General features: G+C 41.6%; 95 protein-coding genes and 1 tRNA gene. 64 read left to right on the forward strand and 32 right to left on the reverse strand.

Annotated elements, in window-relative coordinates; genetic code table 11:
• Nucleotides 1-292: 292 nt before the first annotated feature.
• Nucleotides 293-1,579 (reverse strand): Glu/Leu/Phe/Val family dehydrogenase, encoded by a 1,287-nt coding sequence (locus ATC1_RS04240; RefSeq protein WP_062278678.1) that lies wholly within the window; start codon nt 1,577-1,579, stop codon nt 293-295.
• A 355-nt stretch (nt 1,580-1,934) separates the two neighbouring features.
• On the opposite strand from ATC1_RS04240, the gene ATC1_RS04245 reads away from it, so the two are divergent.
• From ATC1_RS04245 to dhaL, 9 genes are all read left to right on the forward strand, one after another.
• Entirely contained in the window at nt 1,935-2,594 is a 660-nt protein-coding gene (locus tag ATC1_RS04245; protein ID WP_062278680.1) for a transaldolase family protein, read from the forward strand.
• Between the two features lie 99 nt (nt 2,595-2,693).
• Nucleotides 2,694-3,944 carry an ABC transporter substrate-binding protein gene (locus ATC1_RS04250; RefSeq protein WP_062278682.1) on the forward strand — a complete coding sequence of 417 codons (1,251 nt, stop codon included), beginning with the start codon at nt 2,694-2,696 and terminating at the stop codon, nt 3,942-3,944.
• Nucleotides 3,945-4,026: 82 nt separating this feature from the next.
• Entirely contained in the window at nt 4,027-4,923 is an 897-nt protein-coding gene (locus ATC1_RS04255; protein ID WP_062278683.1) for a carbohydrate ABC transporter permease, read from the forward strand.
• A gap of 4 nt (nt 4,924-4,927) precedes the next feature.
• The gene (locus ATC1_RS04260) at nt 4,928-5,767 is read left to right on the forward strand and encodes a carbohydrate ABC transporter permease (RefSeq protein WP_062278685.1); all 840 of its coding nucleotides are present in this window, start codon (nt 4,928-4,930) and stop codon (nt 5,765-5,767) included.
• Between the two features lie 39 nt (nt 5,768-5,806).
• The gene (locus tag ATC1_RS04265; RefSeq protein ID WP_062278687.1) at nt 5,807-6,670 is read left to right on the forward strand and encodes a ketose-bisphosphate aldolase; all 864 of its coding nucleotides are present in this window, start codon (nt 5,807-5,809) and stop codon (nt 6,668-6,670) included.
• 389 nt (nt 6,671-7,059) lie between these two features.
• Nucleotides 7,060-7,905, forward strand: coding sequence for a MurR/RpiR family transcriptional regulator (locus ATC1_RS04270; protein ID WP_062278689.1), 846 nt, complete (start codon nt 7,060-7,062; stop codon nt 7,903-7,905).
• Nucleotides 7,906-8,367: 462 nt separating this feature from the next.
• Nucleotides 8,368-8,571, forward strand: coding sequence for a twin-arginine translocase TatA/TatE family subunit (locus tag ATC1_RS04275; protein ID WP_062278693.1), 204 nt, complete (start codon nt 8,368-8,370; stop codon nt 8,569-8,571).
• Between the two features lie 124 nt (nt 8,572-8,695).
• On the forward strand, nt 8,696-9,697 hold the full coding sequence (locus ATC1_RS14975) for a dihydroxyacetone kinase subunit DhaK (protein WP_062278695.1): 1,002 nt from the start codon (nt 8,696-8,698) through the stop codon (nt 9,695-9,697).
• 4 nt (nt 9,698-9,701) lie between these two features.
• The gene (gene dhaL, locus ATC1_RS14980; protein WP_062278697.1) at nt 9,702-10,358 is read left to right on the forward strand and encodes a dihydroxyacetone kinase subunit DhaL; all 657 of its coding nucleotides are present in this window, start codon (nt 9,702-9,704) and stop codon (nt 10,356-10,358) included.
• A gap of 130 nt (nt 10,359-10,488) precedes the next feature.
• On the opposite strand, the gene ATC1_RS04290 is transcribed toward dhaL, so the two are convergent.
• Together ATC1_RS04290 and ATC1_RS04295 are read right to left on the reverse strand one after the other, a co-directional pair.
• On the reverse strand, nt 10,489-11,898 hold the full coding sequence (locus tag ATC1_RS04290) for a uroporphyrinogen decarboxylase family protein (RefSeq protein ID WP_062278699.1): 1,410 nt from the start codon (nt 11,896-11,898) through the stop codon (nt 10,489-10,491).
• A gap of 11 nt (nt 11,899-11,909) precedes the next feature.
• Complete coding sequence (locus tag ATC1_RS04295) at nt 11,910-13,016, reverse strand: Gfo/Idh/MocA family protein (protein ID WP_062278701.1); 1,107 nt, start codon at nt 13,014-13,016, stop codon at nt 11,910-11,912.
• 309 nt (nt 13,017-13,325) lie between these two features.
• Here ATC1_RS04295 and ATC1_RS04300 point away from each other — a divergent pair, with 309 nt between their 5' ends.
• The 8 genes from ATC1_RS04300 to ATC1_RS04335 all read left to right on the forward strand — a co-directional run bounded on the left by ATC1_RS04300 (nt 13,326) and on the right by ATC1_RS04335 (nt 24,535).
• Entirely contained in the window at nt 13,326-14,432 is a 1,107-nt protein-coding gene (locus ATC1_RS04300) for a substrate-binding domain-containing protein (RefSeq protein WP_062278703.1), read from the forward strand.
• 329 nt (nt 14,433-14,761) lie between these two features.
• Entirely contained in the window at nt 14,762-16,264 is a 1,503-nt protein-coding gene (locus ATC1_RS04305; protein WP_062278705.1) for a sugar ABC transporter ATP-binding protein, read from the forward strand.
• A complete protein-coding gene (locus ATC1_RS04310; RefSeq protein ID WP_062278707.1) occupies nt 16,261-17,301 on the forward strand; it encodes an ABC transporter permease in 1,041 nt (346 codons plus the stop codon). Before ATC1_RS04305 ends, ATC1_RS04310 begins: the two co-directional genes overlap by 4 nt.
• The gene (locus ATC1_RS04315; protein ID WP_062278709.1) at nt 17,301-18,260 is read left to right on the forward strand and encodes an ABC transporter permease; all 960 of its coding nucleotides are present in this window, start codon (nt 17,301-17,303) and stop codon (nt 18,258-18,260) included. Before ATC1_RS04310 ends, ATC1_RS04315 begins: the two co-directional genes overlap by 1 nt.
• 376 nt (nt 18,261-18,636) lie before the next feature.
• Nucleotides 18,637-19,629 carry a sugar phosphate isomerase/epimerase family protein gene (locus ATC1_RS04320; RefSeq protein WP_062278711.1) on the forward strand — a complete coding sequence of 331 codons (993 nt, stop codon included), beginning with the start codon at nt 18,637-18,639 and terminating at the stop codon, nt 19,627-19,629.
• Between the two features lie 611 nt (nt 19,630-20,240).
• On the forward strand, nt 20,241-21,473 hold the full coding sequence (locus ATC1_RS04325) for an ROK family protein (protein WP_062278713.1): 1,233 nt from the start codon (nt 20,241-20,243) through the stop codon (nt 21,471-21,473).
• A 104-nt stretch (nt 21,474-21,577) separates the two neighbouring features.
• Entirely contained in the window at nt 21,578-23,008 is a 1,431-nt protein-coding gene (locus tag ATC1_RS04330) for an L-fucose/L-arabinose isomerase family protein (RefSeq protein ID WP_062278715.1), read from the forward strand.
• A 372-nt stretch (nt 23,009-23,380) separates the two neighbouring features.
• The gene (locus ATC1_RS04335) at nt 23,381-24,535 is read left to right on the forward strand and encodes an aldo/keto reductase (protein WP_062278717.1); all 1,155 of its coding nucleotides are present in this window, start codon (nt 23,381-23,383) and stop codon (nt 24,533-24,535) included.
• Nucleotides 24,536-24,711: 176 nt separating this feature from the next.
• Here the strand turns inward: ATC1_RS04335 and ATC1_RS04340 are convergent, their stop codons facing one another.
• The 3 genes from ATC1_RS04340 to ATC1_RS04350 all read right to left on the reverse strand — a co-directional run bounded on the left by ATC1_RS04340 (nt 24,712) and on the right by ATC1_RS04350 (nt 30,203).
• Nucleotides 24,712-27,420 carry a valine--tRNA ligase gene (locus ATC1_RS04340; RefSeq protein WP_062278719.1) on the reverse strand — a complete coding sequence of 903 codons (2,709 nt, stop codon included), beginning with the start codon at nt 27,418-27,420 and terminating at the stop codon, nt 24,712-24,714.
• Nucleotides 27,421-28,034: 614 nt separating this feature from the next.
• On the reverse strand, nt 28,035-28,685 hold the full coding sequence (locus tag ATC1_RS04345) for a hypothetical protein (RefSeq protein WP_062278720.1): 651 nt from the start codon (nt 28,683-28,685) through the stop codon (nt 28,035-28,037).
• A 381-nt stretch (nt 28,686-29,066) separates the two neighbouring features.
• Nucleotides 29,067-30,203, reverse strand: a complete 1,137-nt coding sequence (locus ATC1_RS04350) for a ribonuclease D (RefSeq protein ID WP_062278722.1) — start codon at nt 30,201-30,203, stop codon at nt 29,067-29,069.
• A 382-nt stretch (nt 30,204-30,585) separates the two neighbouring features.
• On the opposite strand from ATC1_RS04350, the gene ATC1_RS04355 reads away from it, so the two are divergent.
• From ATC1_RS04355 to ATC1_RS04385, 8 genes are all read left to right on the forward strand, one after another.
• Nucleotides 30,586-31,551, forward strand: coding sequence for a diacylglycerol/lipid kinase family protein (locus tag ATC1_RS04355; protein WP_062278724.1), 966 nt, complete (start codon nt 30,586-30,588; stop codon nt 31,549-31,551).
• Nucleotides 31,552-31,914: 363 nt separating this feature from the next.
• The gene (locus ATC1_RS04360; protein WP_062278725.1) at nt 31,915-33,021 is read left to right on the forward strand and encodes an SGNH/GDSL hydrolase family protein; all 1,107 of its coding nucleotides are present in this window, start codon (nt 31,915-31,917) and stop codon (nt 33,019-33,021) included.
• A 392-nt stretch (nt 33,022-33,413) separates the two neighbouring features.
• Nucleotides 33,414-33,803 carry a nuclear transport factor 2 family protein gene (locus tag ATC1_RS04365; protein WP_062278727.1) on the forward strand — a complete coding sequence of 130 codons (390 nt, stop codon included), beginning with the start codon at nt 33,414-33,416 and terminating at the stop codon, nt 33,801-33,803.
• Nucleotides 33,782-33,928, forward strand: a complete 147-nt coding sequence (locus tag ATC1_RS14800) for a hypothetical protein (protein WP_154664736.1) — start codon at nt 33,782-33,784, stop codon at nt 33,926-33,928. The genes ATC1_RS04365 and ATC1_RS14800 overlap by 22 nt, the downstream gene beginning before the upstream one ends.
• Complete coding sequence (locus ATC1_RS04370) at nt 33,929-35,344, forward strand: MBOAT family O-acyltransferase (RefSeq protein ID WP_062278728.1); 1,416 nt, start codon at nt 33,929-33,931, stop codon at nt 35,342-35,344.
• Nucleotides 35,345-35,353: 9 nt separating this feature from the next.
• Entirely contained in the window at nt 35,354-36,457 is a 1,104-nt protein-coding gene (locus ATC1_RS04375; protein ID WP_062278729.1) for a hypothetical protein, read from the forward strand.
• Nucleotides 36,458-36,467: 10 nt separating this feature from the next.
• Nucleotides 36,468-37,337 (forward strand): SGNH/GDSL hydrolase family protein, encoded by an 870-nt coding sequence (locus ATC1_RS04380; protein ID WP_152024221.1) that lies wholly within the window; start codon nt 36,468-36,470, stop codon nt 37,335-37,337.
• A gap of 9 nt (nt 37,338-37,346) precedes the next feature.
• Entirely contained in the window at nt 37,347-37,601 is a 255-nt protein-coding gene (locus ATC1_RS04385) for a phosphopantetheine-binding protein (protein WP_062278733.1), read from the forward strand.
• A 13-nt stretch (nt 37,602-37,614) separates the two neighbouring features.
• On the opposite strand, the gene ATC1_RS04390 is transcribed toward ATC1_RS04385, so the two are convergent.
• From ATC1_RS04390 to dnaG, 3 genes are read right to left on the reverse strand one after another with little or no spacing between them, the layout of a single operon-like run.
• The gene (locus tag ATC1_RS04390; RefSeq protein WP_062278735.1) at nt 37,615-38,118 is read right to left on the reverse strand and encodes an NUDIX domain-containing protein; all 504 of its coding nucleotides are present in this window, start codon (nt 38,116-38,118) and stop codon (nt 37,615-37,617) included.
• Nucleotides 38,119-39,663, reverse strand: a complete 1,545-nt coding sequence (locus ATC1_RS04395; RefSeq protein ID WP_062278737.1) for an RNA polymerase sigma factor RpoD/SigA — start codon at nt 39,661-39,663, stop codon at nt 38,119-38,121. It abuts the gene before it with no gap.
• On the reverse strand, nt 39,647-41,626 hold the full coding sequence (gene dnaG, locus ATC1_RS04400; RefSeq protein ID WP_062278739.1) for a DNA primase: 1,980 nt from the start codon (nt 41,624-41,626) through the stop codon (nt 39,647-39,649). The genes ATC1_RS04395 and dnaG overlap by 17 nt, the downstream gene beginning before the upstream one ends.
• A gap of 514 nt (nt 41,627-42,140) precedes the next feature.
• On the opposite strand from dnaG, the gene ATC1_RS04405 reads away from it, so the two are divergent.
• Nucleotides 42,141-43,532 carry a glycosyltransferase family 39 protein gene (locus ATC1_RS04405; protein ID WP_062278741.1) on the forward strand — a complete coding sequence of 464 codons (1,392 nt, stop codon included), beginning with the start codon at nt 42,141-42,143 and terminating at the stop codon, nt 43,530-43,532.
• Nucleotides 43,533-43,635: 103 nt separating this feature from the next.
• Here ATC1_RS04405 and ATC1_RS04410 read toward each other — a convergent pair whose 3' ends face one another.
• The 4 genes from ATC1_RS04410 to efp form a co-directional block, all read right to left on the reverse strand.
• A complete protein-coding gene (locus ATC1_RS04410) occupies nt 43,636-45,291 on the reverse strand; it encodes a dynamin family protein (protein WP_172667711.1) in 1,656 nt (551 codons plus the stop codon).
• A gap of 132 nt (nt 45,292-45,423) precedes the next feature.
• Complete coding sequence (locus ATC1_RS04415) at nt 45,424-46,332, reverse strand: M28 family peptidase (RefSeq protein ID WP_172667712.1); 909 nt, start codon at nt 46,330-46,332, stop codon at nt 45,424-45,426.
• 435 nt (nt 46,333-46,767) lie between these two features.
• Nucleotides 46,768-48,639, reverse strand: a complete 1,872-nt coding sequence (gene ftsH / locus ATC1_RS04420) for an ATP-dependent zinc metalloprotease FtsH (RefSeq protein WP_062278747.1) — start codon at nt 48,637-48,639, stop codon at nt 46,768-46,770.
• 201 nt (nt 48,640-48,840) lie between these two features.
• Entirely contained in the window at nt 48,841-49,398 is a 558-nt protein-coding gene (gene efp / locus ATC1_RS04425) for an elongation factor P (protein WP_062278749.1), read from the reverse strand.
• Between the two features lie 199 nt (nt 49,399-49,597).
• Between efp and ATC1_RS04430 the strand changes: the two genes are divergently transcribed.
• Nucleotides 49,598-50,776, forward strand: a complete 1,179-nt coding sequence (locus ATC1_RS04430) for an integrase catalytic domain-containing protein (protein ID WP_062278751.1) — start codon at nt 49,598-49,600, stop codon at nt 50,774-50,776.
• Nucleotides 50,777-51,234: 458 nt separating this feature from the next.
• On the opposite strand, the gene ATC1_RS04435 is transcribed toward ATC1_RS04430, so the two are convergent.
• The 5 genes from ATC1_RS04435 to larC all read right to left on the reverse strand — a co-directional run bounded on the left by ATC1_RS04435 (nt 51,235) and on the right by larC (nt 58,082).
• Nucleotides 51,235-52,989: a hypothetical protein gene (locus ATC1_RS04435; protein ID WP_062278753.1), complete on the reverse strand. Its 1,755-nt coding sequence runs from the start codon at nt 52,987-52,989 to the stop codon at nt 51,235-51,237.
• Between the two features lie 137 nt (nt 52,990-53,126).
• Nucleotides 53,127-54,998, reverse strand: coding sequence for a hypothetical protein (locus tag ATC1_RS04440; RefSeq protein WP_152024223.1), 1,872 nt, complete (start codon nt 54,996-54,998; stop codon nt 53,127-53,129).
• Between the two features lie 154 nt (nt 54,999-55,152).
• A complete protein-coding gene (gene hpf, locus ATC1_RS04445) occupies nt 55,153-55,725 on the reverse strand; it encodes a ribosome hibernation-promoting factor, HPF/YfiA family (protein WP_062278757.1) in 573 nt (190 codons plus the stop codon).
• A 42-nt stretch (nt 55,726-55,767) separates the two neighbouring features.
• A complete protein-coding gene (locus ATC1_RS04450; protein ID WP_062278758.1) occupies nt 55,768-56,481 on the reverse strand; it encodes a ComF family protein in 714 nt (237 codons plus the stop codon).
• Nucleotides 56,482-56,900: 419 nt separating this feature from the next.
• Nucleotides 56,901-58,082, reverse strand: coding sequence for a nickel pincer cofactor biosynthesis protein LarC (larC, locus tag ATC1_RS04460; protein ID WP_172667713.1), 1,182 nt, complete (start codon nt 58,080-58,082; stop codon nt 56,901-56,903).
• A gap of 214 nt (nt 58,083-58,296) precedes the next feature.
• Here larC and ATC1_RS04465 point away from each other — a divergent pair, with 214 nt between their 5' ends.
• The 5 genes from ATC1_RS04465 to sucD all read left to right on the forward strand — a co-directional run bounded on the left by ATC1_RS04465 (nt 58,297) and on the right by sucD (nt 63,930).
• Nucleotides 58,297-59,574 (forward strand): transporter substrate-binding domain-containing protein, encoded by a 1,278-nt coding sequence (locus ATC1_RS04465; protein WP_082174657.1) that lies wholly within the window; start codon nt 58,297-58,299, stop codon nt 59,572-59,574.
• A 625-nt stretch (nt 59,575-60,199) separates the two neighbouring features.
• Complete coding sequence (locus ATC1_RS04470; protein WP_062278766.1) at nt 60,200-60,730, forward strand: hypothetical protein; 531 nt, start codon at nt 60,200-60,202, stop codon at nt 60,728-60,730.
• A 125-nt stretch (nt 60,731-60,855) separates the two neighbouring features.
• Nucleotides 60,856-61,902, forward strand: coding sequence for an SPFH domain-containing protein (locus ATC1_RS04475; RefSeq protein WP_062278767.1), 1,047 nt, complete (start codon nt 60,856-60,858; stop codon nt 61,900-61,902).
• Nucleotides 61,903-61,923: 21 nt separating this feature from the next.
• On the forward strand, nt 61,924-63,060 hold the full coding sequence (gene sucC, locus ATC1_RS04480) for an ADP-forming succinate--CoA ligase subunit beta (protein ID WP_062278769.1): 1,137 nt from the start codon (nt 61,924-61,926) through the stop codon (nt 63,058-63,060).
• A gap of 3 nt (nt 63,061-63,063) precedes the next feature.
• Entirely contained in the window at nt 63,064-63,930 is an 867-nt protein-coding gene (sucD, locus tag ATC1_RS04485) for a succinate--CoA ligase subunit alpha (RefSeq protein ID WP_062278771.1), read from the forward strand.
• Between the two features lie 46 nt (nt 63,931-63,976).
• Here the strand turns inward: sucD and ATC1_RS04490 are convergent, their stop codons facing one another.
• Together ATC1_RS04490 and ATC1_RS04495 are read right to left on the reverse strand one after the other, a co-directional pair.
• The gene (locus tag ATC1_RS04490; protein ID WP_062278773.1) at nt 63,977-64,204 is read right to left on the reverse strand and encodes an acyl carrier protein; all 228 of its coding nucleotides are present in this window, start codon (nt 64,202-64,204) and stop codon (nt 63,977-63,979) included.
• Nucleotides 64,205-64,471: 267 nt separating this feature from the next.
• The gene (locus ATC1_RS04495; RefSeq protein ID WP_062278775.1) at nt 64,472-65,485 is read right to left on the reverse strand and encodes a hypothetical protein; all 1,014 of its coding nucleotides are present in this window, start codon (nt 65,483-65,485) and stop codon (nt 64,472-64,474) included.
• 119 nt (nt 65,486-65,604) lie between these two features.
• Here ATC1_RS04495 and ATC1_RS04500 point away from each other — a divergent pair.
• Nucleotides 65,605-65,690: transfer RNA gene (locus ATC1_RS04500), tRNA-Ser, on the forward strand.
• A gap of 295 nt (nt 65,691-65,985) precedes the next feature.
• On the opposite strand, the gene ATC1_RS04505 is transcribed toward ATC1_RS04500, so the two are convergent.
• Nucleotides 65,986-66,645, reverse strand: coding sequence for a GDSL-type esterase/lipase family protein (locus tag ATC1_RS04505; protein WP_062278777.1), 660 nt, complete (start codon nt 66,643-66,645; stop codon nt 65,986-65,988).
• Nucleotides 66,646-66,910: 265 nt separating this feature from the next.
• Between ATC1_RS04505 and ATC1_RS04515 the strand changes: the two genes are divergently transcribed.
• Nucleotides 66,911-67,675, forward strand: a complete 765-nt coding sequence (locus tag ATC1_RS04515) for a DeoR/GlpR family DNA-binding transcription regulator (RefSeq protein ID WP_062278780.1) — start codon at nt 66,911-66,913, stop codon at nt 67,673-67,675.
• A 43-nt stretch (nt 67,676-67,718) separates the two neighbouring features.
• Here the strand turns inward: ATC1_RS04515 and ATC1_RS04520 are convergent, their stop codons facing one another.
• The 3 genes from ATC1_RS04520 to ATC1_RS04530 all read right to left on the reverse strand — a co-directional run bounded on the left by ATC1_RS04520 (nt 67,719) and on the right by ATC1_RS04530 (nt 70,555).
• On the reverse strand, nt 67,719-68,525 hold the full coding sequence (locus ATC1_RS04520) for a Cof-type HAD-IIB family hydrolase (protein WP_062278782.1): 807 nt from the start codon (nt 68,523-68,525) through the stop codon (nt 67,719-67,721).
• Nucleotides 68,526-68,529: 4 nt separating this feature from the next.
• On the reverse strand, nt 68,530-69,549 hold the full coding sequence (locus ATC1_RS04525) for a Gfo/Idh/MocA family protein (RefSeq protein ID WP_062278784.1): 1,020 nt from the start codon (nt 69,547-69,549) through the stop codon (nt 68,530-68,532).
• Nucleotides 69,550-69,751: 202 nt separating this feature from the next.
• Nucleotides 69,752-70,555: a BtpA/SgcQ family protein gene (locus tag ATC1_RS04530; protein ID WP_062278786.1), complete on the reverse strand. Its 804-nt coding sequence runs from the start codon at nt 70,553-70,555 to the stop codon at nt 69,752-69,754.
• Nucleotides 70,556-70,997: 442 nt separating this feature from the next.
• On the opposite strand from ATC1_RS04530, the gene ATC1_RS04535 reads away from it, so the two are divergent.
• The 14 genes from ATC1_RS04535 to ATC1_RS04600 all read left to right on the forward strand — a co-directional run bounded on the left by ATC1_RS04535 (nt 70,998) and on the right by ATC1_RS04600 (nt 85,239).
• Nucleotides 70,998-72,098 carry an ABC transporter substrate-binding protein gene (locus ATC1_RS04535; RefSeq protein WP_062278788.1) on the forward strand — a complete coding sequence of 367 codons (1,101 nt, stop codon included), beginning with the start codon at nt 70,998-71,000 and terminating at the stop codon, nt 72,096-72,098.
• Between the two features lie 74 nt (nt 72,099-72,172).
• Nucleotides 72,173-73,348 carry a SurA N-terminal domain-containing protein gene (locus tag ATC1_RS04540; RefSeq protein ID WP_172667714.1) on the forward strand — a complete coding sequence of 392 codons (1,176 nt, stop codon included), beginning with the start codon at nt 72,173-72,175 and terminating at the stop codon, nt 73,346-73,348.
• Nucleotides 73,349-73,359: 11 nt separating this feature from the next.
• On the forward strand, nt 73,360-74,004 hold the full coding sequence (locus ATC1_RS04545) for an HAD family hydrolase (protein ID WP_062278792.1): 645 nt from the start codon (nt 73,360-73,362) through the stop codon (nt 74,002-74,004).
• Between the two features lie 4 nt (nt 74,005-74,008).
• On the forward strand, nt 74,009-75,097 hold the full coding sequence (locus ATC1_RS04550; protein ID WP_062278793.1) for a M42 family metallopeptidase: 1,089 nt from the start codon (nt 74,009-74,011) through the stop codon (nt 75,095-75,097).
• 112 nt (nt 75,098-75,209) lie between these two features.
• Nucleotides 75,210-76,727 carry an FGGY-family carbohydrate kinase gene (locus tag ATC1_RS04555; protein WP_062278795.1) on the forward strand — a complete coding sequence of 506 codons (1,518 nt, stop codon included), beginning with the start codon at nt 75,210-75,212 and terminating at the stop codon, nt 76,725-76,727.
• A 401-nt stretch (nt 76,728-77,128) separates the two neighbouring features.
• A complete protein-coding gene (locus ATC1_RS04560; protein WP_062278995.1) occupies nt 77,129-78,013 on the forward strand; it encodes a sugar phosphate isomerase/epimerase family protein in 885 nt (294 codons plus the stop codon).
• A 45-nt stretch (nt 78,014-78,058) separates the two neighbouring features.
• Entirely contained in the window at nt 78,059-78,724 is a 666-nt protein-coding gene (locus tag ATC1_RS04565) for a class II aldolase/adducin family protein (RefSeq protein ID WP_062278797.1), read from the forward strand.
• Nucleotides 78,725-78,732: 8 nt separating this feature from the next.
• Nucleotides 78,733-79,524, forward strand: a complete 792-nt coding sequence (locus ATC1_RS04570; protein ID WP_062278799.1) for an ABC transporter ATP-binding protein — start codon at nt 78,733-78,735, stop codon at nt 79,522-79,524.
• A 16-nt stretch (nt 79,525-79,540) separates the two neighbouring features.
• Nucleotides 79,541-80,335 (forward strand): ABC transporter permease, encoded by a 795-nt coding sequence (locus ATC1_RS04575; RefSeq protein ID WP_062278800.1) that lies wholly within the window; start codon nt 79,541-79,543, stop codon nt 80,333-80,335.
• Nucleotides 80,323-81,147: an ABC transporter ATP-binding protein gene (locus ATC1_RS04580; RefSeq protein ID WP_062278802.1), complete on the forward strand. Its 825-nt coding sequence runs from the start codon at nt 80,323-80,325 to the stop codon at nt 81,145-81,147. Before ATC1_RS04575 ends, ATC1_RS04580 begins: the two co-directional genes overlap by 13 nt.
• A gap of 13 nt (nt 81,148-81,160) precedes the next feature.
• Complete coding sequence (locus ATC1_RS04585) at nt 81,161-81,913, forward strand: ABC transporter permease (RefSeq protein ID WP_062278803.1); 753 nt, start codon at nt 81,161-81,163, stop codon at nt 81,911-81,913.
• A gap of 57 nt (nt 81,914-81,970) precedes the next feature.
• Entirely contained in the window at nt 81,971-83,308 is a 1,338-nt protein-coding gene (locus ATC1_RS04590; RefSeq protein ID WP_062278805.1) for a M20 family metallopeptidase, read from the forward strand.
• 132 nt (nt 83,309-83,440) lie between these two features.
• Entirely contained in the window at nt 83,441-83,815 is a 375-nt protein-coding gene (locus tag ATC1_RS04595; RefSeq protein ID WP_152024225.1) for a hypothetical protein, read from the forward strand.
• Nucleotides 83,816-83,970: 155 nt separating this feature from the next.
• Nucleotides 83,971-85,239, forward strand: coding sequence for a D-serine ammonia-lyase (locus tag ATC1_RS04600; RefSeq protein ID WP_062278997.1), 1,269 nt, complete (start codon nt 83,971-83,973; stop codon nt 85,237-85,239).
• A 300-nt stretch (nt 85,240-85,539) separates the two neighbouring features.
• On the opposite strand, the gene ATC1_RS04605 is transcribed toward ATC1_RS04600, so the two are convergent.
• The 4 genes from ATC1_RS04605 to ATC1_RS04620 all read right to left on the reverse strand — a co-directional run bounded on the left by ATC1_RS04605 (nt 85,540) and on the right by ATC1_RS04620 (nt 90,520).
• The gene (locus ATC1_RS04605) at nt 85,540-86,586 is read right to left on the reverse strand and encodes a zinc-dependent dehydrogenase (RefSeq protein ID WP_062278808.1); all 1,047 of its coding nucleotides are present in this window, start codon (nt 86,584-86,586) and stop codon (nt 85,540-85,542) included.
• 100 nt (nt 86,587-86,686) lie between these two features.
• Complete coding sequence (locus ATC1_RS04610) at nt 86,687-87,727, reverse strand: Gfo/Idh/MocA family oxidoreductase (protein ID WP_062278809.1); 1,041 nt, start codon at nt 87,725-87,727, stop codon at nt 86,687-86,689.
• 325 nt (nt 87,728-88,052) lie between these two features.
• Nucleotides 88,053-89,591: a xylulokinase gene (locus ATC1_RS04615; RefSeq protein WP_062278810.1), complete on the reverse strand. Its 1,539-nt coding sequence runs from the start codon at nt 89,589-89,591 to the stop codon at nt 88,053-88,055.
• Between the two features lie 170 nt (nt 89,592-89,761).
• Nucleotides 89,762-90,520, reverse strand: coding sequence for a GntR family transcriptional regulator (locus ATC1_RS04620; protein WP_062278811.1), 759 nt, complete (start codon nt 90,518-90,520; stop codon nt 89,762-89,764).
• A gap of 351 nt (nt 90,521-90,871) precedes the next feature.
• Between ATC1_RS04620 and ATC1_RS04625 the strand changes: the two genes are divergently transcribed.
• The 11 genes from ATC1_RS04625 to ATC1_RS04675 all read left to right on the forward strand — a co-directional run bounded on the left by ATC1_RS04625 (nt 90,872) and on the right by ATC1_RS04675 (nt 104,228).
• Nucleotides 90,872-91,864 (forward strand): ABC transporter permease, encoded by a 993-nt coding sequence (locus ATC1_RS04625; protein WP_062278812.1) that lies wholly within the window; start codon nt 90,872-90,874, stop codon nt 91,862-91,864.
• A 9-nt stretch (nt 91,865-91,873) separates the two neighbouring features.
• Nucleotides 91,874-93,385, forward strand: a complete 1,512-nt coding sequence (locus ATC1_RS04630) for a sugar ABC transporter ATP-binding protein (RefSeq protein ID WP_062278814.1) — start codon at nt 91,874-91,876, stop codon at nt 93,383-93,385.
• 2 nt (nt 93,386-93,387) lie between these two features.
• Nucleotides 93,388-94,398, forward strand: coding sequence for an ABC transporter permease (locus tag ATC1_RS04635; RefSeq protein WP_062278816.1), 1,011 nt, complete (start codon nt 93,388-93,390; stop codon nt 94,396-94,398).
• Nucleotides 94,399-94,505: 107 nt separating this feature from the next.
• Complete coding sequence (locus ATC1_RS04640; protein WP_062278818.1) at nt 94,506-95,507, forward strand: sugar ABC transporter substrate-binding protein; 1,002 nt, start codon at nt 94,506-94,508, stop codon at nt 95,505-95,507.
• Nucleotides 95,508-95,856: 349 nt separating this feature from the next.
• Nucleotides 95,857-97,668, forward strand: coding sequence for an L-fucose isomerase (locus ATC1_RS04645; protein ID WP_062278820.1), 1,812 nt, complete (start codon nt 95,857-95,859; stop codon nt 97,666-97,668).
• Nucleotides 97,669-97,862: 194 nt separating this feature from the next.
• Nucleotides 97,863-99,305 (forward strand): L-fucose/L-arabinose isomerase family protein, encoded by a 1,443-nt coding sequence (locus tag ATC1_RS04650; RefSeq protein WP_062278821.1) that lies wholly within the window; start codon nt 97,863-97,865, stop codon nt 99,303-99,305.
• On the forward strand, nt 99,302-100,183 hold the full coding sequence (locus tag ATC1_RS04655; RefSeq protein WP_062278823.1) for a D-psicose 3-epimerase: 882 nt from the start codon (nt 99,302-99,304) through the stop codon (nt 100,181-100,183). Before ATC1_RS04650 ends, ATC1_RS04655 begins: the two co-directional genes overlap by 4 nt.
• Before the next feature lie 220 nt (nt 100,184-100,403).
• A complete protein-coding gene (locus ATC1_RS04660; protein ID WP_172667715.1) occupies nt 100,404-101,351 on the forward strand; it encodes a phosphotriesterase family protein in 948 nt (315 codons plus the stop codon).
• Nucleotides 101,352-101,762: 411 nt separating this feature from the next.
• Complete coding sequence (locus ATC1_RS04665) at nt 101,763-102,701, forward strand: shikimate dehydrogenase family protein (protein WP_062278827.1); 939 nt, start codon at nt 101,763-101,765, stop codon at nt 102,699-102,701.
• 2 nt (nt 102,702-102,703) lie between these two features.
• The gene (locus ATC1_RS04670) at nt 102,704-103,633 is read left to right on the forward strand and encodes a phosphoglycerate dehydrogenase (RefSeq protein WP_062278829.1); all 930 of its coding nucleotides are present in this window, start codon (nt 102,704-102,706) and stop codon (nt 103,631-103,633) included.
• A 28-nt stretch (nt 103,634-103,661) separates the two neighbouring features.
• The gene (locus ATC1_RS04675) at nt 103,662-104,228 is read left to right on the forward strand and encodes a glucose-6-phosphate isomerase (protein WP_062278831.1); all 567 of its coding nucleotides are present in this window, start codon (nt 103,662-103,664) and stop codon (nt 104,226-104,228) included.
• An 80-nt stretch (nt 104,229-104,308) separates the two neighbouring features.
• Here ATC1_RS04675 and ATC1_RS04680 read toward each other — a convergent pair whose 3' ends face one another.
• Nucleotides 104,309-105,004, reverse strand: a complete 696-nt coding sequence (locus ATC1_RS04680) for an ATP-binding protein (protein ID WP_062278833.1) — start codon at nt 105,002-105,004, stop codon at nt 104,309-104,311.
• Nucleotides 105,005-105,525: 521 nt separating this feature from the next.
• Between ATC1_RS04680 and ATC1_RS04685 the strand changes: the two genes are divergently transcribed.
• The 5 genes from ATC1_RS04685 (at nt 105,526) to ATC1_RS04710 (ending at nt 111,874) form a co-directional block, all read left to right on the forward strand.
• Nucleotides 105,526-106,407 carry an SGNH/GDSL hydrolase family protein gene (locus ATC1_RS04685; protein ID WP_062278835.1) on the forward strand — a complete coding sequence of 294 codons (882 nt, stop codon included), beginning with the start codon at nt 105,526-105,528 and terminating at the stop codon, nt 106,405-106,407.
• Between the two features lie 269 nt (nt 106,408-106,676).
• A complete protein-coding gene (locus ATC1_RS04690) occupies nt 106,677-107,810 on the forward strand; it encodes a hypothetical protein (RefSeq protein WP_062278837.1) in 1,134 nt (377 codons plus the stop codon).
• Nucleotides 107,811-108,288: 478 nt separating this feature from the next.
• The gene (locus ATC1_RS04700) at nt 108,289-109,503 is read left to right on the forward strand and encodes a hypothetical protein (protein WP_062278841.1); all 1,215 of its coding nucleotides are present in this window, start codon (nt 108,289-108,291) and stop codon (nt 109,501-109,503) included.
• A 243-nt stretch (nt 109,504-109,746) separates the two neighbouring features.
• Complete coding sequence (locus ATC1_RS04705) at nt 109,747-110,910, forward strand: 6-phosphofructokinase (protein WP_062278843.1); 1,164 nt, start codon at nt 109,747-109,749, stop codon at nt 110,908-110,910.
• A gap of 16 nt (nt 110,911-110,926) precedes the next feature.
• Nucleotides 110,927-111,874, forward strand: coding sequence for a class II fructose-bisphosphate aldolase (locus ATC1_RS04710; protein ID WP_062278844.1), 948 nt, complete (start codon nt 110,927-110,929; stop codon nt 111,872-111,874).
• Between the two features lie 151 nt (nt 111,875-112,025).
• On the opposite strand, the gene ATC1_RS15160 is transcribed toward ATC1_RS04710, so the two are convergent.
• The 3 genes from ATC1_RS15160 to ATC1_RS04720 form a co-directional block, all read right to left on the reverse strand.
• Entirely contained in the window at nt 112,026-112,211 is a 186-nt protein-coding gene (locus ATC1_RS15160; RefSeq protein WP_082174663.1) for a sortase domain-containing protein, read from the reverse strand.
• Nucleotides 112,208-113,671, reverse strand: coding sequence for an IS5 family transposase (locus tag ATC1_RS04715; protein ID WP_062277905.1), 1,464 nt, complete (start codon nt 113,669-113,671; stop codon nt 112,208-112,210). Before ATC1_RS04715 ends, ATC1_RS15160 begins: the two co-directional genes overlap by 4 nt.
• Nucleotides 113,672-113,835: 164 nt before the next feature.
• The gene (locus ATC1_RS04720; RefSeq protein ID WP_062277905.1) at nt 113,836-115,299 is read right to left on the reverse strand and encodes an IS5 family transposase; all 1,464 of its coding nucleotides are present in this window, start codon (nt 115,297-115,299) and stop codon (nt 113,836-113,838) included.
• Nucleotides 115,300-115,343: the final 44 nt, after the last annotated feature.

A 115,343-nucleotide genomic window follows, 5' to 3' on the forward strand; every position in this document is an offset into this window, starting at 1 on the left:
CGGATCCATGGCGCCGAAGATTCAAGCGTGCATCTGGTTCCTGGAAGCTGGCGGAAAACAAGCTTTGATCACAAATCCAGAAAACATCGGTCGTGCCCTGAAAGGTGAATCCGGTACGTTAATTACCGCTTAATATAGAAAAGAGATGAAAGACGGGTGTTCTGTGGTATGAGACAGGGCACCCGTTATAACATGCGGCGTTTATAAAAAAAAAGGAGAAGCAGTACACAAAAAAAGCGTTCCATCTTGGAACGCTTTTTTTGTGCCTTTTTGGAGAACGGTTGATAACTTCTTATACCCAACCGCGTAATTTCATTGCAGTGACCACACGTTGAATGGCGACCATATATGCCGCATCACGCATGTAGACGTTTCGTTCTTTCGCCATTCCAAATACAGAATTGAAAGCGACGGACATCTTATCATCTAATTTTCCGAGAACTTCATCTTCACTCCAATAGAAGTTGGCGTCATTCTGCACACTTTCAAAGTAGGAGCAGGTTACGCCGCCACAGTTGCAGAGGAAATCTGGAATCAGGAATATATTTCGCTTCTTAATCACTTCATCTGCTTCAGTGGTGGTCGGACCGTTGGCTGCTTCCGCAATAATCTTGACCTGTTTGCTGATGGTGTTCACGTTATCCAGCGTGATCTGACCTTCCAGCGCTGCAGGAATCAAGACATCGACATCCAGGCTGCGCCATGCATCACCGGAGAGGATTTCATAGCCATTTTCAGAAGCCAGTTTCTTGTCGATCATACCGTACTGATCAGTAATGCTCATCAGGAAATGAGGATCAATGCCGTCAGCTTTATAGAAAGTGTAACTGGTTTTATCAATGCGATCCCAGCAGGAAACACATTTGACAATGCCTTTCAATTTTTCGATGTAATTGGTGGCTGTGTATTGAGCAACGTTGCCAAAACCCTGGATAGCAGCTGTGGTGCCTTTGGAATCAATCCCCAATTTTTTCATTGCTTCACGGATACAGACAACGACACCGAAACCGGTTGCCTGGGTACGGCCTAATGAACCGCCAGCGCCGACGGGTTTGCCGGTCACGACGCCCGGTGTGTATTGGCCGGAAAGCTGTGAATATTCATCCATGAACCAGCACATCATCTGTGCATTGGAACCCATATCCGGTGCTGGAACATCAGTACGCGGTCCAAAATCTTTCCAGAGGAGCCGTGCATAACCGCGAAGCAGTCGTTCTTTTTCTCGATCACTCAGAGCGGTTGGATCTACAACGACACCGCCTTTACCGCCCCCCAGCGGAACATTGGCGACAGCACATTTCCATGTCATCCAAAGTGAAAGAGCACGAACAGTATCAAAAGTTTCATTCTGGTAAAAACGTAATCCGCCTTTATGCGGGCCTAAAGCATCATTATGCTGGACGCGATACCCATCAAAAATTTTTAATTCACCATTGTCCATTCTTACAGGAATTCGAACATGAAATTCTTTTTTTGGCCAGCGCAAGAATGCACGGACTTCTTCATCTAAATCCAGCATATCTGCCACACGGTCAAATTGTTTCTGTGCTAATTCAAATGGATTGATTTCTTTACTCATTAAAAATTGATCTCCTTTTTGACCAAAATATTGTTACACAAAACCGTAATGTTAGTTTAGAGTCATTTGAGGAAACCGGCAATTGACAGAATTCGGTTAATACTCTGATTATGATCACCATAATAATATGACAATTGTTACTTTTTTCTGTCATATTCACCGGCAGCTGAAGACAGCTTGATTGCTGAATCAATGATGAAAAAATATTCTTTCATATATGATTTTGACATGAAAACAAATTGGTGATAGATTTATTTCATCAATCCGCAATTTGAAAAATGATTAAACCTTCAATATAAGAAGAGCAATAAAAAAATGTGGATTGGTATGAAATAATTGGTATGGAGGAATTGTAATGAAATTATATGGCGATACTGCGAATCTGGATGAATTGAGAGAGATGGAATCGATGGGATTATTAAGCGGTGTAACGACAAATCCAACAATCCTTTCGCAACAAGGGGCAGATGCTATGGCGACACTGCGGAAAATCACAGCGTTGCTGCCGGATTACCCGATTTTTGCTCAGGTTACAGCGCAAGATCATCAAGGAATGATCGAGCAGGGTAAGAAGATTAACACTGCCGGCAGTCACATGGTTGTGAAAATTCCTGCAACAAATGAAGGTTTGAAGGCCATTGCAGCGCTGCGAAAAATTGGCATCAGAACTTGTGCGACTGCAATTTTGACCTCTGCGGAGGCATTGTTGTGTTCTCTGGCTGGGGCTTCTTATGTTGCTCCTTATACCGGTCAAAATGAACAAGTCGGTTTCAGCGGCATTCAAACACTCAAAGAGATTGTCACAATCCTGAAAACGGCAGACACCGATACAGAAGTTTTAGCTGCTTCTATCGAGAAACCGCAGGAGCTGGCAGAAGTTGCAATGACGGGCGCTCAGATTGCAACGATTACTTATCAGCAAATGATGGATGTTTGCGGAAGAGCTGCGCCTCTGACCGGTTTCTATGTGGATCGCTTTTTCAATGATTGGAACCGGAATCATTGTTATTTTTAATCATTGGTAAAAAAAATTTTATTTCTTATCGATATTGACATCATATTTTCGCCATGATAGAATTTTTTCACAACTAATTTTTTCAGAGAAAGGAAAAATATGAAAAAGAATTTGTTAAGTGTTTTGTTGTCAATTGTATTGTTGGCATCTTTCTTAACGGTGCCGGTTTTTGCTGAAGACCCTATCACACTGGAGTTTTCCCAATGGTGGGAACCGGAACTCCCCCAAGGAGCTTTCCGTCAGTTGATCGATCAATTCGAGGAACAAAATCCTGGAATCAAAGTTGAACTCTTGAGTGGTCCCTATTCTTCAACAAAAGAACAGATTGTCGCCGGCGCTGCAACTGGAACGATGTCGGACGTTGTAGGTCTGGATGGAGCCTGGGTCAATGATTTTGTCAAACAAGGCGCGATCACCGATTTGTCCGCACTGATGAAAGAAGCTGGTTATGATGAATCGCAGCTTGCTTCGCAGATTCAGTTGAACGGTTCGACCTACATGATACCGGTCGTCAATTTTGCATCTTTGTTGTTTGTCAACAATGATCTCCTGAGTGGAGCCGGTATTGAAAAGATTCCTTCCACACGGACTGAATTTTTCGAAGCCGCAAAAGCGATTACGAATGCCGAAAAGAATATTTCCGGCTGGATTCTGCCAATTTCACTGGAAACTCCCAACGGTATCCAGAATGATGTGATGCCATGGGCTTGGGCATCCGGAAAAAGCATGATGAAAGATGGAAAACCGGATCTACTCAATGCGGATGTAAAAAGCGCTGTTGAGTATGTAAAGAGTCTGTATGATGCTGGTGTGATTGCTCCAGGCGCCTTCAATATGAAGGAACAGGATAAAGTTGAGGAATTCACCAATGGACGCGTTGGAATGATGTTCGATACGCTGGCTCACATTAATCTGATCCGCGAGCGGAATCCTGAATTGAACTTTAGTGTTGCAGCAGCTCCGGCTGAAGATAGCTATACTGGTGAACGGGGAATCACCTATGCTTCCTGGGGTATTGGTATCGCTGAAAACAGCGAACATAAGGCAGAAGCCTGGAAACTGGTGGAATTCTTGATGAGCCAGGATATCAATGCAAAATTAGCGACCATTGCCAATGCATTCCCGGGTAACGCCAATGCAGCTCCTGATCTTTCAAAGAGTGATCCGTTGTTCAGCGATGCATTTAAAGTCTATCAGGCTGGACATCCGGCGAATGAATTTGTCGGTCTGCCGGTTGCGGAGGATCTGATGCGGTCCTTCGATGAAGAATTCCAACTGATGTTGGATGGCGATCAGACAGTTGATGAAATGCTTGCTAACGCACAAGCAGCCTGGGAGAAGGAATTCTAATTTCGGGCAACGATTATGGATATGATCACACGATTGATATTTCGTGTGATCATATTTTTTGAAAGAGAAGAGAAAACAAGTGATGACGTTGAAAAGCAGACCAGGTTCTCTGGGGAAAAGGCTGACGCCTTATCTTTACCTATCCCCTACGATGGTGTTGATGATTATTCTGATGCTTGTTCCAATTGTGATCGTGATTGGTTATTCTTTTTACGACAATGTCATCATGAATAAACATCCGGTTTTCATCGGAATTAAGAATTATGCGGAAATATTGACCGACAAGAATTTCCACCAAACGATTTATAATACGGCGTTTTTTACAATTTCGAGTGTGGTTTTTCATATGATCATCGGTCTGACTTTTTCGATGCTGCTGAATTCAAAATTGCTCCATCAGACAACCAGATCGATTTTTCGTGTTATTTATGTTTTACCTTGGGTTTTTACAGCAGCAATTATTGCCATTTTGTGGCGGTTGATGCTGAATCCAAATGGTATTGTAAATTATTTTCTGAATATATTTGGAACTATTGATTCAAAAGTTGAATGGCTCGGATCCAGAGATACAGCACTCTATGCGGTGACGTTCATCAATATATGGTCCGGATATCCTTTCTATATGGTCAGTTTGCTGGCAGGACTGCAAGGAATCTCGATCGATTTGTATGAAGCGGCTGAAGTAGACGGTGCAAATTCAGTACAAAAATTTCTCTATATCACAATTCCGCAGTTAAAACCAATTATTGTCAGTATGGCGATGCTGGATTGTATCTGGACGATGCAGCAGTTTTCATTAATCTGGATGACGACTGGCGGCGGTCCGATTCGGGCGACGGAAATGTTGAGCACCTATACATATAAATTAGCTTTCAGTAAATATGAATTCTCTCAAGCTTCATCCAGCGCTGTGATCATCCTGATTTTCTCGATGCTTTTGGCGTTTATTTATGTTCGAAAACAGAAAGCGAGAGATTAATCCAATGTCAAAGACAACTGGCAGAAATATTGGGAAAATAATTGTCATCATAATGTTGCTGATCGGCGCAGTTTATGCAGGTTTTCCGGTAGTCTGGATGTTCCTTTGCTCATTCAAGCCGAACACGGAGATCTTTGCTTATCCGCCGACATTTATCTCTGATACTTTCTCGTTGAATGCATATCGCTCGATTCTGACTAATTCGGAAAAAATTCGCTTTTTCCTGAACAGCTATTTTGTTTCTTCTGTGGTGACAATTCTTACGCTGTTTGTTTCGGTTTTGTCTGCATATAGCTTCAGCCGTTTTGAATTCAAGCTGAAGAAAACATTAAATATGTTGATTATCAGTGTTCAGGCTGTTCCTCCTATTACGCTTTTAATACCGTATTTCGGTTTAATCGTCGCCTTAAAACTGTATAACACCTATTGGGCGCTAATTTTCACCTATATGGTATTTACATTGCCATATGCGATTATCATGATGACGGGATATTTTAATACCCTTCCCAAAGAATTAGATGAAGCAGTAATGATTGATGGAGGTAGCCGCTTATTGGCTTTATGGAAAGTGCTGATTCCGATTTCAATTCCCGGCATGATATCAGTCGGAATGTATACTTTTATGCAAGCCTGGAACGAATATCTTTTCGCGTTGACGCTGACAAAAACCATTGAGATGAGAACAGTGCCGATTGGTATTCAACAGTTGATGGGTCAGCATTCTTATGAATGGAATGAGATGATGGCAATGAGTATTTTGGGCTGTTTGCCAGTTCTTTTATTGTTCCTGTTCTTCCAGCGTTATTTTATCGAGGGAATGACGGCAGGATCCGTAAAAAGCTGATTAAAATTATTGATCTACAAGAAAAGGAAAAATAGAAATATGTTAATGAATATGAAAAACTTGCTGGCAGTGGCAAACAAAAATTACTTTGCAGTGCCTGCTTTCAATATCAGTGATTATTCCATGCTGAATGGAATTTTCGAGGCTTCGGAGGAAAAACAATCTCCGCTGATTATTGCCATTCATCCGGATGAATTAAGTTTTATCGGGGTCGAGGTGGTAAAAGCAGTGATTGAAAAAGCAAATAAAACATCGATTCCTGTCTGTATTCACCTGGATCACGGATCAAAATTTGAACAGATTGTATTGGCAATTCAAAGCGGTTTTACATCCGTGATGATGGATGCGTCCCATTTTTCTTTTGAAAAAAATATTGAAGTCTGCAGAAAAATTGTTGAAACGGCACATGCTGTGAATGTCTCGGTTGAAGGAGAACTGGGCACCATCGGTTCAACGGATGCACAGGCTGAAGCCGGTGCCGCGCAGATTATTTATACAAATCCGGATGATGCCGTTCAATTTGTTGAAGCGACCGGAATTGACTCACTGGCCATAGCGATCGGGACATCTCACGGTATCTATCCAAAAGGAATGAAGCCGGAACTGAAACTGGATTTGCTAAAAATTATCAAATCGAAAGTCTCTGTCCCCCTGGTTTTGCATGGCGGTTCTAACAATCGGGACGACGAAATTGCTGAATCTGTCAAACTGGGTATTAATAAAATTAATATTTCCAGCGATATTAAGGTGGCTTATTTCGATAAGATGCGAGAAGTATTAAAAGATAGCAGCTTGAGAGAACCCAATGTCATCGAGCCATCTTGTATTCAGGCGATGAAAGAAACGGCGTTCCATAAGATTGAATTATTTAACGCAACCGGTAAAGCTCTTCTGTATAAATAGGCTGAGAGAAAAAACAGGGTAGGGAATCGGATTCAGACATTTTCGCGGATTCCTTCCCTTCCCGAAATTTGATTTGAAAGCGCTCTTTTCACAAGCGTTTAAAAAATAAGAAAGATTCATCGTTGTTGTGTTGTTTTAATTTTGAAAAAAAAACACAACAACAATAAATTCTTTTCATATTTCAAATTATTGGAATCGTATAAATGATGCAGGATACAATTAAAGAATCGGAACAATTCTTCGGTTATCTATAAAAGTTGTGCATAGATAACCCGCTACAAAATTATAAGAAACGAGCACAAATCCGATCGAAGTTTTTCGAAAAAGAAAATGATGCAAGCAAGTACAAAGAACGCTTTTGATTCTTTTTTTATTTCGGAGAAAATAACATGGGCATAATTCAATCTAAATCCGTCATCGAAACTATCAAAGATAATTATGATCAAATCTTTTCGTCAGAAAAAAAGATCGCTGATTTTATTTTAGCTTCTCCTGAATTGGCAGTGAATGCCAATGTCTCTGAATTGGCAAATTACAGTAATGTCAGCGATGCGACGGTTATACGATTCTGTAAACATATTGGTTACCAGGGATATTACCAACTGCGGATCAACCTTTCCAGAGATCTGGGGCGGAAACAAAGCCGTTTTATTGAATCCACGAATGGTGAAGCGGATACAGTTGACAACCTATTTAAAATGATTGCAGCGGACATGATGCGGATCGGACAAAACATTGATCAGAGCACCATGGTCAATTGTGCTAATTTAATAAAGAAATGTAATCACGCTCATATTATTGCGGTTGGAAATACCAGTCCGTTTGCTCAATATATGGGTTTTCGCTTAGGCAGACTGGGGATTAAATGCTCCTATGGAATTGTGGCTGAATATTTTATGAATCACATCAATTTGGCTGAAAAGGGTGATATTGTGATCGCAATCAGTCAATCCGGCTGTTCAAAACAGGTTGTCCAGGCGATGGAGCTGGCAAAAGAAAAATCATTGAAGCAAATAGCGATTACTGCCTACAAATATTCCCCGGTCAGCAGCCTTGCGGATTATTTGCTGCTATCAGATGTCGGCGAACGAACTGTTTACTCTTCCAAAAATTACTCTCACCTGTATGAAGCTGCGGTAATTGATGCTTTGTTATACTTCGTAACCAATGAAGAGACAATCAATGCCAATGATGCGGATAAACCCGAAATTATTTTCTCGGAATACAAACTGTAATATATTATCTCGCTGATCCGGACGGTGCAATTGTAAGATCCTTACAATGTCCAATCATTCGGAATATGAAAGAATACTTGCTGATCTCATGGCTTTTATGCTTCGTGAAAAGGTATGAGATCAGCAAGTTCCCTCTTTTTGTTCGAAAGGTTTATCCATATTTCAAACAACAGATGAAAAAAATTCAACATCCAATAATGAAAATTGAATTCTATTTTCGCAGGAATTGCTGATCGCTGGATATCGAAATATTCAATCAAGAAAAAGCAAATTATAATTTGTGTATCTTATGTGTTACCGTATCAGATAACCATGCAGGAATTCGAAATTTAATCAGATTTTGAACAAAGAGGGCGTGTGATCGATTATTCGGTTTTTTTGCGCTTTGAGCAAAAAACGAAGAACCAAACACCTTTTTCATATTTCGAAATGCTGATCAACATGAAACGAGGATGAAAGCTTATGTGGAGACCAGGTATTGCTGAAATTTTGATTGTTTTGGTGATTGTCATATTATTATTCGGACCCGGTCGTATTGCGAAAATCTCAAAAGAATTGGGGAGCAGTATCAACGCCTTTAAAGAAGGTCTTTCCGGTGAAAAGAAAGACGATCAAGAAGAAAAAGCCAAAACTGATCAGGATTCCGATCAGAAGTCAGAAAAATAATCTGAAAATCAGCATTTGAATCGTCAATTCAATTGATTCAAGCGAATTTTGCCTGCAGTCCCGATATTCATTGAATCTCATCTTGTAAATCAATGGCCAAATCTCTATAGAGGAAAAGAAAAAGATGAAAAAAATTATTAACAATGCGGATCATGTTGTCCAGGAATCAATAGAAGGACTTGTTAGCGCTTACGAACGTTATTATACAAAACACCCCGAAGTGAATGGCATCATTTATCGAAATCGGCGGAAGGGAAAGGTTTCCCTTGTGGTTGGCGGAGGCAGCGGACACGAGCCTTTATTTGGAGGTTTTGTCGGAAAAGGCATGGCTGATGCAGCGGCATGCGGCAACATATTTGCATCACCGGATCCAGGTACGATTTGTCAAACTGCATATGCGGTAGATGAGGGCAAAGGAATTCTGTTTGTTTATGGCAACTATGCGGGTGACAATCTGAATTTCGATGCAGCAGAGGAAATATTGGCCGAAGAGGGTATTCAGACAGCTCATGTTCGCGTTTGGGATGATTGCGCATCAGCTCCACCGGAAAGGACTGAAGATCGCAGAGGTATTGCCGGTGATGTATTTGTCATGAAGATCGCCGGTGCTGCTTGCGATGCCGGGCTGACGCTGGAAGAAGTCAAAACTGTGACCGAAAAAGCCAGAAACAATACGCGTTCTATCGGAGTTGCCACTTCGCCAGGTTCAATCCCCGGTTTGAATAAACCTACTTTCGAATTAGGCGAGAACGAAATTGAGTACGGCATGGGATTGCATGGAGAACCGGGAATAAAAAGAACGGTCATGGAACCGGCAGATGTATTGGCTGAAACACTGTACGTCAATTTACTGAAAGATATGCCTGTACAATCCGGTGACGAAGTCTGCGTTTTGGTTAACGGATTGGGTTCCACGACTGTTCTTGAATTGAGTATTATTTATCGCAAAATCAAAGAATTATTAGATCGGGATGGTGTGATGGTTCATGACGCGGAATTGAAAAGCCTCTGTACCTGCCAGGAAATGGGCGGCTTTTCGGTTTCGATTATGAAACTGGATGCTGAGTTGAAATTGTATTTTGATCAGCCTTGTTTTACTCCCTACTACGCGAAGGAAGGAAGATAAAACTGTGGAGACGCTCTCGGTTAACAAACTGAAAGAAATGATCCTGTATGTAGCGGATCAAATCATCGAAAGCAAACCACTTCTGACAGAATTGGACAGTGCCATCGGGGACGGAGATCATGGAATCGGCATGGAAAAAGGTTTTCTGAAAGTTAAAGAAAAAATTTCGGCCATGAATCCAAGTGAGAATGTCTATGATGTCTTTACTGCGACTGGCAGAGCTTTGCTTATGTCCATGGGAGGCGCCTCCGGCGTTATGTTTGGTCATTTCTTTGCTGCAGGAGCAAAAAACGCAGAACCGAAAACATTTCTGAATCCTGAGGATTTTATCGCGCTAATGCAGAAAAGCCTGAATACCATCAAAGAAACCGGTAAAGCGAACATCGGCGATAAAACCATGGTCGATGCATTAGAACCGGCGGTCCAGGCAATGAAAATGCAAGGAGGGACATCCTTCATCGATCTGTTCAGAAGCGCTGAATCAGCAGCAAAAGAAGGCGCTGAGAAGACAAAAGCATATCAGGCAAAGTATGGCAGAGCAATCTTTCTGATGGAACGTGCAATCGGGCATCAGGATCCAGGCGCCACATCAGTCTGGATCATTTTCAGGTCTTTGCGGGAATTTGTTGAAAAATTTACTGAAGGAAAGCAGGCGGGATAACTGCGGTTATTTCTGCAGCCGGATTTCAATTTATTTATAAAAAAACTTTTTGTTGTTCTTATCGTTTTACGCTTCGTGCAAAACGATAAGAACAACAACGATTATTCCTTTCCCTGTTTGGAATTGATGCTCACCACAGAACCGTAGTCCAGAGATAATTGTACGCCGCTGCATCGTTCGCTTGCCATTTCTCGCGGACAAGATTCACATCTCCGCTTAAACAGCGATAGGATGCACTTTCAATTTCCCATGGTCGAACGGTATTGGGGATTCGCTTGCCAGGGTTGATATGCTGCGGTTGACAGTATTCTCGCGTGAACCCAGTTCCGCCTTGCGAATATACGCCGTTCTCCAGTGTATATTCAATAGCTGCTCTTACATTTTCGGGGTTGATGTCATTCAGCATTAATGCGGACGCATCCAAAATATAGTCGCCTTCGGGTTTCATTACAGCAAACAGTTCTTTTAAATGGCTGCGAACATCATTTTCATTACCGCGAGCCAGTATTTCATATCGGACGCCCCCGCTGATTGCAAATTTCCCTTTAAATGCCTTGGCACAGGTTTGCAGATCACCCTTGTCCAGATGATAAATCAGACTTCCTGTCGGCAATTCTTTTAGAGAATTGTAATGTGTTTCCCAATTACCCTCACCATAAAACAAGATTTGATATCCTTTGGAGATAATCTCCTCAAATATCGGTTTAAGCGTCGGCCAGAAGATTGTGTCAAACGTTTTTCTGGTAAAGAACGGCACACAACCGCGATGTGCCCAGATGGTGATAGGTACTTTTTTATCAGGATCAGCAGAACCCAATGCATTCGCAATAATATGCGGGATAAGCGCCTCGCATGCTTTCAGAACATCAGCAGGCCGTTCGATTGTATCAATTGCCGTTTCAATGTAACCGCGGAATTTATCAGCCAAAATATCCAGAGGCGCTTTAATCATGCCCGCGTTAGCGCTTACCACACCTGACTCATATTTTAATTTGGCTGCTGCCGGACCGAAAGCATTCATGTAATTTGCATATGCGAGCGCTCCCGAAATAAGCGCAACGTTATGATCCATTGTCACCGGTTCACCGATGTTTGCCAATCTTGTGGTTGCACGTGGGAACCATTTTGAAAATAGGAAAGCAGTCGGGTCATCAGAGAATTCATCGTATTCGTTCTCAAACATGAACAATTGTTTCTTCTCAGCTGGTTCACCAAACTGATTGACGCTTTTTATATCTACATCCACACCCGGGCAATACAGATATTTCCAACTTGCAGATTTTGCGAGCCCATAATTACTCCAGATCGCATTTAGCATGACCGCATCATTTCCCATTTCCTCTGCCATTTTTCGAGTACAGTCAAATGCCAGTTGATAGTCACAGGCTACTTGTTGGTTGGTCAAACCGGCATATCTTGCCGCTACTTCCTGGTAGAGAAATCGAATTGGAATACGATCTGGTGTCCCACCATTCATCGCAGTTATATACCGTCGAAATCTTTCCTGATATTTCTTTTCAATTTCTTTGGATTTAAACATTTCTTGTCCCTTCAGTTAACCTTTACCCATCTTCGTGTCTTGCTGCTTTCGAAAATCGCTTCGATCACGCGCATTTCCTGCAGTCCGTCTGAAAAAGTTGCATATTCACGGATCATATCCGGATGATCCATCGAGTCATAGAAATGTTGAAAATGGTTTTTAAAAGCATCCGGAAATCCTTCAACATGTCCTCCGGGATATCCGGAAAGCGCGGCTGCAGGCGCAGAAAGGAGGTTGGGATCTTTGGTAATAATCCTGTTTGGCTGCTCCCGAAAACCGATTTCCAGATTATTGGAGTCTTCGCTGTCCCAGGTAAGAGCGCATTTTTTTCCGGCGACTGTCAGAAACGTCTTATTTTTCCTTCCAGCCTGCATAGAAGATACAAAACAACTGCCCAGCGCTCCGTTTTCAAAGCGGAGAAGAATGGCAGCCATATCCTCTGTATCGACAGCAATACGTTTTTGATTGCCATCTTTATCCGTAAAAATCCTTTCGGGGTAAACGCAATTGAACTCAGCCATAACTTCTGTGATTTTCAATCCAGTCACATATTGAGCCAGATCGATCCAATGAGAACCGATATCTCCGACAATACGTGTCAGTCCGGAATTTTTACTCAGTAGTCTCCAATTGAAATCCGTCTCAAATTGCAGCCAATCTTGAACGTAACCGCCCGTAACGGCAATAATTTCTCCCGTTTTTCCTTGATCAATTTGGCGTTTCATCTCATTGGTCATCGGGTAAAAACGGTTATGCAAGTTTACTCCAGCTGCAATATTGGTCTCTTTCACCGCAGCGGCTAATTTCTCAGCTTCATCAACGTTCGTTGTAAAAGGTTTTTCGCAGATTATGTGAATTCCGTGATTGATTGCGCACATTGCGATGGGGAAATGCGTGTGATTAGGCGTACAAATATGAACTGCATCTAAAGGTATTTGATTCATCATGTCTTGATAATCTGTGAAAGCGTGCGGGATATGATAAAGCGCAGCTTTTTCTTTGACATTTTCTGTATCACACAGAACAGAAATCTCAACATTCTTGGTTCTGCGTAACGCATCGATATGCGCGAGACCGATAAAACCGGTTCCAATGACACCAACTTTCTTCATTGACATGTTTCTGTTCTCCCTCTGCTGTTAAAAGAAGTTTCTAATTGAATATCTGATAGAGAAAGTTATTTTTATTCCTTTTTGATATGACAAGTTTCTCTTTAGAGACACTTGATTTTTCATCTTGAGATGCGGTATACTCTGAAATATCATCACTCATTGATATAAATATATCATACACCGTTTTTGCAGCAAAAGAACCGTCATCGATATCGACAATTCACAAATTAGATGGATGATCAAATCATCACTGATACTAAAAATCTACATATTTATTGAATTGTCCTATCGATATCATCATTTTCGGTCTAAGGAGTGTCAGCTTCTTTTTTTGAAATTAATGAATGGAGGGATATAAATGAAGAAAATTCTATTTTTGTTGTAACCCTTGTTCTGTTATTAACATTCGTTTCAGCAGCATCAGCTGAAAGAGCGGCGTTAGAAACACAGGGTTTGAAAGTAGCCTCCATAAACTGGACAAATGCCCATGGCTGGCGATCAGTTTATGATGCTCAGCTTCGTGAAGTTGCAGAAGAATACAAAAAATTGGGGATCATCTCACAATATGATGAATATTGTCCCAATATGGATTCTGCTCAGGAAGTTGCCATGTTTGAAACAGCAATCAATGAAGGATATGACATCATCCTGATCAATGCTGGCGGATCTTCCGGATTGGATTCCTGTTTTGAACAGGCAGAGGAAGCCGGAATTCTGGTTGTCCCGGTTGATAATCTTTATCCCTGGGCTGGTTCTATCGGAGTGCAGACTGATCAGACTATCTGGGCAGGAAATAGTTGTAAAGCATTGTGTGAAGGAATCGGCGGGAAAGGTGATATCCTCATGTTCCACGGCCAGATGGGCGCGACTGGCGCCGGTATCCGAGGAGATGTCTGGCAAAAATGTCTTGCAGATTATCCCGATATTAAAGTGGTTTATGAAGGCGCTCATAACTGGAGCCAAACCGAATCCAAGAAATTAATGGCGGAAGTGCTTGCATCCGGGATCAAATATGATGCAATCCTGACTGAAGAAGCCTGTGTCGGTATTTTGGAGGCTATTGAAGAAGCAGGAGCCCCATATCCGAAGTTCATGACATCTGACGAAGAAGTTGGATATTTGCGGATGCTGAATCGGATCAATGCCGAAAAGAAAGTTATCGATTTCTATATTATCGAGAATCCCCCGGGAATTGGCGCCAGCGCTTTGAAACTTGCAGTCCGAATGGCAGCTGGCTGGGAATTTGCTGATGGCGTGTTGAAGGAAGGTACCGACGGAAATCAGGTCTATTATTACACTCCGACCTACATTGTTACTCCGGACACACTCTCCAAGGCGATTGAAGATACGGCAGATATGGCTGACACGGATCAGGTTTCTGCATATTTGACCGAGGAAGTAGCTAATGCTGCTTTCAAATAAAATGCTTTGCACGCTTTAGACCGGATTATCGGTAGTTTGTAACAGAAATAAAGCCTACGAGCCCGTGAAAAATGGCTCTGTAGGCTTTATGAAATCTAATGCAGCAACATGAAATGTGGATGAAACCTTGTCGAAGGCGCGAAGCAATCTCCTGACACACGCGAGAACAGATTGCTTTGTCGGTCTACCGCTCTCCTTGCAATGATAGATTAATCCATGAATGATTCATCATATCAATCTTTTGCCGAATCGCAAAACTATTTGAAGAACTACGAATTTTTTGTAATTCGAATTTATAAATCTAAAGAGAAGCAGGAGGATCGAAACTTTTGCTCGAACTATTAAATATTAAAAAGAAATTTGGTGCGGTGACTGCGCTGGATCGTGCTTCATTTGCCATGGAGAAAGGTGAAATTGTTGCATTACTTGGCGCTAACGGATCAGGAAAATCTACTTTAGTCAAAATATTAGGCGGTACAGTCAAAAAAGACGCCGGCACTATCAAAATCGATCAAAAACCGGTCGAAATACGAAGCAGTGCTGAATCACGAAATCTCAAAATTGCGGTCGCTTATCAGGAATTGAGTTTGATCCCCAAAATGACAGTTTATGAGAATGTCATGATGGGACACTTCATTAAGGGCAAATTCGGTCAAGTGGATGAGCGAAAAAACCGGAGCTTCGTTGCCAGTCTATTGGAGAAATACGGCGCAGATTGCGGCCTGGATGAATACCCCAAGGATCTTCCTTCTTCAACACTCAGCATAATTGAGATTGTCAAAGCGGTATCCTGGGATCCGGATATTCTGCTTCTGGATGAAGTTACTGCTGCATTGCACCACAATGAAGTGGAAATCCTTTTCTCTAACTTGCGGGCGCTATCCGAAAAAGGCGTTTCTATTGTTATGGTTACCCATCGGCTTGGAGAAATATTCAATATCGCTTCACGAGCTGTCATTCTGCGGAATGGAGAATCGGTTGCGGATGTTGATCTGAAGAAGACGGATATTAATAAAATTGTTTATTATATGACGGGCAAAATCCCTGAAATTGTCGAAAATCCATCGGATGAAAAGCGTTCCGGAGAAGATGCGGTTCTTATTGTGGATAACCTGACAATCGGAGAGTCGGTCAGAAATGTCAGTATGCGCGTAAACCGGGGTGAAATCATCGGATTAGGTGGATTGGAAGGTCAGGGGCAGTCTCAATTTTTGCGATCAATCTATGGAGCGATACCCTTGGAGAGCGGGTCAATCACAATTGCTGGCAGAAAAGTCGATTATAAAAGTTCGGCGGATGCAGTTAAGGATGGAATCGGCTTTATTTCCGGTAATCGAAATCGCGAATCCATATTTAATCTGCGGACAATCGGGGAAAATATATTCAGTGCAAAAATGTCGATGGGGAGAGATTTTTCCCCTATATCGAATCGAATGATTATTCAGCAGGCCAATCAAATAGTCCAGGAGTATGATATAAAAATCGGCCAAATTAACGATCCGATCACATCTTTGTCAGGCGGAAATCAACAGAAGGTGGTTTTCGGACGCTGGATTCTTGTTTCTCCTGCAATTCTATTACTGGATGATCCAACAAAAGGCGTCGATGTGTCCTCCCGTCGAGAACTGCATAATTTCCTTCGTAAAGCCGCTGATCAGGGAATGACGGTTTTGATCGTTTCATCCGATAATGATGAATTATTAGAAATTGCAAACCGTATCTATGTGTTTTATGAGGGGGGTATTCATTGTATGCTCTGCGGTACAGACTGTACTGAGGAGAAGCTGGTATCAGCCATGATGGGCATGACAGTAAAGGACTCAGCAAAATGATGGAAAAGACAAAATGGTTTGACAGATTTAAAAGGCAGCCTGAGTATATGGGTGTAATCCTATTAACCGCTGTGATCATTCTCAACATTATCACACAGGGTTCAAGCTTTTTTAAGACGTCATCGCTGCAGACGCTTTTATCCACCAACACGCCGTTGATCATCCTTACGATGGCTCAATGTATTGTCCTGATATCAGGTAATATCGATATTTCAACCGGTATCACGATGACGCTGGTGAATGTATTTGCCGTGATGATGCCAACGAAAGTCTCCTGGATGCCGGTTTGGGCGGCTTATGTCATTGCATATTGTCTTGCGGTTTTGGTTGGATTTACGAATGGTGTACTGGTGGGATATTTTCGAATTCCTCCAATGCTCGCAACTTATGGAATGTCTTTTATTGTATCCGGAACCTGCCTTCTCATCAGCGATCGCCCGCAGGGTAAAGTCGCTAAAGAACTTTGGAAGATCTATAAAGGCAATTTTCATGGAGTTCCGAATTCATTATTCCTGGTTATTGCTCTGATTCTCACCTGGCTGGTTATTCGAAAATTTAGCGGGGTAAAAGAGATTTACGCCCTGGGCGGCGATGAAAAAAACACGTATTTAACCGGGGTCTCTACCATCCGGACGACAATTCGGGCTTACACGATCAGCGGAATTTTTGTCGGAATAGGCGGAATTGCCTGGACACTCATGCTGGCATCTTCCAATCCGTTGACAGGCGAGGCTAAGACGCTTCAGTCGATTGCAGCAGCATTGCTCGGGGGAACCTTAATCTCTGGAGGTTGGGGCACAATGATCTGCGGCGCATTGGGCGCACTGTTTTTTGGACTTGTAACCAACACAACAACCTATATGTTTATCAAGTTTATTCCTAAATTTGTTCCTGGATTTTCTGTTTCAACATATTATCAGGATTTTGTTGCTCAGATCATCATTTTGCTCGGTATCACACTTTCAGTTTTCGTGAGTAATCGAACCAGAAAACTTGTGAAACGGGCTGTCCGGATTAAGAGAGAGGATGAACTGTGATGATTCTTAAAAAAATAAAATCTTTTTTCAACAATACTGCGCTGATGGCACTCGTTTTGTCTCTTTTGTTGTATATAACCATGGTAATTTTCCGCCCTACTGCGCTCAGTCTCAACTCCATCGCGACAATATTCTCAACGGCTTCTATGCTGATTTTTGTATGTGCCGGACAAATGATTGTCATAACTTCCGGTGACGGGATTGATCTTTCTGCTGGTGCGATGATGTCCACGACTGCCTGCATCACGGTCGAATTGATGAAAGGGGACAACGAAAAATTACTACCCACAATCCTGGTGTGTATGGCTTTTGGATTTTTTATCGGAATTCTTAATGGGCTCGGAGTTACCTACATCGGGATACCTGCGCTTATTATGACGCTTTGTATGTCCACTGTTCTGACAAAATTACAGATCGTTATTTCCAACGGTGCACCGCGCGGTACTGTATCGAAAGAATTGTCATCCAGTTTGACGACGAGGTTTTTTGGCGTGATACCAGGGATTATGATCTGGGCATTCTTGTTCTTCCTGGTTGTGGTTCTGTTCCTTAAATATACAAAATTCGGACATCGTTTGAATCTGATCGGCACGAATTTTGAGGCGGCCAATCTTTCCGGGATTCGGGCAAAACGTGTTCGTATGCTTGCCTATGGACTTGGCGGAATGATGGCGGGTATCGGCGGACTTGTTGGGGCAGGCTATTTTCGTCAAATGCAAGTTTCGACCTTCAACAGCTATACGATGCAGTCTATTTCAGCTGTTGTTATTGGCGGCACTATGCTTTCAGGCGGAAAAGCGAATTATCTGGGTACTGTATTTGGCGCTCTGCTTTTAACCGTACTCAGCCAATTCCTTTCTTCCATTAATACCTCCGTGGCGATGCGTAATGTGATCATGGGAGTCATGCTGATTATTCTTCTTATCGCGTACAATCGTAAACCGGCAGTTCGGCAATAAATGGCCCTTTTTTCAGCGATTCAAATCTTGGGGGAATTTTTTATTATTGGATTGATCTTGCATTTCACGCAAGTACAATTTTTCCGGATTGATTAGAAACGTAAGTCTTTATTGGAATGGCTGAGGCTGCTTGGTCAATAATTCGAAAAATGGATTAACTTTTCGAACAAAAAGAGGAAATATGATGTGTATATTTTGAATTATTGTTACTTGGTGATACGTTGCGATATCGAAGTAAAATTGATCAAAGATCGTTTTTGTACCAATGGGCAACTGCCCCGACCTATTTTATGAACAATTTCAAACAGGTAATTTAAGTGCTGTGCGTTTTCTACAGCCTAAATTTAACAAATAATAAAGAAACAGGAAGTTTGATATGACAAGGCCAATTACTTTAGCAGCAGGACAATGGGGTGATTTGCCCCTGGAGGAATTATGTAAAATCGTCAGCAGATTTGGGCTTGATGGTTTGGAATTGATGTGTAATGAGAATATGTTTGATGTTGAAAAAGCGGCAGTCAGCAAGACATATTGCGATGATCTTCATGAAATGCTTGAAAAATATCATCTTAATATGTGGGCTGTTTGTGCCGCTTTAATCGGCCAATGTGTGGGCGATTTATATGACCAGCGGCTTGATAACTTTGCTCCGCAAAAATATGCCGGTAAGCCGGAAGAAATACGTGCCTGGGCGATTGATACCATGATGAAGATTCCAACTGCCTGCAGGAATTATGGGCTGAATATTGTGACCGGATTCCTGGGATCGCCGATTTGGAAGTTTTTCTATTCTTTTCCGCAAACCACCGAGGAAATGGTTGAAGAAGGATTCCAGGAAATTGCCCGATTATGGATTCCGATTCTGGATGAATTTAAAAGGAAAGAGATTCAATTTGCATTTGAAGTCCACCCGACTGAAATCGCCTATGATTACTATACAACACAGCGTCTATTTAAAACGCTCAATAATCATCCTGCATTTGGCTTGAATTTCGATCCCAGTCATCTGATCTGGCAGGGCGTCAATCCGGCAGTTTTCCTTCAGGATTTTTCCAGCCATGTGTTCCATGTCCATTTAAAGGATGCGGCCGTCGTTTATGATGGAAGAACTGGCATTCTTGGTTCTCATCTGCCATTCGGCAGTACGCGGCGTGCCTGGAATTTCCGTTCATTGGGACATGGCCATGTGAATTTTGAGGAGATTATCCGCATTCTCAACGAAACCGGTTATGACGGACCACTTTCTATCGAATGGGAAGACAATGGCATGGATCGCTTGTTCGGATTAGAAGAAGCGGTCAAATTTGCCCGAAAAATAAATTTTCCGGCTTCTGGAATTGAGTTTGATTCTGCGCTGAAAAATCAATAGAAACCGACAATATTTAATTGAGAATAAACCGTTGAGATGGTATTTCTGACCAACAATTCGAAATACGAAAAGTATTCTTTGTTGTTCTTATGGTTTTATACGAAGCGCTCAACCATAAGAACAACAATTTTTTTTCATAATTCAAAGGGTTGTTTCAAATTCCGCGTTCTGATTTCTAATCTGGTAAATCCCATCTCTCGTATATGCTTTTTCAATAGGATTTTTTTGTGTGGCATTTCTGAATCATGAAATGCGAATCAACTGTCAGACGCTTTTGAATATCCTATTCCGCTCTTTTATATCACTTGTTGATATAAAAGAGCGATAGTGAAATAGGCAGATAAAATTTTCCGGGTATATATACCATTATTTACATAAACAGATGTTCTATTAAAGCGATGTTTTATAAATTTTCTGACGATTTGATATATGAACAGGACGATTCATTTTTATGATTTTTTTTGTTTTATATAATAAATTACAGCAAAAAGGTCTCTCCCGTTGTTCGGACAGTAAATTAGAATTTCAAAATGCTGATCTATATCGGATTTATATCAATGTGTAATATAATATTTTTATACTTTCAATATTTAATACATTAAAGAGGCGAGATGGCTGGTTCCATTCAGAAATCCACAATTAAAGACAACAATCTTCAGACGATTTTTCGGATTATTCAGCGCTATGGCCCTCTTGAACGCAAACATATCCAGGAATATTCAAAATTAAGCTGGGGAACTGTTTCCAAATTTACTGCTTTGTTGGAACAGGCAAAAATCATTGTTCAAAATCCAAATCCAGTCAGCAATGTGGGTAAAACGCCATCTTTGCTGGACATTAATGGAGAGGATCATTATATTGTTGGTGTTGATTTAAATTTTCGGGATATTCGCATTGTCATTGTTGACCTCAAGGGGAATATTATTCGCTCTCAAATTGCTGGTGTTCCGGACAGCAGTCAGATGATCCAATTACTTTTGGAACGATTGGAGACGACTATTCAGCCATATCTTGCGAATAAAAACTTGATTGCCATCAGTATTGCCACTCAGGGCAACATTGACAGCGAAAAAGGAATTGCTCTTTATCTTACATTTGCGCCAACCTGGCGCAATATCAGACTGAAAGAAATTGTTGAAGAGAAGTTTCATATTCCTACCTATATCTTCCACGATCTGGACTGTGTATTAATTGCAGAAAAATATTTTGGTAATTCAATTGATGACAGCTACCGAACGGTAATTGCGCTTAATACAAATTATGGCATTGGTATGTCGCTGATGATTAATTCTCAAATTTATGCAGGTGCGAATCATCGCAGCGGTGAATTAGGACATTCAGTGGCTGTACCAAACGGCGCTCTTTGCAGCTGTGGAAAACGTGGTTGCCTGGAGGCATATGCATCAAAAGTTGGTATAACCAATCGATTCATTGATGCTGTAAATAATGGAACGCCAACGATGATGAATGTCGCTGATTCTTTCAGTATTAAGTATGATTCAATCAAACGATTTGCCAAATCGGGAGACTTGCTGTGTCAAAAATTATTTGAGGAAGCTGCGTTTTATCTTGGTATTTCTCTTGCCTCTTTAGCATCTGTTCTGGATCCGGATGTGATTATTTTTTTCGGAGAACTTGCGGATGATCGGGAATTGTTTCAAGAAAAATTGTATAAGGTTTTTTCTGAAAATGTTTATCCGGGGAATACATCCAAAATTATCTTCTCATCGTTGAAAGGTTCTGCTGTTGCTCTCGGTGCTTCTTTCTATGCGTTGGATGAAATACTCAGTGGATTTCTCAAACAGAAAACAGGTCATGACGATGAAGATGATCAGGCAGCTTGATTTATTAGTACTCGTTTTCAGAAAATAGGACATGTGGTTTCCGAAACCACGATTATCGTGATTTCTGCACGAATGATGCAGCAATACAGAAAGGCAGATTATTTATGAATCACAAACGCAAAATCGTTTTAGGTCTTGTGCCAACACGAAGAGATGTCTCGGGCGAGTTCTTTTGCAGTATCGAAGTTGCTCTGAATCGTAAACGGGCAGTTGAAAAGAAGCTGAAGGATATGAAAATTGATTTCATTAATATCGATTTTCTCAATGAGGAAGGGCTGATCAGAAAAGGGTTGGATGCTCAGAAAATCGTTGATCATTTCAATTCAAAGGGAGTGGATGCGATTTTCTGTCCTTTTGTGAATTTCGGTACGGAAGATGCTATTGCGAAAATTGGCAAGCTGTTGGGAAAACCGTTACTGCTTTGGGGACCGAGGGATGATGCTCCGGATGCAGACGGAAACCGCTGCACAGATACGCAATGCGGTCTTTTCGCTGCTGGAAAAGTGCTTCGGCAGTTTGGTGTGCCATTTACCTACATGACGAACTGCTCGCTTGATGATCCGATTTTTGAGCGAACGTTGAATAACTTCCTGGCAGCAGCTCAGGTTGTCAAGAGTTTTCAGCATATGCGGATTGGACAAATTGGTGTGCGTCCGGAGACTTTCTGGTCTGTGAAATGCAATGAAATTCAACTGTTGGAAAAGTTTGGCGTAGAGGTGGTTCCGATCACTATGATCGAATTGCAAAATATTTTCAATGATTTTTACCAGAATCGGAAGCATGAATTACTGGATATTGTTCAAAAATACAAAAACAATTTTTTAACTACTGTCAATGACGATTTTTTGCTTAGAACCGCAGCTTTGAACCGTGCTATTCGTAGTTGGGCGGACGAAAATGAGCTGGATGCAGCGGCTTCGAGCTGCTGGGGAGCGATGCGTCAGATCGGCGGCATTGCATCCTGTTTTACCTTCGGGGAATTGACGGATGAAAAACTGCCGGTTGCCTGCGAGGTGGATATCCATGGCGCTATCACTTCCATCATGGCTCAGGCTTCGACTGGTTGGACAAAATCATCGTTTTTGGCAGATTTGACGATTCGCCATCCAACCAATGACAATGCGGAACTGTTTTGGCATTGCGGTGTGTTTCCGGGTTCTACGGCTTCGAAGGCGCATAAACCGGAGATCGGAAATAACTTCGATGAAGGACGACCTACCGTCGGTAATTTTCGAATTGCTGACGGGGACGTGACGCTTTGTCGGTTTGATTGTTCGAATGACCAATATCAGTTGTTAATGATGGAAGGGAAAACCGTTGACGGACCAGCGACATCAGGCACATACGGCTGGATTGAATTCAAGGACTGGCCAAAAATTGAACACAAAATTGTAACTGGGCCATACATCCATCATTGTGCCGGTGTTCATGCCAGGACGGCACCGGTGCTTTATGAAGCCTGTAAATACATTCCGGGATTAATTCCTGATCCGGTTGAACCATCCAAAGAAGAGATCTTAGCGTCCCTTCGCTGATTTCCATCCTTTTTTTCAAACTGAAGTATTGCGAATCATGGATTCTAATTTATACAAGACCCATGATTCGCTTTTTTTGAATCATTGATCAACCTTTTTACGCATACCACAAAACCAACACAATAATAATCAATCCTTTTCATATTCAGCAATTTGAAATATGTATTATCGTTTCGAATATAGAAAGAGTCCTTTTCATATTTCGAATTACTGTTTTATATTTCAAACTACTGTTCTCTAAGTGATTTCTTGATTTACAATAAAAACAGATTAATTTCATTACGGTTTTTTTCAGAAGTACAGATAGAAAAGAGCATCTGCGATTTGCAGTTGCTGTTTTAACAAGGAGACATCCTTAGAAAAGGAAAAATTATGCAATATCGAAAATTTGGAAAAACTGGAGAGACTGTTTCAGCATTGGGTTTTGGTTGTATGCGGCTACCCATTTTGAATGAAAAATCTGAAAACATTGATGTGAAACGAGCTGAGGAAATGCTCAATTATGCCTATGAACATGGCGTAACTTATTTTGATACCGCGTATGTATATCACAGACCGATGCATCAGGGAATAAGCAAAGGTTTCAGCGAGAACGTTCTGGGCAATTGCTTTCAGGGAGCAAAACGTGAAAAAATTTTTTATGCAACGAAATTGCCGACCTTCGTGATTCAGTCCCCCGATGAATTTGAGAAGACACTGCATGAGTCACTCACATCACTAAAAACAGACCGGATTGATTTTTACCTGGCTCACAGTCTGACGAAACAAACATGGGACCGGATGATACAAATGGGTATGCTTGAATTTTTACAAAAAGCCAAAGAGTCCGGAAAAGTGCGTCATTTAGGATTTTCGTTCCATGATGAACTGCCTGTATTTAAAGAGATTGTGGATTCTTTTGACTGGGAATTTGCACAGATCCAATACAACTACCTGGATATAAGAGTTCAGGCAGGAACAGAAGGCTTACATTATGCTGCCAGTAAGAATTTGGGTATGGTGATTATGGAACCACTGCGAGGTGGAAAATTAGCAGTTACGCCGACTGAAGAGGTCAGAAACATCTGGAAAAAATCCCAATATGATAGGTCAATGGCACAAAGAGGCCTTTTGTTTGTCTGGGATGATCCCGCTGTCTCTGTTGTTTTGAGCGGCATGAGCACGTTGGATCAGGTGAAGGAGAATGTCCGCTCAGCAGATTCGGCAATAGCAGGGACGCTTTCGGATTTCGAGCGCTCTCTTTACGCAGAAGCCCGGAAGGCATATTGGAATCGAACAGTTGTACCCTGTACCGGATGCGAATATTGCCTCCCTTGTCCAGCAGGTGTGAACATTCCCTCCAATCTGAATATTGTGAATGAACTGGCGATGTTCGGAGATGTCACCCTAAGCAAAGGCAACTATGAATTTCAGCCTCCGAGTGAAAGATCGGAGAATTGTGTTCAGTGTGGTGTCTGTCTCACAAAATGTCCGCAGCATATACAAATTCCGGATCATCTGCAAAAATTGACAGAACAAATGAAGTAGATAGCTCTCTCCTTGGAAGAGAGAAGGAAAAAAGTATCTCTCTCCTTGAAGAAGGCAGGTCAGGTGAATCGGTAGCGCAAGGCTGCACAAGATCGAAAATGGTGTTTGATGGTGGGAAAAAGACTCTCATCCTACCCCTCTCCCTGGAAGGGAGAGGGGTAGGACATCTGAGGGGGTTACATTCCGGCAATTTGATTTTTCAAATTTTCGGCAGTGCTTATGTACTTTTCAAGTTTTTCACGCTCGTTAGCAACAACTTGCGCAGGAGCTTTCTCAGCAAATGGCGAATTGAGCAGCTTTTCCAGACGCTCTATTTGGCTTTGTGTTTCATTTAACTCGCTTTGCAACCGTGCCAATTCTGCAGTTTTATCAATAGTGTCTGCAATTTCCAGGTAGATTCCGCATCCGGATGTTGCCGTTGTTACAACTCCTGCTGGAATTTCTTTCAGTTGGTCAACGATCTGTAATTTTTCCTGATCCAAATGCGCCAGTGATGAGAGAATGTTGGCATATTTTCTGAAAAGATCCGCTTTTTCCGCTGCTGCAATAATGGCTGGAATTTGTTTCCCCGGTTTTACATTCTTTTCTGTTCGAATATTGCGGATTGCTCGAATCACATCCTGGAGCTGCAGCATATCAGCAATGGCTTGATCATCACCTGATTGTTTCTCTTCAGCAACAGGCCAGTGAGCAATGATCAGCGCATCTTCCCAACCGCCGGCAGGCGCGTAGGCATCCGATAGATCAATTGCCGCTTCTTTGAGCTTTTGCCAGATCGCTTCCGTGACAAACGGTGTAAAAGGATGCAACAGTCTCAGGCAGGTGTCTAAAACGCGCACGAGGATACGCGATGTATTGAATGCGATATTGCCACCCTGTGCCGTCTGGTTCTTAGCGATTTCCAGATACCAGTCAGCAAATTCACTCCAAATATAATCATAAATTTGCCGTCCGGCTTCACCATATTGGTGGCTTTCGAACAGACGCTCCACATCGGTGATCAGATACTGCAGCCGTGCCCAGATCCAGGTATCCGCCAATGTAGGTTGAATCGGCTCTGAGCGGTCAGGTTCGGAAGGGGTTTTTTCAATACAACCCAGGACAAATCGCGCAGCATTCCAGAGTTTATTCGCAAAATTACGGTTTGCCTCAACCTTTTTGACGCTTAAATTGGTATCATTTCCGGCTGTCGATCCAACCAGCAGTGTGAATCGGAGGGCGTCGGTTCCCAGTTCATCCATCACGGTCAACGGGTCCACCACATTGCCTTTAGTCTTGCTCATCTTTTTACCATGTTCATCGCGAACCAGTCCATGCAGATAAATCTGACTGAACGGAATCTTGCCGGTGAAGTACATTCCGCTCATGATCATTCGGGCAACCCAGAAGAATAGAATATCGTAGCCGGTCTCCATCATCGTGGTCGGGTAGAAATACTCATAATCCGCGGTTTTTTCAGGCCATCCTAATGTGGAAAATGGCCAGAGCCAAGAGGAAAACCAGGTATCCAGCACATCCGGATCTTGTTCAACATTCTTGCTGCCGCATTTGGTACAGATTTCAATGTCAGTTCGGGAAACCATCATTTCACCGCAATCCTGACAGTACCAGACTGGAATTCGATGTCCCCACCATAATTGGCGGCTGACACACCAGTCTTGAATGTTTTCCAGCCAGTTGTAATAGACTTTTGTGAAATGTTCGGGAATAATTGTAATTCTGCCATCCCGGACGGCTTCCAAAGCCATGTCAGCGAGCGGTTTCATGCGCGCAAACCATTGGGTTGAAACCATCGGTTCAATAATTTCACCGCTTCGCTGTGAACGGGGTACGTTCATCTTATAAGCTTCTTCTTTGATTACCAGCCCCGCGTCTTTCATATCTGCCCATAATTTTTTTCGGCATTCAAAGCGATCCAATCCGGTATAGGGGGCTCCGGCTTCATTGATTTTTGCGTCTTTCGTAAGAATATTGATACTTGGCAGATTGTGTGTCAGACCAATTCGATAGTCGTTTGGATCGTGTGCCGGTGTAATTTTGACAGCGCCGGTGCCGAATTCCCGATCGACATACTCATCTGTAATGATCGGGATAACTCTGCCGATAATCGGGACAACCACCATTTTTCCAACATATTTTTTGAACCGATCATCCTCCGGATGAACAGCAACAGCCGTATCGCCCAATATCGTTTCCGGACGAGTGGTTGCGACGGATAAAAACTCACCGCTTCCATCTGCAAGCATATATTTAAAGTAATACAGAAAACCGGATTCTTCCGAGTATTCCACTTCCAAGTCTGATACAGCGGTCTGCAATTTGGGCGACCAGTTGACAATCCTGGGTCCGCGATACATTAATCCATCTTCATAAAGTTTTACAAAGACTTCACGGACTGCTTTTGAAAGACCTTCATCTAATGTGAAACGCTCTCGATCCCAATCACAGGAAGCGCCTAAACGCCGGATTTGCGTCACGATCCGGTCATGGTATTGTTTCTTCCATTCCCAGGTTTTTTCAATGAATTTTTCTCGGCCTAAGTCTTCTCGTTTGATCCCTGCCGCATTCAACGATCGTTCAACCACCATCTGCGTAGCGATACCGGCATGATCGGTTCCGGGAACCCAGAGCGTGGGGATCCCTTTCATCCGATGATAGCGGATCATCAGATCTTCCATGGAGACAAACATGGCATGTCCAAGGTGTAATTCGCCAGTGACATTCGGCGGTGGGATTGAGATCACATATGGTTTGTGATCCGGATCAAAATCTGCTTTTGCAGGATCATTGGAGGGTTTGAAATACCCCTTGTCCCACCACCATTGATAAAGTGATTCCTCAGTTGCAGCGAAATCATAAGTTTTTGGAAATTCTTTATGGCTCATTTTTTCTCCAGGTTCTTAATTCTTCCATCAGGTCTGTTTCTTTTACGAGTATACAGAATAAAAAAAGCTCTCGTCCAAGAGGACGAAAGCTTCATTCTTCCGCGGTACCACCTCAATTCACACGAAATGAAATCCAAATCGTATGCACTTTGTTTACAGTAGTTCGATAACGGGCTTTTCCGGATCGGTCTAATCCCACTTTTCAAAGTGGTTTCTTCGATCATCTTTTGCCAGAGGACTTCTTCAAAAAATCTAACTTCGGGATTTCTCAGCGTGTACCCGTCTCTGTAAGCGATTTTATGATTACTTTTTCTGACAGATTTTATTCTTAAAACAGACAGGTATTATACAAAAAACTCATCCAGCCGTCAACATTTCAATGACATGCTCAGAAATTCGATATATGGGAAGGATTCTTTGATGTTGTGACATTTTTGCATTTTGTGTAAAATGTCACAACATCAAATTTTTCCCTCTTTATTTAAATAGCAGTTCAATATTATAAATTGCTGGTCTTTATGTCTCGACAAAAAAATGAGATGACCTTATCATTTTTGTTTTCAAGCGTAAATCGATTTTTCTGAAAAAATTCCCGTCTTTCAATGAATCTATGGTTAATCGGTTTCGGAAGAATCCGAATCGTGACCTTCGTGGGATTCAGCAGACTCCTCAATTGTTTTTTCTGCTGATTCGCCGCCAACATAAGTGCTTTCTTTGACTTCCGACACAACATCGCCTTCTGTCATGCTTTCTGCGGACATTTCCAGTGTGATTTTATCTTCTGGATTTATTGTTTGTTCAGAAGTATCGTGAAATTTTTTCCTTGGTGCAGTGTCAGTACTTTCGCTTTGGAGATGTCGGATCACTTGATGATGCGGTTCTGTTTCACCAATCACTTTTTCGGCTGATTCACCGCCTATATAGGTGCTTTTCGATCCCTGTGTTTCAATATCATCATCAATCGAATCTTTAACCTTCATGTCATAAGGAATTTCGACCTCTTGCGAAGCTGTTCCGTTTGACTTAATTTCCTGATCGGAACGAGGCAAATGATCGGATGTAGCGGATTGTGATGGGTTGATAGGATTTGATTTTGGCACTGTATTCACAGTCTGATACTTTTTTGGCAGTGTAGTCAAAATCTCGGCAGCTCTTTCAGCTAAATGTGAATCTTCCTGTTCGGCTTTGGGTTTATTCTTCATTGCTGCCCACCATACGACAAACGCGATAACCAAAACTACGACAATGGGAATAATAATGATCATCGTTTTTCTCCTTTCTTGATTTCACGAGGATTCGGACCTGAGATTGGAAATATGGGAGAATACTTTCTGATTCTATTGCTTCGCTTTGCGGCGCTATTGAATCCTGTTTTTTGACTCTTAATTTCCGAAAGACTGCCCCAATTTCAGAATTCCGATCCTGCCGTGCAACTTCCTTTGAATTTCAACTACAATTTCTCTCTTTTTTCGAAAAAGGCTTAGTATATTTCGAATTATTGCTTATCAACAGCATGGCTTATTTTAAATTAATTATATACGCTGCATATTGAAACAGTGATTCGGGATTTGGGGAAATAATGATTATGGCATTTTTTCGTGAAGCGTAAAAATTAAGATCTGAACCGTAACATTGTGTAACAACTGCTATCGGATTACGGATAGGATTTGTTCAGAAAAATGCTGATATCTCCAGGGAATGTCGTTCATGATGAGCTTCAGGTCTTCTTTCCCCTTCGGATTCTCTGATGCAATTTTTTCAAGAATATCCTTTGGTAAAATGACATCTGAAGGGACGTCGTACTTCAACCCCATTTCTTTGCGCCAATTTTTTAATAAGTCTTTTCTGTTCAATACATCCATGGATGGTCTTGGAATATTGGCAGGTCTGGGCAAGGATCGAGCGTTTTTACTGCTTTCGATGGCTGTTAATATCGATTTGCCATATTTTTTTATAATGAATTTTGTCAGCCCTTTTATTTCGGATAGGTCAGTTTCAGTTACAGGTTTCTGTAAAGCCAATTCGACGAGGACATCATTTTGAATCACTTTAAACAGCGGAAGGTCCATTTTTTTTGCAATCTGTTCGCGCAGGACGCAAAGATTTTGCAGCGCGGCTGCTTGCTGAAAGGTCAAATCTCGGTTATTTCCTGCAATACGCCACCATTGGATAGACACTGGTTCTGCCGCTGCAGGGGGCGATTTGCATACACGATTGAAATCCTCCTGTGCCAGTGCCATTAAATCACGATCGATCAGTTCTTTTTCTAAATGGTCACGCAGATCAATCAAAAAACTGGTGTCCAGTGTGGCGTAGAGCAGCATATCTTCAGGAAGCGGACGAAGTCCCCAATTCGATTTTTGAAATTTCTTTTCCAGATGAATCCCAAATTCCTGTTCAATCAGCGAACCCAGTCCGATTTCTTTCCTGCCAAGAATCCTTGCTGCAATCATTGTGTCAAAGACGTTGTTGAAAGTAAAGCCGTAATCTCTTTTCAAACACATGATGTCATATTCGGCGGCATGAAAGATTTTTAGGATTGATTTTGATTCGAAAAGCGGATTCAGATGATCAAGATTCCCTAAAACCAGCGGATCGGCAATAAAATTTCTGGATCCGTCTGTGAGTTGAAGAAGACACACTTTTTCATAATACACAAATAAACTGTCCGATTCCGTATCGACAGCAATAACCGATTTATCTTCAAGCCATTTAATTGCATCTGTCAATAATTCAGGAGAATCCAACAGCTTTATTTTCTGTGATTTGATGACGATATCCATGGCTCGTATTATAACCCACGGAACGAGCAGGATTTTGTCTCTGCCTGAAAAATAAGTAATTTCACATGTATAAAGTTAGATTTATTATTGCGTTGGTTTGGCGCTTCTCGTAAAAAAAACAATGCAACAACCAGTTTTCTCAATTGATTTATAAGACAAGTCAGTTTTCCGAATTGTGGATACGCTATCCAGTAATTTGAAATATGAAAAGTATTCATAATTATGCTTATGGTTATGTGCTGTGCATAGAACCATAAGCATAACGAATTTTCTTCCTTTATTCGAAAAACCAATCCATCTTTCGAATTGCTGCGCTCTATCACAGATGAGAAAAATTCGTTATTATTACGTATAATAAAAGTAGATAAATATAGGGGAGGCTATGTTTTCTGAAAATAAACTGTTCGTTTTCTTGAATCCAAAAGCCGGTTTAACCAAAGCGGACGCTTTGGAACAAAAAATACTGGATTGGGGAAATGCGAATGAATGGGATATAAGCATTCACAGAACTTCAATTGGCGAAAATTTCTCTCCAATTGTTAAAAAGGCAGCTTCAGATGGATTTAAGATTTTTGCTGCTGCGGGTGGTGATGGTACAGTATCAGAAGTAATTACAGCTTTGAAAGAAGTGGATTTCCCATTATTAATTATTCCAACCGGATCCGGAAATGTGTTTGCGCGTAATTTTTATATTCCCTCGGATATTCACCGTTGTCTGAACTTGTTGAAACAGAATAGCCAGATCATTGCAGTTGATTTGATGCTGGTGAATGGCAGGTATCGCATGCTAAATGCCGGTGTCGGATTTAACAGTCGTCTGATGCAATTTACCACGCGGGAAGAAAAACGGCGATTTGTTTTTTTCGCATATTTAAAGAATATTGGAAGATCGCTGCGTGATATTTTGGCAACTGATTTCAATTTAACAATCGATGGTGACCAAAAACAAATTCGAGGCGCTGATGTTTTCATTGCCAATCTTGGTTTTGGATTCCATTCCTGGATCGAAGAAAATGAATTCAATCCCAATGATGGGGTGGTTTCCGTGTTTGTCACACGTCCATCCAATTTTTCGAGTCTATTCCAAATCTTGAAGAATGTACTCAGACGGAAAAAACATGAAAATGAAGTGATTTGCCATTTCAATGTGTGCCATGAAATCACGATTCAAAGCAAAAGGCGTCTTCCAGCACAGGCGGATGGCGAGTTAATCGGTGAAACGCCTTTAACGATTAAAGTCATTCCTTCGGCATTAAATCTGATTGTTCCCTTGAAAAGTGACTTAACTCTCGGACTCGATTCAATCAACAAATATTTTTCTGAGATGTTTAATCACTTTGGAGCATGAAATTCGTAACAGTAATTCGAAACATGGAAATACATTTCGAATAAAAAAATGTGTTGTTATGCAATGTATGCGCTTAACTCTATCATTCCATAACAACACATAATTCTTTCCATATTTGGGATCACTGGATTTGTGAGCTTATTGATTCATAATTGGAAAAAAACCTTTTTATATTCCGAATTGCTGCTGAATCCCGAATTACCTTAATGTGAATTGGAATCTTTAAAAATCCCTTTTTAGCTGAGCAGGAAATTTCCTCATATTAATCAATAAATGAAAATATCGTATAGCCAGATTTTGGCATAGTACTTGCATTTTTTATTGGAAAGTAATTGGTTCTGTTGATTATGATGAGAAAAAATAATGGAAAAGCTGAGAAAAGAAGCGGTTTTTTTCATAATGAGTCTTGCTGTTTTGTTTTGTTCTTCCTGTAATTCAGGATTCAGGGAAGAGAAGCGAATTGAAGCAGAAATTTCAACTTTTGTTGCTTCTCGACAAAATGGATCGATTCCAACCATACCAGCTACCACAATAATATTGACAGCCACAGAAACCGCGATACCTGCGATTCCGACAGTTCCGAGAGTAACGCCATGGATTGCCACGCATGTTCCTGAACAACCTGTAGTCCATTTTACTGATGCAATTGAAAAAAGCGCTATTGTGCAGAACGCACCATTGCAGCAGTCTACCTCGCAAGAGATCGACCAAAAATATACACCGATCATTGTCGATGCCAATCCATCTGCTTCAGACTGGCGCAATTGGCCGGTTGTACCTCAACTTTCGAAAACGGCTGCTGATATTTTCTGGTTTGGTGTGAACCATATGGGTACCCGCGCAAATTATTTTTCCAAAGTAGGGGATTGTCAGTCCTATTCAAATGTTTTTTTAGGGAATTATGATCAGATTGCCGGTTATTACGAGTTATCCGATGATGAATTGTATTTAGAAGATGCTATTCATTTTTTCTCCAAAGCATTTGGTGCAGAGAGTCTTGCCGTCAATAATGGAATGAGTGTGGCATCCGTTTTGACATCAACCTGGGCAGATCCTTCATTCTGCAATCCATATGAGAGTATGATTCAATGCGAATTACGTGTGAATAAACCTTCCATTATTTTTGTCAATCTGGGGACAAATTGGAATGTCGATTGGGAAACCAGTATTTACTATGATTACCTGGATGAACTGGTGTATACAATCATTGAAAATGGGACTCTGCCCATTTTATCCTCCAAAGCGGATGATGTGGAAGGAGGACACGAAATTAATGAAATTACTGCTCAAATTTCAAAGAAATATGGTATTCCTTTCTTTAATTTTTGGTCTGAAGCGCAAAAATTGGAGAATGGCGGGCTTGATCCACAACGCGAAAATATCTACTTGTCTATGGAAGCATGGAAAATCCGCAGTTATTGGGCTTTGAAAACATTGCATCATGTTGGAATCAGTTTGGGATTGTTTTAATGATTGATAGATTGTTTATGAAAAATCAGTAATTCGAAATATCAACTTGCTATTCGAATCAATTGGGAAAAACTTGTTGTCATTTAGTTTAAAAGCGAAGCGTAAAAAAATTGCATTAACAAAGAATCTTCCCCCTATTTCGATTTGTAGGCGAATAATTTGAAGTAATCTGTTTTATAATGGGAAACAATAATTCGACATTTCGGTTGATTTTTCGAGAAGCGCCAAATTCTCTTTCTTAATTCGAAAAATCAATCCACATTTTGAACAGCAGATGAAAGAAATTACACATCCGATCATGAAAATTGAATTCTATTTTATAGGAATTGCTGAATAAGCTTCCATTTTTCGAATCTTTAGGCATTTATAATTACTCTGGAGTAAACAAAGATATGAAGCAACTTCGAATCGTAATACTTTTCTGTTTGGTAATACTCATTTGCAGCGCCTGTAACGCATCCTCAAAGGAATCCGGAGCTGCCAAAGTTGTAGAGTCGTTTTATCATGCGATCGTCAATCAGGAGAGAGATCAAGTGGGCACAATTGCTTGTGCAGCATGGGAAAAAACCGCATTGCGTGAAATTGATGCATTTATGGGGGTAAAAGCTGAACTTTCTAATGTCACTTGTTCTGTAAAAGAAACCAACGGCGATACGGCTTCTGTAATTTGTACCGGAAAAATTGCGGCTTCATATGGCAATGAAATTACTGATTTCCCATTGGATGGAAGAATTCACACTGTTGTCAAAGAACAAGGCGAATGGCGTCTTTGCGGGTATTAATAAACCGGATGAAATCTCTTTTTTCACGTGAAAACTTGGCTGCATTGCTGCTGGCATTGTTAATCATTGGATTAATCATCTTTACGGTAGATGAGGCACCGCAATGGATTTATCAGGGGTTCTAAATGCTGCTTTCCGACATTCTGATCTTAGCTATTGGCTTGATACTTTTGCGTGTACTGCCGCGAAAAATGCAGCGCAAATTATTTTTGTTTTTTACTGTTCTTTTTATATTTAAACTCCAACCGGCTGTTCCGATTCGGAATTTTGATTTCTGGTTCCCATTTCTTTCCCTATCTGTAACTATCCTTTGCTGGCAACTATGCTCCCGAAGCAAACAAAAAGGAGATTTTACAGATCTTTTGGTCATTCTTGGTGCGATAGCAAGTGTCGAATTAACACGATTGTTGGATATTTCGAATTTCTTAACAAAAACCAGACCGCCGCAGATCCAGTTATTTCTTATCGGTCTCCTGATATTTTTACTTTTATTGTGTCTGGCAAGATTTCTGCGATTTCGAAATCAGAAAATCATACTTACTTCAGGAATTGTTTTCCTGATTTTTCTGTTGATTCTATTAAAAACTCCATCCTTGACACTGGATATCAGCCGCTTTCTTCGGATGATTTCCGGACAATCTGCAGAAAACGCTGCGATTTCCGATGTGCGCTGGCTTGGCATATCTTATCTTGTTTTTCGCCTTCTTGCGGTACTGATCGATACAAGAAACGGACGGAAGTTTTCAATGCCTCTCGGGGATTTTTTGATTTATGTCTGTTTCCCACCCGCACTTTCAGCCGGACCGATTGATCGCTATGACCGGTTTTCTAAAGATCTCAATGCTGTTTCCGGCGAATTGTCCGGCGATTTTATGGCAGCGTTTGAACGGATTTCTGTGGGATTATTTAAAAAATTCATACTCGCCGATTCTCTTTCCATTGTCGCTTTGTCTTCTCAGAACTCACATCTGTGGATTCATCCATTCTGGGCATGGTGCGCATTGTTCTTTTACGGACTCCAGATTTATTTCGATTTTTCAGGATATTCTGATATTGCCATCGGATTAGGTCGATTGATTGGAATTCATCTTCCTGAGAATTTTCAACATCCCTACTTAAAACCGGATATTTCTAAATTTTGGAATAACTGGCATATGACCCTGACACAATGGATTCGCTCCTATGTTTTTAATCCTATGACACGAAAGATGCGATCGAATAAAGCACATCCATTGCCGCCGTGGCTGATTATTCTTGTGACGCAAATGACAACGATGCTCATAATCGGTTTATGGCATGGCGTGACAGTGAATTTTCTGATTTGGGGAGCCTGGCATGGCTTCGGATTGTTTTTCCACCAGCAATATTACCAGATTACGAAAAACTTGATTACAGAATTGCAGGAACACAAACGCTTGCTGTATCACGCTTATACCATCCTCTCAACGACCGTCACCATTTTTTTCGTCATGGCAGGCTGGATATGGTTTGTTATTCCAAGCACCGGTGATGCCTTACAATTTTTCAGCCGATTATTTTAGAAGGTCGTTATGGAAAAAATTTTCCGTATTTTTTGGAAATCTCTGCTCTTTCTTTTGATTCTCCTGGCACTATATTCGCTGATTCAGCCAGTTCAATGGCTTGGAAAAATCAGCCTTTATAACAGGATTTATCCAGGCAGAGAAAGGCTGCCTTTTGGTGAAAATCCGCGGATTGCCTATAATTTCAGCCTGAACAACCTGGATGCGATGTTTGCTTCCCATAAGCTGCATCGTGCAGAAAAACAAGATGATGATTTTCGAATTCTGTTTATCGGTGATTCATCTTTATGGGGAACTTTGTTGAAACCGGAAGAGACCCTTGCCGGACGATTGGATCAGCAGGAAATGATGATCAACGGTAAAAAAAGGAAACTTCAAACTTTCAATCTTGCGTATCCGACATTGGCTTTATCTAAAGATTTGTTAATTCTTAATCGTGGTTTGCAGTATCAACCTGATCTGATTGTCTGGTCATTGACGATGGAATCCTTCCCCTATGACAAACAACTGTCAACTCCATTGGTTAACAATAATCTGCCTGAATTTCTCTATGTGGCGCAGAAAAGCAATCTGTCAGCTCCCTGGCTTCCATCAACTACCTCACAGTCTTTTTATTCCAGGACATTGTTAGGGCAGCGGCATGACCTGGCAGATCTGATCCGTCTGCAGCTTTACGGATTTATGTGGGCAGCGACAGGAATTGATCAGGATTACCCATCCGATTATCCAAAACCAAAGACGGATCTTGATGCGGACTCAACGTTTCATGGTGTCGAAGGTCCTTATCCTGACGAGAAGATGGCATGGGATCTTTTGACTGCAGCCCACCATCTGGCAGGGCAGATACCAATCTTAATCATGAATGAACCAATATTAATTAGTCATGGAAAAAATTCAGAAATCCGCTATAATTTCTATTATCCGCGGCAGGCATATGACGTATGGCGTGAATCTTTGTTGGAAACCTGTAGATCAAATCACTGGCCTGTCCTCGATGTGTGGAATGTTTTACCGACATCTGATTTTACAAATAGCGCCATACACTATGATGCAAATGGTGCTGAAAAATTAGCAAAGTTATTGTCAGATGCTATGGAAAGCATATTTAATTGATTTACGAATCATGAAAAAACCCAAACCCCATCATTTATACAATTCTCTTATTCTGATATGTATTTGTCTCCTTCTGTCAAGTTTTTCGTATTATCAGACTGCTGCCGATCCGAAACCATCCGATTATGGCAGGACCTGGCAAAATCTCCCGATCATTCCTGAATTATCCGATACAGCCAAACGCATTTTAGCAGATGGACTGCGTAGAGGAAACAATCCGAATGCTTTTTCCAAAGTTGGTGACTGTGATACCAGTACAGACTGGTATCTCAGCAATTACGATTTGGATGAGCGTTATTATAATCTGGGCGAATATGCAGACCAATTTCGACCGGTAATCGATTTTTTCCGAGGATCTTTTGGACGGCGCAGCCTGGCGGCAAAACCGGGTTTTTCTGCTGCCTCCGTTTTGTCAAACTATTGGACGGATTATTCGATTTGTGAAACTGGAGAGGTTCCGATCACCTGCGAATATCGAATCAATAATCCTGCTTTTGTATTAATTTCTCTTGGTACGAATGATGGGTATAATCCGCCCTCCTTTAAAGATAATCTCCGTGCGATTATTGATCTGACTATTGAACAAGGCAGGCTTCCGATCTTGATGACCAAAGCAGATAATGTCGAAAAGGATTTTTCCATCAATCAGGATATTGCAGACCTTGCTGCAGAATACGATATTCCCCTTTGGAATTTTTGGGCTGCCATACAGGAAATCCCCAATCATGGGCTGGTTGAAGATGGAATTCATCTGACGTTTTATAAAGAAGATTTTTCAGATCCCGAGTCTTTTCAATATGCCTGGACTTATCGGAATCTGACTGCAATGCAATTGCTTGATAAAGTACGAAAAATAATTAAAGACATTTCAATAAATTGAAAGGAAATAATGAACCAAACCATTGAAATTCTCACTGAAAAGATAAAAAATGAAATCATCCGGCAGCCAAAACGATCACTGCAATTTGATGAACCGTTAATCTCAAGCGGGTTAATTGATTCATTCAATCTGGTCGATTTGGCGCTGATGGTGGAAGAAATTTTCGGTGTTCATATTGATGATTATGAATTGAATTCCGATACTTTTGATACGATCGAAGATTTGGCAATGTTGATCATTGAAAGACAAGAATCCGGGGTTTGATTTAAGAAAATATTTAAGATTCTTCCGAAAAGCTATCGAAATCTAACGGTTTTAAAGGAATTCCTCCTGGAAAGTTTTCTATGAAAAATTGAATAGGTTCTTTCATAGGGGGATAAATTCTACTTTCTGGAATATTCCAGGTTGCAAAAAAACGCATTTCCCGTTTTAAATTCTTTTTTAAAACACCGCGCACCCTTTTGGGAAGATACATCGCCATGACGGCTGATATATTTGCATTATCATCAGAGACAAAGTTCAGGTTTTTACCAGAAAATAATCTTAGAAATACAGCGCTCTCCAAATAAATGCCGATTTTATTGAAAACTGAGCGCCGCAGACAGTTCATTGAACTTTCTCCGGGCAAAATTTTTCCTCCCGGAAGTCTCCAATATCTGTCGCTTTCCTCTTGAATCAGTAACAGATTCCCTTGCGGATCGGTCAGACAAAGCAAAGCTGAAAATTCGACTATCGGAAAACTGCCGATAATTCTATGAAAATTTTGATAATAATCATCCATTTATGAAAAATACTCCCGAAGAAGTCTGCTGCGCATCGGATGACGCAGTTTTCGAAGTGCTTTCGCTTCAATCTGTCGTACCCGTTCCCGTGTTATGTCAAACATCTTGCTGACTTCTTCCAGTGTCCTTTCCTCGCCATCCGTCAATCCGAATCGTAATTCGAGCACCTGACGTTCTCGTTCGGTAAGTATATCCAGTGTTTTTTGAACTTGATCCCGCAATAATTCACGAGAAGCTGCGTCCATGGGTCCCAGTGCATCTTCATCTTCAATAAAATCTCCCAATTGACCGCTTTCTTCATCACCTACTGGATGTTCCAATGAAATTGGCTCTTCTGCGGACTGAAGAAGTTTTTGAACCTTGATAATGGCAGCAGAAACCCTTTTTTGCAATTCAGGATCTCGGGGCAGATTATTCTCTTGAAGCTTCGCAAGTTCCCGGACATCATTTGCATCGATGAACTGCGCTTCTATTGCCAATTCTTCCAAAAGCGGATTTCTGCCTAATTTTTGCACCATATTTCGCTGGATTTTCAACAATTTTGACACGGAATCAAACATATGCGCCGGAATCCGTATTAATCTCGCTTGTTCAGCAATATAGCGGCTGATAGCCTGGCGGATCCACCAGGTCGAATATGTGCTGAATTTGAAACCGCGGCGTGGATCGAATTTATTGACAGCTCTTAAAAGGCCTATATTACCTTCTTGAATAAGATCCAAAAACGAGATTCCCCGTCCCATATAATGTTTTGCAATACTTACGACTAACCGCAGATTTGCTCTGATTAGCACCTGGTTGGCAACTTCAGCCTGAATCTGAACTCTATTGATCTGCGCTGCAAGGTCAATTTCACTTGGAATTAAAGAAATCAGATCTTTTGAGGAGGAAAGCTTATTTTTTTTTGTTTTTATCATTTCAACCAGGGAATCCTGCATCATTTCAGGCAGCAGATAAAAATCCAAAAAGGCAGCATATAATGGCCTTACAACGGCGCCCCATTTCTGATCTGATCCCCAGACACCGTTGTCCAGATACGCCCGTAAATAGGATGGAGTATCAATTTTCCAGGTTCTGCACAGTTGTTGCGCTTCTTTAATCAATTTTGGAAAATCCGGTTCTTTCTGATTTGAACCATATATTTTTATCTGTTCTCTGTATTCTTTCCAGTTTTTTATCAAATCTTTGCAGATACACTCGAATAATTTTTTAAAATAAACATTTTCTGGAATTTCTTTCAGTGAGTTTTCATGCTTATCCAGGCAACGATCCGCTTCAATACAGGTTGCCAAGCGGAATTCACTATCTGTGTCCAGCAGATCAATCAATCCGATTTCCTTCAAATATAGGCGAACCGGATCCTCATAACTGGCTTGTCCTTCGCTGGTTTCCTCGTCAGAAAAACCGGACAGGATTTCCTCTTCATCTTTTTCGTTGAAATCAAAGGGCAAAATATCCTCTGAATCGAAATCTTGTGCGATTGATTTCTCATCAGTTAAAAAATCATCATAATCAGAATTTTCTTTTTTATTCTTTTTTGCCATATTCCCCCTGTCTATATTTTGGATTCAGACTATCCAATAACTTTTCCAAACAACTTCGCTCTCTTTTCAATTGATCTAAAATTATTTGGTATTCCGATAACTCATTTTCAGGTTTTCCGCTGTCAAGGCAAAGTGTTTGGATTTCAATGATGTTAAACACACATTTTTCGTTTCGTAAAAAAGCGATGGAACGCGCAATATCTTTATCCAATTCGGCGAGATTTACTCCACCGTGAAAATTGGGATGTTCAATAACAGCAAATGTATCTTTAACTGTTTCAGGAATATGTTCCCGTATATATTTTTGAGTACTTAATTCTTCATCCTGATTGATGCCATAAAAATAACAGGAAACAATTTCGCGCAAGTCAGTCTGTTCAAAATCTTCCTTTTGGAGCGGTTTCAAGTGATATTCACGAAAAATTCGATCAATCTTGGCAAAAGAACCCGGAGAATCATAAAAATGGTAAAGGTATTGCATAATTGTAATTTCTTTATTATAAAAACCTGCTTTTGGATCAAAAATCAGTTCAGATTTCGTACCAAGTTTGGGTTTATCGGGAAAAACAGCTTTTGTTTTTTCTGCCTTATTTTTTGCGTAGCTTGCTCGTGAATATCTCAGCAGGCTTTCATCAATCTTTAAGAATCGGGCAAGTTGCTGGCGATATGTCTCTCTCTCAATAGCGTCAGGAACTTCAAAAATCAAGGGTAAAATCTGGTCAGCGATGTCACTTTTGACTTTTCCATCATTGAGATTTTTCCCCTCGCCAAGAGATTCCATCATGTAGATCACGATAGGCTTGGCATCATTCAGAATCTGATCCCACTCATCGGGATTGCGTAGAACGATTTCATCCGGATCCATACCTGCAGGAAGCCTTGTGATGCGAATATCGGTATTCAGTTTGTTCTCATGCCGAATTAGATCCTTGCTTTCGGCGAGGATATCTTCTTCGGTCCCTTTTAAAGATGTCCGCATCAATTCAATCCCTTTCAGGGTTGCCTGATCTCCTGCTGCATCTGCATCCAGGGCAAGGATAATCTGGCGTGATTGACGGGCAATTTGTTTAATTTGGAATTCGCCAAGCGCTGTTCCCATCGGAGATATTGTGTTGGTAAAACCTGCCTGGTGGAGGAGAATCACGTCTAAATAGCCTTCAACAATGACCGCCTGATTTTTTTCTCGTATTGATCTTTTTGCGCGATCCAAACCAAACAGTGTCTTTCCTTTATCAAACAGGACTGTTTGCGGAGAATTTAAAAATTTTGGAGAATCATTCGGATTTAAGATACGTGCTCCAAAACCGATTGGATTGCCCTGCGAATCATTGATCGGTATCATGATCCTGTTTCGAAAACGATCATAGATCCGGCCGCCCTGGATGACATCACCTTTTTCATCGCGTTGTTCGCTGACCAATCCGACCTGAATTAAATCATCCCGGTTATATCCTTTTGACAACATATTTTGGATCATACTGTCCCAGGACTCCAGCGCGTAACCCAGTTGAAAAGATTCTATAGTCTCAGCAGTTAAACCGCGGTTCTTCAGATAATCAATTGCTGGTTTTCCCGCCGGGTGGTGCAGCAGGTTATTCTGGAAGAAAGAAACAGCATCTTCCATCAGCTGAGTCAAGTGTTTCTGTGATTCTTTTTTCGTTTTATCTTCAGGTACCGTTGATTCAAGCTGAATTCCGGCACGTTTGGCTAAATACTGCAATGCCTGTTGAAAGTCAAGATTGTCCCGTTTCATGATATAGCTGAATATGTCACCGCCTTCTGCACACTGACCGAAACATCTCCATGTTCCTGAATCTGGGAAAACAACAAATGCGGGAGTGTGTGTATTGCTGTGAAACGGGCAGAAGCCGATAAAGTTTTTACCGGTTCTTCGCAGTTTTACTGTTTCAGAGACAATATCGACGATATCGATATTGTTTTTAATTTCATCAATAGCGGTCAATAGAATACCTGCAGTCTGTTCATAATGATTTGAAAACGAATTTTGAATTCGATGGTTTTAAATTTGCAAAAATGAAAACGATTTCTCTCACTGTATTCAAAAAATCAGTCCAATTCTCGCATCGCTTACATTTTCAGGAATAACTGACAATCCAGGAATTCGTAATAATGATTTTCTATTCGAATCAATCGAGAAAATTTGTTGTTGTGATGTTGTTGTGTTTCGCACAACAACATCACAACAACAAAGAATCCTAACCATATTGCGAATTGTTGCTGGCAATCAGGATATAATCCTTTCTTGAAGTATTTTATCCTTAATTTTTATAACGATGGTTTGCTGAATCAGTAATCAGTAATTCGAAATTTCGGAAACTCTTTTGAAAAAAGTCAGAAAATTTGTTATTCATTCGTTTTTGTGCTCTGCAAAAAAACAATACAATAACAAAAAACTCTCTACATTTCGAATTGCTGTATTTGAATAAACTGCAGCAACATGTTTATGAGTTAATTGAATGAAAGTTATTTTTTGCTCGCGCCGAAATGATTGTTATCTGATTTTAACGGTACTATTATCAATTCTAATCCGTTTTATGTTTTTTGTTATCTTTCTTCGTGCAGGATTTTCAGATGATTTTTCACTGCATCATTATCCCGATTCGGTGACGTATGCAATCCCTGCCGATTCAATTCTGAACCAGGGGAAATTTCTCAATCAACAGCAGCAGCCGGAAATTTTCAGAACACCGGGATACCCCCTCTTTCTGGCGTTCTGCAAATTAATATCTGCTAAGAATTGGATTTGGGCAGCCATCATCTTACAGCTGTTGCTGAATACGGTTTCGGTGGTTGTTCTCTATGAAATCATTTGGGCACTTAGCCGCAATTCGAAAGCTTCCTTTTTTGGAAGCTTGATCGCTGCGTTCAATCTGCATGATGTCTATTTTTGCTTTTTCATTTTGTCTGATTCGATTGCTCAATCAATCCTTATCATTGCTGTCTTTTTCCTGATTCGTTTTTTTCAGAAGCAACAAACAGTGTATCTGCTATTAGCAGCGGCATTGCTTTCAACAGGAACGTTCATACGTCCAGCCGGATTGTATCTTCCGTTACTTCTTGCGTTTCTCATATTTTTTTATTATGTACAGCAAAAAATGAGCGTAAAAGCGCTGGCTATTGCAATTCTCTTTCTTTCCATAGGGTTTATTCCTGAATTTCTATGGCAGCTTCGAAATGAACAGGCAGCTGGATATTCAGGCTTTTCAGCCATTCAGGAAGAAAATTTATATTCATATCATGCAGCCGGCATTTTTGCAGAAAAAAATGGAACTTCATTCTATCAGGAGCAGGAAAACCTGAAAAATGATCCGAAGGTTCAAGAATTGACACGGACAATGTCTTTACAGGAAGCACAGCGGAAGATTGCTTTTGAAGTAATTTCTGAGAACTTGCCAACATACCTGTATTTGAATCTGAAAGGAGCCGGTTATATATTGTTTTATCCCGGACTTTTTGATATTGCTCAAATCTATCCATCATTCCGAAATTATATTGCCAATATGAAATCCGAATTTTTATCCGATTTCAGTCAGGCAGAACAAATTCGTAATTTTCTTTCAAACCCATTCAGCATCTTGACGTTATTAAATGGTTTTCTTTTAGTGACTATTCTTGTGTTTACTTTTTGGGGAATTCAACGTTCCTTTTCTTCAGGAATTCCCCTACAGATCAATCTGATGCTGCTTTGTTTCATGATCTATTTTCTATTGATTCACGCCGGACCCAACGGGTTTGGAACGTATCCGCGCTTCCGTCTGTCAATTTCGATGCTGCAGACGATATATGTTGGACTGTTTTTTGCGAAGATGAATAAAAAAGATGGAAAAACGGAAGCAATTGCAGTGTAGAAAATTTGTTGGTTGTAACAACATTTTTTCCCAATTCAAGCGAATAACAAGTCGATATTACGAATTGCTGGATACTTGATCGTATTCCCTGATTTTTTATCGGTTATAAATCTTTATCAATTTCTGATATCTGGTTCATGATGGCTGTAATCTGCTGGATTTGCGCTTGAACTCGATTCATGGCGCTTTGAATAAAACGTTGGAATGGTTGGATCGCTTGATTCAAATGATCCACCTGGGAATCGATCTCCAGTCTAAATTCTTTGGTTAATGAATCTGTCAGACGTAATTTGATCTCTGTCATCTGATTTTCAAATTCTTTTTGCGATTTTTTTCGATAATAGGGCAAAACCAGAAAACCGGCAATTCCAATCCAGAATGCGGCAACGATACTTAAAATGTCTGCCGCTACGGTCGTAGCGATTATCGTTAAAGCAGCGCCAACTCCAATTGCTGAAACTTCAATTGCCAATGCAGTGGTGACAGCAGTTTGGATATGTTTCATTCCGATGTTGGCTGCCATATCATGTTCCATCTTTTCCAACATTTCATCAATGGAAGCCTGCATTTTTTGAAGAAGCGATGACCTCTCTATTTGCTCTCGCGTTGATATTTCTGTGCCCGGGAATTGCGTCTTGCGTGTTTCAATCTGTTTTCGAAATGATTGTGTCATTTGCTGTTGTTGTGTGTAAATCATTTCTACGATATCAGTTGTTTTTCGTTCAATCTCTGTCGGTAGATTTTTGAGTACCTGTTCTTGAAAGGCAATTTGATTTTTTTCTTTCTTCATGATATTGGGAATATTTTTTGCGCGAAAAAGATTTTCGAAGTAAATAGCTCCCTGTTTTTCGATTTCAAAAAAGATAGAATCAATTTCCTTAATCGATCGATCAATTTCATTTTGCATATCTTTTTGATAAATCTGAACCTGACTTTGTATTGAGTTGGCGAGTTCCTGGTCTTCCTGATAAAACATAAGTTCACCCGTCAATAGATTCAGACATTGCTTTGCCAGGCGTTCGCCGATCCGCAGCGATGAATCCATTTTCAATTGGAATCGGACTGACTCATCTAATTTTTCCTGGATGTATTTTTCCAGAAGGCTGAATCCGCTTTGATTCCATAAACCTTCAGAGGCTTCTTTTCGGGCTTGTTTGGCAATTTTCGAACTGACGGCAAAAACAGGCACATCGCATTTTAATTGTTTATCTGCATTCTCTTTGACGAAATTAATCACACGTTCAATTTCTTGCTGTGTCTGTATCAAATCGATTTTATTGAGCACGATGATGATTTTCTTGCCCCATTCTTTGATATTCAGTAAAAATTTGTTTTCACTTTCCGAATAGGGACGATCTGCGGATGAAAGGAAAATGACTAAATCCGCTTTGGGGAGAAACCAATTGGTCAGGATTTCATGCTCTGCGATGATTGTATTCGTGCCCGGTGTATCCACAAAACTGATTGAATCCAATAAAGGAGAAGGCATTTGGATGGATACGCCCCAATCTTCAATTAATGAAACCTGCGTATTCTCTCCATATCGGATAAGCTGGATATTCGCTGTCGTTGGAGTAACTCCTTCTTCCAACAATTCTGTATTCAACAGTACATTGACAAAAGATGATTTGCCTGCGTTGAATTCACCGACGACGACAATGAGGAATTTATCTTCAAGCGCTTTTAGTGTCTCTTTAATCGGATGAATCTGATCGGTTGAAATATTTATCTGAGATGCGGCTGATAATAATTCAGTCAAAGAGTTTCTTACGGAATTGAAAATCCGTTTCTGCTTTTCAGAATAATTCATTGACATTTTTTGTTTTCTCTCTTTCGGATGTCCCTGTCCTTATTCACAGGATCATTCGCTGCAGGAGCTTGTATTCAATCATTATTGCTTAGTAAGCCAGCTATAAAGAACATTTCCGACAATTGCTAAACTTTTTTCGGAGATCTGACTGATATCATCGGATATCGTGTGCCAGGCATCATATTGAAAATCAATTAAATCTACAGCAGGAATGCCGATGTTGATAAATGGAATGTGATCATCCTGGATACTATATTTCTCTTCATTCTTAAGAATATTTCCGTATCCTTCCTCTTCAGCGATTTTCCAAATTTCATCTGTTAAGGACGTCGTCGAATTGCTTTCCCGGAAAATTTGCAGATCTTGATCGCCAATCATATCTACGACAACAACCGCATCTGGTTTCTTTTCTTCCTTTTCAAAATGTTGCGCCAACAGTGTTGAACCGATACACCAGTGATCCCATCCCTGAATTCTTCCCTGGTCTTCTGCATCAAAGAGCACAATCCATATTCTCTTATTTAAATCTTCGGGCAATGCAGAAGCCAATGCGAGCAAGACCGAAACGCCGGATGCTCCGTCATTTGCTCCTAACACGGGTTCGGATTGATTTTTTATTTCCGGATCCGAATCGGCTAATAAACGCGTATCATAATGGGCGCCTAATAAAATCCAGGGAAGATCCTCTTTATCATCATTCCGTGAAGCAATGATATTTGTGATTGGATGATCCCGATATGTGCCTTTCTGAAAGCTGACAGTCCATCCCATTTTGGAAAATTCGTCTGTTGACCAGGCAATGAAGTCGTCATGGCCTTTACTGCCGGGGGTTCTGGGACCAAAAGATAATTGTTTTTCAAGATATGAATATGCCTCCTGTTCGTCAAACAGTGCATTGGTTACTTGAGGGAAAAAGGCTACTACTGTTATGATGATTAAAAGCGAACTTAAAAAGATCCATCTTGTTTTTCGATGATTATTGTTCTTCATTCCATTAAATCCAGTCATTCTCTCGTAATAAACATAAATAATTTACAGGGGCACAGCTTTACCAGTGTTTTTGGAAAGGATTGCTCCAATGTGTTTTTTATCTCTATATGGTTCGGAATTATACATTAGGCAGACAATTATTACGAAAATTGTGAATTATTGATCGGTAATTGGCAATACGAAAAATGAAAAAAAATCCCCGATTTTCTCCAGAATTTTTTTGATCAAATTCATATTTGTGACGAATTTTATCATTGCAAGCCCGATAGTGGCGGAGCAATCTCCTGTAACTTGAGAAAAAATTGCTTCATCGGGCTTATGCCCTTCTCGCAATGACAGATTGTTGTGAGAGTCTCTTAATGGCGGAGCAATCTCCTGTCGTAAGAAAATGAAAACCGCCTGTGTTAATTCAGGCGGTTTTTGTTTTTTTGTTACTTAATTTTTGACAGGTTCAGATAAGTAATTGGGTGTGGAGGATCTTTTTCCGTTTGGAGGCGGGAAAAGGGCTTCGAATTCTTCTCTGGATAGTGTTTCCACTTCGATCAGTTTCTGGGCAATCAGATCCAGCTTGTCGCGATATTCATTGAGAATGGATTTTGCTTTCGCATAGGATTCATCCACAATTCTTCTTACCTCTGCATCAATTTTCTCGGCAATTGATTCTGAGTAATCGCGTTGTTCAGAAATTTCTCGACCCAGGAAGATCATTTCTTCTTTCTTGCCATACACGATCGTTCCCATTGCTTCGCTCATGCCGAGACGCGTAACCATGCTTCGTGCCAATCCGGTGACACGTTCGATGTCATTGGATGCGCCTGAAGTAATATCGTCAAACATCAGTTCTTCTGCCGCACGACCGCCTAACAGACTGATCATCTCTGCTATAATCTGATTCTTGGATAGCAGAACACGATCTTCTGTAGGTAGGTGCATTGTGTATCCGCCTGCAGATCCTCTGCCGATGATCGTAACTTTATGAACGGGATCGCATTCAGGGATGACGTTCATGATCATGGCATGTCCAGCTTCATGATAGGCAATGATCATTTTCTCTTTATCAGAAAGGATCCTGCTTTTCTTTTGCGGTCCGGCTACTACTTTTTCAACCGCTTCTTCCAAATCAGCTTTACTGATGCTGTTTTTATTCTTCCGAGCTGCTAAAATGGCTGCTTCATTCATCAGATTTTCCAAATCAGCGCCCACAAAACCTGATGTAGCACGTGCTAACGTAGTCAGATCTACATCCGGATCTAACGGTTTCCCTTTCGAATGAACCTTCAGGATTGCTTCCCGACCACCGACATCCGGCCGATCCAGGACAACCTGACGATCGAAACGTCCCGGACGGAGCAACGCGGGATCCAAAATATCCGGACGGTTTGTAGCCGCAATAATAATAATATTCGTATCGGTTTCAAACCCGTCCATTTCAACCAGCATCTGGTTTAATGTTTGTTCTCTTTCATCATGGCTTCCACCTAAACCGGCACCTCGCTGACGCCCAACGGCATCGATTTCGTCGATGAAGATGATGCAGGGGCTGTTTTTCTTAGCCTGTTCAAAGAGGTCTCTGACTCGGCTGGCGCCGACACCCACAAACATTTCTACAAATTCAGAACCGCTGATCGAAAAGAATGGCACGCCCGCCTCGCCTGAAACGGCTTTTGCCAGCAAGGTTTTTCCGGTTCCTGGTGAGCCTACCAACAAGACGCCTTTCGGAATCCTTGCTCCCAGACTGGTAAACTTCTGAGGCTCTTTTAAGAATTCGACAACCTCGCGTAATTCTTCTTTGGATTCATCCACACCTGCGACATCCGCAAATGTTACTGTCGGGTGGTCTCCTTCAAACATTTTTGCCCTTGATTTTCCGAAACTCAGCGCAGAATTGTTGGTGCCCTGGGTTTGCCGGAAAATAAAATACATCGCTCCGACAAGAAAAATAACTGGAAGCAAATAGCTTAGTATCGAGAAAATGCCCAACCAACTGGATTCCTCTTTGATTGTTAATTCGATATTATTTGAAGAAAGATTTTCAGGGGTGACTCCTAAAAGCGAAAGTTGCTCCAGAATGGTTGCATTTCCTTCAATAACCGATTTGGCTGTTCTGCGGTCTTTAAACAGGACTAAAACACTCGTACCGTCGGATTCAATTTTTGCGACAGTTCCTTCCTTGATTTGATCCGCTAATTGATTGATTGAAATATTATCGCTGGAAGCTCTATCTCCTGTGAATGAGTATAAAAGGAGTGAAATAATACCCACTAATAAGAGTAAATAAACAAAATTTGTTTGTCCTCGTTGTTTCACGTAATAATCCCTCCGTATTTAATTGAATTATACCAATGGATTCATTTGATCATGTGTATTGCAGGATTATTAATAAATTTCTTTCATTTTTCATTATCTTAGTGAATAGGATAATTCTGTAGTGAGGAATCCTGATAATAAAAAAAACAGCGGAAACTCGTTTCCGCTGTTTATCAGATCTTTGTAAGATGCGTTTGAGTCTCAGACTCTCGTCAGATATTCACCGGTGCTCGTGTTGATACGGATGATATCGCCCTCAGATATAAAGTTGGGAACCATTACTTTTGCTCCGGTTTCCACGGTCACCTGTTTGGTGACACCTGTCGCCGTATCGCCGCGGACAGCGATATCAGCCTGGATAACTTTCAGATCGACGCTGATCGGCAGTTCGACATCAATGATTTCACTTTGATAGAAAGTCAGTTTAACTTCGGTCCCTTCTTTCAAAAAAGGTGCCGATTCTTTCATAATTTCAGCATGAACAGCAGGCTGTTCATAGGTCTCGGTGTTCATGAAATAGAAGAAATCTCCATCGCCGTACAGGAATTGTACATTTTGGAAATCCAGACGCACATCCTGAACACGGTTGCCAGAATTAAAAGTGCGCTCAAAAGTTGCTCCAGTCCGCAGATTTCTGGCTTTAATCCGGATACTGGCATTACCGCGTCCTGATTTGTTATGTTCGTAGTCTAATACTTTCAACAGGTTACCGTCTAATTCGAAGGTAACACCTTTTCTTAATTCGTTTACATCAATCATAAATAACTCTCATTCCCTTAAATTTTCTATTTACTAATCAGAATCATGCCGAAAATTCATTTTAAACGAAGATATTATAACAAAAAATTTTGAAAAGCAAACAATATGCGCATAGACGACGTGAATCATAATTAATGTTACCCAAGAAGTATCGGAGAATCAAAATAAATTGTTACCATAAGCTGCGGAGGAAAGGCTGATGGGTAACAAAATGAGTAAGAAGAGCAGGCTGGAATTAGCAACACAAATACAATCCCGATATCTAAAAGCGAACAATGGGGTAAAAGGAAAAATTCTCGATGAATTTGTCGAGAGCACTGGTTACCACAGGAAGACGGCGATACGTTTATTGCATTCAGATCTTCGGCCAAAGACATTCAAAAAGAGACCTGGGCGGAAAAAGAAGTATCCTCGAGAGATAATCAAAAAGTTGGAACGGTTGTACGAGATCAGCAATTATATCTGCGGACAGCGATTACAGCCATACATTTCCGAGCTGATAGATATACTGGAGCGATGCAATGAAATGTACTTCACATCTGAGGAAAAACGTCTGCTAACCGAGATGAGTTCGGCAACGATCAATCGAAATCTGAGGGAATACAAGAAAAACCATCAAGGAAAAGGCAAAACCATGACGAAGCCCGGCGGATTACTCAAGAAACAGATTGCGATCCGAACGGGGATGGACTGGGATGATAATCGCCCTGGATTTCTGGAGATAGACCTTGTTGCTCATTGCGGGCAATCAGCAGCAGGAGCTTTCTTTTACACGTTGACAGCTACCGATGTATGCACCGGTTGGACAGATAACTTCATTCTCCGGAACAAATCAAAGGAAGCCGTTGTGGAAGTGATGACTTTGCTTGAATCCCTTTTACCTTATCCCATCCTTGGTATTGATTCTGATAATGGCTCCGAGTTCATCAACCATCTCCTTTTTGATTATTGCAATAATCAGGAAAGAAAGATAATCTTCACCCGATCAAGGCCTTACAGGAAGAACGATCAAGCTCATGTTGAACAAAAGAACTGGGCCGTAGTCAGACGTTTGCTTGGATACAACCGCTTCTATACTCCAGACCATTTTTCACTCATTCAGCGAATTTATCAACTGAACCATGTGTTCAATAATTTCTTCCAACCTGTACGTAAGACCATTGCCAGACCAGATAAAGATGCCGGTGTCTTTTCTCCTAAATACGAATCTGCTAAAACACCTTACCGTCGTATCCTCCTTCAATCTGGTGTCTTATCCATTCCTAAAAAGGCCTCTCTTGTAAACCTGTATATTGCATCAAATCCCGTCAAGATCCTTGCAGAAATCAATGATCTGCTCCGTATTCTTGCCGAAACTTCTTCTTATCAAACAAAGTAACGATAAAAATTGGCTGCTTGGGTTTTTTCGCTTTAGGCCAATCCCTATCGTTTATGGTAAAATGCCCCTGCACTTCCAGGGAGTAGAGCTCTGCTGGGGAGCAACTCGAGCACTGGATGTGCCCAATTTACTATCGTAGAGATGCCTACGCATCTCTACATTTTTCGTGGTCGTTGGGTAACATTTTTATTTGATTCTTCGATCCCCTCAAAGTAACATTTTCTTTTGATACACACCGTAGATATCAGTGATTCGAAATTTGTAAGGTATGCTTTATTATTCATTATTTGTTTGAAATGTAAAAAATTTTGAATAATAAATCTTCTCACGCTATTGGAAAACCAGTCCATCTTTCAAGTTATTTCATTTTCCGACAAGGATTGATAAATGATACTCATCCAAAATATAGACTTTCTATTCGAATTGCTGGTTAAAATACTGTTCTGTTGAAATTTTGACTATGCCTTGGATGTCAATGTCATCATGGCTATGCCAATCGGACCGATATCCAGCGTGACATGATCCATTGGTTTGTAGTTTCTCATTGGAATTTCTTTACAAAAAACTGCTTCCGGATTATCACCCGTATTGACTGAAAATCTGTTTTTTGCTCGCAACACTTTCGCTTCAGTGGGATGCATATCAGGAAAATTCATAAAATTGACTCGAACCAACGCTCTTTTTCTCGGGTGTCGATTCAGAATAATTACAGTGAGTTTTTTGCCATCTTCCGAGCGGGAAAAAAGCCCATCCAGATATGGAATCGTATGTTCTTCTGCAATTCCTGGAATTCCAGCCCAACGAAAAGAAGGAATTTCTTTGCCGGGAATTGTCTTTGTTTTGAGAATCAAATTTTGGAGTGAGCGATTCATGCTGAAAAGGACATAGGGAACTGTCTTCCAATGCTTCCCTTGATCCGATTCAATCATACCCATTGGTCCAAACAGGAATCCGGTTTCTACAATTCCGAGACGGCTGGAAAGCTTTCGGATGATATTATTGACGCTCTGAAAATAGAAAGCATCCTGTTTTTCGTAACTGCTATCATAAAAACTTTTTTGTAAAGCGGGCTGTTTGAAATAACTCCACGGACTGATGGCAATACGTACGGTTTTGTGAAGATCCACAGTTCCCAGTTGATTCGAAATGCGTTTGATCCATGCTTCAAACTCCTGTGAAAGACCGCAGACTTGGTCAAAACTGATATTATCTTCGGCCCCATCCCAGCCTTTTGGTCCGGGAAAAATATTTGATACGCCGATTTGATCCATCCATTCATTACACGACTCGAACAGCTTTTCGTTCCATTGCCTGCCATCGGAAAACATAGGATCTGAACCGGGTAAAATCAACGTGGAATCCGGATCAATTGATTTGATGCGTTCTGCAGTTTCACGCAGCAGATTGATTTTCTCTGTGGATGTCTGCGAATCGAATCCGGTACAGGAAATTTCCCAGATTCGTTGGGGAATCCACCATGGTTTGGAAGAAATGGCTTCTTGGACTTCCTGGATCGTTCCAGACAAATTAAGGGATTCTTTCTGTGCAAGCGGCATGATGATATGCGGTGATGCCTCGATCTCAGAACAGATTCGCAGAAAATTCAGAAAAGCTGTCTTGTGTAACGGATCTTCATTGGCAGGATTCCAGCGATAACGCAATGTTTTCGGATGAAGATCTTTGATGATTGGAATTACCCATTCATGAATTTTTCCGGTTTCAAGATCCATCCATTGGGAGATCGTTTTTGCCGATTCATCGATTTGAAATGCGTACCCAAATTGAAAGTCCTGCTGCTGACCGCAAATGTCCATGGCATCGGCGATAAAGTCAGCGCTGAAATTTTTCTTCCAGAGATCAGACAGCTTTCTCATATGGCTGGTTTTCGGAATTTCCTGAACGATTGATTGATTCTGAATAACCAGTCTGCCGGCTTCTTCTGTTTCGATTTCCACTTTTATATCATCATCGGGAGAAATTTTCTCCAAGGTGCGGATCCTTATCGTTTGATGCAGCTCCCATTTCAATGAATTTTGATTTAAATCCAGGATATCTATGCCTTCTCGTTGCAGAAAAGATTTCATTAACTTTCCATTCGAACGGACACATTGAGCGTATATCGTCAGTTGGAAAAGGAAATTTTGAATCTGAATTTCATTGAAATTTTCCACAGAAATTTCAAATGAATTCATTGAACGAGTTGTATTCTTCATGCTTTTTTCCTATTCAGTGTAGTTGCGTCGATGATGGCTTTAGTTTTCTCAAAAAGTCTCTTTGCATTCAGTAATTTAAAATCTAAAAAACTTTTTAAGATAATTGAGAAAATATCGTATCGCTGCTTTGTATTTTATCAAAGAGCCCTTCCGAGGAACCACCAATAAATGGATATGGCGTTAATCAGAATGGCTGCGATCGTTAAAATGGCAAAAACCAATGGTGTCTTTTTTCCGATTCCTTGCGCCATCAGGAAAAACAGCGGAAGGATGAAGTCCATCATATATCGATATCCGATTTGTTCTGCCCCAGTATTATGATACATCAGCAACAAGCTTAGCGAAACAAGGATTGAAATCCAGGCGCCGACATTCCACCAGTTTTTCCGAAGGTTTCGAAAAATGAAGATCAAAGGTGGCGTCATGAAAAAGATGCTGTATCCCATAATGCCGGGATTGAAATCGATACCGGAGCTATTAATGCTGATCTGTGGAATGCGAAACAGCATAACCGATAGGTTCGTTTTTAGAAAATGGGGGTGGAACATACCATATTCTTTTACTGCAGAAACGATCCAACTGGCTCCGTGAATTGTGACATATCCGAAATCAAACCAGTTGTTGAAACGCAAAAAATTGTAATACAGAAGTAGAAATACCGAGATGACGATTGGGACCGCTGAGGAGAATGTCCAATGAAAAAGCTGCAATCTTTGAATTTTCTGCTTTCCTTTTTGAATAAAATAATAAATTCCCAGCAAAAAAGGATATACAGCAAAAATGTTAGGCCTTGCCAGAATTGCCAGCCCAAGCATGGAACCAGTCAAAAATGGTGATTTTTCTGACAAAACACTCAGAACAGCCAATTCGCAAAAAGTTACGGTTAACACCTGGCTGACGAACCACATTTGTCCAAGAATTGAAAGCCACCAATGATTTGTCCCGATAGCAAAAACGACAGTGAGCCAAAGGATTCCTGAGCGGTTATCAGGAATCAGACCTTTTTGAGAAGCTTTTCTAAAAATCAGGAAAATGAGTCCTGTATTAATTGCTCCAACCCACGTTGAAAATAATGTCGTGTTAAAAGTCCATAAGCCGAAGATTTTGATCAACGGCATCATGATAATTGCCGGCAATGGAGGATTTGGTACGAACCAATGTCCATTGTAAAATGTCAGATCATGTGTCGTATCCGGATCGGCCAGGAATAATTCCCCGCGAAAAAAAGCATCTGCTAAAAGGTGCCAATATGATTTTGCCGGCGTATTCCAGCGACCAACCCATTGTCCAGTCATTCGATAAACTACAAAAGTAATGAGTGTGATCTGAAAAAATCCATAAAAGGCGCAAAGTTTTGTGTAGAAACGATGATTTTTAAGAACAGGCTGCAGTATTTTGCCGAACAGAAAGATCTGTAATGGCAGGAATACATACCATTCAAAATGTTCAATTCGGTAAAACCAGTTTTCGGTTCCGAGAATCCAACAGAGAAAACCATAGATACTATTTGGAATGATCAGAAACATTGCTGCTGGAAACAGCGAACTGTGCAATTTCGCCCAGACTTTTTGCTCGACCTTTGATCTGAAGAAAAGGTAGAGCTGCAGCGCTGATAATACTCCCCAGAACAGCAGCCCGTTAATTCGACGTGAAAGCGCCTGAACTGAGGAATCCCATTTTCGAACAGGTGAATAGATAAGGAACAGTATTTGGATGGAAAAGAAAAAAACTGAATACAGTGTCAGCAGAATTATAAAAAAAAGTTTTTCATTATGAATCAGGCTGCTAATTCCGGAGCGGATCTTTTTTGTGTTTAGATGTATCGAAAGGATGAAAGCGGTTATCGAAGCGATATTTCCGAGAAGGATGACGCTGAGAATAGCCAGGCGTGTGTTTGAGAATCCCATGAACCCAGATAATCCGGATTCAGGCGGGAGAAAAATCAGCTGTAAAAATACAGCGAGTCCTTCAATCATAGTGAGGAAAAGCATCAGGGATGATACAGTCATTTCAATTGCTTTATACCACAAAAAACCATAAGAACATCAAATTTTCTCTTTTAGCAAAAGATTTTATCAAATTTCGAATTGCTGTATCAGTTACGAGGGAAAAAAAGGGAGCCCTCCTGTTAGGGAGGGCTCCGCATAGAATAATCAAAGAATCTTATGCTATTTCGGACTCAATTAAACCATAGGTTCCGTCATTCCGTTTGTATAACACATTAACGGACGAGGTTGCCACATTATAAAAGACGAAGAATTCTTCATGTCCAAGCAATTGCATTTGTTCCAATGCTTCCATTTCATCCATCGGAACCATATGAAATTTCTTGCGACGCGCGATAATCGGTCTTTTTTCTGTATCTTCATCCGCTTCACCGGCTTCTGTCGAAGGAATTGTTTCAGCGACGGATGTTCCATCCCCGCGAGCTTCTCGTCTCTTTCCCTTAAAGCGGTCGATTTGGCGTACCATTTTATCCAGTGAAATGTCAAATGCAGCAAATATATCTTCTGCACGTTCTTCAGTCCTTAAAATGTATCCTTTACCGCGGATCGTAATTTGGGCAACGTAGCGATCAGCGGCATTTCTGGCTGATTTCAGGTAGGCAAGGTCGATTCTGATGTCATCGATGTCTGAGAGAAAACGTTCGATTTTATTAATCTTTTTTATCACGTAATCATTGACACGATCTGATACTTCCATATTTTTTCCGAAAATTACAGCTTTTGTGTCCATATAGTTCCTCCTGAAAAGAATTATTTGTGTCAACTGCTTTAATTATAATGTAGTTGACGCTACGCTTAGACAATAAATCTCTGATGCTCCTGCTTTCAGAAGCGCAGAGGCACATTCATTGAAGGTTGATCCTGTCGTCATCACATCATCGATGATCAATACTTTCTTATTTCGAACGATAACCGGTTCAGCGCTGAATGCGTTGCGCAGATTGTTTTTCCGTTCATTCTGATTGAGGCCGACTTGTGGCGTTGTATGAATTGTTTTTTGAATTGCACCAGAAGAAAAGGGTTTTCCGATTGCTTTTGCAAACGGTTTCGCTATCCATTCCGATTGATTGAATCCTCTGCTTGCAAACCTCTTTTTGTATAGAGGAACAGCAGTAACCAAATCGACCTCCCATCTTTCTCTTAAGTATACAGAAATAAGGAAGTTTGCAAATAATTCAGATAATCCTAATTGATGCGCATATTTTAATTTTTTAATTGCCGTGCGAATTGCGCCATCATATAGAAATGCTGCCCTTGCATATGTAAATTGAAAATTACTTTTTTTGCAAAGAGAACAATCCTGTAGATCGTCAACTGGTTTTCCGCAGATATTGCAAAACGAGTCGATGATCGGCAGAGCTGAATCGATACACTTTGGGCAGATGGCGTATCCATCGCATCCGCATGCTACACAGTTTGGCGGGTAAAACCAGTCAATAATTTTCCAAATTGATCCTCGTGGATTGAGTCTAAGCCCGCTTTCCATGCAGATCCTGGTCTTTCCTACACAGGTGCTATCAAATCTGAAATAAACTTTGAGATGGCTGGTCCTAAAAGAGTGAGTAAAACAAATATGACCACTCCTACCAGGATCAGAATAAGCGCGTATTCGAGTATTCCCTGACCTCTTTCGTATGGTGAAAATGGCATAATCTATTCCCCGTTAGAAAAATATTTTTTATTGTAAAGTTATTGTATTCGTTTTTTGTGGAAGTTGTCAATTCTTTTCGTAAATCCAGCAATTCGAAATCTGGATTGACTTTTCGAATAAGAAAAAGGAGTGTGTTGTTCATATGGTTTTGCGCAAAGCCCAAAACCATATGAACAACACACTTCCTTTCATGTTTCGAACTGCTGTTCGGTGTTTTTTTATTAACTTTCTACATAAAAACTAAATTAAGCGCACTAACTGCCATCCTGTGTGTCCATAGTCTGCAGCGATAACATGATTCTGCTATAGATCTCAAGAATCGGCAAATTGTGCTCCCTTGAGATTCGTTCACAATCCTCGTATTCCGGATGAATCGAAACAGCCTTTCCGTCGATAATCTTCTTTTTTGCACGAATTATTCCAAATTCTGAATTAACCTGGATTATTTCACGATCTGCCTCATATCGGTGTATATTCGTAATCCGAACGCCCAGTGTGGTTGTATGCATCAGAATAAGATGGCTGATTTCTTTTTCATCTTCTGCTTTTACGATTACTGTTAGTTTCGTACCAGGACGATTTTTTTTCATCTGTATGGACGAAAACGTAACATCTAAAGCACCAGCGTCAAATAATCGATTCATGACAGAACCAAGCAGTTCAGGCGTCATATCATCCAGATTCGCTTCAATTTCCGAATAATTATTAGATGTTCCTATTTTTTCGCCGATAAAAACACGCAAAATATTGGGATGTTCAAAATTTTTTGTTCCGGCGCCATTCCCCATTGTAGAAATCGCCATTTCCGGTTTTTCAAAAGACGCAAAAGCTGCCAAGATCGCTGCGCCAGTCGGTGTGATTAATTCCGTTTGGATATTTGACGGAATGACAGATGCCTTCATATCCCGAATAAGCCAGGCAGTAGCTGGTGCGGGATTTGGTAAAAGGCCATGTTGTGTAAGTATCTCCCCTGAACCTAATGGCAACGGTGATGCATATATTTTTTCAATCCCAAAATAATCGAGAGCTGCTGCTGCGCCGACAATGTCCAATATGGAATCGACAGCTCCAACTTCATGAAAATGTACTTCCTCTATCGCAACGCCATGAACCGAAGATTCTGCTTCGGCAATTTTTTGAAAAATACGTAAAGATTTTTCTTTGACGGATTGTGGAAGCGCACTGTTAATCAAGAATGTCCGAATATCACTGTAATGGCGGTGATGATGGCTCTCAGCTGAAAAATCCAAATGGATCTGACCGGCTTGAATGACCCCTTTCATCACTTTTTGAAATGTAACTTGTTTGTATTCTGGAATTTGCAGCGAATTGAATGTTTCCTGGAGCTTATCTAAAGGATAACCGGCATCGATCATAGAGCTAAGAAACATATCACCGCTGATACCTGAAAAACAATCACAATAAAGAATTTTCATTGAAAGTCCTTTTTCTTTGATAATCATTTATTTTACCAGCAACACGTAGCCTTTTCTCTGATGGGTTTGAATCGCTGCCGATGAGATGCAGCGCAAAAACAACACAACAATAAAGCATTCTCCCCATATTTCGAATTGCTGTAATGCGATGATCTCTGCATTTGATCAATGCTATAATTGATTTATTGTTATTCTGTTTCTGATATTAACTACGATGAATCATGTAATCATGTCTGCCTTAAAAAAAGAATCAATCATAGGGTTTTTTCTGCTGTGTTTATTAAGCGTTTTTTCTCCAGTGACAGCAGCGGATTCCCATTTGTCGGCTGTAAAGTCAAATGGTGTTTTGTATTTTGGCACCTCATCCGACTATGTACCGTTTACGTTTTATGGTGCAGATGGAACAATCACAGGTTTGGATATTCAACTGGCAGAGGAAATTGCCAATCGGATCGGTGTGTCTCTCAGAGTGATCGATCTGGCATATGACGGATTGATCGACTCCGTCAGAGTCGGACAAGTTGATTTGATCGGAGGTGCTTTATCGAAATCCATCGAAAATGCGCAACTTGTGGATTTTTCCCGCGTATATTTTATGGGAACAGGCAGAATTGTTGCTTTAAAATCGAAAGAAATTCCCGCTGATATCACGCTTTCTTTTCTGTCCGACAAATCGATCGGAGTTCAGGGCGGAACCAATTTCGAACAATGGGTGCTGGCAAATCTTGTGACGGAGGATCGTGCTGCAGAACAATTCCTTGTCCGCTATTTAACGATTGCGGATGCGGTAAAAGGTTTGGATCAAGAGGAAGTGGATTTTGTTTTGATGGACCTGAATACATACAATCGGTACTATAAAAGCAGCGGTAACTACCAGTTGATTCTGGAAGATCAGATCAAAGAGGAGTTTGCATTTGCTTCTCATCAAGATTCGAGCTTAATACCTGAGGTGAATCGCCAGTTGAATTTCATGATGCTGGATGGAACTGCGCAGCGTATTGCTGAGGATTTCTTTTCAAATGTCTATCCAATTTCAAATTCGCGGAGGATTCGTCAAAGCATGCCCGATTCTTCGGGATCATCGGTACAAAGTGAAATCTCATGTACTAATGCGATGCAATTTATTGGTGATGTCACAATTCCCGACGGATCGAAAATTAATCGAGGTGCCAGTTTTACAAAGATATGGCGAATTTATAACCTCGGAAGTTGTACCTGGAACATGAATTATCGGCTGGTTCCTTATAATACAGTAAATTCTGATCACATGAGTTATCAAATTTCTCGAACTGTCCCTCCGTATTCTGTATATGATTTTCCAGTGATCATGACTGCGCCTTCAGAGATCGGTGATTATCAAAGCAGCTGGCAGCTTCAAACGTCAGAAGGGAAAAATTTCGGCCAGACAATTTGGGTAAAAATCAATGTCGTTGAACCAGAAATGGATCAATCTCCTGAAGAATCGTCTGATTTGACTGCAGTTCCTCAGTAAAATCCTTTGACAGCTCCCTCTGTGAACAAAAAGGGTATTTTTCAGGTCTGTTGTTTATCGTAGCTAAAATGTGGAAAAGACTTTTTTAATAAGGGAGAAAATTGGTTGTGTAGTTTTTGCGTTTTACGAATAACAACAGAACAATAAAAGAATGCTTTCCATATTTCGAATCGCTGAAAACAAACAGCGGCTCGCAATATGTGAAACAGGAGAAATGAATAAAAATTATCGAAAAATATTATATATTTTTGCCATAATTAATATTGTTATATATAAAATTATATGAAAACAAGTTAAAAGGAATGGATGGACGCTGTGATTATTTATTCGAATAACGCTCTTCTCGCAATGACAGATGAATCCATGAATTATTCATCATAAAAATCCTTTTCGCGAAGCGGAAAAACCTCACAATGTCCATTAATTTTTTTTGTATTCGGAAATGCTGGTTTGTTTATTGATATGAGGAACATTCTGTTTTACAATGAGAATATCACGATTTTTCTATTTCAAAAATACTTATCGTGATTGGAAGCAGTAAATTGGCAGCCAATTCGATTCTGTTCTATAGCAGGATTGATCTTTGGAGCTAAATTAGGAGCATCTAAGACAAATTGGAGGTCTTATGGAAAATCTGAATGAATTTGTAAATTCTCCTGAAAAAAATAAATTTGAGAAATTGTTGGAAAAAATTCCAGGAATCAAGGGATATAAAGAGAAAGAAGCCCGAAGAGACACAGACAAACTCGTTCGGGAAGCCATCGCAAAACGATTTGAAGAACAATGGAATCGAATTGGCGAAATTCAGCGTGATTTACTGAAAGCCGGAAATCTTTTGTTTGTCGGCGATTTGGAATCGGCAGCGATTAAGATTCGTCAGTTTATCGATCGGGTAAAAACTGCTTCCTATGGTTATGCGGGCTTATTGGATGTCGTAAAGGTTGACGATGCTGCTTTACAACAGCTATATGACTACGATCTTTACCTTTTTAAACTGGCAGAATCCATTAAGAGTGCCGTTGATGTGGTGGAAAGCAATATTGAAAAAAATGAGGAAATTGAGACTGCAATTCGAAATCTGGTCAGTGTCGCCCAGGAATGTATCACTGCATTTAATCGCCGCTCAGAGGTGATCACTGGTACTGTGAATTCCTGAAAAATTATTTGATTTCGATTATCGATCATAAAAATGGGCAGTCATCAATCAAGATCAGTTACTGATGCAACTTTTTCGAAAACTGATTGACAGCTTTTATTTGAACAAGATGAGGAGAAATTAGAATGGCTCGAATTTTTGATGTAGTTGAATATCCAAGTGAAATGCAGGATGAGATTGCTCATCATTTTCCAGAAGAAGGTGTAGCTGATCTTCGATTTGGTTCACAGGTGATTGTTCGTGAGTCTCAGCGAGCAATATTCTTTCGTGATGGAAAAGCGCTGGACGTATTGGGACCAGGACGTCATACGATTTCTACAGCCAACTTTCCTTTGCTGACGGATCTGTTGGGAAAAGCATTTAACAATCGGACCCCTTTCACTGCTGAAGTGTACTTTGTCAGTATGAAGGAATTTGCCGATGTCAAATGGGGAACTTCACAACCGATTATCGTCAGGAACGCTGGCGTCGGATTGGGAATCAGTCTGCTGCAAGGTTTTGGCACATATAGTTTTCAGGTGAGCGATCCTCAGCAATTCGTCACGCAAATTATGGGAGCATCCCAGTCATACTCCCTGGCATCGATTGAAAACCGTCTGCGTTCCATGCTTTTATCCAAGATTCAGGATATTCTGGGAACAACTACTGCGAATCAAAATGTCCTGCAACTGATTGGATTGACAGAAGAATTGGGAGCTTCCGTAAAGGCAAAAGCTCAGGATGATTTCCTTGCAATCGGTTTGTTATTGAAATCTTTTTATATCGCAAGTCTGAAACCATCCGAAAAATCCGCTGAAGAATTGAGGGCAATGGGTATGTTGGACATGAATGTCTATACTCAGCTGCAGGCAGCGGATGCATTACGAGATGCGGCGCAGAATCCGAATGGCGGCGCAGGCTTGACTGCAGGCATCGGAGCCGGAGTAGGTCTGGGCAATATAATTTCACAGGCATATGGCACAAATGCTCAGCAGCAAGCGCCTGCTGGTGCTCCTGCTGCAGCAGCGCCGGTTGAAAACAATGTGATGACACCCTCCGAAGTTGCTCAGTTGTTAAAAGTCTCTGAAGAAGATGTGATGGCAGCTATTCAGGCAGGCGATCTGAAAGCACGAAAGATCGGTTCAGCTTATCGAATCAGTAAAGATTCTGTCGATGAATTTTTGAAGGGATAAATTGAACCGGAGGCAATTCGCATGAAGCTCCATGAGTACCAGGCGAAGGCATTTTTTAAAAATTATGGCATACCGATACCGGAAGGTCACGTAACATCCATCGCACGGGAAGCGAAACAAATCGCTGAGGAGATTGGATGTCCGGTTGTTGTTAAAGCGCAGGTCTTGGCAGAAGGACGCGGGACCTCCGGTGGTATCCTCTTAGCAAAATCGCCGCAGGAAGCTGAGAAGGCAGCCTCTGAAATTCTATCGAAAAAGATTCATGGATTATCTGTACGCAATGTTCTGATTGACGAAGCGCTTTCAATCGAAAAAGAGTATTTTCTTCTAATTACATTGGACAGAGAGAAGCGTATGCCGCTGTTAATGATGTATGAATCGGGTACGATTTATATTGAGACTGCGGCAAATGCATTGTTCGATAATCTTGATCGTGTTTATATTGATCCATTAATCGGACTCCAGCGATATCAGGTTCGACAACTTGCGAATCGACTCGATTTCCAGCCGAAATATCTACGCGGATTAACTGAAATTTGCCTTGGAATGTGGAAACTGTTCTGCGATATGGATGCGCGGATGGTTGCCATTAATCCACTGGTCATTACCAAAGACCAGCGGCTTCTTGTTCTGGATGGAAAAATTACTCTGGATGAGAATGCGCGCTTTCGACAGGAATATCTTGTGGATTTTCGAGATTATGATGTGGAAGCATATGGTGAATTCGAAGCCAGAAAACACGGACTTGAATACATTAAGATGGACGGCAATATCGGTTGTCTTGTGAATGGAGCTGGTCTGACGATGGCTACGCTGGACTGCATCCAGGACAATGGAGGTCACCCTGCCAATTTCATGGATTTAGGAGCAGGAGTAAATATCGACAAAGTGATTGCGGCATTGGATATTTTACTGAATGATCCTCAGGTGAAAGTGGTCCTGGTGAATATTTTTGGCGGTATGACACGCTGTGACGATATCGCATATGGGCTGCAAGCTGCCATTGAGAAATACGGAACGGAGATTCCAATAATCGTTCATATGGGCGGAACACATGCAGAATCCGGCATAAAAATTTTGAAAGACCTGGATATCATTTTCGCCCCGTCAATGATTGATGCAGTAAAAAAGGCTGTGACGATTGTCGGAGGCAAGTAAAAGATGAGCATCCTGATCAATAAATCGACACGGGTCATTGTACAAGGAATTACCGGGCGTGAAGGAAATTTTCATGCCCGCCAGATGATCAATTATGGGACGCAGATAGTTGCCGGTGTTTCGCCCTCCCGTGGCGGAAGTTGGGTGCTTGACGAGAAAGTTCCTGTTTTTGACACGATGCAGGCAGCGGTTGAGGTAACAGAAGCCAATGCTTCCATTATTTTCGTCCCGGCACGACAGGCAACAGACGCTTTGCTGGAAGCTGCTGATTCCGGCGTGGAGCTGGTAGTCTGTATTACGGAAGGAATTCCGGTGCAGGATATTGCCAAAGTGTATCATTACATGACGACAAAAGGCGTTCGATTTGTTGGCCCAAACTGTTCCGGCATTATCAATCCCGGCGAAGTTAAAATTGGTATCACTCCGGAGGATTGCGTCATTCCTGGAAAAGTCGGCATTATTTCCAGATCCGGAACCTTGAGCTACATGATCATGGAAGCTATGAAGGAACGAGGCATTGGCGTCAGTACCTGTGTTGGAATCGGAGGCGATATACTTCAGGGAACTTCTTTCGTCGAAGCTATGGAGATGTTCGAAACTGATCCGTATACAGAACGGCTTCTTCTGATCGGAGAAATTGGTGGTTTGGAAGAAGAGCGCGCAGCAAGGTTTGCCGCATATCAAATGAGTAAACCAGTTGCAGCATTTCTGGCAGGAAAATCCGCTCCACCTGGAAAACGAATGGGACATGCCGGCGCTTATATTGAAGCAGGAATCGGGATTTTAAAATCCAAAATAGAAGCCTTTGAATCCGCAGGTGTAAAAGTAGTAACTGAAATCCCTGAATTATTAAAATTGTTGGAAAAATAAAAAAAACAGAACTGAAGCACTCGCTTCAGTTCTGTTGATACCCGTCTTATTTCGAAAGAATGGTAATCACATCTCCCACAGTCTTAATCTTTTTTGCATCTTCATCACTGATCGTAACATGAAAAGCTTCGCTGAATCCGTCGATTAAAAAGAATTGATCCATTGAATCCGCTTTTAAATCCTCAATAAACCGTGTTTCGGGAGTAATATTGTTCCCATCGATTTTTAAGACATCCGTCACCACTTTTTTTACAGCTTCCAAAGTCACTTCCATTGTAATTCCCTCCAAAGATTTCCTTTAATAAGTCCTGTTTATCAATAAACTGATTCTATTCAAAATAATTTTAACATGCTTGTTTTCAACCGATGACATTGTAATATAGTAATCCGAAATATGGATTTGTTATGCATATAAAGCGAGAAAAACTTGTTGTTGTGATGTTTTTACGTGAAGCGTATCAACTTGACAAGAACATAGCCCTCCCTCATATTTTAATTGCTGATTGTGATACAGGCATCAGCAATTTGAAAATGGGAAGATTTATTTAATTTCATCAATCAATAACGTATTTCGCACGGCATCCGCAATAATATAGAACGTGTTATAGGCTTCTTCAGAAGTTCCGTCTGCATTGTGGTATATCAGAGCTACGTTAACTTCTGCCGGATTAACATCATATGCCTGCAGATAGGCGTAAACAACCTCAACATAATCAACCGTTTTCCAGTAGGCTGTATAAATATCGAAGGGTAATGTCCCTCCCTGGTAGCAACAGGCGATCTGCATTTTTTCCGAGAGCATCCACCAGGCTTTCTCATATTCATCATTCTGAAGCGCTGAATAGTAGGAACGGATGAATTCTTCCACATTCGGAAAGCTTGCAACCGGCCAGGGTGTATATGTCGGTTGTTGTATGGAAGAGGTAGCTGACGGTTCGAGCAACGGAGCTTCGCCTGTTTTCGTTTCATCAATTACGGCAGATACCGGCAGCAAGGTTGTTTCAGCCGCTATGCTTGCCATGTAGGTTTGTGCAGCTTGCGTGTAGATTTGTGCAATCGAAGTTAGTTTTGTGTGGACTTTTGAAGCTTTCGCCGCATTCGAAAGAAAATAAATCATCCCTGCGATCATGACAAGTGCAATCGGTATCGATAAAATCGTCCATAATTTGATAGGATTTTTTTTGGGTTTGTTGCGGGAAGGATCAGAGTAGTAAAATCCACCGATCGTCTCGGATCCTCCATTGCTGTTGATCAGCGCAATGAAGTTGGATCCCAATTTATGTGTTGTCCAGGAGGATTCCGCATTTGTGCGGATGCGGAAGACATGTTCACTGGATTCTCCGGGATTGATTCGAAAATCAGGCGGAGTCACTGAAACCCAGGCAACTTGCAGCGCAATCCTTCCGACTAATGTTTTTTCCCCTTCGTTAGCAATGATCAGCGTTGCAATGCCATGCCCTTCACTGGGTTCATCTTTTGTCAGTATACCGAAATCCAGCGTTCTCGTGGAAATCACTAACTGTGCCTGTGGAAAAGGAGGGTCTTGGATATACATAAATTGATTATATAACAAATAATCCTCACTATATTTCTGGCAATTTGAAAAGCAGACCAAATAACCCCATTTTTCATCACTTTAAAGATTCTTATGATATAATTCTTGCCGCAAGGATTGGAGAGATCGCATAGCTGGTCTAGTGCGCGCGCTTGGAGAGCGCGTATATCGAAAGGTATCGTGGGTTCGAATCCCACTCTCTCCGCAAGAATAAAAAAGCCACAATCTGTGGCGTTTTTTTTTTCGAATAATAAAGATATTCCCTCTGCATAACAAACAGTTCTTTTCGTTAATACCTGAGATAGCTTTGTCAGGCTTACGTCCTCCTCGCAATGACAGATTGCTATATGAGAAGCACAGGGCGATGTTTATCATTGCGATCGCAGCGAAGCAATCTTATGTCACAAGAAAAACATAACCATCGACTAAGCCGGTGGTTATGTTTTTCTTGAATCAATCAGCAGGCAATTCTCTCGCTGTGATCCGCAGACTGACCACGTTTAGTGTTCCAGCATCTCCCGAATCTTCGCAGCAACGACATCGGCAAGTTTTGCATGATCTTCGCGGCTGTAATGAAGGCCATCCAGCGTATTTAACGTGAAATTCAAATCAGCGCAGTCAATAAAACCGCATCCGTTGCGGATTGCGAGATCTTTGTATAATGCACCAAATTGACAACTCTTTTCATAAGCAAGCGGACCGAAACTGAAACCAAAAAGATCATTATGAATGTTCGGGCTGACGGGATGGGGTGCAATGACGAGGATTTTCGGTTCAGGATAGTTATAATAACTTTTTTTGGCAGCCAATACTAATTTCTCTACTCCAAAAGCGATCATTCCTGCTGTGAGATTAAACATGTGTTTCAATTCATTTACGCCAAGTTTTAAAATAACAAGATCGAGTGGTGCATGCGCATCCAATGCTGCTTCAAGACCTGCTATTCCCAGACGATGGGGAAAATATGGATCCTGATTCATGACTGTACGAGCATTTAACGCGTCTTCAATAATATGGTATTCGCTGCCCAAAATATTCTGAACTCGTCCAGGCCACCTCACATCGAATGGCATTCTTTGCCCGGATCCTATCTCCGGATTAAAGGTTGTGACGTCATAGCCCCATGTGTTGGAATCACCAAAACATAATATGTTTTTCATATCTTATGCCTTTCGTGAAATAAGTATTCAACAATCAAGTGATTTTTCGTAATATCGTTTCATATTTTAACAAACAATCAATCATACTGCAAGAAAAAAATCAGAAATAATCATGGAAGAATATGAAATATCACAAAATGAAAAAAATATTATTCTCTTTTGAAAAATAAAATCAAAAATAATCAATATTGAGCATGTATTATTGACACAACTATCCCAAAGGATTAGAATAACGAAAAAAATAAAGGCTTGAAAAGGATTTTGCATGCTTTTAGCTGAAAGACAGGAGAGAATCATCCGATTGGTAAAAGCCAATGGATTTATGTCAGTATTGGATTTATGCGAACAACTGGGAGCGTCCAGCGCAACGATTCGGAGAGATATTAACATGCTTTCTGATAACGGTTTATTGTTAAAAACGCATGGAGGCGCAATGGATGCCATGCGGGGGGCGCTTATGGATTTACCGGTAAATTTACGCCGATCGATGAATACTGAAGAAAAAATCCGTATAGCTGCAGAAGCAGTCTTGCGTATCAAAGAGGGGGACTCAATTTTTCTGGATTCAGGGACGACAACCTTTGAGATTGCCAGGAAACTGCAGACTTTTTCAAGGTTAACGGTTCTGACCCATGATTTATCCGTCGCATTGGATATTTCGCGGAATACTTCCAATAACGTTATTGTGATGGGCGGTGGTCTAAAAGCGGATACGATTACTTGTTCCGGAATATTCACGGAAAGAATGATCAGTGACATTCATGTGAACAAGGCATTTATCGCTGTTGACGCTGTCAGTGTTGTTCATGGTTGTATGTGTTTTGCAGTTGATGAAGTTGCGATCAAACGGCAGATGATGAATAATGCGATGGAACGTATTCTGGTCTGCGATCACACGAAATTTGAAAACATGGCATTTGTCAATATTTGCCAGGTAAAAGATTTTAATCAGATCATCACGGATTCCGGTCTGGATGAGAAGCTCAGGCGTGAAATCCTCGAAGTAAATCCGAATTTATTGTGTGTCTAATTTAAGCAGGAATCGAACCGTAGAAGTACGGTTCGATTCCTGCTTAAATCTGCCCTTCCATGATTTTTTTTGAATGGGAAAGCGCTTCTGCGATTCCCCCTTGAAGCACACCGGGAACGATCATGCTGACGCTTTTTTTAACTTCATCCAGCGCATTTTGTGGAGCATAAGAAAATCCTGCCAGTTTCAACATCGGCATGTCAGTCATTCCATCGCCTGCAGCATGAAAATCAGATAAGGGGATGCCGCATAATTCCGAAAGCCTGCGGATCGCCTCAGCTTTTCCGGCGCCTTTTGGAACAATATCCACAAAATATTTACTCGAAAAAGCAAAAATTGCGTGTTTTTCAGAGAAGAAGATCCGGCATGCTGAAAGATCCTCTCTGCTGTCACCGCACATGACAATTTTTAAAATATGACCGCGGATACTTGCGATATTTTCGATCGGTCCTTCATTCTCGATCGCAATCCCTCTCAAATTCAATCGATTGTTGCGGCGTATGACGTAAATATGATCTTCGGTAAGTACCTGAATGCTGATATCCGGAAACTTTTCATAAACAATTCGAATAGGCTCTAAAATTTCGTCATGATGAAACGACTGCATCCAAAGATAATGGTTTTCTTTGAAATCGTACAAAGCTGCTCCCCCATAAACAATACAAGGCAGGTTCGGATTTAATTCTTGGGCAATGGATTGTGTTGCAATGAGGGATCTGCCTGTGCAAAGCGAAAATAATCCGCCTGCTGATTGGAAATCTTTTACTGCCTGCCGGATTGAAGGAGGGAGAGAAATATCTCTTGTAACCAAAGTCCCGTCAATATCAGAAAGGAAGACAATTTTTTTCACAAAGTTACCTGAGTCGAATGATGGAGTTGGTATCAGCTGAGCGGCGTATGGCATCGATGGTTCTGATCACTTCAACACTCTGATCCAATGTGACAATATCCGGTTGAACACCACGGTCTACACAATCCAAAAAGTAAGCAAGCTGTTTTGTGTAAGCATCATATTGCTCGACGTTGATAATTTCCGGCGTTTTTCCGTCTCGGAACAGCTTTAAGACGGCAATGGCGCCATTTCTTTGATTAATATCATAACCGGCGCTATAGATATATTCAGCAGTTGCTTTGCTTCCCATAATTTTTGCAGTCATTGTGAACGGATAACCGGTTTTCATCGTAAAGGAAGTTTCAGCAACACCTTTTGCTCCGCCTGAATAAATTAAAGATGCAAATACATTATTGTAGCAGTTCGTATCGCTTTTCGTGGCGACCGTATAAACGCTCTCTGCCGGTCCATAAAGATAGTTCATAAAATCAATGTCATGAACCAGCATATCATACATAGCCCCACCGCCGGTCACGGGATCAAAAAGCCAGTCATTCCCCCATTTTTGAGGTTCGGAACAACGCGAAAAATAGCTCATATATATATCTCCGAATTCGCCATTTTTCATCATCTCTTTGATCTCCCGATAGCCAGTCCAGAAGCGTACAACTTGTGCCGTCATATAGATGATCCCAGTTTTTTGAACGACAGAACGGATTCGTTCGGCTTTTTCAACAGTCATTTCAAGTGGTTTTTCACACAAAGTGGCTTTTCCATATTCAGCACACAGACTGACATAATCCGAATGAATATACGTCGGCAGCGAAAGAATGCAGACATCGATTTCCGGTACTTTTTCCAGCATTTCTTTGGCATCGGTAAAGCAGGGGCAATTTACTTTTTGAGCAGCAGCCTGTGCTTTTTCGTGGATAATATCCGTGATTGCCACGCATTTTGCGTTTGGAAGATTATTGATTGCTGCAATATGGCTTTTAGAAATCATCCCGGCACCAATGATCGCGACAGCATAAGTTTTCATCATCAATTCTCCTTCAGAAAGACAGATACATTAAAACCCCCTCAGGCAACAATGCAATAATTCGATATATGGAAAGTCCTGCTGCGAAAAGAAAACCATCTTGTTGTTGTGTTGTTTTTATGCGAAGTGCAAAAACAACACAACAATTTATGATCCTTGCCAAATTTCGAATCGTTGACAGGAGGGGGAGGGATTCATTACCAAGCTAGCGAATTGAGCGTACTTTATCCATGAATTCTTTTACACGGTCAAGATCTGTGTGATTCTCAAAAATTCCGTCTTTTTTAAATGTGGTACCAACGACGGCGCCGTCGGCTATTGAAAGTATTTTTTCGATTGTGGTAACTTTGCAGCCGGTGTTGGCAAAAACTGCTGTATCCGGAATTGCTTCTTTAACGCTGGCAAGTACGTTTGTATCTGTTGATGCACCGGCAGTGATGCCTGAAACGCAAATAACATCCGGACGGTTGTTGAATACCGTTGTCTTTGCGATTTCCACAATATCCCGATCCGCAAGATATTTTGCCGCTTCAGGGACAATATTAAAGAACATTTTCAGATCCTTCAGTCCCAGTCGCATTTTGTGGCGCATAATTTCTCCGGTATTGGTGTCCCAAAGGCCGAAATCGCTGGCGTAGACGCCACTCATGATCTCACGGATAAAAAGCGCTCCGGTTGCAGCTGCCAGGTCAATCGATGCATAGGGATCCCAAAGAACGTTGACGCCAAATGGAATTTTGATTTCACTTTTAATTTCACCAATAATCCGCGCCATTGCAGCCGTTGTCTCAGGCTTAACTTTACGCAGATAGGGAAGGCTGAATTCATTTGAGAACATCACTGCGTCCACACCGCCTTCCTGCAGAGCGAGAAACTCAGTCCGAGCCATATCGACTACTTTTTGCATTCCTCCGTCTGCGTCATAGTATGGATCTCCCGGTAAAGCGCGGAAATGACACATCGCTACAATAGGTTTTTGGGTTTTAAATAGCTGCTGAATCCATTGCATAGTAAATAAATCCTCTTATGGTTAATGTATAGATAGACTTGCTGAAAATTGGTTTTGATGACGAGAGAAACACTTCCCTTGTTTTTGTACTTCTGATCATTTTAAAAAAATAAAATGATCATCTATTCATATTATAAATTGAGTTTATCATTAAACAAGGCTTGTGTCAAAGTGAAGCCTTTAAAAATCAATCAATAATATCCAAAAGTTTGAAAAAAATTATCAAATATAACCGAAAAGTAAAAATACTTACTTTTCGTGAAAAAAAATGAAATCACAATGTTTCAAATTTTTGAAAAATTGATCAAAAAATCTTGACGTCATCGAAAAAACGATTTATGATAAAAAACATCACAAAGAATTCATACGATTGTATGAACAAACAAGATTGGCAGTACCTTTACTGTCTGATCTTAAAATAATGACAAAAGGAGAAAATGATATGAAGAGGTCTTTATTATTAACCATTGTTGTACTGTTGGTTCTCAGTGTGTTCAGCAGCGTAGCTGCAGAGGGCGAACTGAGAGAAATCACTTATGTTCTGCCACGTACCGCTGAAGTTCTTGAAGATACTCCTTTCTGGGTTGCCCAGAATCTTGGTTATCTTGCTGAAGAAGGCTTGACACTCAAGATGGAACAGGCATTTGGTACTACCGACCTGAAAATGGTAGCAACCGGCCAAGCTGATTTCGCTGCTCCCGGACCATCCTTCATACTGGCTGGAATTGAAGAAGGTCTCCCCATTAAAGTCGTATCTGCGTATGATGCAATCAATATTTGGGGTATGTGTGTTCTGAACAACAGCAAGGTTCAGACATGGGATGATATGAAAGGCGCAGTTGAAAAATACGGCAAAAAATTAACCGTAGCGCTGGGTGATGCTTCCTGGGAAATGCTTGTTACACCAACTCTGGTTGCCGCAGGTGTCGATCCTGTGAAGGATATCGAATGGGTTGTTGCCGGTGAAAACCGCTATATCCAGGTTGCTGAAGGAAAACTGGATATGTTGTTCACATGGCCAGGAGAAGCATGGCAATTGATCGGACAGGGTTATGATTTCAAATATATCGACGGTGATGACGTATTGAAGACCAATTCAAACTCAATCATCACCAATCTGGATCTGATTAAAAATGAACCGGAAGTAGTACAGGGTTTCGTCACTGCTTTAGCGAAGAGTATCTATTTTGTCAAATACAATCCTGAAGCTGCCGCTGCCGTTTCCTGCAATCAATGGCCGAATATCGATGTAACGTGGAAAGCTGCTCTGTATGTTCAACAAGGACGCGCCTATCAAATGTTTGGCGCCCCAGGCGGACCGGATGAGCAAAAGCTTCTGGATAACATTGGATTCAGCTGGGAAGATAAATGGATGCTGAATGTGAAAGTTGCCAAGGAATCCGGTGTAATTAAGACAGATCTGACAGCTGACCAAATCTTCACAAACGAGTTCTTCGATAATACATGGGATCGTGCCAAGGTTGAAGCTGACGCTGATTCTTATGATGTTGCTTCTGCAAAAGCAAGATATAAAGCAGAATAAGGAATTCAACTTGATTTGAAATTCCCGGGAGATTTATTCTTCCGGGAATTTAAATTAATAGAATGCTTTCAAGAATGAAAAAACTTTTCTTAATCTTACTCATTGTATTATTTTTTCCCCCCTTATTGACGGTTAAAGCCGAAACTACACAAACGCAAGAATCAGAGAATAGTATAGCTGCATTGGTTGACGGGAAGCCAATTTTTTGGAGTCAGGTTGAAGCTCAAATGACAACGCTGAATATGATGTATCAAAATTTAAGCGGCAGCCTGAGTGATGAAGAAATTGCAGAAAAAAAATTAAAGGCAAAATCTGAAATTTTAGACAAACTCATTGAACAACTTGTTGTTCAAAACAAACTTGCTTCTCTTGGGTTCATCGTTACCGATGAGATCAAGACACAAGCTGAGGAAAGTTATCAATCGACCGTCAAGGTCATTGAAGATTATGTAAAAAAATCTTATCCGGATATCAGCAAGGAAGATTTGGAGGAAACTGCACAGTGGATTCTAAGCAATCAAGGGCTATCCAAAGAATCGATTGTGGAAAGTGCAATCCAAAATGCATTATTTGACGCTTATAAGAAGCAGATTGAAGATGAAACGGATCGAATGGATGAATCTGCTGTAAAGGCATATTACAATTCGTTATATTCCGAACAAAAAGAATCTTTTTCCAACGATATCAATCTTTATGAACAAGCACTTCTTTCAGGAAAACCGGTTATTTTTCGTCCGGTTGAAACCCGAGTTATAAAACAACTCTCTATACCGTTTGATGATGATGTCATCGATTTGATCAATCAGCTCAATGCATACGGCTCAAAGGATGAAGCCGAAAAAATGCGGATGGATCAATATGATCGAATATCCGCGAAATTGAATCAAACAATGGATCGACTGAAATCCGGAGAATCTTTTGATGCATTAATCGAAGAGTTCTCAGAAGGCAGCGACGCTGTCAATTATGTATCAGAACAATCGACTCGATTTTCGGAAGAATTTAAAAACGCTGCTATGTCGATTGAAACATTGGGACAGTTTTCCGAACCGATCAAGACAGCGTATGGGTATCTTATTTTATGTTGGGATGCAACGCTTGAAGCTGCCGATCCGGTGGCATTTGAAGATGTTAGAGCAGACCTGGAAAGTCTTTTATCGGAATTCAATTGCAACAGAGCTATTGCCGATCAGAAAATGCAGTGGTTGAAAGAAGCGAATATCGAAATCTTTGAAGACGGGCTAAAATAGAGGTAGACAAAATGAACCTTTTTGCAGTTTTATTCGATTTTGACGGTACACTCTTTTTTGGCACAACCGATATCAATTATTACGTGATTAATAAAGCGCTCACGGAGATGGGTCTTCCATCCATAACCCGTGAAATCGCAAATTCTACTGTGGGGGACAAGCTGATTGATGTCTCCAAAAAGCTGTTACATACGGAGAATGAAGCTGCTGCTCGGGATTTTATGCGGCGTCTGATCTGTTATACACCAGAAGCAATCGAAACAATTGCAGTGATTGAACCAGATTGCATCCATATGCTGGAAACATTAAACCGCCATGCCCCGCTGGCAATCTGCTCCAATGCAGAAAAAGAGTACCTCGATTTGCTGCTTAAAAAATTTAATCTCGAGCAATATTTTCAATTTATTTGGCACAGAAAAAATGGATTTGATAAAAAGATGGCAGTTTTGGAGTTGAAATCAATTTTGAAAGCCGAAAAAACGATAATGGTTGGTGATCGGGCTGAAGATATTTCAGCGGGGAAAGCAAACCAGTGCATTACGGTTGCGATTCAAAATGATTTTGGAGCAAGAGATGCTCTCGGCGCTGACTTCAACGTTCGGAACCATCTTGAGATGGAATCGATTATTATGCAAATTTTGCATGAGAAGAGGTAAAAACATGATTATAAAAGATATTTTGCGTGAATTTATGCTAACGCCCGCGCCGAGCGGATACGAGAAAGAAATGGCGTATCTGTTGAAAGGATACTTTTCGAAATTTTGCGATGAAGTGCGCATCGATCGAATAGGAAATTGCATTGGGAAAATCAACGGAACCAATCCAGATCTGCCAAAAGCTATGGTTTTTGGACATATGGATCAGCTCGGTTTTATCGTCCGGAAAATTGAAAAGGACGGTTATATACAGGTCGATCGGCTTGGCGGAATCCCTGAAAAAGTTCTCCCGGGTTTAAATTTAATGATACGGAGTGAGGATGGCAGTTGGCATCCTGGAATTTTTGGTCCCAAGGCTCATCATGCAACACCGGCAGAAGAAAAGTATAAAGTGGATCTTGTTACGTCATTATTTGTGGATATAGGAGTAAAAACAAGTGATGAAGTTCGAAAACTGGGCATTGAAATAGGCTGCCCTGCCATCTATAAACCCTCATTTACTGAATTGACGCATTCAGTGATCTCCGGAACAGCGGTGGACAATCGCGGTGCCTGTGCGTGTTTAGTAAAAATGGCAGAATACCTCAAAGGGCAGCGTCCGCAATGTGATGTTTATCTTGTCGGAACAGTATGGGAAGAATTTAACCTGCGTGGAGCAATGATGGCAGCTCGGACTATCCATCCGGATATCGCGATTTCGTTGGATGTCTGTCTTGCTGGCGATACAAAAGATCTGAACAGCAAATTCGATGATGTGGTAGGAAATGGCGCCTGTGTTCAGCTTTACAGTTTTCATGGACGCGGTACTTTGAATGGTACATTACCGCATGAACCGTTGTATAAACTGGCCAAAGAGAGCGCGAGGAAAACTGGTAAGAATCTTCAGCGTTTTGCTGCTCTTGGCATCTTAACCGATGCATCTTATATTCAGTTAGAAGGCAATGGCGTCGCATGCCTGGAAATGGGATTTCCTGCCCGATATACTCACACGCCCGTTGAAGTTTGCGATATGGATGATATTGATGGCCTGGCGGTAATTTGTGCTGAGATGATGCGCAGTATCGATGATCATTTTCAAATCAGCCGGTATTAATTTGGAATTTCCATTCCATTGAAGGTATCAATTTGAGTCTTTTCCATATTTTGTCTCGATGCTTCATTGGAACGGAATTTTGTTTTTGATCAAATCTTTTGGATGGTAGCTAATGAGTAAACAATATTTTTTAGGAATTGATATTGGCACTTATGAGAGCAAAGGCGCTCTGGTTGATGAGGAAGCGCAAATCATTGCTTCTCATTCATGTCCGCATACGATGGAATCACCAAAACCAGGTTATGCGGAACACGATGCAGAAAAAACATGGTGGGCTGATTTTTGCGAAATTTCAAAGGCAATTCTTGCGAAATCAGGAGTTTCCCCCCGCGACATTGCCAGTGTTGGCTGTAGTACGATTGCACCTTGCTGCCTCCCTGTTGATAAGGATTTGAACCCGCTTCGTAAGGCGATTCTTTATGGGATTGATGTCCGCGCTGTTGAAGAGATTTCTTATCTTGAAGGACTTTATGGGAAGCATCAGATTTTCGAAAAATGCGGAACTCCGCTGACCTCTCAGTCAGCAGCTGCGAAAATCCTTTGGATCAAGAATCATGAACCGGAAATCTATGCACGAACGGATAAGTTCATCACAGGAAGTACTTACCTTGTCGCAAAACTTACCGGTAAATTTACGATTGACCATTATACGGCTGCCACCTGGGTACCAATCTATGATATCGAAAAAAAGGATTGGGATAGTGATTTGTCGTTATTCTGCAGACGAGAACAATTGGCAGATTGCAAATGGACGCATGAGATTGTCGGAGAGGTCACTGAGAAAGCTTCCCGGGAAACCGGACTGGCTGCCGGAACACCGGTGACGACTGGAACGGCGGATGCTTCTGCTGAAGCTTTCAGCGTCGGTGTCCTGGATCCGGGAGATATGATGTTGATGTTTGGCTCCTCGATTTTCATGATTCATGTCGTTGATCATTTTACAAAGGATGAACGTCTCTGGGCTGGTCCATATCTTTTCCCGAATACCTATGCTATTGCTGCTGGAATGAGCTGTGCCGGAACGTTGACCCGTTGGTTTCGCGATAATTTCGCCAGGGATGTTGCAGCGGAAGCAAATGCAAGTGGAGAGAATGCTTATGCCATGATGGCTGCATTGGCAAAAGATATCCCTGCCGGATCAGAAGGTTTGGTTGTTTTACCCTATTTTTCAGGTGAACGCACACCGATTAATGATCCGCTCGCCAAAGGTTTGATTTTTGGATTAAACCTTCATCATACAAGAGAGCATGTCTATAACGCTTGCCTGGAGGGTGTTGGTTACGGTATTAATCAGCATTTTGAAATCTTTGATGAACGCAATATGAGAACAAAGAAAATCATGGCTGTCGGTGGCGGAACGAAAAATGAAAAATGGATCCAAGCTGTTGCAAATATCAGCGGAAAAACCATTCATACAGCCGTAGTTGAGATGGGCGCTGCTTATGGCGATGCATTGTTATCTGCACTTGGAATCGGTTTTTATCAGAATTCGGAAGAGCTGACAAAGAAAATTCAATTAAAGCGGTCAATTTTTCCTGACATGGCGGTTTATCAAACCTACGCGCCATATCGTGAACAATATTATTTACTGTATCAGGCGACAAAAGATATTATGCATCGTTATTCATGAAAAACCAGCAATTCGAAATATCGACTTGTTATTCGAATGGATCGGGAAGAACTTGTTGTTGTGATGTTTTTATCCGAAGCACAAAAGCATCACAATAACAAAGAATTTTTATCAAAATTTGGATTGTTCATGAAGCTACAGAATGGCTTGATTGAACGGATTTGAATGTTTTTTCCATCGTAATAGCAGTGGGAATACCGCCCATCATCATTCTGTTTGTCCGGAGGAATAATTCATTTTGGAAGATAATGCAAATAAATTGATAAAAAAAGAATCAAATTGAATCATTTAACCTTGTTGATTTGATGATATAAAACTATAATATGGCGAAGAATGATAGAATTCGCTCGATTATGGAAAATTGAATACTTTTGCTGAGGGAGAAAGATATGAAATCACAGATAAAAAAAGGGATCAATATCTGGTCATTTGACCAAAGTAAATCTGTTGAATCATGTATGCAGCTTGCAAAGGATGCCGGTTTCGAAGGAATTGAACTGGCACTGGCGGCTGATGGCCCGATCGGGATGAAAAGCAGTGACGCAGAGATTATCGCAATCAAAAAAGCATCAGAAAAAATCGGAATTGAAATTTGCAGCCTGGCTACCGGACTATATTGGCAGTATTCTTTGACGAGCAACCGTGAGGATATCCGGGAAAAAGCAAAACAAGTTGTCAAACGTCAGATTGATGTTGCAGCGTTACTTGGGGTTGACTGTATTTTAGTTTGTCCGGGTACTGTCGGCGTGGACTTTAAACCGGAGGATGTTGTTCCTGATGCCGGAAATATCGAATTTTTTGCTGGATCTGAAATTATCGATTATGACGTAGCTTATGAACGCGCACAGAAAGCGTTAATGGAGTTGGCTCCTTATGCGGGAGAAAAAGGCGTAATCATCGGAATTGAGAATATTTGGAACAAATTTTTGCTGAGTCCGCTGGAAATGAAAAATTTTTTGGATGAAATCAATTCTCCTTTTGTCGGCGCTTTTCTGGATGTAGGCAATATGCTTCTTTTTGGTTATCCGGAACACTGGATCAAAATTCTTAATAAACGGATAAAGAAAGTTCATTTTAAAGATTTTCGCAGAGATGCTAAAGGTCTGGCGGGATTCGTCGATTTACTCGCGGGCGATGTTGATTGGGTAAAAGTAATTGATGCATTTGAAGCAGTCGGGTATCACGGTTGGGCGAGTGCTGAAATGTGTCCGACCTATCACCTTTACACAGATCAGATGATCTATAATGCATCGGCTTCAATGGATTGCATTCTGCGCCGAAAATAAGAGAAATCACCTAACTATATAAAAAAAAGGAGTGATAACAGCGTAATGGAAAAGAAAGTGAGATGGGAATTTAAACACCTGACTGCCTCTTATGCAAAACAGTTTTTTGAGAGGAAATTGACGCCGGGAATGGATTCCGGTGACTGGAGCATGCGGGATGCTGAAACCGGTTATATCTATGTCTGTCCAAGACCTAATGCAAAATTTGATATTCGCCCCAATTGGAGTGTCATTAAAGCGGAACATATTTGTGTCTGTGATCCTGATGGGAATCTGGTCGATGATAACGGATTTCTTCCGACTGTTGAACTTCCTATGCATTTGGCAATCTACAAAGCGAGACCTGAAATTCATGCAATTGTTCACAGTCATCCATTATATTCTTCCGCATTTGCAGCGACTGGCGAAGATATTCCTGTATTGCTGGCTGAACAGGCGTTATTTCTTGGCGGCGATGTGAAATGTGCGGAATACGGATTGGTTGGCTCTCAGACATTGGCAGATAATATTGTTGCTGCTTTGGGGAAAGATCATCGTGCCGCATTGCTGAGAAATCATGGCGCTGTGATTCTGGGAAAAGATCTGGAAGAAGCGTTTGTTCTTGCTGATTTTCTGGAACATGGCGCTTATGTAGCGATTTTATCAAAAATCGTTGGAAAACCCATTGAAATATCAATGGATAATATTCTTGATCCAAGTTTAGTACTGTGAAAACGCTTATGGAAAATAAAATTTTCAGAATCAACCGTATCAGTAAGTCATTCGGTTCAGAAAATTCTGATAGTAAGGTGGAAGTCATCAAGGAAATCAGTATGGAGATCCTTGAAAAGGAATTTGTCGTTATTTTGGGCAATTCCGGCTGTGGAAAATCGACCTTCCTAAAAATATTAGGCGGTATTCTTCCGGCTTCCTCTGGCAATATAGAATTTAATGGAAAAGACTACGGGCAAGAAATTCCAAGGGATGTACTTAAGAAATTTGGTTTTGTTTTTCAGAATAATAACTTGCTCCAATGGCGAACAACCGAAGGCAACCTTCGCTTCATGCTTGAAATGATGCATCTGAAGGGTGAACAGTGGACGGCTCGTATTGATGAAATGCTGGATATTGTCGGATTAAAAGCATATAAAAAAGAGTATCCACATGAACTTTCCGGTGGAATGCGGCAAAGGGTCGGAATCGCGCGCGCTTTGGTGCATAATCCGGATGTGCTGATCCTGGATCAGCCACTTGGTGCTCTGGATGCAATCACACGGAAAATGTTGTCTTATGAAATACTGAATATTTGGAAAAAAACGCAAAAGACAGTAGTGATGGTCACGAATAATGTCGACGAGGCGCTGCTTCTGGCAAATCGGATCTTTGTGCTGTCACCGGTTCTTCCTACGACAATTTCCCATGAGATTCAAGTGAACATCCCGATCACTGCGCGTGATGAGAATATCTATGAAAATCAGCGATTTAACGAACTTCGTGAAATGATCAACGATATCGTTCGCTCGACTATATAAGAGGGAGGAAAAGAATTTGAATACAACAACTGCTGTTCAAAAGAAGCGAAAACCGGAATCCATCGGATCCGGATATCTGAACATTTTGGCGCCATTAATTGTTTTAGTCATATTGATTGCTGCTCTTGAATTCTTTACACGCGCTTTTGGTATTTCTCGCTTTGTTCTGCCGCCTCCTACAGATATCATTGCCCAAACCATCAGTAATTTTCCTGAAATCTGGCCTCATTTCTTATTCACATTAAAAATCGTGGCAATTGGTTTCATGATTTCGGTACCGTTGGGAATGCTAATTGCAGCTTTGTTCTCACAATATGAAATTCTGGTCAAAGCCATTTCTCCAGTCATTATCTGGCTAGTGATTACACCGATGATTACGCTGATTCCGTTGATTATGCTCTGGCTTGGAACGGATCCGAACCTTCGGGTGATTGTTGTGATCATTCAGGCAACACCGATCATTACGCTGAATACGTTGAACGGATTTACCAATATTGAAGGTGAAAAATTGGAACTGGCAAAATCTGTCGGAGCTTCAAAGCGGCAGACTTTTATTAAGATTATTTTTATGAATGCAATGCCTCAGGTTTTTACTGGAATTAAACTGGGCTGTATTTTTTCTACCATTGGTGCGATCAGCGCTGATTTTGTTGCTGGAACTGTCGGACTTGGCAGCCGCATTGTTCAATACACGAAGTACAACAGCATCGAACTGAGTTATGGTTGTATTATCATCATCGCATTGATCGGAATTTGCCTGTTCAGCATTGTAGAACTCATTGAAAAACGGATTGTATTATGGAAGAACTAGGGAAAAAGACCTTGCAGGAACCCAGAATCAAATTTGACAATGTAAGCAAAGTTTTCGAAACCCGCAGCCAGGAGATTGTTGCGGTAAAAGATTATTCCATGGAAGTGCTTACAGGTGAATTTGTATCGATTATCGGCCCTTCGGGATGCGGAAAATCGACGCTTATCCGAATGTTAGACGGCATTATCAAGCCGACATACGGAGCCATTTATCTGGATGGAATTCAGGTGAATGAAGAAGGAAAAATGCCGAAAGAAACCTTGAGAAAAATGGGGTTTATCTTTCAGCAGCCTAACCTTCTTCCCTGGTATACGGTTCGTGAAAATGTTGCTCTGCCTCTCCGCATTTTTGGTCTCTCAGGACAGGCATGGGAAAAACGCGTGGATGAATTGTTGGAATTGGTTGGTTTGACGAAATCCGGGCAATTGTTTCCATATGAAATTTCGGGTGGAATGCTGCAGCGGGCAGGTGTGATCCGCGCAATGGTTCATGATCCGGAGATTCTGTTGATGGATGAACCTTTTGGCGCATTGGATGAATTGACGCGGGAGCAGCTTAATATGGAACTCCTGGATATTTGGAAAGAAACACGGAAAACCATTATCTTTATCACGCATAACGTCGAGGAAGCTGTCCTCCTTTCCTCCCGAATCTACATTATGGGAACGCAGCCGGGCAGATTGGTATCCACCGTGAATATCGACCTTCCCAGACCTCGATCTTTGAAAATGATTACACAGCCTGAGTTTATTAGTTATAAACAGAAACTGACAAAACTCATCGGCGATTTAGACTTGAGCAAGATTAAGTAATGAGAGGAAAAATATGACGAAAAAAAGAATTGAGAGTTTTATCGCGCCAATCATCATGTTTCTTCTCATCTTTACAGGCTGGGAGATTATTGTTCGGGCATTGAAGATTCCAAAGTGGCTTTTGCCGATGCCTTCGCAAATATTTAAATCGATGATTGTGAACTTTCCAGCATTTTGGCCGCATATTTTAGTGACAATAGAAACGGTATTGCTCGGGTTTATCATTGCGGTTCCGATCGGTATTCTGCTTGCATCCCTGATTACCAGTTTTAAAGTCGTCAATGCAGCGTTATCACCCTATGTTACATTTCTGGTGATGGTTCCTTTGATCTCATTGGTTCCCCTGCTGATGCTTTTCATGGGATATGGCATGAATGTACGGGTTGTTACAGTAATTATTCAATCCTTTGCGGTTGTCAACATGAATGCCTGTACCGGATTTAATAATGTGCCAATCATGCGGCAAGAGCTGATGCAATCATTGGGCGCTTCCAGATTGCAATCTTATCGACGCGTGATACTGCCCACAGCGGCTAGTGATATTTTTACAGGAGTCCGTCTGGCAGGAATTTTCGCCACTACCGGATGCATCAGTGCAGAATATGTTGGCGGTAACATGGGATTGGGCAGTCAGATTATCAAATATTCGCAATTCCTGAAAACGACCGAATCTTTTGCCTGTATTTTTTACGTGACGATTGTCGGTCTTATGATGTATTGGCTGATTTCTTTTGCACAAAAGAAAATCATCAGTTGGAAAATCTAATAAAAATAAAAGAGAGGTGGGAAAACTTCCGCCTCTTTTTAATTTTGGAGTAAAAAAATGGACAAAAAACAACAGGTTTTTCATTATATCGATCAGCATCAAGAAGAAATCGTAAGTTTTCTGAGGAAACTTGTCAGTTTTAATACAATCAATGATGGTGAAAGCCATGGCAATGAACTTCCTATGCAGCTGTATTTATCAGAACTGATGAGGAAAGAGGGTTTTGACACCGTCATCGAGGCAGCATACGACGAGGAGAAGAAACGTCCTAATGTAATCGGCAAGATTAATGGAACCGGAGGGGGTAAGTCATTGGCGCTTATGGGGCACAGTGACGTGGTTCCCATCAGTTTTCCGGAGCGTTGGGTTTGCCCGCCATTTGAACCAAAAGAGATCGATGGAAAACTGTATGGCCGCGGGACGAGCGATATGAAAGGTGGCCTTGCTGCGGCTTATTATGCCATGAAGGCGATCCGTGAAGCGGGGATCAAGCTTCGCGGGGATATGATCTTCCATTCATCGGTTGGAGAGGAATCGCAATCGGCTGAAACAATCGGTGCAGAACGGGCGCTCAAAGATCATTATCATACCGACTTTGCGATCTGCTGTGAACCCAGCAATCTGGAAATTCACATTGCATCGTCAGCGCTTGTTTTTTTCAAATTAATTGTTGAGGGAAAAGGAGTGCATGTCTCAGCTCGCGGGCAGATGCTGTTTCCTCAACCGAACGGCCTGTCCAGCGGGAACGATGTCGCCGTAGATGCTTTCCGCAAATCACTGCCACTTGTCGATTACATCAATCGGCTTGAGACAGAATGGAATCATCGTTATCGTGATCCGATCATGGGCTGGGGTGGAAAACCGGGGCATGATCAGCAAGGTGTGGGTGTTTTTACCATCAATCCCTGTGATATTCGAGGCGGTGAATATTTGGGAACCGTTCCTTCGCGCATGGAATACACGTTCAGTATCTGGTATCCGGATCGACTGGTCAGCCGGGATGAGCTGCTGGATGAGGTGCGCCGGGGAATCGCTGCGATCGCATCAACGGATGACTGGCTGCGTGTGCATCCACCTGTTGTCGAAGCTCCGGTCATCCAGGATTGGCCGGGTTTTCATGTGGACGAAAAGGAACCGGGAGTTCAGGTTTTACAGAAAGCTGTTTTGGAGGCAACCGGCGATCCGGCTGTACTTTCTGGATTCCGGGCAGTTTGTGATGCATATTACCTCAATCGAAATAACATCAAAACCATCGTTTTAGGTCCCGGAGCCATTAATAATTCCGTACATGGTGATAATGAGTTCATTGTGATTAAGGATTTGATAAAAGCTACAAAAATTTACGCTGCGATGGCGATGGACTGGTGTGAAATCGATGATTCGATCAGCTCATAAAAAATGCAGCTAGCGGTTCGCGAAACCGGAAAAATGAATTATTGTTGTGCAGTTTATTACACGAAGCGTAAGACTGCACAACAATAAAGAATCATCTTCATATTTCGAATTGCTGAAATGGCAGGTATAAACGTGAAGAAAAATAATCAAGCCATCAGTCTTTCCATACTGATGATTGTTTTGATCACATTGTTGATCTTTTTCATAGGAAAAAGCAAAAAGGATCAACAACCTTTTGGGCTTGGCGATTATTCGAATACTGATTTGAATGCATTAATGTCGGAATATGAAACAAGCCAATCTAATGAATCTTTGGTGGAGTTTTTGTCAGCACTCTGTTTTAAAGCAAAAGTTCAGGGGGATGAAAGCGTAATTCCACTCATCGAACGGTATGGAACTGAACTTTTTGATCGAGCACGTGAAGAAAAAGCCGATCTGCAGAGTATTGATTCCGAAGAGCGCATGTTGGAATTAATTCGCTGGATTAAAATGTACGGGGCGAAGTAATCGAAGGAATATTCATTGGAATATTTTCATAATCAGTTAGAATTTATTCTCGGAATAGAAATTTATCAATCAGTAATTCGCAATGTAGATTGGCCTTAAGTTTTTAAGAGATAAGAAATCCTCCCCATATTTTGAATTATTATTTACGTATGAAAATGGATGATCTGCAAAAACTTATCATACAGAACCCTCTGATCGAATGCATGATCCAGGGTGAAGAAGTATTCTGGGAAAATACAAATCGCGGATCTGATTCTTTTCCGTGCTCAATTTCGAAGCGTGATATCCTGGATGCTGATAACCGACTCACCCGTTTTGCTCCATTTATCTATCGCACCTTTTCATATACCCGAGCATTGAACGGGATGATTGAGTCGCCTTTAAAACCGATTCCTCTCATGAAAAAAGCGCTTGAGAGACTTAAGAATGATGAAATCTCCGGAGATTTATTTTTAAAATGTGACCATCAGCTTCCTGTCAGTGGCTCGATAAAAGCCCGTGGCGGAATCTATGAAGTTCTGAAATTTGCTGAAGAGATTGCTCAAAAAGCAGGGATGATTTCTTCTGATCGGGATTATTCCATTTTTTGCGAAAAACGTTTCCAGGAGGCTTTTTCCAGATATAAAATTGCAGTGGGTTCTACCGGGAATCTCGGATTGAGTATCGGCATTATCAGTTCCGCATTAGGCTTTCGGTCGGAAGTTCATATGTCCTCCGATGCAAAAACCTGGAAGAAGGATCTTCTTCGATCCAAAGGAGTACAGGTGATCGAATATGACGGCGATTATACACTTGCCGTTGCTGCCGGTAGAGAAAAGTCAAAATTGGATCCATTCTGTCATTTTGTCGATGATGAAAATTCGGCTGATTTATTCCTTGGCTATGCAACTGCAGCATTGCGGTTGCAAAAACAGCTGGCTGAACAAAAAATACTCGTTGATCAACAGCATCCTTTGTTTGTCTATATACCTTGCGGCGTCGGCAGTGGACCAGGTGGAATTACTTTTGGATTGAAACAAATATATGGAGATTTGGTGCACTGTTATTTTGCAGAGCCTGTACAGGCTCCTTGTATGATGTTGGGATTAATGACTGAATGCTGGGATCAGATTTCAGTATCGGATATCGGACTAACCGGAAGAACGGCAGCGGATGGACTGGCAGTCCAAAGACCATCAGGATTAGTCTGCCGCTTGATGGCTCCAATTCTGGATGGATGCTTTACCGTCCGTGATGAGAGACTCTTTCAGTATCTTCAACTGCTGTATCAAACGGAACAAATATTTATCGAACCATCCGCAAGTGCGGGATTTTCGGGTTTATTCTCTGTGAATAACCATCTCAGAGCCGGCACACATATCGTTTGGGCAACTGGTGGCAATATGGTTCCGCCACAGGAGAAGGATGCTTATCTACGGAAATAATTTACGGTTTTCATGGTATGGAATTGTCATTTTTTGAGATCAACCTTGTTTCCGTTTGAAAATTGTCTTGTATTAAAACCCCAAAACAACACTAAAACCAGTAATTTTCCTCAATTATTAAGAATAACAACATTAGCAATTCGAAATATCAATTGAATTTTCTTTCTTTATTCGATAAGTCAATCCATGTTTCGAGTTGCTGACTGGATCATCGATACCTTGGTTATATAAAAGAATGAGACCGTCCTTTTTTTAAGGATGGTCTTATTCTTAGAGACAAAAAATAATATTGGAGGAAAACTATGGTTCGATGACGATTTTTAAAGCCTTTTTTTGCAACGCTTCTGCAAAAGCTTCTTTTGCTTCTTTCAGCGGAAAACGCTTGCTGACCAGATCGCTGAGATCCACTCTGCCTGAATTGATGATCTGTGCTGCCTGCCAACAATTGTCTGTGCTGCAAGCTGTGGTGGCTGTTACCAGTAGTTCTTTATAATGGACGATATTGGAATCAAAACTGATGCTGGAATTGTCCTTGGGCAATCCACCGAAGAAGTTGATTCTGCCTCCGACAGCAGCCAGCGATAATGAACCCTCCTGCGCTCCGCGTGCAGGTGCGGCAACAATGATGACGTCTGCTCCTCTGCCTTCACTTTCTTCTTTGATGGCGGATTCCAAGTCTTCATTTGTCGGATCAACAACCCGATCAGCGCCCATTCTTTTGGCTTGTTCCGCACGGAATGGGATGGTTTCACTGACGATGACGCGTCCTGCGCCCCATACTTTCGCTAATTTTGCATGCATAATCCCGATCGGACCAGCTCCGATAACCAACACGACATCCCCGGGTTGGATATGCACGGCTTTTTGCCCTCGCAACACGCAGGCAAACGGTTCAATCAGTGCTGCAACTGCCGGATCGACATCGTCATGGATTTTTATGACACAGCCTTGCTGGACGGCATTGGCAGGGACCCGCATATATTCAGCAAAACCGCCGTCGATGGTGATACCGATGGCATCAAAATGGTTCGAACACAAGTTGTTATTACCCGTAATACACTGCTTGCAGTGTCCGCAGCCCATGTTGGGCGCAATAAATACTTTCTGCCCGATGGACAATCCTTCGACACCCTCACCGATTTTTTCGGCGATTCCAACAACTTCATGTCCGGGAATGCGGATTGTACCTTCCGGATAATATCGATGTCCGCCTTGATAAATTCGCAGATCTGTTCCGCAAATGCTGGCACTTGACACTTTGATCAGCAACTCACCCGGACCAATTTCCGGTTTGGGGACATCCATCATCCGAATATCCTCTTTTCCATAATAGACTGCTGCCAACATAATCGTTTCTCCTGTTCTCATTCTGTATTTCGAAATATGGGGAGAATTTTTTATCTCTTTATTCAAAACACAGGCCAAAATTTCGAATTACCGATTCCTTTTATGCACTGTATATTTCGTTTAGATAGACAGGACGTTTTTCAAAGAATGATTTTGTGCCTGCCAGTACACCTGCGACAGCCCATTTCCCGTCTTCCATGCTGACACATGGTTGTTGATCATTTTGAACGCACTGGACAAAGTGGCTTATTTCATTGATATAACCGTACGCAAAGCGCTGCGGCCAGGTTTTTACAATCGGCCGAATTAGGCCTGTTTCACGGTTATTACAGACAACGATCGCTTCTCCTTCAATCGTTCCGATTTGCATGATTCCTTTCGTACCGACAATTTCAACTCTGGCGTCGTAGCCGTATCCGCAAGGGCATATCCCTGAAATCATACCCAATCCGCCGTTTTCAAATTTGCAGTTCACTAAGACGTTGTCATAGAAATTCTCTGTTGTGACGTTGTAGGAAGCTCCTTTGAAATTAGCTACTTCTGCGTAGACGCGTTCGATATTAGCGCCCATCAGCCAGCGGACACTGTCCCAATCATGGCTGTTCACCTCGGAAAGCATGCCATTGGATGTTTTCAGATCTTGCGCCCAACGGGCTGCCGGCAAACCAGGTCCATGCGTATTGGATTTAATCATCATCGGGTCGCCAATTTCGCCGCCCTGGATTCGCTCATAAGCGTGTATGAATTCCGGATCGAAACGCCGCATGAAACCAAGCTGCAGGATGACATGGTTTCGATCCACTGCATCCGAAATCTGATGACATTCTTCCATGGTTAAGCCCATTGGTTTTTCAAGGAATATCTGTTTCTTATTTTCCGCAGCCAGAATCGCTAAAGGTAAATGAGAAGATGGCGGAGTCGTTATCATGACTGCATCGAATTTGGATCGCTCCAATGCCTGGTCGAGACTTTCATATTGCTCTTCAATTTCATATTCGGCGGCAGTCTCTTGCCGGGCAGTTTCGATCGGATCCACCAGAGCAACAATTTTTGCGGCAGGAATGTTATTCCTAATAATGCCGGAATGATTTTTTCCAACCCTTCCAGAGCCGATCATGCAAATTCGAACCTGATTTTTCATTTTATAGTCCTTTTCTTCTGATTATTTTGCAATTCGAAATAAGAAGCGAATTCATGGTTGTTTTACCTTATTTCGAAAGGTCGCTCCATTTTTCAAATTCCTGCTGATTTTTATTCTTATTCGAAGAATCATATTTCCGTTGTTTTAATCTTATTTTTCCCAACCCTATAAAAAAGAAACCATAATTCGAAATTTGAGAAGAATCAATTGTTATTGTGTTGTTTTTACGCAAAGCACAAAAACAACACAATAACAATTTTTCTCACTTTTTTTATAGGTACTCGATAATTTCGAATTATAGAAAATTAAAGGTTCATAAAGAATTTTATATATTCTGATTGAAGTAAGAATTCAGCATATTCTCCATATGGATATATTTTTGAATTATCGGGTGGTAAATTTTGATGTTTTGTTCGATCGGTTGAAACGGATTGCCAGATAATGAAGAAGTTTGGATCGCAAATTCGGCCAGATTTTCAATCACTCCAGCGGCTTTTCCGGCAACCATGGCTATTCCCCAGGAGCCAAATTCTTTCCCCTGCAGACGTTGATAGGGAACAGCCAGCACATCAGCTTTAATCTGATTCCAGAGATCACCTTTTGCTCCACCGCCGACCACTCTCGCTTCGGAGAAAGTTAAGTTCGGGAGCAGAGCTCGCAAAATCTCCAGATAATATGCATATTCATAAGCGACACTTTCCAATATCGCACGGAAGAAATGAGCCTGCGTATGCGACCAGGAGGCGCCAATCCAGGCGCCGCGCATCGCTGCACTCGATGGACAGATTCTGCCGCCGAGATGGGGAGAGAATAACAGCCCTTCGCAGCCTGGAGTAACATTTTTTGTAGCAGCCAGCATTTCCGCATATAACGATTCGTCATCCGGCAGCGATTTCCCGCGATTTGTATTGTAGAACTGTTCTTTAAACCAGCTCAAAGCAATCCCGCCTCCGCCAATGTATGCCAGTGGATTCCATAAACCGGGAATAATCGACCGCATACTGAGTAATGCTCGGTTTTTTACGTCGGGTGCATACTGGTCAGTGCATCCAGCCAGCACAGAAGCTGTACCTGCGACATCCAGCAGCATTCCGGGACGAACGATTCCCGCGCCTAAAGCATTTGCAGCAGTATCGCCAGCACCGGCTGCAATGATTGTTCCGGGTGCCAATCCAAATTTTTTCGCTGATTCATCCGTCACTTCTCCGATTACATCCCAGGGATTGACGATCCTCGGCAGTTTGGAACGATCGATTCCGAAACGGGAACATAATTCTTCTGACCAACACATTTTTTCATTGTCGGCAAAGCCTGAAAAGTGAATATAGGTGTAATCAATAAATGCGTCTTCCGCTTTCAGACCAGCCATCCGTCCGGCAACATAAACGCCAGGAATGACGTATTTTGCTGTGTTTTGGTAAATTTGCGGCTGCTCGTTTTTCCACCACAAGATTTTCGATCCATGGTCACAGGTGGGAGGACAACCAGTGATCCGTGTTACCAACTCTCCTGCATCCCGATCCATCAAATCAATATAGGGTTTACATCGCATATCCAGCCATGAATCAAATCTGGCAGCGGGTTGAAAATGTTCGTCAATCATGCCGATTCCAGCCATTTGTGAATCAAAGGCAATGGCAGCGATTTCCCTGGGATCAATTCCGCTATCCTGAATGATCTTTTGGATTGTTTGGGCAGCAGTATCATAGAAATCCTGATCATTTTGTTCAACAATTCCAGGCTGCGGGTAGTAGATTGGTACGGAAACGCTAAATTCAGCGATTTTTTTACCGTTAATAGTAAACAGCGCGGATTTCGTACTGCTTGTTCCAAGATCGACGCCAATTAAATATTTTTTCTGCATGGCAGACTCCAAATGACCAGCTTTCAGCCGGGACTGCTTGCTGATCAAAAAACTTTTCTAAAAAAACGAGAAAAATAATTTGATATTGTTTTTACGCGGAGCGTAAAAACAATATCAAATTATTTCAATTTTTCTAAAATCCGAATCGTCGACAAAATGCGGATACAAAATCATGTTTGTTCATGCGATCGGACTAATTCCACCGTGAACCTGGAGCAATCTCCGCGATGAAGCGCATGATAATATTCGACGCATCGTCCATTCGAATCAAAACTGACACTATCTAAAAGAAGCAGTGGCGAACCGCGTTCGACTCCGAGAAGCAGTGCTTCCGTTTCTGTCGCAGCGACAGCTTCCACATAACGCCGGCCGCTGGTGATATAAATCCCGCATTCTTTCTCCAGAAATTCATAAAGGGAGCGATTTTCAAGATTGGCATCGGCCAGTTTGGGACATAAATCGTACGGGATATATGTGGTCACAAAATGGTTCAGTTTTGAGTCGACAAAACGAAGTCGCTGGATATCGATGACCTTTGTTCCTTCCGGAATCCCGAGATATTCAGCTACTTTCGAATTGGCTTTGGTTACCGCATGGTGTAATACCTTCGTAATGGTATTGACTCCTTTGGCTGCCATTTCCTGATGAAACCCGGTCAGATTTTGCATCAGACCTTCCTCAACTTTTGGCTCAGAGACAAAAGTCCCTTTTCCTTTTTTTCGGGAAATCAAACCAGAGCGTTCCAGTTCTCCTAAAGCCTGCCTGACAACAGTCCGACTGACATTGTAAAGCGAACATAATTCCTGTTCGCCCGGTATTTGTTCCCCGGGTTTCCATTTCTGATCTGTAATCTGATCGTTCAACAATTTTACGAGCTGAATGTAATATGGTATGTTGCTGTCAAAATTAATGGTAGCTTCTGGTTCCATAATCCTTCTGGTGATCTTTCTTGAACATATAATCCTGTAATTACAAATTTTATGTCAACTGTATTGTACTGTCAATGCCATTTTTTTTGCGAAAGGATCCAGTAAGACCGGAATTACCTGCAAAAAAGAATAACATTTCTTTCAAAATTTCAACAATAATATCATAGTCATGGAATTTATGTGACTTTTATCTTCCTCGGAAGCGATTGAATAATCGAAAATCCATGTTAGAATGAGCTGAAATATAATTACATGATAACAAGTTAGACAACCGAAATCCATGATTTATTCTTATGATCCAATTTTTGTTGGATCATAAGAAGATTTTAATATGAAGCGAGGACTGTGGAAATGAGTATATTAAATTCCGGAGTAACACAGCAGCTATCAAAAAAAGATTCTAAAGAAGCAGCGGATATTTACTGGACGCGATATCTTCCTTATATTGTTCTGGTGGTTGTTTTTGCTGCAGTCAGTATCTTTGTTCCCTACTTTTTAACGATTTCGAATCTTCTCTCGGTATTGCTTCAGACTGCATCGTTGGCAATTCTGGCAATCGGACAGGCGGCTGTATTAATTCTGGGTGGTATTGATCTTTCCATGCCGGGCGTCATGGCTTTAGGATCAATTTTTGGCGCAATGTATATGAGGGCTGGCGGCAATCCTGTTCTCGGGGCAGTAATCATGCTGCTCGTTCCGGCTGCATTAGGTTTGATCAACGGTATTTCTGTCAGCTATTTCGGCATGATCCCCTTTGTGGTAACGTTGGCGATGCAAGCCATCACCATCGGTGCAGCAACAATGATTACCAATCAGATCAGCATTCCAGTGCCTGAAAATTTTTGTAATGCTATGCTCACGAAAATCGGCGGGATTCCACTGCCGATCATAATCGTGCTGATTCTGACGCTCTTCCTGCAGTTTGCTGTCACAAAAACCTATTATGGCCGTTGGCTGTATTCAACCGGAACAAATATGCGAACGTCCCGTGTATCGGGAGTCCCTACCAAAAAGGTCGTCCTTGCAGCGTATTCGTTTGCTGGATTGATGGGAGGATTGGCAGCAATTATTATGACATCCCGATTATATGCTGCAAGTCCGCAGATGGGGAAAGACGCTGTCGCCATGGATATTATTGCATCCGCTGCAGTCGGCGGTGTCAGCACGATGGGCGGTGTTGGGACGGCTGTCAACGCGGTAATCGGTGCGATCATTATCACACTGATCAGCAATGTAATGAACATGGCAAATGTATCGTACTATCTGACATTGGTGATCAAAGGCATCATCATCATCACCTTTGTGGCGATTGATGCCAACAGCCGCAAGAAATCTACAAAGTAGGAGGATGCAATGACAATTCCTTATTTGAAAATGGATGGTATTGCAAAGTCTTTTCCGGGAGTTCAGGCATTAAAAAATGTCACATTTGAAGCGTCACAGGGTGAAATCTTAGCACTGGTTGGTGCCAATGGCGCAGGAAAATCTACTCTGATGAATGTATTGGGCGGAAATATCGAGCCTAACAGCGGAAAAATCTATATTAATGGGAAAGAAGTTCGCATCAGTTCTCCGTCGGATGCAGCAGCCAATGGAATTGCTTTTGTCCATCAGGAAATGGCTATGTTGCCGACGATGAGCATTGCGGATACGATGTATATTTCATCATTCCCTTATAAACATGGTTTGATTGATTACAAAACGATTTATCAGCGTTGTCGGGTTGTCTTAAAACGTCTTGGCTGCAATTTCGATCCCAGAGAAAGGATCCGGAATATCAGCCCGGGTGATCAGCAAATGGTGGAAATTGGGCGGGCTTTGCTGCATGATCCGCAGATCATCATTTTTGATGAGCCGACTTCTTCGCTGACATCCAGAGAAAAAGAGCATTTGTTTGAAGTAATCCGTACCTTAAAACAGGAAGGATCTGTCATCATCTATATTTCGCATTTTCTGGATGAGGTTTTCAGTTTATGTGATCGGGTGATGGTTCTACGCAATGGAGAGACTGCCGGAGGCGGTTTAGTTTCTGAGTATACCAACCGTGATATTGTAAAGATGATGATCGGCGAGAAGGAAATTGATACCTATTATGAACGATCGGAGCATAGAGCTGGTGAAGAGATCATGCGCGTCAAAGGGATCTATCGATCGGGTGTCATCAATGATATTTCGTTCTCATTAAGGAAGGGCGAAGTCGTCGGATTGTGGGGACAATTGGGTTCGGGCAGAACTGAAGTAGCCCGGGCTCTGGTAGGACTCGATCCGATTGATGGCGGAACTATTTCGATCAAGATGGGTGATCAAATGATGCCGGTCAAACAATCCGAGACCAAGAAATACATCGGGATGATTACAGAAAACAGACGGGAAGAAGGATTGCTGCTTCCCATGTCCGTTTGCAATAATATGTCACTTGCCAACCTTACAAATCTGACCAAAAAGAAACCATTTTCCTCCGTGATTGATTCGAAACTGGAAAACAGTGAAACCGATAAATATGTAAAAAGGATGGATATAAAGATTTCCAGTCAAGCGCAGCGGGTTGAGACTTTGTCCGGTGGAAATCAGCAAAAGGTGATTATCGGCAGGTGGCTGCAGAAAAATCCGCCGATATATATTATGGATGAACCCACAAGAGGTCTGGATGTAGGTGCTAAAGCGGATATCCGCAGGATTATCTCGGATCTGGCAGAACAGGGAGCCGGCATACTGGTGATTTCTTCGGAAATTGAAGAAATTATGAGTGTAAGCGACCGGTACCTGGTTATGAAACGCGGAAGCATTGTTGCCGAATTTGGCAGCAACGCGTCAAAAGAAGATTTGGTAGCGACTGCAACGGGTGCTGCTTCAAAAAAGGAATGATCATGATGACAAAAAAACAACATAATTTTTCTCTGCGTGATTTTCTCTTCACTTATGGCTTTCTGCTTGTGTTATTGCTTGTGATCGTCTATTTTTCCGTGACAGCACCCAGCTTTTTTTCAATGAATGCGGCAATGTCGATTCTTCATACTGCAGCCCCGTTACTGATCATTGCTTCAGGACTGGCTTTTGTGATTATGACAAAACGGATTGATATTTCTGTCGGATCCATCGCCTATCTCAGCGCAGCCATCGGCGCATTGATGATTTCCAGAATGGGACTTCCGATTCCGTTAGCGGTGGTCAGTATGTTGGTGTTATCCTGTCTGATGGGCGTTTTGAACGGATTTTTCGTCGTCATCCTGAATGTCAATCCGATGATCGCCACTTTTGGAACACAGCTCGCATTTCGTGGAATCGGATTGCTGTTGACGAATTCCATGGTCGTCAGCCTTCCCCGTTCCATTCGTTTTCTGGGGAATAAAAAAGTCGGACCGATCTATATTGATATTCTTTTCAGCCTGTTTATCCTCCTCATTATGATGTTAATTCATTCAAGAACACAATTTGGACGACAGGTTGTTGCCATCGGCAATGATATCTCAATTGCGGAGAAATTAGGAATTAAGGAAAAGAGAATCAGTTTTTTTGCTTACGTTGTCTGCGGTTTGATGGCAGGTATTGGAGCAATCATCATGTCGCTCCAGGTGGGTTCCGTGACTCCGACCAGCGGAACGAGCTATGAATTTACAGCAATTGCGATGCTGGTAATCGGCGGAGTCAGCTTATATGGCGGTGAAGGGACCATTTTGCCGGGAGTTCTGATCGGCGGAATTACGCTGGCTGTCATTGAAACCGGGCTTAATTACATCGGCGCATCGGTTTATGTTTACTCGTTCGTCAGAGGCGGTGTCATTTTTGTTTCGATGTTTGCTGATTCTCTGAAAACGCAAGTGAAGCCGAAGGTGAAGATTATGGAAGATGAACCAACAACGGTCTCGAACGCGCAATAAATTTCTGTGCAATCCTGATCGGTTGAAGGATGGCTGCATATTCGAAATAAAGGGAAAAAGGTGATGCAGTTCGGCATTACTTAAAAATAATAAAAAGGAGATTGTCAATGAAAAAGAAGATTCTTGTAACACTGTTGTTAGTAGTTGTTCTCAGCATGCTTGCTGCTTTCGCTCCTGCGGGAGAGGAAAAGACTGTGAAAGTGTGTGTGTCATGGAATGAAAAAGTTCACTCCCTGATTCAGGCATGGCAAGATTACATGGAAATGTATGCGAAGGAATTAGAGCCGACAACCGGCATCAAGTACGAATGGATTGTGAATGTGGCCAACGGTGATGCAAACCTGCAGAATAACAACATCCAGGACTGCATCAACCAGAAAGTTGATTATATTGTGGCTCGTGCTCAGGATTCAGGTACAATCGGCGCATCGATTAAAGCTGCTGAAGAAGCTGGAATTCCTTTCATTACATTCGATCGTGCTTCCACCAGCGGTGATCCTACCGCTCATGTCGGGGAAGATGGTTATCTCCAGGCACGTTCCACCGCAGAAGCATTTGCGAAACTGCTGAAAGATAATGGCATTGAAGGGAAATGTATCGAACTTCAGGGTGATTTACTCGATAATACCGCTGTTCTTCGCCATAAGGCATGGGCAGAAGTTGAAAAAGAACTTGGTGCATGGACTACCGTAGCTGAAGTTCCGACTGAATGGAAACCGGAAAAATTCTATCAGGGAGCGCTCAATGCGTTGCAGGCGAATCCGGATGCCAACTGTATGTATGTCGCTTCTGACTTTGCTTTCTCCTCTGTCGAAAACGCATTATCCGCAGTGGATAAAGATGCCCCTACCGGCGATCCGAAACATATCTGGATAGCGGCAGACGACATCAACCCGATGGGTTATGAAGCTATGGTCAATGGCATCATTGATGTCGGTACAACCTGGGAAGCTTACTCCGTTTCTGTTCTCCTGGTCGACACACTGAATAAGATGGTCAATGGCGAACCTTATGAGAAAGTTAACCTGATTTCCGGACGTCTTGCAACACCGGAAAATGTTCAGACGCTTGAATACTTATATTCAACCGATCCGAAGTACGCAGACTAATCCTATCTGTTTTACCATCATGCTGCCATTGCCGCTTTTCAGCGGCAATGGCAGCTCTCAAGAAGTATGATTTCTTTTTGAATGGGAGGTATTTTGTGAATATCTTTTTCACACATCAAAAAGATATTTACAAACTTCTCTATTCAACAACACCGGACAGCGATTTGATATATGAGAAGAGTTATTGGTTGTAGTGTTGTTTTTACGCGGAGCGCAAAAACAACACTACAACAGGTTTTCTCTTTTTTCTCATACCGTCTTATCAAATTTGGAATTGCTGAATACCGGATTACTTTACGCAAGCGGGAAAAAGTATCCTTAATTGGATAAAAGAACTGGAGAGAGTCTAATGGCAAATGATGCGAAGAAAAATCCTTTTGGATCCTGGCGCTGGGTAGGACAATTTCCCAAGGTGGGAATTCGTCCAATCATCGACGGACGTGTTAACGGGATTCGAGAAAAACTCGAAGATCAGACGATGGGCATGGCAAAGATTGCAGCAGCATTTATTTCGGCGAATTTAAGATACCCGGATGGGTCTCCGGTTGCGTGTGTGATCGCTGATCGAACAATTGGCGGTGTGGTGGAAGCAGTTCACACGGATGAAAAGTTTGCACGGGAAGGTGTGGGCGTCTCACTGACTGTCACGCCAAGCTGGTGTTTCAGCGCGGAGACTATCGATATGAATCCGGAATTGCCTAAGGCGATCTGGGGTTTCAATGCGACAGAACGGCCGGGGGCAGTTTATCTTGCTTCTGCATTGGCATCTTACAATCAAAAAGGGCTTCCGACATTCTCTATTTATGGGAGGGATGTCCAGGAAAAAGATGATACAACTATTACTCCGGATGTACAGGAAAAGATCCTGCGTTTTGTGAAAGCCGGACTGGCAGTTGCTATGATGAAGAATAAATCTTACCTGTCATTAGGCGGCACGTCCATGGGAATCGCGGGGTCCATGGTGAATTCCGATTTCTTTGAAGATTATTTAGGAATGCGCGTTGAGTTTATCGATATGGTCGAATTGGTGCGCAGATTTGATCTGGAACTTTACGATCATAAAGAATATGAGAAAGCAATTGACTGGGTCAGAAAGCACTGTAAGGAAGGATCAGGAAAATCCGAAGAAGACCGCAGCAAGACAAGGGAACAGCTGGATAAGGATTGGGAAATGTCTGTCAAAATGTTCCTTTGCGCACGAGATCTGATGATCGGCAATCCGAATTTTGAAAAACGTTTCTCCGAAGAAGCTTTGGGCCACAATGCGATTCTGGGCGGATTCCAGGGACAGCGGCAATGGACGGATTACTTCCCCAACGGCGATTTTATGGAATCCATGCTGAATTCCTCTTTTGACTGGAACGGTATTCGTGCTCCATTTCCGTTTGCGACGGAAAACGACAGCCTGAATGCGGTTTGTATGCTGTTCGGATACTTGCTGACAAACTTGCCGCAGATCTTTGCCGATGTAAGAACGTATTGGAGTCCTGAAGCTGTTGAACGCATAACCGGCCATCAGTTAAAAGGTATTGCTGAAAATGGTTTTATCCATTTGATCAATTCTGGCGCTTGTTCTCTTGATGCCAGTGGTCAAATGGAAAAAGATGGAAAACCGGTTATGAAGCCGTATTGGGAAATTACCGAAAGTGAGATGGAAAAATGTCTAAACGCCACGACCTGGTTCCCGGCTCAATTGGATGCGTTTCGCGGCGGCGGTTTTTCGTCGGGATATCTTGGCAAAGGTGGTATGCCGATGACAATGACGCGTTTGAACATCATCAAAGGAATTGGTCCGGTTTTGCAGATTGCCGAAGGATGGACTGCTGATCTGCCGGAGGATGTTGCAAAAAAGATTATTGAGCGGACGGATCCTACCTGGCCGACACATTGGTTTGTACCTCGTTTGACCGGTGAATTCCCATTCAATGATGTCTATGAAGTGATGAACAATTGGGGCGCAAACCATGGCGCGATGAGTTTCGGGCATATCGGTGCAGACCTGATTACATTGGCTGCCATGCTGCGTATACCGGTCGGTATGCATAATCTGACTGGAAAAGAAATTTACCGACCTTCGGTTTGGGGTGCGTTTGGAACGAAAGATCTGGAAAGCGCTGATTTTCGGGCTTGTTTGAATTACGGCCCGTTATATAAAAAATAAGGATTCAGATTTATCTGTCAAGATGCGGTGATTTGAAATATGAAATGGATTAATTATGTTGAGCTGGTCTTGTGTTCGATACAAAACCAGCTCAACAACAACCATCCTCTTTTCGGCTAAAAACTTTTTCCAAATTTCGGATTACCGTTATACACCATTAAAACGATAAAATTTATCATACGCGGAGAAACGATATGGCGATCAGAAAAATAAAAGTTGGAATTCTGACATTCTCGGATGGCAGGAAATACATTCATGATACACTGGTGGCGTTGAATCAGAACTATCAGCGGAAACTGGCGCAGGCTCTTGAATCAACCGGCGAAGTTGAAGTGGTTCAGGGGGAAGAAATTATCTGGAATGCGGAAACGGCGCGCAGCGAAGGACGCCGAATGCTGGAAAACCGCGTTGACATGACCATTTTGAATTATGCGATTTGGGCTTTTCCTAATCTTGCGGCGATAGCGACCAATTTCGCTCCCGGACCCTATCTCCTGTTCTGCAATATTCATCCGAAAGAGCCGGGCATGGTGGGCATGCTGGCTTGTGCCGGCACGATGGACCAATTGGGACTTACCTATACCCGCATCTGGGGGGATATTCATGATCCGAAAATTCTGAAACGGGTAATGCAGTATGTGCGGGCAGCAGGCGCAGTCAATCACATCAAAGGTGAAACGTATGGATTATTTGGCGGGCGTCCGCTTGGCATGTATACGGCTGTCGCAAACCAGGATCAATGGCGGCAGATCTTTGGCGTTGATGTGCAGCATATTGAACAATATGATATTGTTCGTGTCAGTGAGACCATTGCGGAAGACAGAGTTAATGCAGGTTTGAAATGGCTGGAATCGAAGGTAAAGCAAATTCGGTATGATGGAAAGGTGCTGACACCGGATAAGCTGAAAAAACAAATTCGATCCTATCATGCCATCCGGGAAATTATGCAGGTTAAAGACCTGGATTTCGTCGGGTTTAAAGCGCATGGCGATCTGACGGATTATTTTGCGACCATGGATATCGCAGAGGCATTCTTAAATGATCCGTATGACTGGGAAGGAGCGCATGAACCGATTGTGGCTGCGACCGAAGCGGATATGGATGGCGCACTGACGATGGAATTCTTAAAACACGTTTCATACGGACAACCGGCGATCTTTTGCGATATTCGGCATTATGATACAGAAGATCATGTGTGGTATTTCGCAAACTCCGGAACGCATGCGACATTTTTTGCCAATCGGTCACTGGATCCATCGGAAAATTTGAAGAAAGTCACATTTTATCCAGAAATTCCGGATTATCCTGCCGGCGGCGCTTCCGTGCAGTATTTTGCAGGTCCCGGTCCGATGACAATGGCAAGATTCGCCCGAAAGAACGGAAAATATTGGCTGGCAATAGTCCCTTGCGAGTTCCAGGAATTCTCGCAAGAAAAAATGGAAGCAAAAGCACACACAACAGATATTGAATGGCCGCACGCTTTTGCACGGTTGCACACATCTGCGGATGATTTTCTGGAATCCTATCCCTGTAATCACATACATGGGATCTGTGGCAATTATGTGAATGAAATGATCAATGTTGCAAAAATATTAGGAATTGAGTATAAAGTGTTTTCGAAGGACGAGGAATCATGAAAAATAAAGTCGGAATCTATTATGCGTATTGGACCCATGAGTGGGATGTTGATTTCAATCCTTTTGTTGACAAAGTCGCTGATCTGGGCTTCGATATTCTGGAAGTTAATGGCGGCACCGTCGGTCAGATGTCCAAAGACGAACGCAAGAAACTGGCAGATCACGCCAAAGCGCGCGGAATTGAGCTGACTTACTGCATTGGTATTCCAAAAGCATATGATGTTGCTTCGGAAGATGCAGAAACCCGAAAGCGTGGTGTGAAATATCTGCTGGGACAAATCCAAGGTATCGGGGAAATGGGAGGCGGTGATCTTTCCGGAATTCTCTACGGCACATGGCCAGCCACCATGCCGGAGAGCAGTTTGACCCGGCAGGATTTTCTGGAATTAAGTTTAAACAGTGTTCGCCAGGTTACGCGAGCAGCGGAAGAAAATAACGTCGTATTATGCATGGAAATTGTCAATCGATTTGAACAATTTCTATTAAATACAGCTGCCGAAGGTGTGGCATATTGTCAGGCGATCAACCATCCCAATGTGAAATTGCTGTTGGATACGTTCCACATGAATATTGAGGAGGATTCCATCGCTGCTGCTGTTGAAACCGCCGGCGATTTTCTGGGCCATGTGCATCTCGGAGAGAATCACCGCATGCCTCCCGGCTGCGGAAAAGGACATATTCCGTGGGATGAATTGGCATTATCCCTGAAAAAGATTAATTTTAAGGGATCGCTGGTAATGGAACCCTTCCTGGTGCCAGGTGGCCAGGTTGGAAAAGACATCAAGATCTGGCGGGATCAGTGTGTTGGATATGATTTGGACACTGAAGCGCGAAAAGCCTGTGCTTTTATGAAGAAGACGCTCGAAGCTGTCGGATAATCTGTCGAATGAATCAATCAAGGGTGTTATTTTCGTAAAACGAAATGAAAATAACACCCTTGTTCTATTGTTGCCAGCGATTCGAATTCTGAACAGCAATTCGAAATATGGATTGACTTTTTGAATCAATCAAGTAAGGATTTTTTTCCTGTTTCAAATTACTGGAATCTGAGGAGAATGTTTATTTTTTGTAATACTGTCGATGGGCGAGTTGGATTGTATGATCAATAATAAAATTCAAACTGTTTGCGGAGAAATTTATCCTGAACAACTGGGTCACTGTCAGATGCATGAACATATCTTTGTTCGATACACTCCTGCGGCTGATGCAAATTCCGCTTTATGCTTTGATGACGAAGCGAAATCCATCAAAGAATTACAGGATTATTACCGTTCTGGCGGAACAACCATGATTGATGCACAGCCGTGGAGCGCTGGAAGAGATATCCAGGCTTTAGCCCGTTTGAGCCGTGTGTCCGGAGTGCAGATTGTTGCTTCCACCGGTTATCATTTACTGGCCTTTTATTCGCCGGATCATTGGATTCATTTTGCAGATCAGCATCAATTGACAGATTTGTTTATTCGGGAGCTGACGTCCGGAGCCGAATGTCAGGATTTCCGGATGATTGATCCGGATTTAAAGGCTGGGATCGTCAAGGCGGCAATTCCGGCGGAAGGTCCGGCAGGCAGATATGAAATTTTACTGCGGTCAGCAGCTCAGGCTGCAGCTTTCACCGGTGTACCGTTGTTGATGCACACAGAAAAAGGGAAAAACGCAATTCCGGCAATTCGAATCTGCGTCGAGGAAGGACTGCAAACAGGACATATCGTCATTTGCCATGCTGACAGGCAGGCGGAAGATTTTTCAGTGCATGAAGAAATTGCCGCAACGGGTGTTTTTCTGGATTATGACACAATTCATCGTCTGGCATATCACGATGATCAGCAGGAATGCCGATTAATTTCTCATATGATTGAGGCAGGTTATTGCAGCAAAATATTACTTTCTTTGGACACGACAGCGAAACGACTGCGCAGTTATGGTGGTGAAATCGGATTGGATTATCTTCTGACAACATTTCTCGATCAGCTGCTGTCTTTTGGCATTTCTGAAGAAAACTTGCATAGAATGATGCGAGAAAATCCGGTGCGTGTGTTTTCTTTGTAAATGCTTCAGACGCTTTGAGCCTTGATTTTTATTCCGAGTGAACATTCTGGAACAATAGAAGTAATAACATAATAACAAATAAATCCATGATTCGATGAATAATCGAAATTATTTTTGGAGTATAAAATTTCAAATATGACTGGAAAAACGTGAAAAACTTGGATTAAGGACTGAATAATATTGAAAAATACGGGCGTTGCAGCTTCCACGTTGCCAAAGCGTTATTGACGGTAAGATAAATATGGTTATAATAAAATGTAATAACAGGATTACAAATAGGAAAGCTAAAAATCGAGACAGAGCCTGATCCACTTTTCTTGAAGAAACTGATTCATCGTAAAAATCATGGATTGAATTTACACGAAAGATCATATCACCAGGTTCTGTTTGCAGAAAAAGGACAAAATAACGATGATTTCATTACCCGAACCGGCAAAAACTCCAACGATGTATTTTGTGGGCGTGACTACACAGCAATCTTCGATCATGAAGATATTCCCGAAATGGGCAGCAGTATTAGGAATTCAAGCGGAATTAAAAGGGATTGATATTCCCATTCATGCTCCGGCAGAAGATTACCGGTCTTGTGTCGAATTTATTAAGAATGATCCCTTATCATTAGGTGCGCTGGTTACGACACATAAGATCGACATGTATCAGGCCGCAAAAGATATTTTTGATGAATGTGATGCGTTAGCGCTTTCTTTCGGCGAATTATCCTCCATTTCAAAACAGGATGGAAAACTCTGGGCGAAAGCGAAAGACCCGATTTCAAGCGGATCTGCTTTAAGTGAATTTATTCCGGAAGGATACTGGGAAAAGACCGGCGCGTCGGCTTGTGTGCTTGGTTCCGGCGGCAGTGCCTTGTCCATTGCCTGGAATTTGGCAAAAGCGGCGCATGGTAAAGATGTGCCGCAGCGAATTTTTCTGACGAATCGATCAGCCCCACGCCTTGAAAAGGCTGTGCGGATTTTATCCGATGTCAACGTTCCTGTTCATTTCTGCCTGTGCCCGGATCCAAAGTTGAATGATGCCGTTGTGGAGTCACTGCCGGAAGGATCCGTTATTGTTAATGCTACCGGTCTGGGAAAAGACCGTCCTGGTTCTCCATTAACAGATCAGTGTAAATTTCCCCGTTTCAGCCGCATCTGGGAAATCAATTATCGCGGTTCACTGGAATTTCTCCATCAGGCAGAGCGGCAGAAAAACGAGAGAAATTTATTTATTGAAGATGGCTGGCCATATTTCATTTATGGCTGGACGCAGGTTGTGAGCGATGTTTTTCATTTGGATATTGTAGGCGACCTTTTCAAGGCTTGCGATAAAATTGCCCGTGACATGAGGAAATAGCAATGAAAGTGTTAATTACTCCCCGTTCTTATGGAAAAACAGATCCGGTTGTATTTGATATGCTGAAAGACGCAGGATTCGAGATTATTTGCAATAATACTGGCGGAATTCTAAAAAAAGAACAGATGATGGAAATGCTCAGGGATTGTGAAGGAATCATTGTCGGAGTAGATCCACTGGATGCGGATGTGATTGCCAGTGCGCCGAAACTGCTGGCGATTTCCAAATATGGCGTCGGCGTCGACAATATCGATCTTGCCGCTGCAGAAAAACGCGGAATTAAAGTCTCTCGAACTATCGGCGCCAATTCTGATGCCGTTGCTGATTATGCGTTTACGCTGATGCTGGGGTTGGCGCGAAAGGTTCTTCCGATTGATGCTGCCTGCAGGAGAGGAGACTGGAAAAAAATTACAACGCTCGATCTGAATCATAAAACCATCGGCATCTTTGGTCTCGGCGCAATCGGAAAACTGGTCGCCAAAAGAGCGCAAGGCTTTGATATGCGGATTCTTGCATATGATGTTTTCTGGGATGAGCGATATGCCGCTGAACATCAGATCGAGAAATCTGATCCGGATCGGATATTTCAAGAAGCGGATTTTATCAGCTTACATTTACCACTGACACCGGAAACGGAAAACTTCATCGGGCAGCGGGAGCTATCTCTTATGAAACCCACAGCAATTCTGGTCAATACAGCCCGTGGAGGATTAATCCAGGATGATGCATTGCTGAACGCATTAAAAGAAAACCGTATTTACGGCGCTGGAATTGATGCTTTCAGTGAAGAACCACCTGCAGATCCATCCTGGTTTGCACTGGATAATGTGATCATCGGATCGCATTGTGCAGCTTCGACGTCAGGTGCTATCCAAAATATGGGTAGAGCTGCAACAGAAAATTTGATCCGCGATTTATCCCAAAATCATTAACCCTTGTTCATCTGAAAAGAGGACCATTATGAAACCATATACAATCGATTTTGATCTGCTGACCGGTATCTGTAAAAGCGGGAAAGTCCAGCCGGTACAACGCAGAGTATCCCAAATGAAAATGCAGTTTGCAGATCCGGAAGCTGCTCAAAAAGCTATCGACAGCGGTGACCCTGTGTTATATGAATTCAGCACGTTGCTGAATGATGAAAAAAAGGGCACACTGGCTTTCGGTTCCACGATCATTTATCCCGGGAAAATCGGTGATGAGTATTACATGACAAAAGGTCATTTTCATACCATTCTGGATTCGGCTGAGGTCTATTATTGTCTGAGCGGCAAAGGATTCATGATGATGGAAACACCGGAGGGCGATGTCGATTTACAGGAAGTTCATCCCGGTGAGGCACTCTATGTCCCTGGCCGGTGGGCTCATCGCAGTATCAATCATGGCACGGAACCGTTTGTGATGTTATTCGTTTATCCGGGGGACAGCGGTCACGATTATGGGACGATTGAAACCAAGGGATATCGCAAACTTGTCGTTGAACGCGACGGGAAGCCGGTGATGATCGATAATCCGAAATGGAAATAATCTCAAAGTTTTCTCTTTCCTGCAAAAAGGTTTAATTGAAGCAGGGCGCCCCAAAAAGCATAAGGCGCCCTGCTTCTGAATTAATCTTCAAGAATCCTTCCATCTGTGGAGATGACAATCACTTGCCAGGGTATCAATTTGCCGCTTCGCTGCAATGCGGTTTTCACAGCATTTTCCATTCCTCCGCAGCAAGGAACTTCCATCCGTATAACCTTGACGCTTTTTATTTCATTATTTCTAAGAATTTCTGTTAATTTTTCGCTGTAATCGCCTTCATCCAGTTTGGGACAGCCGATCAATGCGACATGGTTGCGGATAAATTTCTGATGGAAATTTCCATATGCATACGCCGTGCAATCTGCTGCAATGAGCAAGTTGGCATGATGAAAAAACGGTGCTTTAATCGGAACCAACTTGATTTGAACGGGCCAATGGGTTAATTGGCTTTCCATGGGAACTGTCTCTGTAACAGGAGTAACTTTTTTTTCTATGGTTCTTGCCATAGTGCCCGGACAGCTATGCGGTATTGATTTTTTTGAAGCAATTTTTGCAGCTTCGACTGCTGCTTCGTCATAAGCTGCCGCTTCTCTTTCTTCAAAACTGATTGCGTTCATGGGACATGCCGGAAGGCAGTTTCCCAGTCCGTCGCAGTAATCATCCCGAATTAATCGTGCTTTCCCGTTTTCAATGGCAATGGCCTGTTCGTGGCAGGCTGCTGCACATAAGCCGCAGCCGTTGCATTTTTCTTCATCGATTTTTATTATTTTTCGTTTCATTGTCAACCTTTCATTCTTGTCCACACAGATTCGGAATTTTTCCCGATTGATTCGAATGGCAAGTCAATATTTAGCATTACTGTCTGCTTACAAAATCATCCAGTACTTTTCAAAAATTAGTTTACCCGGAAAAGCCAGTTTCCAATGTTGTAATAACAACAAATCTTCTTAATTGATTCAAAAGATCGATCAAATTGCAGTTGCTGAATCATAACGCTTCATGAATCTAGTTGATTATATGTTTTACGCTTGCGTAAAGAAGCATGATCAACTACAAAAAATCTTTCCATATTTCAAACCGCTCATTGTTGATATGCAACGCAGACCTGACAGTTTTTTGTATAATTATGGATAGTATCAGCAATTCTAAATATAGGGAGTATTTTCTGTTGTTGCGATGTTTTTATGCTTCCAGTAAAAACACCTCAATTGCCAGTTCTTCCTGATTGGTTCGATTAACAATCTTATATTTCAAATTACTGGGATAACATGTTTTCCTTGCATTCAAATGGAGCTGCAGGATGATGCAAAAAAAACTGATACTCGTATTTTTTATTCTTCTATTCATTGTTACGAATCGATCTGATGTATATGAAACACGAGTGGTTCATGCTGATTCGGATGTTTCTCTCCTTGATAGTTCTGACTCGTTTGATATTGTAAATGCGAGTGATCAGAACTATAGTAAATCACCGAAGTATTGGTCTGAATGGCCGATTCTTCCTTCCAACATCAGTGAGCAGATGAAAGAACTTTATTGGCGAGGGATTCAACAAGGAAACGATCCACACGCCTTCAGCGTTGTCGGCGACTGTCAGTCAAATCCGCAGATTTTTATGGGCAAATTCGATTCAGAGGTTGATCCACTCGATGAAAAATTTCGGAATCTGATGGATACAATAGAGAATTTTCACGGATCTTTCAATCGAATGAGTGTTACGGTACGCGATGGGCAGAGTGTTGCTTCCGTATTATCACCGGAATGGGCTGATCCTGAACGCTGTGATGCGGATGAATCGCCCATCGTGTGTGAATTTCGGCTGCACAAACCATCCATTGTGTTTATCAATCTGGGGACGAATTGGAACAGTGGAAACGAATCTGCCCATGCAGATTATCTTCGCGAAATTATTCGTTTTGTTCTTGACCATGGAGCTGTACCGATTTTATCCAGCAAAGGTGATAATCAGGAAGGAGGGCATCGAATCAATCGGGCGACTGCGGAAGTCGCGGAAGAATTTGGAGTCCCATTTTGGAACTTTTGGCGTACTCTGCATGACTTGCCTGGCAAGGGAATTGATGACACAAGACCAGGGGGCTACCTGACTGCAGAAGGGTGGAACCGACATTCCTATTCCGGATTACAGGCTTTAGATGCAGTATGGAAGGCATTGTCTAAGTAATTCAATTGTTTCTCTTGTTTTGAAATACTGATTGTTTCAATTGTTGATTGACCAGCAATTCGAAATTTGATTGTCTTTTGAGAAAAAAGAGAAAACTTGTTGTTCTTATGGTTTTTATACTTCGCGCAAAACCATAAGAACAACAATGAATTCGTTTCATATTTCGAATTATTACTGACTGATGGTCGTTATTTTAAGGTAGAATAACCTATACGATTCAAACACGTTCTTATCTTGATTATTTTTATTAATAAAGGCAGGCAAAAACTATGGTTGAAATTCGACTTGTTAATACGGATGACAAAAAACAGGTTAAACAATTTGTTCAGTTTCATTATGATCTGTATAAAGGGGATCCAAACTGGGTACCACCGTTTCGCGGTGATGTAGAAGTGATGTTGAACAAGAAAAAACACCCATTCTATGATCATTCTGAAGCGGATTTTTTTACAGCCTGGAAAAATGGGAAAATGGCAGGACGGATTGCAGCCTTAATGAATAACAGTTATAACAATTATCATCAATTGAAGACTGCCAACTTATTTTTATTCGATTCCATCAATGATCAGGAAGTGGCTAATGCCCTTTTTGATGCAGCAATCGAATGGGCCAGGAAACGCGGCTTGAATGAAATCATCGGTCCAAAAGGATTCTCGCTTTTTGACGGCTATGGTGTATTGACAGACGGATTCGATGAACGGCAGATGATGAACATGTCCGCATACAATTACCCATATTATAAAAACTTGTATGAAGCCTATGGATTCCGAAAGTGCAATGAATTTGTGTCAATGTCTTTTAAGGCATCTGAATTTGTTTTACCCGAAAAAGTTCAGAAAGTTGCCGAAATCGTTCAAAAGCGCGGAACGTTAAAAGTTATCGCCTACAAATCACGCAAAGAGTTTGTTAAAAATGCACAGACTATCGCGAATCTTTATGCAAAGTCATTTGAAAATAACTGGGAATATTTCCCGATGTCGTTCAAGGAAATCCAATTCTTGATTGACAATGTTCTCAAGATGGTTGATCCTAAAATGGTCAAATTTATCACCAATGAAAAGCAGGAAATTGTCGGTTTCTTAATTACGTTTCCGGACTTATCTGCTGCGATGCAGCGCCATAACGGATATTTGACCCCCGCATTAATCCTTGATTTATTATTGGAAATCCGCCGAACGAAGAAAGTAACCTTAAACGGATTCGGAATTTTAGAAGAATACCGGAGACGCGGCGGGGATGCATTGCTCTATTCGTCGATGAGCAAACTACTGGAGGCATTTCCTCAATTTGTCGATGCGGAAGCCACACAGATGGCTGAAAGCGCAAAGGAAGTCCAACTCGAGATGATTGCGCTTGGATTGAAGCCTAAAAAGCATCATCGTATTTATAAAAAGGAATTTTAAATCGACTGGTTGATTTTTAATAAAATTGGAATATTTACAGAACCGGCTCCTGTCTTAATTGATAAACAGCAGCAATTTGAAATATGAGATGGACCTATTGTTATTTTTATAATATGTACCGCGTAAGAAAAAAATAACAAGTTTTCTCATTCAATTCGGAAAAGTCTTCGAAATTTCAAATTTCTGGATATACAGTCCTGTTCTGTTTTATTTATTATTTTAAACATGTTGTGACAGTTTGTTTTCAGTCAACATAAAAATGTTTTTTTCGATCAGCGAGTTCGTAAAAACCAATTGTGCTTTCGAAACTGAAACAGCAATTCGAAATAAGGATTGATTTATCGAATCCATCAAGAATACCAATAATCCCATATTCCATTTCGAATTGCTGGACCTGAATGGAATAGTAAACGATATCGGAAAACAGGTTGTGGTGTTTTCCAACATAAGAGATTCTGAGAGAAAGAATCACAGAAATATGAATACAAAACCGCTGCGACGGAATTATGGAATTTCGGCTTCTGTGATAACGATTCTGGTTATCCTGGCCATCCTGTTCATTGCATTGAACAGTTTTTTCGTTTTTAAGACCAATTATGGCGCGAGCTTCTACAGTTATTGGCTTTCGGGAAGAATCCTTTTTGCACAAGGCGGAAATCCCTATGGGTCTGATTTATTTCTGCAAGTAAAGGAACAATTTCCTGCAGATCCCAATATCAGCGGATTTACTTTGCCTTTGTATTCTGTTTTATATTTTCTCGTGTTTACCTTCATCGATCATTTTGAAATTGCTTTAGTCATCTGGATGACGATTCTGGAAGCGTCCCTCATCGGGATCGCAATGAAATTAAAATGGGCGCTTCAAATCAGCGGGCGGACATTATCTGTATATTCACTGAGCATGTTATTGCTCTTAAGTTATTTTTCTTTAATGGCAGTAATCGATGGCGATATCGGGATTATTGCAGTATTACTGCTGCTGGTTGCATTGGATGCTATTCGGGATCATGATGACGAATTTGCAGGTATCATGCTTGCATTTGCCACGATTAAGTATAGTTTAACGTTTCTTCCGATTCTCTGGATTTGTATCTGGTGTCTGTCCAATCATCGCAGCACGGTTGTCATTTGGTTGACACTCGTGGTCGGCCTGCTGGTCTTGGTTTCAGCATTATTTATGGTGAATTGGATTACAGAGTTTTTGCGATCCATTGTCTATTACTATAAGTATCTTAATCCGATTTATTTCAGCAAGCTTATTGAAAACTGGCAGCCGGAATTGGGCGGCAGAATCGGTTGGGCGATTTCTGGATTTTTTATACTGATCATGATCATTGAATGGATTGTCAATGCAAAAGGCAGCGTGCGGGCTTTTGAATGGGTTCTGGCATTAACCATGACCGTTGGTTTTCTGAGCGGTATTCCAAGTTTTGGAAAGAATTTATATGCGTTATGGATTCCGTTGAGCTATGCTGCAGACAAAATTGTTCTTCGCTGGGAGAAAAACGGGAAATGGATCAGCAGCATGTTTCTTCTGCTGTTTTTGTTTTTCCCTTGGATAATAAAAATTCTTGTTTATCCCAACTGGAATAATCCCGTGGATAATCTTGGTATCCTTTTCCCGGTTATCACGATTATTCTGCTCTATTGGAACCGGTGGTGGAATATCGATACATTTATCGAAAATTTGTGACAATTCAGCTATTCAATATTTCTTCTTTTTGTAAAATATTTTTCCGAATTTCGTAATACTTACTGCCATTGGCTCTTGAGAAAAAATGGGAAGCAGCACTTATTAAGTAATATTTTCTGGAAAAATATGCCGATCGAAAAAAGAAAAAAGACACGCCTATAGTATAATTATTGGTTAATCGGAAATTTTCAAATTTCCGGACTCTACTGATTCAATGGTTTTACTGCCTTTTAAGGAGTTTTTATGTCTAAAGTACTTGGTATTTTAACTGGCGGGGGCGACGTTCCAGGTCTGAATCCCGCAATGAAAGCCGTCGTAATGTCTGCCTTGGATTATGGTTACAGGATTTTTGGGATACGAAGAGGCTGGGGCGGATTATTAAACTATGATTTGAATGATCCAGAATCCCATCGAAATATATTTGAGTTGGGACGCGATGATGTTCGAAAGATTGATCGCACTGGCGGAACCTTTCTGCATACGTCCAGAACCAATCCTCAAAAAGTTAAGATGAATGTCATCCCGGAATTTCTGAAGAACTCACCGCTGGGAATCAAGGTGGATGAAGATACCATGGATTATACCCCGCATGTCCTGCAGGTTTTGGATCACGTCGGTATTGATACCTTGATCACGATCGGTGGCGACGATACGCTCAGCTATTCGGTTCGTCTGCATAATGAAGGAATTCCGGTGGTTGCAATTCCGAAAACTATGGATAACGATGTTTTTGGAACAGATTACTGTATTGGTTTTTCAACTTCCATTACCAGAGCTGTTGAAGTCATCACCAACATGCGAACTTCTTTAGGTTCTCATGAGCGAATCGGTATTATTGAATTATTCGGACGTAATTCTGGCGAAACCAGTCTGATTTCCGCTTATCTTTCCAGCGCAGATCGTGCAGTAATTCCAGAAGTGCCTTTCAATATTGACAAACTGACAGAATACCTGGTTGCTGATAAAAAAGCAAATCCTTCCAACTACTCTTTGGTAACCGTTTCAGAAGGCGCCATTATGGAAGGCGGCGATATCATTGAAACCGGTGAAATGGATGCTTACGGGCATCGGAAACTGGGTGGTGTCGGAATGATCGTTGCCGAAGCCGTCAAACGCCGCTCCAACAGCAATATTATGTATCAGCAGGTTGGTTACATGATGCGCTCCGGTGCTCCTGATTCTCTGGATCGTATGGTTGCAAGTTCTTTCGGTAATTTGGCATTCCAATTGGTTGCCAGAAATGATACAGGCCGTATGGTTGCACTGCATGGCGGCAAATACACAACTGTTCCCGTCAGTATGGTTCTTGCCGGAAAGAAACGTGTGGATGTTCCTGCTTTCTATGATATTGAAGCTTACAGACCGAAGATTAAAGATTTCCTCGGTGTACCGATGTTTTTGAATTAATTCGCAGGAGAATAAGATGATTGTTACAACTAAAAAATTGTTTGAACATGCCTACGGCAAATATGCAATTGGTGCATACAACATCAATAATGCTGAACAGATTATCGGTCTGTTTAAAGGAAATATTAAAAGTCAATCACCTTTTATTATTCAGATTTCAAAAGGTGCTCGTTCTTACACCAGCAAAATTATGCTGGAGGGGTTGATTCGCAGTGCTGATCAGATGTTCCCGGAAGCCATTTTTGCTGTTCACCTGGATCATGGTGATGAGCAGACATGCTATGATTGCATTGAAAGCGGTTTTTACAGCTCCGTCATGATCGATGCTTCCTCTCTAAGCTTTGACGAGAATGTCGCAACAACAAAACGTGTCGTCGACGCGGCTCACGCCAAAGGAATTGTTGTTGAAGCAGAACTGGGGCAACTTGGCGGTGTGGAAGAGCATGTCTCTGTCAGTGATGCTGATGCGAAACTGACCGATCCGGATTCCGTCAAAGAATTCGTCTCCAGAACCAATGTCGATTCTCTTGCTGTTGCGATTGGAACCAGCCATGGCGCTTTCAAATTTACAGGCAGTCAGTCGCTTCATTTTGATGTGCTTGCAGAAATTCAGAACCGCGTTCCCGGATTCCCGCTGGTGATGCATGGTTCCAGCTCTGTGCCGCAGGACGAAGTAGCGCGCATTAATGCTGCCGGCGGCAATCTGCAGGGAGCCAAAGGTGTTGATGATAACCAGTTCAAACGCGCTGCACAACTCGGCGTTACAAAAATCAATATCGATACCGACGGTCGTTTAGTTTGGACGCGCGTACATCGCGAGTATTTCCTCGAACACCCGGAAAATTTTGATCTTCGCCCGATCGGTAAGGTCTTTATGGAAGAATATGCCAACTTTATTGCAGCCAAGAATGAAAAACTCGGATCAGCCGGTCAGCTTGACGATGTCCGCAAATTTCTTGCATAAGAAGCTCTGAAGACATTTACATGATTCGAATCCTTGGATAGAACGTAGAATTTTTCCGAAAACTATCCTTCAAATTATATAGCCCCATTTCGATCCACATCGTATGCAATTTACTGAGCAGATCGGAATGGGGCATTTTTAACTCAAAAACTCATTGAACATCCGAACGAACAGCGCGGACGACTCTACGATAGCGATAGGACTGGGAAGCCTTATCGAATTGCTGGCAGGTGATAAGCGTGAGCCAATCGCGATCTTCATGACGGGTCAGCAGGCGTGTATCATCCGGATCAACCAGCACACTGCTGTCGACTATATAGGGGTTGTTCCATATTATGCAAGTTGTGGAATAGCCCCATTTTTTCTTCCAAAATTAATGAAAATATTGAACTTGCACAGGATTAAAATCCAATCTAAAAATTGCGACAAAAAATCTCTTAGCCTTTTAGCTAAGTTCAGAACTACAAAATACAGAGCAATCATGACCTTGCATGTATGTTCAGTCTTTCCTTTGATACAATCCATTCCATAGAACCGTTTCCCTTCACCAAATTTGCCTTCAACAGCATTCCGTTTTCTGGAATCCATTTGGGCAATTTTTCTTTCCGCTTTCTCCTGATTGACCTGTTTTCTGCCAAGTTTTGGCCCACTCAGTCGTATTCCTAATTCAGCACATTTTCGCCGGTTTTCTTTTGTTCGATAGATTTGATCTGCCAGAACAGCTTCCGGATAATGCCCCGTGCGAAGTTTATACGCTTCTATCTGTGACCAAAGGTCTTCACTTTCATTGTAGGAATCGAATTGGACGCGATCCAAATATGAATACCCATCAATTACGCTGATCGATATCTTTGCTCCGAATTCTGTTTTATTTTTTGCTTTTCCCCGGACAATCGGACGAATGTATGGCTGTGAAATGCTGACAATCCGGTTTTCGACATTATGCTTTTTTGCGCGATACATTTCCTCCTGTTGTTGATATACCAGACGAGTTGTCTCCAATTCCCTTTTTTGTTTCTCACTCAATAATTCAATTAAACCCGGCTCTTTTTCCAGCATCTGATCGATAGTTTTGAAATTCCTCCTGACATAGCCGATTTGTGCTTTTATTGCATTTCGGATCGCTCTTTGACTTGGATTCCGGTTCTTTGCAAACATCAAATACTTTTTTCGGGCAGTTTTTCGATAAGTCCTTGGTTTCTTTTTCCGTTCGCTGCTTCCAGCATACATGATGTCGATGATTTTTTCCTGCTTTTCCCTTCCTTCATTCAATAGATCGGTATCTTTCGGATATCGTATATCGGAGGGTACGCAAGTTGCATCAATTATCAGTTCGCCCTTGTTGTCACCTTTTCTCTCATCATCGCTCTTTTTTCCAGCCGTATTTGAATTTTCTCCGGGACGTCCGATTTCCTCAATCAGTCCCATAATCATCCCCAGATCGATCCTGTCTCGCCATTTGCTCAACATACTGTAACTGAATGGCAGCTCAAATTCAAACCTTTCCAACCCGATAAAGTATTGTAAGTACGGACTTTCCACAATTGCTTCTATCGTTTTCCGATCTGACAAATCCATCATTCGCTGGATTATCAACGTCCCCAATCCCATTCTTACCGGATGCGCTGTGTGCCGGGATTTCTCAGAAAATTGTTTGGCATATTCTTTTTCAAAACTATCCCATGGGATGATTTCTGCTAATCTTACCCATCGGTTTTCCGGATTTAAATTCCGATCGAATTGATACCACTGAGCGGTTTTACACAAATCTTGCTGTTGATTCTTTCGCAGATACATCGGCTTTTCTTTCTGATTGATGCAAGGTTTTTTGGTTCTTTTTGCTTTTTTCCGTGCACTAATTGTATCAGAAAGATCCTTTTTTATCCAATTTTACTCGTAGTTTTATGCCATCCTTAACAAATATTTCCTTTAGGAACAACCCCNNTAGGGGTTGTTCCATATTATGCAAGTTGTGGAATAGCCCCATTTTTTCTTCCAAAATTAATGAAAATATTGAACTTGCACAGGATTAAAATCCAATCTAAAAATTGCGACAAAAAATCTCTTAGCCTTTTAGCTAAGTTCAGAACTACAAAATACAGAGCAATCATGACCTTGCATGTATGTTCAGTCTTTCCTTTGATACAATCCATTCCATAGAACCGTTTCCCTTCACCAAATTTGCCTTCAACAGCATTCCGTTTTCTGGAATCCATTTGGGCAATTTTTCTTTCCGCTTTCTCCTGATTGACCTGTTTTCTGCCAAGTTTTGGCCCACTCAGTCGTATTCCTAATTCAGCACATTTTCGCCGGTTTTCTTTTGTTCGATAGATTTGATCTGCCAGAACAGCTTCCGGATAATGCCCCGTGCGAAGTTTATACGCTTCTATCTGTGACCAAAGGTCTTCACTTTCATTGTAGGAATCGAATTGGACGCGATCCAAATATGAATACCCATCAATTACGCTGATCGATATCTTTGCTCCGAATTCTGTTTTATTTTTTGCTTTTCCCCGGACAATCGGACGAATGTATGGCTGTGAAATGCTGACAATCCGGTTTTCGACATTATGCTTTTTTGCGCGATACATTTCCTCCTGTTGTTGATATACCAGACGAGTTGTCTCCAATTCCCTTTTTTGTTTCTCACTCAATAATTCAATTAAACCCGGCTCTTTTTCCAGCATCTGATCGATAGTTTTGAAATTCCTCCTGACATAGCCGATTTGTGCTTTTATTGCATTTCGGATCGCTCTTTGACTTGGATTCCGGTTCTTTGCAAACATCAAATACTTTTTTCGGGCAGTTTTTCGATAAGTCCTTGGTTTCTTTTTCCGTTCGCTGCTTCCAGCATACATGATGTCGATGATTTTTTCCTGCTTTTCCCTTCCTTCATTCAATAGATCGGTATCTTTCGGATATCGTATATCGGAGGGTACGCAAGTTGCATCAATTATCAGTTCGCCCTTGTTGTCACCTTTTCTCTCATCATCGCTCTTTTTTCCAGCCGTATTTGAATTTTCTCCGGGACGTCCGATTTCCTCAATCAGTCCCATAATCATCCCCAGATCGATCCTGTCTCGCCATTTGCTCAACATACTGTAACTGAATGGCAGCTCAAATTCAAACCTTTCCAACCCGATAAAGTATTGTAAGTACGGACTTTCCACAATTGCTTCTATCGTTTTCCGATCTGACAAATCCATCATTCGCTGGATTATCAACGTCCCCAATCCCATTCTTACCGGATGCGCTGTGTGCCGGGATTTCTCAGAAAATTGTTTGGCATATTCTTTTTCAAAACTATCCCATGGGATGATTTCTGCTAATCTTACCCATCGGTTTTCCGGATTTAAATTCCGATCGAATTGATACCACTGAGCGGTTTTACACAAATCTTGCTGTTGATTCTTTCGCAGATACATCGGCTTTTCTTTCTGATTGATGCAAGGTTTTTTGGTTCTTTTTG

Origin of the sequence: Flexilinea flocculi, assembly GCF_001192795.1 — a bacterium.
GTDB lineage: Bacteria > Chloroflexota > Anaerolineae > Anaerolineales > Anaerolineaceae > Flexilinea > Flexilinea flocculi.

What these genes read in the sequence shown, in the direction of transcription:
- ATC1_RS04240 (WP_062278678.1), bottom strand. Translation starts at nt 1,579, where the DNA reads ATGAGTAAAGAAATCAATCCATTTGAATTAGCACAGAAACAATTTGAC.
- ATC1_RS04245 (WP_062278680.1), top strand. Translation starts at nt 1,935, where the DNA reads ATGAAATTATATGGCGATACTGCGAATCTGGATGAATTGAGAGAGATG.
- ATC1_RS04250 (WP_062278682.1), top strand. Translation starts at nt 2,694, where the DNA reads ATGAAAAAGAATTTGTTAAGTGTTTTGTTGTCAATTGTATTGTTGGCA.
- ATC1_RS04255 (WP_062278683.1), top strand. Translation starts at nt 4,027, where the DNA reads ATGACGTTGAAAAGCAGACCAGGTTCTCTGGGGAAAAGGCTGACGCCT.
- ATC1_RS04260 (WP_062278685.1), top strand. Translation starts at nt 4,928, where the DNA reads ATGTCAAAGACAACTGGCAGAAATATTGGGAAAATAATTGTCATCATA.
- ATC1_RS04265 (WP_062278687.1), top strand. Translation starts at nt 5,807, where the DNA reads ATGTTAATGAATATGAAAAACTTGCTGGCAGTGGCAAACAAAAATTAC.
- ATC1_RS04270 (WP_062278689.1), top strand. Translation starts at nt 7,060, where the DNA reads ATGGGCATAATTCAATCTAAATCCGTCATCGAAACTATCAAAGATAAT.
- ATC1_RS04275 (WP_062278693.1), top strand. Translation starts at nt 8,368, where the DNA reads ATGTGGAGACCAGGTATTGCTGAAATTTTGATTGTTTTGGTGATTGTC.
- ATC1_RS14975 (WP_062278695.1), top strand. Translation starts at nt 8,696, where the DNA reads ATGAAAAAAATTATTAACAATGCGGATCATGTTGTCCAGGAATCAATA.
- ATC1_RS04290 (WP_062278699.1), bottom strand. Translation starts at nt 11,898, where the DNA reads ATGTTTAAATCCAAAGAAATTGAAAAGAAATATCAGGAAAGATTTCGA.
- ATC1_RS04295 (WP_062278701.1), bottom strand. Translation starts at nt 13,016, where the DNA reads ATGTCAATGAAGAAAGTTGGTGTCATTGGAACCGGTTTTATCGGTCTC.
- ATC1_RS04310 (WP_062278707.1), top strand. Translation starts at nt 16,261, where the DNA reads ATGATGGAAAAGACAAAATGGTTTGACAGATTTAAAAGGCAGCCTGAG.
- ATC1_RS04315 (WP_062278709.1), top strand. Translation starts at nt 17,301, where the DNA reads ATGATTCTTAAAAAAATAAAATCTTTTTTCAACAATACTGCGCTGATG.
- ATC1_RS04320 (WP_062278711.1), top strand. Translation starts at nt 18,637, where the DNA reads ATGACAAGGCCAATTACTTTAGCAGCAGGACAATGGGGTGATTTGCCC.
- ATC1_RS04325 (WP_062278713.1), top strand. Translation starts at nt 20,241, where the DNA reads ATGGCTGGTTCCATTCAGAAATCCACAATTAAAGACAACAATCTTCAG.
- ATC1_RS04330 (WP_062278715.1), top strand. Translation starts at nt 21,578, where the DNA reads ATGAATCACAAACGCAAAATCGTTTTAGGTCTTGTGCCAACACGAAGA.
- ATC1_RS04335 (WP_062278717.1), top strand. Translation starts at nt 23,381, where the DNA reads ATGCAATATCGAAAATTTGGAAAAACTGGAGAGACTGTTTCAGCATTG.
- ATC1_RS04340 (WP_062278719.1), bottom strand. Translation starts at nt 27,420, where the DNA reads ATGAGCCATAAAGAATTTCCAAAAACTTATGATTTCGCTGCAACTGAG.
- ATC1_RS04345 (WP_062278720.1), bottom strand. Translation starts at nt 28,685, where the DNA reads ATGATCATTATTATTCCCATTGTCGTAGTTTTGGTTATCGCGTTTGTC.
- ATC1_RS04350 (WP_062278722.1), bottom strand. Translation starts at nt 30,203, where the DNA reads ATGGATATCGTCATCAAATCACAGAAAATAAAGCTGTTGGATTCTCCT.
- ATC1_RS04355 (WP_062278724.1), top strand. Translation starts at nt 30,586, where the DNA reads ATGTTTTCTGAAAATAAACTGTTCGTTTTCTTGAATCCAAAAGCCGGT.
- ATC1_RS04360 (WP_062278725.1), top strand. Translation starts at nt 31,915, where the DNA reads ATGGAAAAGCTGAGAAAAGAAGCGGTTTTTTTCATAATGAGTCTTGCT.
- ATC1_RS04365 (WP_062278727.1), top strand. Translation starts at nt 33,414, where the DNA reads ATGAAGCAACTTCGAATCGTAATACTTTTCTGTTTGGTAATACTCATT.
- ATC1_RS14800 (WP_154664736.1), top strand. Translation starts at nt 33,782, where the DNA reads ATGGCGTCTTTGCGGGTATTAATAAACCGGATGAAATCTCTTTTTTCA.
- ATC1_RS04370 (WP_062278728.1), top strand. Translation starts at nt 33,929, where the DNA reads ATGCTGCTTTCCGACATTCTGATCTTAGCTATTGGCTTGATACTTTTG.
- ATC1_RS04375 (WP_062278729.1), top strand. Translation starts at nt 35,354, where the DNA reads ATGGAAAAAATTTTCCGTATTTTTTGGAAATCTCTGCTCTTTCTTTTG.
- ATC1_RS04380 (WP_152024221.1), top strand. Translation starts at nt 36,468, where the DNA reads ATGAAAAAACCCAAACCCCATCATTTATACAATTCTCTTATTCTGATA.
- ATC1_RS04385 (WP_062278733.1), top strand. Translation starts at nt 37,347, where the DNA reads ATGAACCAAACCATTGAAATTCTCACTGAAAAGATAAAAAATGAAATC.
- ATC1_RS04390 (WP_062278735.1), bottom strand. Translation starts at nt 38,118, where the DNA reads ATGGATGATTATTATCAAAATTTTCATAGAATTATCGGCAGTTTTCCG.
- ATC1_RS04395 (WP_062278737.1), bottom strand. Translation starts at nt 39,663, where the DNA reads ATGGCAAAAAAGAATAAAAAAGAAAATTCTGATTATGATGATTTTTTA.
- ATC1_RS04405 (WP_062278741.1), top strand. Translation starts at nt 42,141, where the DNA reads ATGAAAGTTATTTTTTGCTCGCGCCGAAATGATTGTTATCTGATTTTA.
- ATC1_RS04415 (WP_172667712.1), bottom strand. Translation starts at nt 46,332, where the DNA reads ATGAAGAACAATAATCATCGAAAAACAAGATGGATCTTTTTAAGTTCG.
- efp (WP_062278749.1), bottom strand. Translation starts at nt 49,398, where the DNA reads ATGATTGATGTAAACGAATTAAGAAAAGGTGTTACCTTCGAATTAGAC.
- ATC1_RS04430 (WP_062278751.1), top strand. Translation starts at nt 49,598, where the DNA reads ATGGGTAACAAAATGAGTAAGAAGAGCAGGCTGGAATTAGCAACACAA.
- ATC1_RS04435 (WP_062278753.1), bottom strand. Translation starts at nt 52,989, where the DNA reads ATGAAGAATACAACTCGTTCAATGAATTCATTTGAAATTTCTGTGGAA.
- ATC1_RS04440 (WP_152024223.1), bottom strand. Translation starts at nt 54,998, where the DNA reads ATGACTGTATCATCCCTGATGCTTTTCCTCACTATGATTGAAGGACTC.
- hpf (WP_062278757.1), bottom strand. Translation starts at nt 55,725, where the DNA reads ATGGACACAAAAGCTGTAATTTTCGGAAAAAATATGGAAGTATCAGAT.
- ATC1_RS04450 (WP_062278758.1), bottom strand. Translation starts at nt 56,481, where the DNA reads ATGGAAAGCGGGCTTAGACTCAATCCACGAGGATCAATTTGGAAAATT.
- larC (WP_172667713.1), bottom strand. Translation starts at nt 58,082, where the DNA reads ATGAAAATTCTTTATTGTGATTGTTTTTCAGGTATCAGCGGTGATATG.
- ATC1_RS04465 (WP_082174657.1), top strand. Translation starts at nt 58,297, where the DNA reads ATGAATCATGTAATCATGTCTGCCTTAAAAAAAGAATCAATCATAGGG.
- ATC1_RS04470 (WP_062278766.1), top strand. Translation starts at nt 60,200, where the DNA reads ATGGAAAATCTGAATGAATTTGTAAATTCTCCTGAAAAAAATAAATTT.
- ATC1_RS04475 (WP_062278767.1), top strand. Translation starts at nt 60,856, where the DNA reads ATGGCTCGAATTTTTGATGTAGTTGAATATCCAAGTGAAATGCAGGAT.
- sucC (WP_062278769.1), top strand. Translation starts at nt 61,924, where the DNA reads ATGAAGCTCCATGAGTACCAGGCGAAGGCATTTTTTAAAAATTATGGC.
- sucD (WP_062278771.1), top strand. Translation starts at nt 63,064, where the DNA reads ATGAGCATCCTGATCAATAAATCGACACGGGTCATTGTACAAGGAATT.
- ATC1_RS04490 (WP_062278773.1), bottom strand. Translation starts at nt 64,204, where the DNA reads ATGGAAGTGACTTTGGAAGCTGTAAAAAAAGTGGTGACGGATGTCTTA.
- ATC1_RS04495 (WP_062278775.1), bottom strand. Translation starts at nt 65,485, where the DNA reads ATGTATATCCAAGACCCTCCTTTTCCACAGGCACAGTTAGTGATTTCC.
- ATC1_RS04505 (WP_062278777.1), bottom strand. Translation starts at nt 66,645, where the DNA reads ATGAAAAACATATTATGTTTTGGTGATTCCAACACATGGGGCTATGAC.
- ATC1_RS04515 (WP_062278780.1), top strand. Translation starts at nt 66,911, where the DNA reads ATGCTTTTAGCTGAAAGACAGGAGAGAATCATCCGATTGGTAAAAGCC.
- ATC1_RS04525 (WP_062278784.1), bottom strand. Translation starts at nt 69,549, where the DNA reads ATGATGAAAACTTATGCTGTCGCGATCATTGGTGCCGGGATGATTTCT.
- ATC1_RS04530 (WP_062278786.1), bottom strand. Translation starts at nt 70,555, where the DNA reads ATGCAATGGATTCAGCAGCTATTTAAAACCCAAAAACCTATTGTAGCG.
- ATC1_RS04535 (WP_062278788.1), top strand. Translation starts at nt 70,998, where the DNA reads ATGAAGAGGTCTTTATTATTAACCATTGTTGTACTGTTGGTTCTCAGT.
- ATC1_RS04540 (WP_172667714.1), top strand. Translation starts at nt 72,173, where the DNA reads ATGAAAAAACTTTTCTTAATCTTACTCATTGTATTATTTTTTCCCCCC.
- ATC1_RS04545 (WP_062278792.1), top strand. Translation starts at nt 73,360, where the DNA reads ATGAACCTTTTTGCAGTTTTATTCGATTTTGACGGTACACTCTTTTTT.
- ATC1_RS04550 (WP_062278793.1), top strand. Translation starts at nt 74,009, where the DNA reads ATGATTATAAAAGATATTTTGCGTGAATTTATGCTAACGCCCGCGCCG.
- ATC1_RS04555 (WP_062278795.1), top strand. Translation starts at nt 75,210, where the DNA reads ATGAGTAAACAATATTTTTTAGGAATTGATATTGGCACTTATGAGAGC.
- ATC1_RS04565 (WP_062278797.1), top strand. Translation starts at nt 78,059, where the DNA reads ATGGAAAAGAAAGTGAGATGGGAATTTAAACACCTGACTGCCTCTTAT.
- ATC1_RS04570 (WP_062278799.1), top strand. Translation starts at nt 78,733, where the DNA reads ATGGAAAATAAAATTTTCAGAATCAACCGTATCAGTAAGTCATTCGGT.
- ATC1_RS04580 (WP_062278802.1), top strand. Translation starts at nt 80,323, where the DNA reads ATGGAAGAACTAGGGAAAAAGACCTTGCAGGAACCCAGAATCAAATTT.
- ATC1_RS04585 (WP_062278803.1), top strand. Translation starts at nt 81,161, where the DNA reads ATGACGAAAAAAAGAATTGAGAGTTTTATCGCGCCAATCATCATGTTT.
- ATC1_RS04590 (WP_062278805.1), top strand. Translation starts at nt 81,971, where the DNA reads ATGGACAAAAAACAACAGGTTTTTCATTATATCGATCAGCATCAAGAA.
- ATC1_RS04600 (WP_062278997.1), top strand. Translation starts at nt 83,971, where the DNA reads ATGGATGATCTGCAAAAACTTATCATACAGAACCCTCTGATCGAATGC.
- ATC1_RS04605 (WP_062278808.1), bottom strand. Translation starts at nt 86,586, where the DNA reads ATGTTGGCAGCAGTCTATTATGGAAAAGAGGATATTCGGATGATGGAT.
- ATC1_RS04610 (WP_062278809.1), bottom strand. Translation starts at nt 87,727, where the DNA reads ATGAAAAATCAGGTTCGAATTTGCATGATCGGCTCTGGAAGGGTTGGA.
- ATC1_RS04615 (WP_062278810.1), bottom strand. Translation starts at nt 89,591, where the DNA reads ATGCAGAAAAAATATTTAATTGGCGTCGATCTTGGAACAAGCAGTACG.
- ATC1_RS04620 (WP_062278811.1), bottom strand. Translation starts at nt 90,520, where the DNA reads ATGGAACCAGAAGCTACCATTAATTTTGACAGCAACATACCATATTAC.
- ATC1_RS04625 (WP_062278812.1), top strand. Translation starts at nt 90,872, where the DNA reads ATGAGTATATTAAATTCCGGAGTAACACAGCAGCTATCAAAAAAAGAT.
- ATC1_RS04630 (WP_062278814.1), top strand. Translation starts at nt 91,874, where the DNA reads ATGACAATTCCTTATTTGAAAATGGATGGTATTGCAAAGTCTTTTCCG.
- ATC1_RS04635 (WP_062278816.1), top strand. Translation starts at nt 93,388, where the DNA reads ATGATGACAAAAAAACAACATAATTTTTCTCTGCGTGATTTTCTCTTC.
- ATC1_RS04640 (WP_062278818.1), top strand. Translation starts at nt 94,506, where the DNA reads ATGAAAAAGAAGATTCTTGTAACACTGTTGTTAGTAGTTGTTCTCAGC.
- ATC1_RS04645 (WP_062278820.1), top strand. Translation starts at nt 95,857, where the DNA reads ATGGCAAATGATGCGAAGAAAAATCCTTTTGGATCCTGGCGCTGGGTA.
- ATC1_RS04650 (WP_062278821.1), top strand. Translation starts at nt 97,863, where the DNA reads ATGGCGATCAGAAAAATAAAAGTTGGAATTCTGACATTCTCGGATGGC.
- ATC1_RS04655 (WP_062278823.1), top strand. Translation starts at nt 99,302, where the DNA reads ATGAAAAATAAAGTCGGAATCTATTATGCGTATTGGACCCATGAGTGG.
- ATC1_RS04660 (WP_172667715.1), top strand. Translation starts at nt 100,404, where the DNA reads ATGATCAATAATAAAATTCAAACTGTTTGCGGAGAAATTTATCCTGAA.
- ATC1_RS04665 (WP_062278827.1), top strand. Translation starts at nt 101,763, where the DNA reads ATGATTTCATTACCCGAACCGGCAAAAACTCCAACGATGTATTTTGTG.
- ATC1_RS04670 (WP_062278829.1), top strand. Translation starts at nt 102,704, where the DNA reads ATGAAAGTGTTAATTACTCCCCGTTCTTATGGAAAAACAGATCCGGTT.
- ATC1_RS04675 (WP_062278831.1), top strand. Translation starts at nt 103,662, where the DNA reads ATGAAACCATATACAATCGATTTTGATCTGCTGACCGGTATCTGTAAA.
- ATC1_RS04680 (WP_062278833.1), bottom strand. Translation starts at nt 105,004, where the DNA reads ATGAAACGAAAAATAATAAAAATCGATGAAGAAAAATGCAACGGCTGC.
- ATC1_RS04685 (WP_062278835.1), top strand. Translation starts at nt 105,526, where the DNA reads ATGATGCAAAAAAAACTGATACTCGTATTTTTTATTCTTCTATTCATT.
- ATC1_RS04690 (WP_062278837.1), top strand. Translation starts at nt 106,677, where the DNA reads ATGGTTGAAATTCGACTTGTTAATACGGATGACAAAAAACAGGTTAAA.
- ATC1_RS04700 (WP_062278841.1), top strand. Translation starts at nt 108,289, where the DNA reads ATGAATACAAAACCGCTGCGACGGAATTATGGAATTTCGGCTTCTGTG.
- ATC1_RS04705 (WP_062278843.1), top strand. Translation starts at nt 109,747, where the DNA reads ATGTCTAAAGTACTTGGTATTTTAACTGGCGGGGGCGACGTTCCAGGT.
- ATC1_RS04710 (WP_062278844.1), top strand. Translation starts at nt 110,927, where the DNA reads ATGATTGTTACAACTAAAAAATTGTTTGAACATGCCTACGGCAAATAT.
- ATC1_RS04715 (WP_062277905.1), bottom strand. Translation starts at nt 113,671, where the DNA reads ATGTATCTGCGAAAGAATCAACAGCAAGATTTGTGTAAAACCGCTCAG.
- ATC1_RS04720 (WP_062277905.1), bottom strand. Translation starts at nt 115,299, where the DNA reads ATGTATCTGCGAAAGAATCAACAGCAAGATTTGTGTAAAACCGCTCAG.